The following is a 113758-nucleotide window of genomic DNA, read 5'->3' as shown; positions in this document are numbered from 1 at the left end:
GGCCCAGCTCGACGACGCAGAACAAGGCCGTATCGTGCGCGATCTGATCACCAAGAAGGTCGCGGGTATCGCCATCGCGCCGAACAATGCGGATTCGATCAGCGGCGTCATCAGCGCGGCATTGGCGAAGAACATCCCGGTCGTGACCTTCGACTCGGACGCGCCGAAGTCCAAACGCATTGCTTTCATCGGCACGAACAACGAAGCAGGCGGCGAAGCGGCGGGCGAAGCATTTGCTAAGGCGCTGCCCAAGGGCGGCACGTATGCGGTTCTGACGGGCGGTTTGTCGGCGGCGAATCTCAACGAGCGCATCAAGGGCTTCAAGTCGAAGCTCAATGGCGACTTCAAGGAAGTGTCGGGCTCGCCTTTCGCCTGCAACGACGATTCGAGCACGGGCGTGCAGCTCATTCAGGACATGCTCGCGAAGAACCCGAAACTCGACGGCATCTTCTTCGCTGGCGGCTGGCCCATGTTCGCGCCCGAGGCCTATATTCGCGCGGTTCGCAACAAGGCTGCCGATATCAAGGCGGGCAAGTTCGTGATTGTTTCGTTCGATACCTTGCCATCGCAGATCAAGCTGCTGAAGGAAGGTTATGCGACGACGCTGATCGGTCAGCGGCCGCTCACGATGGGCACCGAATCCGTCAAGCAACTCGATGCGCTGACCAAGGGTGGCAAGGTGCCGCCGGTCACGGATACGGGCGTGGATATCGTCAACTCGTCGAACGTCGATAAATTCGTCGGCGGTAAATGAACCGCGCGCGGGGCTGGCCACGCGCTGCGCCCCGCGTCATTCGTGAGAAAGAGTGCTGCCATGACCGTGCTGTTGAGCGTTGAGCAGATAACGAAGACCTATCCCGGCGTGAAAGCGCTGCAGGAAGTGTCCTTCAATGTCGAGGCCGGCACCGTGCATGCGGTCATGGGCGAGAACGGCGCGGGCAAGTCGACCTTGATGCAGGTGATCGCAGGGGCACATGCGCCGACCTCGGGACGCATGATGTTCGACGGTCAGGAAGTCGAGTTTTCGAGTACGCGCGATGCCGCCGCCAAGGGCATCTCCATCGTCTTTCAGGAGTTGATGCTCGCGCCGAACATGACGATTGCCGAGAACATCTTTCTCGGCGCGGAGCCGCGCATGGCGCGCGTGCTGGTCGATCGCGGCGTGCTATTGACGAGAGCGAAGGCCGCGATGAAACGGCTTGGCATCGCACTCGATCCCGATACGCGGCTCGGCGATCTCACCATCGCGCAGCAGCAGTTGATCGAGATATGCAAGGCGTTGATTCACGAGCCGCGCCTTTTGATTCTCGATGAACCGACTTCGAGTCTTTCCGAAGCCGACTCCCTGACGCTCTTCAAAGTGGTTCACGAACTGCGCGCGAGCGGCGTGACCATCCTCTATATCTCGCATCGCATGCGCGAAGTGTTCGACAACTGCGATGCGGTGACCGTTCTTCGCGACGGCAAGCACGTGCGTACCGCGCGTCTTGTCGATACCTCACCCGATGAAGTCGTGCGCCTGATGGTGGGCCGCGATCTCGCCGAAGTACGGCGCATCAAGCCCGATAACGCGCATCAGCCAATCGTGCTGCAAGTGGATGGTCTGGGCGATGACGAGCGTTACCGCGACGTATCGTTTTCGTTGCGACGCGGTGAGATCGTGGGACTTGCCGGACTGATCGGCGCGGGACGTTCCGAAGTGGCGATGGGTATCTTCGGTGCGCCGCCGCCGAAGCATGGCAACGTCACCATCGAAGGCAAGCCGGTCAGGATCGCGAAGCCTCGCGATGCAATGAAGCTCGGGATCGGGCTCGTGCCCGAGGACCGCAAGGATCAGGGGCTCGTGCTCGGCATGTCGGTGGGCAGCAACCTTTCGCTCGCTGCGCTGGGGCTTGGGCGTCTTTCGAAGGGCACGGTCATTCGCCCGTTGCAGGAAGCGCGCATGATCGACAGTTACGTCGGGCGCTTCAACATCAAGACGCCGACCATCGAACAACTCGTGGGTCTCTTGAGCGGCGGCAATCAGCAGAAGGTGGTGCTGGCGAAATGGCTCGCGTCGAAGCCGCGTGTCCTGATCGTCGATGAACCCACGCGCGGCGTGGACGTCGGCACTAAAGCCGAGATTTACGCGCTCATGCGCGAACTTGCCCGAGAAGGTCTCGCCATTCTCGTTATCTCCAGCGACCTCCCGGAGATACTGACCATCTCCGACCGCATCCTTGTCATGCGGGGCGGTCAGCTTGCGGGTGAAGTCGGCTTCGACGACGCCTCCGAGGAACGCATCATGTCGCTGGCCGCGCTCGAACATGCTGACCCGGCACATCCCGAGGTCAAGCCAAAAGGCTTCGTGGCCTAGCAAGTCAGGCAAACATCAAAGGAGTCGTGCCTTGAATAAAGTCGGCATGTTCTACACGTATTGGTCGACCGAATGGCTGGTCGATTTTCCGGCCGTGGCGAAGCGCATATCCGGCTTGGGCTTCGACATGATGGAAATTTCGCTCGGCGAATTCAACAATCTTCCCGATGCGAAGAAGCGCGAACTGAAGACCGTCGCCGACGATCTCGGCCTCACCGTGATGTGCTGTATCGGTCTCAAGCCCGAGTACGATTTCGCCTCTCCCGAGCAAAGCGTGAGAGATGCAGGCACGGAGTACGTCAAGCGCTTGCTCGACGATTGCCATATGCTCGGTGCGCCCGTTTTCGCGGGACTCACTTTCTGCGCGTGGCCGCAATCGCCGCCGCCCGGCATGACGGACAAGCGTCCCTACGTGGAGCGTGCCGTGGACAGCGTGCGTCGCGTCATCAAGGTAGCGGAAGGCTATGGGATCATCTACGCGCTGGAAGTGGTCAACCGCTTCGAGCAATGGCTTGCCAACGATGCGCGCGAAGCGCTCGCGTTCTGCGATGCGGTCGACAACCCTTACTGCAAGGTGCAGCTCGACACGTTCCACATGAATATTGAAGAGCACTCTTTTCGCGATGCAATCCTCGCCTGCAAGGGAAAGCTCGGACACTTCCATCTGGGCGAAGCGAACCGCTTGCCGCCAGGCGAAGGGCGTCTGCCGTGGGACGAGATTTTTGGCGCGTTGAAAGAGATCGAATATGACGGGACAATCGTCATGGAGCCTTTCATGCGCAAGGGCGGAAACGTGAGCCGCGCAGTGGGAGTCTGGCGCGACATGTCGAACGGTGCGACAGACGAACAAATGGACGAGCGCGCACGCCGCTCCTTGCAATTCGTGAGAGGCCATTTGACGTGAACTGAGGCCGCATCGGAACCGACTACATGGCATCTTTGGAACGCGCTCGCCGCCTGCTTGCACTGGCGCAAACCGGATTGCACTACGCAACGAGCGTTTTCGATACCGAACGTTACGATGAGATCGCGCAGATCGCGCACGCTGAACTCGCCGCGCTCTCATCGACTGATTCGATCAAGATAGCCGAACTTTTCGCGTTCGAAACAGGCTATGCCAATCCAAAGCTCGATGTGCGTACCGCGGTATTCAATGAAACGGGGCAGATTCTGCTCGTGCGCGAAATGGCGGACGGCATGTGGTCGCTTCCAGGCGGCTGGGCCGACATAGGCGTTTCGCCCGCCGAGAACGCGGCGAAGGAAGTGCGGGAAGAAAGTGGCTATACGGTTAAGATTCAGCGCTTGCTCGCGGTATGGGATGCAGACAGACATCCGCATCCACCATCGGTCTTTCACATCTGGAAGCTGGTTTTTCTCGGCGAGATCGTGGAGGCGGGCGAGGTCATCGGTGCGGAAACGAGTGCCGTCGGATTCTTCAGCCTCGACGATCTTCCCGCGCTATCGCTTGGGCGCGTGCTGCCGCAGCAAATTTTCAGGCTGGATGAGCTGAGACGAAGCGGTCATATCGACTTCGACTGAAGCGACGAAAGAAGCGACACTGGAAGCGAGCGGTCAAAGCCCGAGACATATCGCGCCCGCCGCGACGACCATGCATGCGAGCCAGCGCTTCACGCTGACCGATTCGCGCAGAAACACTCTGCCGATCAGCACCGCGAACACCACGCTCGTCTCGCGCAATGCCGATACCGCGCCCATCGCACCCGACTGCATCGCCCAAATGACGATGCCATATGCGCCGATCGATACCAACCCGCCCGCAAGCGATGAACCGATCGACATCGGGGCGGTGCGTATCGGCGTCCATAGTGCAGAGAGCCCGCGCGTCGCCATGAAGAGCAGCGGCATCAGCCAGTAGAACATGAACATCCACGCGGTATAGGCAAGCGCGTTGCCCTCCGACAAGCGCACGCCGATACCGTCGATCACGGTATAGACCGCGATGGTCACGCCAGTCAGAAATGCCGCCAACGCACCTGCGCGCGATACGTGGCTACCTTGCAGCGCCAGCGAGATGATGCCGCCCGAGATCATCACGATGCCGAACGCATGCAGCGGCCCGATGGCCTCGTGCGCGAAGAGCGCTGCGCCGAGCGTGACGAGCAGCGGCGACGAACCACGCGCAATCGGGTAAGCCTGCGCGAGATCGCCTCGCCGATACGACCGCACGAGGCTCACGTTATAGACGATATGCACGAGCCCCGATGCAACGATGCATGGCCACGCGGCGGAAGCGGGCATCGGCAAAAAAACGATCACGATGGTCGAGACCACCGCGATGGCAATGCTCATCCACGTCATGGAGAGGAAGCGGTCGCGATTGCCATGCAACATCGCGTTCCAACTGGCGTGAAGTACGGCGGCGATAAGGACGAGACCGCCGGTATAACTGAGCATGCGGATTCCAGGCTAAGGACGCGAAAGAGGGATGTAAGCAGGTTATCTATCTTGTGAGCGTGCGGCAAACCAGTTAAATTGGCCGCTCGCGTTAGATAAACTCTTTCGAATGAAACGAGTCCTGCCTCCGCTCAATGCACTGCGCGCGTTCGAAGCCGCAGGGCGTCTTGCCAGCTTCAAGGAAGCCGCAGCCGAATTGCATGTGACGCATGGCGCAATCAGTCAGCAAGTGCGCCTGCTCGAAGAGTGGCTCGGCGAACCGCTGTTCGAGCGGCATAACCGGCGCGTGGTGTTGACTCCCAAGGCAAAGGCCTACCTGGATGAAATCGGTCCGCTCTTCGAGCAATTGTCGCAAGCCACTGCGCGATACGGTTACCCTGGAACGGTTTCGCGCACGCTGTCCGTGAATGCGCCCGCCACTTTCACGTTGCGTTGGCTGGTTCCAAGGCTCGCGAAGTTCCACGCCGAGCATCTCGATGTAGACGTCAAGGTGGAGACATCGAACGCATCGGTCGAGAGCCTGAAAGATATTCACGACATCGTGATTCGCGGTGGTCCCGACACGTTCTATGGCTACTCTATGCGGCCGTTCCTCGTCGAGGAAAGAGTGCCTGTGTGCAGCCCCGCGTTAATGCAACGCGTCGCGCTGCGCACGCCGGAAGATTTGCGGCAGCATACGTTGTTGCATACGTCGAGCCTCCCGCGTTTATGGCCGGACTGGCTCGCGCGTGCGGAGATTCCCGCGTTGCGGCCTGCCGCGATCCTGACCTTCGATCACTTTTATCTCACCTTGCAGGCGGCCATCGACGGACTCGGCATTGCGATGGGACCGACCGCGCTCGTTGCCGACGATCTGGCCGCTGGCCGTCTCGTCACGCCGTTTGCCGAGCCGCGCCTGCCGTCGCGGAGCTATTGCACCTACGTGCCGGATGCGAAGTCCGACGACGAACTCGTCGTCCTGTTCCGCTCATGGCTCGAAGGTGAGGGAATACGCTGATTCACGCGCGGTACACGATATCGACATCATCGGCCTGTCACAGACCTCCGTCACACTCGCGCCACACGAATTTTCGTCCGTCTCAAGTCGTCACGCTGACGAATCGCTTACGTATGGGAGTCACGCAATGAGCTTCGATCATCTGGACTCACAGCAGGTCCGGCGCTTTCAACGCAAGGTCACGCTGCTGTCCGCCGGAGGCACTTTCCTCGATGGCTTCGACTTGACGATCGTCGCCGTCGCGCTGCCTTCGGTGATCAAGCAGTGGCATCTCGGCGCGGGCGTGCAGAGTCTCGTGGTGTCGTCGGCGATCATCGGGGCCTTCATCGGCGCGGCCTGGCTGGGGCGGCTGACGGATCGCTTCGGCCGCAAGGCCATGTATGTCGTCGATCTGCTGGCGTTCGTGCTGTTCGCGCTCTTGACGGCCGTCTCACAGAGCGCGTGGCAACTCATCCTGTTTCGCTTCTTGCTGGGCGTGGGCATCGGCGCGGACTATCCTATCTCCGCCACGCTCGTCGCCGAATTCAGTTCGCGGCACAAGCGCGGACAGCACGGCACCTTTCTCGCGGCGATGTGGTTTGTCGGCGCGGTGGCCGCGTATGTCGTGGGGCTTGCGTGCCTGCCGCTCGGCGATAACGCATGGCGTTACATGCTGGGCGTGGGCGCCATCTTCGCGTTGGTCGTGTTCTTCTTTCGCATGACGCTGCCGGAATCGCCGCGCTGGCTGCAATCCAAAGGCCGTCACGAGGAAGCCGAAGCCGTCATGCTCGCGGTAACGGGCGAGCGTGTCGTGCTTGCGCGCGAGGTCGAGTCGAAGGGCAGTCTCGCATCGCTCTTTTCCAGGCCCATGCTGCGCCGTACAATCTTCGTGCTTGGCTTCTGGTTTTGTTATGCAACTGCTTATTACGGCATCTCCATGTACGCGCCGACCATCATCTCGCCGTTCTCGCATGGCTCGCGCGTGCTGACGATCATCGGGTCGGGTCTCATCGCCATTCTCGGGATGATCGGCGCGATCATCGGCATGAATCTGGTGGATCGCTGGGGACGCAGGCCGCTGCTGATCACGTCGTTTGCCGGGCTTTCCGCCGCGCTTCTCGTGCTCGCGCTCAACTCGAAGCCGACCTTCGGCTTTCTCGTCGTGCTGTTCAGTTGCGCGGTTCTGTTCGCCAATTCGGGCGGCGGCATTCTCAACTTCGTCTATCCGACCGAGCTCTTTCCGACGAACGTGCGTGCGGGCGCATCGGGTCTCGCGACTTCCGTAAGCCGCATCGGCTCGATTCTCGGCGTACTCGTGTTCCCCAATTTCGTCGCGTGGTGGGGCGCGAGTGCGGCGCTGTGGTTCTTCTTCGGCATCGCGCTCGCGGGCTTGCTGATCTCCGTGTGGCTCGCGCCTGAAACGCGCAATCTGAGCCTCGAACAACTGAACGCGCTCGAAGAAGGGAACAAAGGCAAGCGCGCGGCGAGTGCGTCGAACGCAGCCGATGATCTCGGCATGGTGCGACGCTGAGAGCACCGCTTAGTCGATGAGCGCGTCGTTCTCGTCATAGAACGGATAAGCACCGCCGTAATCGCCGATGAATGCCGTATGCGTGACGAGCCCTTCGCCCGCGACATAGCGATGCAACTGGAATGCGGGCGGTTCCATCACAAAGCGCGACGGGCCGCGTTTGCGCAAGTCGAGCGCGACTTGATGCGCGGTCGACGGACACACGCTCGCGATCGTGCCGGCAAAGCGCATTTGAATGGCGCGATGCACGTGCCCGCACAGTAGACGCTCGATCTGCGGATGACGCGCGACGATAGCCGCGAGCTTCGCTGCATCGGCGGCATCGAGCTTTTGCTCGTCCATATGCTCGATACCGCAATTGAACGGCGGATGATGCATGGCAAGCAAGGTCGGCTGCGCAGCGCTTCTTGCCAGCGTCTCTGCAATCCAGTCGAGCCGTTCATCGCACAGCCGGCCGCCTCCGTGTGGCGGGTCTTGCGAGTCCGCGACGACAATGCGTACGCCGCCTAGCTCGAACTCATACTGAACAAAACGCGCTTGGTCTCGCAGATACGCATGATCGCCGAATACCTCGCGCAGCGCTTCTCGTCCATCGTGATTACCGATGCAAAGGTAATACGGAATCGCAAGCGGATTCAGTAGCGTACGTAGATAGGCGTATTCCTCGGTATCGCCGAAATCCACGAGATCGCCCGTGATCAGCACGGCGTCGGGTCGCGGATCGAGTGCGTTGAGGTGCTCGATGCATCGGCTGAGATAGGCGGCGGTATCGACACGTCCATAGGCGAGCTTGCCGGGCCGCTTGATATGAAGATCGCTGATTTGCGCTAATAGCATGAGAGTCGACAGGCCGTGCGGGTGCAGGGTCCATGCGAAGAATGGGCTAATCAGCAGGATAGCGCGGACAGGTGGGTAGTGCGCGGGAAAACGCGAATGCGAACGCGCGCGATGCGCGTCCGCATGTTCCTCAATCAATGATGGTCGTGATCGTGATCGCGGTCGTCGTCGGCCCTGTAGAGCAGCGAGAGATCGACAGCATTGGCCATGGCCGCATAGCCCGCATCGTTGGGATGCAGATGATCGCCGCTGTCATACACTGCGCGAATGTCGATCGGATGCGCAGGATCGCGCAGCACCGCATCGAAATCCACGACCGCATCGAACGCGCGGCTCGTACGTATCCAGGCATTGACGGTCTGACGGATCGCTTCCTTTTGCTGCGTCCAGTAGCCTTGGTTCGGCGTGCCTTGCAGCGCGTTGTGGAACGGTGTCAGTGTGCCGCCCACGATCTTGATGCCGCGCAGATGAGTCCGCGCGATGATCTGCTTGTATCCGTCGATGATGTCCTGCGCCGGAACGAGTCCCGCCGTCGGGTCGAGCACGGTCTGAGGCCAGCCGATATCGTTGATGCCTTCGAGGAAGATCACTAGCTTGACGTTCGACTGGCTGAGGACATCGCGGTCATAGCGCGCGAGCGCACTGATGCCCGAGCCATCCTTGATCACGCGATTGCCGCTGATCCCCTGATTCAGCACGGCATAGCTGCGCCGCGCCGAGCCGCCATTCAGCCGTTGCGAGAGATCGTCGGGCCAGCGGCGGTTCGCATCGACGGTGGAGGCGTAGCCATCCGTGATCGAATCGCCGAAGGTCACGACGGCGGGTGTGTCGCGGTCGGTATCGATCAGCACGCCGGACAGAAAAAAGCGGTTTGTGTATTTTTGCGGAGAAGGTTGATCGGCCGTGGCGGTGTTGTCGCCACTCGATACATACGCGTTCTGCACGGCCAGTTGATGCACGGTTTGTGCTTGCGTGGCGTCGGGCAGGAAGAAGCTCACGGCAATGTCCGCGAACGGCGGCAGCTTGATATCTACCGGATCGCTGAGAATCGGCGCACCTGCATAAAGCGCGACCGTGGTCTTTCCGCCGAAGGTAAGCGTGCGATCGGAGTTCGGCGCGATCTTCGCGCCGCCGACGGATAACGCAATATGTACCGGTCCCACCGTTACTGGCGTCGTGCCGAACTCGTTGGTGAGACGCACGCGAACGCGGTCGCCGCCAACGCTCAAGTGCACGACCTGGCGAATGGTCGTCGACGCATTGAAGCTCTGCGGCGTGGTCAGGTTGTTATTGCGATCGGCACTTGCTGTCCATGTGGAGATCCATCCATCGTCGCGGCCGTCTCCTCGCGATGCCGAGACGTTCGGCGCGGCGAGAACGAAATACGCTGCGCATAGCAGCGCCATCGCGCGGCCAGCCGCGCGGAAGAACAGACGTTCGCTCATGGATGTCTCCGTTATTTATTTGACCATCCTGTAAGGATAGCCAAGTAAATATGGACGACGAATTGGACGATGTCACTATCGTATACCCCGCTGCTTGCGGGCGTGTCATGTGCTTTCGCGGTCGATGATCGTAAAGCCCGTGTCGATCTTCACGCGCGAGGAAACGGCGCCCGTGCGGCCCTGCAAAAAACGCGCGAGCAAGGTATCGGCCGCTTTCATGCCGATGGTCGCGCCATCCACACGTACCGTCGAGAGTGCAGGGTACACGTGCGCGGCGGTGCTCAAGTCGCCGAAGCCCATCACGGCGATATCGTCCGGTACGTTCAACTTGCGGCTGGCGGCTTCCGCGAGCACGCCCTGCGCGAGCGTGTCCGAACTGCATACGACGATGCGCGGCGGCCGTGCCTGCAACAGCTTTGCCGTGCCTTCTCGTCCTGCCTGCAACGTTGCCGGCGCGGGCATTATCTCGAACGCGGTGTTCCTGATTCCCTGTGCCGCGAGTTGCGCGATCAAACTCTTGCAGCGCCGCAAACCGCGTGGATCGTCCACGGACAACACGCCGAAGTCACGATAGCCCTTCGCGACGAGATGTTGCGCGACCTCTTTACCCACCTGTTCGTGCGAGAAACCGATGACCGTATCGATAGGTTTGCTCGTGAGATCCCATATCTCGACAACGGGTATGTTGGCCTTCACCAGCCGCGCGACGGTGGCCTTGCTGTGACTGGTGCCAGCGAGCACGATGCCATCCGGGCGGCGTCCGAGAATGGCTTCGACGAGCGCTTCCTCGCGCGAGATTGAATAAGCGGTCACGCCCAGCAACGTTTGATATCCCGATGCCGTCAGACGGTCCACCAGCGCCTGCACGGTGTCGGCGAAGATGGAGTTGGCAATGGTCGGCAACAGAATGGCCACGAGACGGCTCTTGCTGCTCGCCAATCCGCCAGCGAGCAGGTTGGGCACGTAACCCGTCGCGCGAACAGCGTCGAGCACCTTCTTCTGCGTGTCGCTGCGCACGAGTTCCGGCCGGTTCAGTGCGCGCGACACGGTCATCGGCGCGACGCCCGCCACGCGCGCGACATCGATAAGCGTCACGCTTTCCGCCGTCGCCTGAATGCCTTCGTCTTTCTTCGCCATATTTCCCCGACTTCGTTTGTTTCAAAGCGCCACGCTTCGGATTAGACCATGAAGGCCCACCGATCAAAGGCGTTCGCACCCATTCATTAAGCGTAAACCATGATGATTGCGCAATCAATAAAAATTGAATGATTGCGCAATCATTGTATGATCGACTCATCGCTCAAGGCTTCGAACTCGTCATTCAAGGAATCGGCACATGAACGCAACGTCTTCGCTTCTCGCAGGAACATCGAACGATTCAATCAGGTGGATTCGCGTCGCCTCCACGTTCTTGCCGCTCGCCAATCCCATCAGCGACGCCAAGGTGCTGACCGGCCGGCAGAAGCCGATGACCGAGATCGCCATTCTTTTCGTGGAGATCGAAACGGCCGATGGTCAACGCGGACTCGGCTTCAGCTATTCAAAACGCGCGGGCGGTCCGGGCCAGTTCGCGCATGCGAAGGAGATCGCGCCCGTGCTGATCGGCGAGGATCCGAGCGACATCGCGCGGCTGTGGGACAAGCTCGCGTGGGCGGGGGCGTCGGTGGGGCGCAGCGGCATGGCGGCGCAAGCCATCGGCGCGTTCGATGTCGCGCTGTGGGACCTGAAGGCAAAGCGCGCGAACCTCTCGCTTGCCAAGCTGCTGGGCGCACAACGCGAGTCGGTGCGCTGCTACAACACGTCGGGCGGTTTCCTGCATACGCCGCTCGATCAGTTGATGACCAACACCGACATATCGCGCGAAAAAGGCATCGGTGGCATCAAGCTCAAGGTGGGCCAGCCGGACTCGGCGCTCGACATTCATCGCGTGCAAACCGTGCGCAAGCATCTGGGCGATGCCTTCCCGCTCATGGTCGACGCCAACCAGCAATGGGACCGTCCGACCGCACAACGCATGTGCCGAACGTTCGAACAGTTCAATCTCGTCTGGATCGAGGAGCCGCTCGATTGCTACGACGCCGAAGGCCATGCAGCGCTCGCCACGCAATTCGATACACCGATCGCCACAGGCGAGATGCTAACGAGCGTGTCGGAGCACTGGGAGTTCATCCGGTTGCGCGGGGCGGATTATCTGATGCCGGATGCACCGCGCGTCGGCGGCATCACGCCGTTTCTTAAAGTCGCGACGCTCGCGGATCATGCGGGTCTCATGCTCGCGCCGCATTTCGCCATGGAACTGCATGTGCATCTCGCGGCAAGTTATGCACGCGAGCCGTGGGTCGAACATTTCGAATGGCTCGAACCGCTCTTCAACGAACGGCTCGAAACGCGCGATGGCCGCATGCTCGTGCCGACGCGTGCCGGTCTCGGTCTCACGCTCAGCGACCGCGTTGCGGGCTGGACCGCGCAGGAAGTGGAGATCGGCGCACGCGCCTGACGTTTCCATCGGCCAGAAAGAACGCTTTTCGACAGGAGTAGCGATGAAGGATTCCGCGGTTGCAAGCCCAGGCCTCGCGTCAGCGAGTGCGCCGGAGGTCGACAGATCGAGAGTCGCGATCAAGCCGATCATTCAGGTCGTCGCCGGCAATGCGCTGGAAATCTACGACTTCATGATTTACGGCTATTACGCGAGATACATCGCGCAGACGTACTTTCCGAGCGACAACGAATACATCTCGCTGATGATGTCGCTCATGACCTTCGCGTTCGGGTTTCTCGCGCGGCCCGTGGGCGCTATCGTGCTCGGCGCTTATACGGACCGTCATGGGCGCCGCAAGGGTCTCATTCTCGCGTTGTCGTTGATGTCGCTCGGCATCATCTCCGTGGCATGCACGCCTTCCTACGCGAGTATCGGTATCGCGGCGCCGATCATCGTCTTGCTTGGACGGCTGATGCAAGGGTTCTCCGCAGGCGCCGAACTCGGCGGCGTAGTGGTCTATCTCGCGGAGATCGCGCCGGCCAGACGCCGCGCGTTTTATACGTGCTGGCAAGCCGGCAGCCAGCAAATCTCCGTGATGGTGGCGTCGCTCGTCGGACTCGTTCTGCTTTACTGGCTGACGCAAGACGAACTGCACGCATGGGGATGGCGCGTGCCGCTTCTGCTCGGCTGCATGGTCATTCCCGTCATGTTCTGGCTGCGGTCGAGTCTTCAGGACACGTCGGTGTTCGCGGCCAGACAGCGCGCGCCGAAGATGTCCGAGATCTGCACGAGCCTGGTCTCGGACTGGCGCACCATCGTGCTGTGCATGGGCATGGTGTCGATGGCGACTGTGACTTCGCAGACCATCACCACTTACGCGCCGACCTTCATCAAGAGCCTGAATCTGGGCGCATCCGCGGGCTTCATCATTCTCTTCTTCGGCGGTTTGTCGGTGCTCGTCTGGCTGCCGATCATGGCGCTCGTGGCCGATCGCTTCAACCGTCGCACGGTGCTGATCGTCGTAACGTTGCTGGCCGCCGTCACCGCGTATCCGCTGATGTCATGGCTCGCCACGCATGCAACCGTGCTGAGGTTCGCGGTGGTCGAACTGTGGTTCTCGTTCATCTATGCAGCCTACAGCGCCGTTCAGGTCGCGGCCATGGTCGAACTCGTGCCGCCCAATGCGCGCACATCCGGCTATGCGTTCGCGCAGGCTATCGCAGCGGCCGTGCTGGGCGGCTTCACGCCCGCCATCCTCACATGGCTCACGCACACGTTTCATAGCAGCGCGATGGTCGGCGTGTGGCTCGCGATCAACGCGGCGATCAGCCTCGCGGCGGCGCTTTGCCTGAATCACGAGAAGACGGGAGCGCGGCAAAAGGTCGAGTTACACTGAACCTCCGACCTTGCTGGAGTAGCGACCCGCCATGCACATCGAGCCATTCAAGATTGCCGTTCCCGACGAAGCGATCGACGACCTGCGCCGCCGGCTACGCGATACCCGCTGGCCACCCATGACGCCATCCGAGTCTTGGAAACAAGGTATCGATATCGCGTGGCTGCGCGAACTCGTGCAGTACTGGACCGATACGTTCGACTGGCGCGCCGCCGAACGCGAGCTCAACCGGCAACCGCAATTCATTGCGGATGTGAACGGTCAGCGCGTGCACTTCGTGCATCGGCGGGGCGTGGGTCCAAAGCCGTATCCGGTCATCATCACGCACGGCTGGCCGGGATCGTTCTTCGAGTTTCATGCGCTGACGGAGATGCTGTGCGATCCCGCATCATTCGGAGCGGACCCGGCCGATTCCTTCGATGTCATCGTGCCGTCGCTGCCGGGCTTCGCGTTTTCCGCCGCGCCCGCGCAGCCCGGCACGTCCGCGTTTCAAGTCGCCGATATCTGGGCCGCGCTGATGCAAGGTCTAGGCTACGAGCGCTTCGGTGCGCAAGGCGGCGACCTGGGTTCGGCGGTATCGGTTGCGCTGGCGTTGCGGCATCGACGGCATGTCGATGGTATTCATCTCAACTTTCTGCCGGGCTCTTACGAACCATCCGTGGATCCGGCAAACGCGCCGATGAATGCTGCCGAACAAGACTTCGTGCGCGCGCGAAGCGAGTGGGTCGCACTAGAAGGCGCCTACGCGCACATGCACAGCACGAAGCCGCAGACGCTTGCTGCATCGCTCAACGATTCCCCCGTGGGACTCGCCGCGTGGATCTGCGAGAAATTCCGCGCATGGAGCGATTGCGACGGCGATGTGGAGCGCAGTTTCTCGAAGGACGAGTTGCTGACGAATCTCTCGCTCTACTGGCACACGCAGAGCATTGGCACGGCGGTGCAGATGTACTACGAAAACCGCCTGCAACCCATGCGTTTCGCTGCGGGTCAGCGCGTGTTGCCGCCAGTGGGTTACGCGCGCTTTCCCAAAGAATTGAGCCGGCCGCCGCGCGAATGGCTCGAACGTGTCTTCGATGTCGCGCAATGGACCGAGATGCCGCGCGGCGGCCACTTCGCCGCGATGGAAGAGCCCGAACTTCTTGCCGTCGAAATGCGCACGTTCTTCAGGCGCTTTCGTTAGTCATGCCGCGGCGGGCGCCGCTTCGTACAAGGTCAGCGTGAACGCCGCGATCTTGCAGACCGACGCGGTCAAGCCAAGATCGGTCACGACGCAACATTCAGCGTGATCGACCCGAGCGCGGCGCCGAGTGAGAAGCCGATACATATGAACCATGCATTGAGGGATAACGCGACAGGCGCACCGCGCAACCCCGCAACATGCCGAGCGCGAGCCAGCAGAGTGGCGTCAGAGAGACACCGGCGGGGAAGTAGCGTTCATGGCGGCGTCCGGCTTACGCGGCCCGTGCTTCGGCGCGATGGAACGGATAGTCGGTATAGCCAGCTTCGGTTCCGCCAAAGAACGTGGGACGGTCATACGCATTGAGCGGCCACCGATTACGAAGGCGTTCGGGCAAATCCGGATTGGCGATGAAGTCGCGTCCGAACGCCACTAGATCGGCATCGCCTGCTTGCAGGATGGCTTCGGCCGTCGGCCCCTTGAAGCCGCCCGCCGCGATGATGACGCCCTCGTAATGCTTGCGGATCAGTTGCGCGGCCACGGGTGCGGGGTCTTTGCTGTCGTCATCGACATTGCCGAGCACGCGCGGTTCGATCAAGTGCAGATACGCCAGATCGAGCTTCGACAATTCACGCGCCACGTAGGAGAAGAGCGCTTCGGGATTGCTGTCCGACATATCGCCCCACGTGCCGCTCGGCCCGAGGCGCACCGCGACGCGCTGGCTGCCCCACACGGAGATGACGGCGCGCGTGACCTCCAGCAGAAAGCGCGCGCGGTTTTCGAACGAGCCGCCGTAGATGTCGGTGCGCATGTTGCTGCCGTCTTGAAGGAACTGATCGAAGAGATAGCCGTTCGCGGCGTGCAGTTCGACACCATCGAAACCGGCTTTCTTGCCACGCTCCGCTGCCGTGCGGAAGCGCTCGACGAGTTGCGCGATTTCCGGACTGGTGAGCGCGCGGGCCGGGGTGTTGGGAATCCAGCCAGCTTCCGTATAAGCGACGCCGCCATGCAATACCGCCGACGGTGCCACCGGCGCGCCGCCATCCGGCTGCAACTGGCTATTGGACTGGCGGCCCGCGTGATAAAGCTGAAGGAAGATGCGGCCGCCTCTTTCATGCACGGCTTCCGTGACTTGCTTCCAGCCTTCGATCTGGCTGTCGTCGTGAAGGCCGGGCGCGCCGAGGTAGCCGTTGCCGTTCGGCGCGGCAATGGTCGCTTCGCTGATCAGGAAGCCGCCTTTCGACGTGCGTTGCGCATAGTACTCGGCCATCAACGGGCCGGGGATGGCGCCTTCCTCGGCACGCATGCGCGTGAGCGGCGCCAGCACGACGCGATGCGAAAACTCGTAGGGACCGACTCTGACGGCTGAATGAAGTTTGGACATGTTCTCTCTCCGGAATGCGGATGACCGTCGAATTCCTCGACGGCAGGTGTTAAGGCTTGAAGAGAGTGTATGAACCGGACGACATAAGAAAAATGGGCTAAGGTTCCGAATATATCGGACAAGAACTTCCTTAATCGGCGGATCGCGTCGCGCGAGTCGGCCAGTTCTTCGGGATACTCATGGACAGCCTAGGCGGCATTTCGATGTTCGTGCAAGTCGCTGAAACGCGCAGCTTCACGGAGACGGGACGGCAATTGGGCGTGTCGTCGTCGGCGGTGGGCAAGGGCATTGCACGCATGGAAGAGCGTCTCGGTGTGCGGCTTTTTCATCGCAGCACGCGCAGCATTACGCTGACCGCCGAGGGCGCGCTCTTTCTCGAACGTTGCAGGCGCATCCTCGGCGAAGTCGAAGCCGCCGAAGCCGAACTGTCCAATGCAGCGGGCAGCCCGCGCGGGCGTTTGCGAATCAGCACGCCGCAGTTGTCCGCGCTCATCATGCCCGCGCTGGACGGGTTCATGGCGAAGTATCCGGATATCGAAATCGATGTCGATTTGTCAGACCGTATGGTCGATATCATTGAGGAAGGCTTCGACACCGTGATCCGCACGGGCGCGCAGCACGATTCGCGGCTCGTTTCGCGGCGTCTTGGTTCATGCGGGCAAGTGATCGTCGCGTCACCCGGATATCTGAAGCAGCATGGCGTGCCGCGTCATCCGGCGGAACTCGTGAATCACGCATGCCTGCTGCATAAGTTTCCCGCCACCGGCAAGCTCGAACGCTGGCCGTTTCAGCTCGGCACGGCGGAAGCGGAGCCCGAGTTGCCGCAGACGTTCGTGAGCAACACTATCGAAGTGCTGGCGTTCCTGGCGCTGCAAGATAAAGGACTTATCTTCGTGCCAACCTTTCTCGTGCGCGATGCGCTTGCAAGCGGCGCGCTGCAAATCGTGCTGGACGATTACATCGATCAGACGGTGACATTCTGGATTCTCTGGCCGGCGACGCGTTATGCATCGCCGAAGCTGCGCGTGTTCATCGACTACATCAGCGAGCATTTGCGGATTGCTTAGTCTCTATCGCGAATGACATCCGCTTTCGAGCGTGTTCGATATCTCGTAAGCGCCACGTGAATCATGCGGATCGTATACGCTAGCTGTCATCGAACGTCTACGTCGAGGATAAGCGCATGATCAACCGCATCGAGACCGACTTGCTTGATATCGCTTATGAAGAGTCCGGGCCGACAGACGGCTGGCCCGTTGTGTTGCTGCATGGCTTTCCCTACGACATTCATTCATTCGATGAAGTCGCGCCGCTCCTCGTGGCACAAGGCGCGCGCGTCATCGTTCCTTATCTGCGTGGTTACGGTCCAACGCGCTTCCTTTCCGCCGATACCCCGCGTTCCGGTCAGCAAGCGGCGTTGGGCGCTGACCTGCTCGCATTGCTCGATGCGCTCGACATCGGGCGCGCAATGCTCGGCGGCTACGACTGGGGCGGACGCGCCGCGTGCATCGTCGCGGCGCTGCATCCCGAACGCGTCAGGGCGCTCGTCACGCTCAACGGCTACAACATTCAGGACATCGCGGCATCGGGCAAGCCGTCGTCGCCGGAAAACGAGCTTCGCTACTGGTATCAGTATTACTTTCATGGCGAGCGCGGCCGTGCCGGCCTGACCGCGAACCGCCGAGAACTCTGCCGCTTGCTGTGGACGCTATGGTCACCGAGCTGGCGCTTCGAAGACGACACTTACGCCGCGACGGCCGCATCGTTCGACAACGAAGACTTCATCGATGTCGTGATCCATTCGTATCGGCATCGCTATGGGCTCGTGAATGGCGATCCGCGTTACGACGCGCTCGAACAGCAACTCGCGAAGGCGCCGCCCATCTCCGTTCCCACGATCTCGTTCGACGGCGCGGACGACGGTGTCATGTCCACCGGCGGCACCGCGCATCACTCCGTGCATTTCAGCGGACCTTTTGAATATCGCGTCGTCGAAGGCGCGGGACACAACCTGCCGCAAGAAAAACCCAAGGCATTCGCCGATGCCTTACTAACGCTGCACGCGCAAACCTAACCCCTCGCCGTCGCCTCCGTTCAATCCGGTCCGCGCTCAATACACGGACCGCGCCTCCGCACGCCCGTCCCCTTTATCTCCGAGATCGTTACTAAGGGTAATCCCTCATTTGCCGATTATTTTTGAACCCGGCATCGTAAACGTATGTTGTCAACGATGTACATTTAAGTGCCCGGTGAAAGCGAAGCAACGCTTCGAACCGAAAACGCAGCGCTCAAAGGAGAAAAGCAGATGGCCAAGGAAATACTCGTAGCATTCGGCATCGACGTCGATGCGGTCGCCGGATGGCTCGGCTCATACGGCGGCGAAGACTCGCCCGACGACATCTCGCGCGGCCTCTTTGCGGGCGAAGTGGGCTCCATGCGCCTTCTCAAGCTCTTCGAGCGCGAGAAGATCAAGACCACATGGTTCATTCCCGGCCATTCGATCGAGACTTTTCCCACGCAGATGCAGGCGGTTGCGGACGCGGGCCACGAGATCGGCATCCACGGCTATAGCCACGAAAACCCAATCGCGATGACGCCGGAGCAGGAAGAAGCCGTGCTTGATCGCAGCATCGACCTGGTGACGAAACTCGCGGGCAAGCGGCCGACGGGCTACGTCGCGCCGTGGTGGGAGTTCAGTAACGTGACGAACGAGTTACTGGTGAAGAAGGGCATCAAGTACGACCACAGCCTGATGCACAACGACTACCACCCGTACTACGTGCGCGTCGGCGACAGCTGGACGAAGATCGACTACAGCAAGCATCCGGATACGTGGATGAAGCCGCTTTCGCGCGGACAGGAAACGAATCTCGTGGAGGTTCCCGCGAACTGGTATCTCGACGATCTCCCGCCGATGATGTTCATCAAGAAGGCGCCCAACAGTCACGGCTTCGTCAATCCGCGCGATATCGAGGAGATGTGGCGCGATCAATTCGACTGGGTGTACCGCGAGCACGACTACGCGGTGTTTCCCATCACCATCCATCCCGATGTATCCGGCCGCGCGCAAGTATTGCTCATGCTCGAACGTCTGATCGCGCATTTCCGCAAGCACGAAGGCGTGCGCTTTTGCACCTGCAATGAAATCGCCGACGACTTCCTGCGCCGCCAGCCACGCAAGTCCTGACCCTACCGATACGAGCCCATCCCATGACTCCTTCCGAGCTCAGCAAGAGCGCGCCGGCGAAAGCGAACCCGCTGTCGGCATCAAGTTTCAAACTCGAACAGATAACGCCCGGCGACGTAAAACGCGCAACCGTGGTCGCTTTTTTCGCGTGGGTGTTTGCCGTGTATGACTTCATCCTGTTCGGCACGCTCTTGCCCGAGATCGGCAAGCACTACAACTGGGACGCCGCCTCGCAAGCCGAAATCGCCACGCTGGTGGCAATCGGCACGGCGGTGATCGCCTTCGCCATCGGACCATTACTGGATCGTCTCGGCCGCAAGGCAGGGCTCTTGTGGACGGTGGCTGGCGCGGCGTTGTGCTCGGGACTGACGGTCGTGGGCGGCGCAATGGGTCAGTGGCCGCTCGTGTTCATCCGCGCACTCTCGGGTCTCGGTTATGCCGAGGAAACCGTCAACGCGACTTACCTCAACGAACTGTACTCGACCGCCAACGATCCGAAGCTCAATCGCAACAAGGGCTTCATTTATAGCCTCGTGCAAGGCGGCTGGCCTATTGGCGCGCTGATCGCATCCGGTCTTACGGCGCTCTTGTTGCCGCGTATCGGTTGGCAAGGGTGCTTCATCTTCGCGACGTTCCCGGCCATCGTCATCTTCTTCATGACGCGGCGTCTGAAGGAAAGCCCGCAATTCCTGCTACACAAGCGCATCAAACAGCTGCGCGAAGCCGGTCACGACGGCGAAGCGCGCAGTCTCGCGGGCACGCATTCGGTGGACTACGAGGAGCACAGCCGCGCAGGTCTTTCCGAAGCGTTTCGCGGCAGCGCATTGCGTGCGACGCTCGTGCTCGGCGGCGGCATTCTGCTGAACTGGTCCGCGATTCAGGTGTTCAGCGTGCTCGGCACGACGGTGCTCACTCGCGTGCATAACGTGTCGTTCGAAAGCTCGCTGCTGATTCTCGTGTTGTCGAACGTGATCGGCTATTGCGGTTATCTGAGTCACGGATGGATCGGCGACAAGATCGGCCGGCGCAACACGCTCGCCATCGGCTGGATGCTCGGCGGTCTGTCGTTCGCGGGCATGCTTTATGGTCCGAGCAGCCAGGGCGTGGTCGTCGCGCTCTATAGCCTCGGTCTCTTCTTGCTGATCGGACCGTATTCGGCGGCGCTGTTCTTCATCGGCGAAAGTTATCCGACGGCAATTCGCGGCACGGGCAGCTCGATCGTCCATGCAATGGGTCCCATCGGCGCGATCCTCGCGGGCGTCGGCGTCACCTCGATGCTCAATCACGGTAGCGACTGGCTGCACGCGGCGCTCTGGTTCGGCGCATTGCCGTGTTTCCTTTCCGGCGTGCTAATTATGTTCGCGCGTCATGTCGATCCCACCGAAATCAAGTAACTCCACTGGAGGTCTTTCGTGAAAGCAGCATTGGTAACGGGCGCGGCGAGCGGCATTGGGCAAGCGCTGGCCGTGGCATACGCGCAGATCGGCGTGGCCGTGGTCGGCGGATACTTTCCTGGCGATCCGCATGACCCGCAAGTCACGGCAGCCGAAGTCGAGAAGGCGGGCGGTCAGTGCGTGATGCACGCGGTGGACGTGACTTCCGCCGAGGAAGTCGAAGCCTTCGCGAACGAAGCGATCACGCGCTTCGGACGCATCGACTATGCGGTGGCGAATGCGGGCTTGCTGCGCGCATCGCCGCTCACGGAGATGAGCGACGAACAATGGCATCAGATGCTCGATGTCGATCTGTCCGGTGTCATGCGCACCTTCCGTGCGGCAGCGCGGCATATGACCGATGGCGGCGCGATGGTCGCGATATCGTCCATAGCGGGTGGCGTCTATGGATGGGAGAACCACACGCATTATTCCGCCGCGAAGTCGGGCGTGCCGGGACTATGCCGCGCAGTGGCGATGGAACTCGCGCCGCGCAACATCCGTTGTAATGCGGTCATTCCGGGCCTGATCGAAACGCCCCAATCGCTCGATGCAGTCAATTCGCTCGGCCCCGATGGCTTGCGCGAAGCCGCGAAGGGCATTCCGCTCGGACGCGTCGGCAGGCCGCAAGAAATTGCCGCGCTGATTCGCTATCTGACGAGCGACGACGCCTCCTACATCACCGGACAGTCGATCATCGCGGATGGCGGACTCACCGTGCGCTGGCCCGGCTGATTCTCACGCACAGGAACAACAGCACATGGCATCCTTTTCACTCGAAGGCCGTCGCGCGGTCGTGACCGGTGCGGCAAGCGGTATCGGCGCGGCAATTGCGCTCGCTTATGCGGAAGCGGGCGCGCGTCTCGTGCTCGCGGACCTCAACGAAACGCGTCTGGCCACACAAGCGGACGCATGCCGCGCGCTCGGCGTCACAGTGCAAACCGTGATCGCCGATGTCGGCGAAGAGGCGGGCGCGCACGGTATCGTGGATCGTTGTATCGAGGCTTATGGCGGCATCGACATTCTCGTGAACAATGCGGGCATGCTCACGCAGGCACGCTGCACGGACCTCACCACGTCAATGTGGGACGACATGATGCGCGTGGACTTACGCAGCGTGTTTCTCTGCTCGCGTCGCGCATTGCCTTCGATGACCGCGCAGCGCTGGGGACGCATCATCAACGTGGCGTCGCAGCTCGGCATCAAGGGCGGCGCGGAACTCACACATTACGCGGCGGCCAAGGCGGGCGTGATCGGCTTCACCAAATCGCTCGCGCTCGAAGCCGCGCCCGACAACGTGCTCGTCAACGCCATTGCGCCGGGGCCGATAGAGACACCGCTCGTCGATGGAATCAGCGCATCATGGAAGGAGATGAAGGCGAAAGAACTGCCGCTGCGCCGCTTCGGCCGCGCGGAAGAAGTTGCGCCCACAGCGGTCTTGCTCGCCTCCGACCCGGGCGGGAACCTGTTCGTCGGGCAGACGCTCGGACCGAATTCCGGCGACGTCATGCCTTAAGAGGGAGGTTTCATGTGCGGCATGTGCGGATTACTGGGCGGCGGACGGCACTGGTCGAACACGGTTTCGGCGGGCGCGGGCGTGAATGCGCGCGCGCAGCGCTATGCGCAGGTCGCGCATGCGAACCGCGTGCTCGAAACGTTTCGTCTGCGTCTTGCCGACTTTCACGGCCAATCGTTCGTACTCTCTTCGCCGACCGGCGCGCAATTGATGATCGAAGACTTCATGCAGATATGGAAGGCCGCGGAAAGCATGCTCGGGCGTCCGCTCGATCCGCTGACACTTTTCGCCGATGACGAGACCGCGCCATGAGCCTTGCCTACGATGTGATTCCGGTGATCGTCGTGACGGGCTTTCTCGGCAGCGGTAAATCGACCTTGCTTGCAGATGTCCTCAAGGGCGATGCCGCGCGCGATACGGCCGTGCTCGTCAACGAATTCGGCGAAGTCGGGCTGGACCATTTGTTGATCGGCAAGGTGGAAATGGAGACCGTGCTGCTCGACAACGGTTGCGTGTGCTGCGCCATTCGCGGCGAGTTGAAGGACGCGCTTGCGCACCTGTTCTCACGACGCGCACGCGGTGAAGTGCCGCCGTTCTCGCGTGTGGTGCTGGAAACGACGGGGCTTGCCACACCCGCGCCGATCATGGCGACCTTGCTCGGCGATCGCGTGGTATCGAGTCATTATTCGATCGCGTCGGTCGTCACCGTGGTCGATGCCGTCAACGCGCGTCAGCAACGCGAGCGGCATTCCGAATGGCTCGCGCAAGTGGCGGCTGCGGACCGTCTACTCATCAGCAAGACGGACCTCGTGGATGAAGCTCACGTCGCGGCACTCGAAGCCGAACTCGAACGCGTGAATCCGGCCGCGAGCATGGTGCGCCGTACCGTTCACGACGATGCATCCGCGGTGCTCGGCCTTGCAGCGCATGTGCCGGATTTCGCGGACTTCGTGCGTCGCACGGGCATGACATCGAACGCACGACGTGACGATGGCGAGCGTCCATTGGCGCGTCTTTCGCAACACCGGGAGAACCTCTCGACGCTGACTTCCTTCTCTATCGATTTCGACGAGGCACCCGACTGGCCCGTGTTCACGTTATGGTTCACCATGCTGCTCAACCGTCACGGTGATAACATCCTGCGCGTCAAGGGACTGCTCGCCATTCGCGGCGAGTCCCAACCGGTCGTGCTGCATGCCGTGCATCATCTCGTGCATCCCGTATTGCATCTCGACGCTTGGCCTGGCGGCGCGCCGCTTTCGCGACTCGTGTTCATAGCGGAAGGACTGGATCGCGACGCAGTGGCTGCTTCCTACCGGCGCTTTTGCCGGCACCTCGAGACAGAAGCCATAGATTGAATCCCGTCCGCTCGAATCTCTCCGGTCCACAAGCGCCCGCCGTGCATCCGTCGAAGGTCGAGCTGCGCGTGCTCGGCACATCCGTCACGCTACAGGAACATCTGCGCAAGCGCGCGGAGCAGGACCTTGGTATCAAACTGCGCTTCATCGTCGATGACGGTTCGAGTGTGCAGCGCGAAGGCGTGATGCACCCGGACCGCTACGAACTCTACGATCAATGGTTTCATAGCATCGAATGCCTGTGGCCCGCGCATGCGTTGCAGCCTATCGATGTCGCGCGCATTCGTCGTTGGGACGAGGTCAACACACTTGCGCGCACCGGACATACCGGACGCAATTTGAGCAATGGCGTGGGCTGCGTGCCCGCCGACCGCCTCTTCGTGCAGACGGACGGATCGCTTGCGCGCAAGCCGAGTAAACGCATCAGCATGCTGCCGCTCACGCACAATGCAGACAGCTTCGTCTACCTCGAAGATGCCATGCCGCCTTCGCTTCTTGCAGGCGAGGAAAGCTGGGCATGGCTGCTTGCGCCCGAACTTGCGGGACGCGTGGCGCTGCAGGCGGATGCGGCCATCGGCGCGATCGATGCCGCGCTGGCGGTGCAAGCCTGCGGGCTGATGCGCTTCGAGGATATCGGCAACCTGAGTATCGAAGAGATCGATGCGTTGATCGCCACGCTCATCGACTTCAAACGGCGCGGTCATTTCGCGGGCTTCTGGTCGAGCTTCGCCGAAGCCGCGCAATTGATGATCGCGGGCAAGGTCGTGATTCAAAGCATCTGGTCGCCGGCGACGGTCGAACTGGAACGCGCCGGTTTGCGCTTTCGGCTCGCGCGGCCGCGTGAGGGGTATCGTGCTTGGTTCGGCGGTATCGGTATATCGCGGCTCGCGCATGGACGCATGCTCGATGCCTCCTACGAATATCTCAACTGGTGGCTCGAAGGATGGGCAGGCGCGACCATGGCGCGTCAGGGCTTTTATATCTCGAACCCGGAGCGTTCGCGCGAGCACATGAGCGACGCGGAATGGGCGTACTGGTACGATGGCAGGGAAGCGCCCAAGGACCTTCCCGGCCCGACGCGCAAGCATCTCGTGCCTGCCGGACAGATGCGCGACGGCGGCAATTACGTCTCGCGCATGAGCCGGGTCGCCGTGTGGGACTCGGTGATGGACGAGCATAACTATCTCGTACGCCGCTGGACCGAATTCATGCGGTCCTGACAGCGAAGTTCGTTCAACGATGACAAGACGCGCAAGCGCTTCCCGAACCACCGCTCCTCTCGCAGACGCAGAGGACACGGCAGACGCATCGATGGCATCGGTCGACTCTATCGAACCGGACAGCCGTCTGCGCTACCGGTTGATTCACGATCATCTCAAGACCGCGATTGCACTCGGCAATATCGCGCCGGGTCTCGTGCTGCTCGAAGGTCCCGTCGCGCGTATCTTCGGCACGAGCCGCGTGCCGGTGAGAAAGGCCTTTGAGATGCTACATGCGGGCGGCCTATTGCATACCTTCGACGGACGCGGTTATCTCGTGGCGCATCCCGATGGCGGCGTGCCGGAGCCGCTACGTGCGCCGCTTTCCGAAGATGCGCTCGGCTTCGACCGCCCGCCCGAGCCGCTCGACATTCCCTCGAATAGCGAGCGCATTTACGACGCGCTCGAAGGCGTGATTTCGCTTGGCATCGTGTTCGGACATTTTCGGATCGACGAAAGCGACGCGGCCGAAGCGTTCGGCGTGAGTCGCGGCACGGTGCGTGAGGCGCTCAACCGTTTGCGCGATCGCGGGTTGGTGGAGAAGTCGGCGTATTCGCATTGGCTATGTGGGCCGCTTACCGCGCGTGCCGTGGCGGAAGACTACGAGTTGCGCGTGTTGCTCGAACCTGCTGCGCTGCTGGCAAGCGCGCCTTCGTTGTCACGCGCGCAACTGGAAGCGGCGCTGGTTGAGATCGAGCGTGCGATTGCGCTGCCCGATTCCGTCGATGCCGCAGCGCTCTATCGCATCGAAACCACGCTGCACGACAGCTTGCTGAGTTTTTCGCGCAACCGCAAATTACGCGCGGCCATCGGTCATGCGCACATGCCGCTCATCGTGAATCATGCCTTTTACGATGCCTTCAATCTGCATCCGGAAGCGGGTATGTTGAGCGAACATCGCGAGGTCGTTCGTCTTCTTCTGAAGGGCAATGCGCAGGCTGCCGCCGATGCGCTCACGCAACATCTTCGCGCCGGACAGAAGCGCACGCTGCAGCGCTTGAAAGTGCTGGCGGTCTTGCCCGATCCCGACTTGCCGGCGTATATGCAACGCATCGCCTGATAGTCACGTGACAAGCGCGCCGCTGTGCGATGATGCGACGTATAGCCCGAAGGAGCCCGAGCGTGCGTCGAATGCCTCTTGGCGGTTGCATCGTTGCTGGCGTTCTTGCGAGCGTGGCCATGCCTCGGGTCGCGTTTGCGCAGTCGGCCGCGGATCAGGTCGCGGGCGTCCGGCTCGGCTCGGGCTATGCGCAACTGCTGAATCTCGCCGCCACGCCGGATATCAATTCCGCTCACTTCGACCTCTCCAATGCGGGCATCAAGCCCACCATCGACATCTTTCGCGTGCCGTATGAGTCGAAGCTCGCCACGATCACACCCGGAAGCGATATCTTCTGGCGTGTTTCAGCGGGCTATCTTTCCAATCGCGCGACCTTGCCAGTGGATTCGCCATCGCCCGGAGCGGGCAGTATCGGAAGCAAATGGTCCGCTTTCAGCCTGGGCGGCGGCGTAGTGTTGCGCCAGAAGCTCGGCTATGGCTTCACACTCACGCCCGCCATCGATGCCGGACTCGCGCGCCTCATCAACGGCGCCAGCTACGAAGGCTCCGCGAAGCCGCTGAGTTCACTCACCGATGGTGTGCTCTTCAACTGGCATACGAATGCATGGCTCGTCACGCCGAACGCCGGCATCGAATGGATGCGTGAGCAGGACGAGCAAAGCCTCAGCGTCAAGGCACATATTGCATGGTCGTGGATCTCGACCTTCGATGAATCGCCGGGACTCGAGGGCTTTCGGGAAACCGCAGGCGTGTACTCGCTGCGTGTGGAATATGCACGGCCGACATCGCTCAGCGTGTTCGAGCGCAGGCTCGACTGGTTCGTGCGCAGCGGCTACGGCGGCTTCTTCGGCGCGAACCGAAGTGCGCTCGGCTTTTCCACTGTTGCCGAAGTTGGCCTCGGCTTGCTGACTCCGTTGAGCGCCAAAGCTCAGGGTGGAACCAGCGTGAAACTAGGCGTGAGCTATTTGTTCGGACCAAACATCCGGGGTTGGTCGGCAAGCCTGGGCCTGCAGTACTGAACAAAAAAAAGCGCACGGCGCAATGCCGTGCGCTCCGGCAGCAAAGGGCGGGGGTTGGAGGAGTCCACCCATCGATGCCTGCAAAGCGGACGAGAAACAACCTCTATCCGCAACCGTTGACGGCTCCATGACGAGAGCCATCACTCGCCACACTACAGCACGGCATTCGCAGCATAAATCGCTCTGTCTGAACACACATGACACGGCGCGCGAACAATCGCGCAGAGCCTTGTCCGGCCGAAGCTTGCGCACGTTCCGTTTTTCATATTCCGGTTGCGACTATTGAAAACGCTTGACCAATAAGATTGTATACGTAATCTAAACGCCTTTAGACGATGGTTGACATCCAAACGAGCCGGACGGGACACGTCTTCCCGAGCGGCGCTCGGCGGACGATCCCAATTCTCTTGAGGTGAACGCAGGTGGATACGAAAGCAAAACTCGATGACGAGGCAGAGGCGGGGCAAAGCCATCGTCCGCCAGCCCGGCGCCGCACCGCCACGTGGATCGCCATTGCAGCCATGCTGGCCATAGGCGGCGGATGGTTCTACATCAACCATCGCAATGCCGGAAGCACCGCAAGTGTGCAAGCCGCACCGCCTCGTCATGACGTGACCGTGAGCAAGCCAGTGGTGCGCGACCTCGATACGCGCTTAGGGTTTCTCGGTCAGTTCTCGGCTGTGGATCAGGTCGAGCTTCGCGCGCAAGTGGGCGGAACGCTCACGGGCATCCACTTCAAGGATGGCGATGTCGTCCGCAAAGGCGATCTGCTCTTCACTATCGATTCCGTGCCGTACGAGATTCGGCTCTCTCAGGCAAAGGCGCAGCAGCAGACCGCGCAAGCGCGTCTCGTGCTTGCGAAGCAGGAACTGGAGCGCGCGCAGGAGTTGCAGCGAGGCGATGCCGGCACGCGGCAAAGCGTCGAACAACGCACTTCCGAACTGCATGGCGCAGAGGCCGCGTTGGACGATGCCGCCGCGCAGATTCGCGACGCGCGCTTCGATCTCGATCACTGCAAGATCTTCGCGCCGTTCACGGGACGCATTGGCAGGCATCTGGTGTCGGCGGGCAATCTGATCGCGGGCAGCCGCGCGGCGACGAGCCCCACCACGCTGCTCGCCACGCTCGTTTCGCTCGATCCCATCTATCTCGACTTTGACATGAGCGAGTCTGACTTTCAGTCGTTCTCACGCTATCGCGCGGATACGAAAGGGCCGCTTGCGAACAGGGTCGAGCTGGCCTCCGGCGAGGGCACGGACGCGGACTATTCGCGTCAGGGCACGCTCGACTTCCTCGATAACGTGATCGACCGCGCGAGCGGCACCATTCATGCACGCGCCACCGTGCCGAACGCCGACTTGCGGCTCACGCCCGGCGAGTTCTCGCGCGTGCGGCTTGCCGTGGCGCATCCCGCGGCGACCTTGCTGGTGCCGGATGCATCCGTGTTGCCGGATCAATCCGAGCATGTCGTGATGACCGTTGCAAACGACGGCACCGTCACGCCCAAGCGTGTGGAGATCGGCGAGATGCGCGGCGGCTTGCGCGTGATCCGTGCGGGACTGACACGCGATGATCGCGTGATCGTGGATGGTCTGCCATTCGCCGCGCCCGGCTCGAAGGTGACTACGCGCGACGGTACCGTCCGCTATGAAGCGAACGACGCGCAGACGACGCGGACCACGCAGACAGCGCAATCGAAATAGCGGAACGACACACTCATGCGTATTGCTCACTTCTTTATCGACCGTCCACGATTCGCGACGGTCGTCAGTGCCTTCCTGACGTTGATCGGACTCGGCGCCATGTACGTACTGCCGGTTGCGCAGTATCCCGAGATCGTGCCGCCGACCGTGCAGGTGACGACATCGTATCCGGGTGCGTCGGCGGAGACGATCGCGCGTACGGTAGCGACGCCGCTCGAACAGCAGATCAACGGCGTCGAAAACATGCTCTACATGGGCAGCCAGTCGACCGGCGACGGCAGGCTCACCGTAACAGTGACATTTCGCATCGGCACCGATCTGAACGTTGCGCAGATGCTCACGCAGAACCGCGTGCAGGATGCCTTGCCGCGCTTGCCTGAAGACGTGCAAAGACTCGGCGTGCAAGTGCGCAAGTCCACGCCGAGCATTCTGCTCGCGGTGCATCTCTATTCGCCCGACAAGCTGCGCGACACGTTGTATCTCTCGAATTACGCGACGCTGCATGTGAAGGACGCGCTTGCACGTATTCAGGGCGTGGGCGATGTGCAGTTCCAGGGCGCACGCGAATACGCGATGCGCATCTGGATCGACCCCGATCGTGTCGCGGCGAGCAACCTCACCGCAAGCGAAGTGCTGACGGCACTGCGTGCGCAGAACCTGCAGGTCTCCGCGGGCGTGCTGAACCAGCCGCCATCGGGCAACAGCGAGGCGTATCAAATCAACGTCGAGGCACTGGGGCGTCTCGCCACGCCGGAGCAGTTCGGCGATATCGTCGTGAAGTCGGACGGACAGGGGCGCATCACGCGTATTCGCGATATCGGCCGCGTGGAAGTGGGCGCGGCGGACTACGGTTCGACCGCGTTCATGGATCGCAGCGATGCGTCGACCTTGCTCATCTATGCCGAACCCGGCGCGAACTCGCTCGCGGTCGAGAAGGCCGTGCTCGGCGAGATGCGTGAACTCAAGCGCGACTTTCCGGCGGGTCTCGACTACAAGATCATCTATGACCCGACGATCTTCATCGGCAAGTCCGTCGATGAAGTCGTGACGACCATCTTCGTTGCGATCCTGCTCGTGGTGGCCGTGGTCTTCGTGTTCCTGCAGAACTGGCGTGCGACGATCATTCCCGTGGTGGCCATTCCCGTGTCGTTGCTCGGCTCTTTCATCGTGCTCGCTGCGTTCGGGATATCGCTGAATAACCTCTCGCTGTTCGGGCTCGTGCTTGCGGTGGGGATCGTGGTGGACGATGCCATCGTTGTCGTCGAGAACGTCGAGCGGAACATGCGCGCGGGCATGTTGCCTGTGGAAGCCGCGCATCGCACGATGGACGAAGTGGGCGGTGCGCTGCTTTCGATTGCGCTCACGTTGTGCGCGGTGTTCGTGCCATCGGCGTTTCTGAGCGGCATCTCGGGACTTTTCTTCCGGCAGTTCGCAGTGACCATCGCGGCGTCGACGGTGATCTCGTGTTTCGTTTCACTCACGCTGAGTCCGGCACTGTGCGCCGTGCTTTTCAAGCCGCATAGCGAACACGATGCCGAGCGTTCGAACTGGGCTTCGCGCATCATGCACGGCGGCTTTGCGCGCTTCAATCGCGGCTTCGAGCGCCTTTCGTTCGGGTACGGTAACGTCACGCGAAGGCTCGTGCGCGGGTTGACCGTGGTGCTTGCAGTGTATGTCGCGCTCATCGGATTGACCGCGCTGCAATTCGCGCGCACGCCGACGGGCTTCATCCCCGAGCAGGATCAAGGTTACCTGATTACCGTCGTGCAGTTGCCGCCGGGTTCGTCGCTGCAACGCACTGAGAAGGTCGTGCGTCAGGCCATCGATATCATCTTGTCGACACATGGTATCGAGCACGTAGCGCCCTTCGTCGGGCTCGATGCAACCACGCTCACGGTGGCATCGAATTCTGGCACGGTGTTTTCAGGCTTGCCTTCGCTCTATAGCCACTCGCTGCCGGGCGTGACGGCCAACACCGTACTCGCCGATATGCGCAAGCGCCTCTCGGTCATCAAGGACGCTTACGTGTTGACCATTCCGCCGCCGCCGGTGCAAGGCATCGGCAATGCAGGCGGCTTCAAGATGATGCTCGAAGATCGTGCGGGCCTTGGACCGGAAGCGCTCGTGAAGGCCGCGAACGCACTCGTCGCGGCGGCCAATCGTGATCCGAATCTCGCGGGCGTGTTCACGCTCTTCAATGCGGGCTCGCCATCGGTGTTCGCCAACATCGACCGGGTCAAGGCGCAAAAGGTCGGCTTGACGCCCACGGATGTGTTCTCCACCTTGCAGGTCTATCTCGGCTCGCAATACGTGAACGACTTCAACTATCTGGGCCGCACGTATGAAGTGATCGTGCAGGCGGACGGGCGTTTCCGGCGGACAGGTGAGGACATTACGCGGTTGAAGGCGCGCAATCAGGCCGGCGATATGGTGCCGATAGGAACCGTCGCGCATCTGGAAGACCGCACGATTCCGTATCGCGTGCCGCGCTATAACCTCTATCCGGCAGCGGAAGTGCAGGGCGTTGCAGCGCCGGGCGTGGCGACGGGCACCGCGCTGCATCGCATGGAAGAGCTTGCGCATCAGGTGCTGCCGCAGGGCATCGGGTTCGAATGGACCGAGCTTGCATATCAACAGCAACAACGCGGCACGCCCACGCTCGTCGTGTTCGGCGCGGCGGCGCTCTTCGTGTTCCTCGTGCTCGTGGCGCAATACGAGAGCTGGAAGTTGCCGCTTGCCATCGTGCTGATCGTGCCGATGTGTATTCTCGCGTCAGTCACCGGGCTTTCGTTGCGTGGCATGCCGATAGATATCCTCGCGCAGATCGGCTTCGTCGTGCTCGTCGGGTTGGCGGCGAAAAACGCGATTCTGATCGTCGAGTTCGCGAAGCAGAAGGAAGACGAGGGCGTGTCCGCCGTCACCGCTGCGGTGCATGCGGCGCGTACCCGTTTGCGGCCCATTCTCATGACCTCTTTCGCGTTCATTCTCGGCGTCGCGCCGTTGGCCGTGGCAACCGGCGCGGGCGCGGAGATGCGGCAGTCGCTCGGCACCGCCGTGTTGTTCGGCATGCTGGGCGTGACAGGCTTCGGTCTGCTCTTCACGCCAGCCTTCTATGTATTCATTCGCCGGTTCGGCAAGGGGCGTGCATGATGAAGCCATCGCTCACATGGATTGCGTCATCGACGTTAATCGCGGCGCTTGCCGGTTGCGCAGTCGGCCCCGACTACGTCACGCCTGAAACGGCCCTGCAACCGCTGCAGCACGTGCCCGCACAAACCGGCAAGACCGCTCCACCGCTCGATACCTGGTGGACCGGCTTCGACGATCCCATGCTCGTCACCGTGGTCGAGCGCGCGTTGTCGCAGAACCTCGATCTCGCGGCGTCGTTCGCGCGAGTACAGCAGGCGCGGGCGGCAGCGGCATCGGCGGGCGCGCAGTTATTGCCGACGGTGGACCTCGATGCATCGGCGAGCGCGCAGCATCAAAGCCTCGTCAGCCCGCTCGGCTCGCTTGCGCGCACTTTCCCCGGCTATAGCCGCGATCAGCGCGAATACACGGTAGGCGCGGCGGCAAGCTGGGAAATCGATCTGGCAGGCGGTCTGCGTCGCGATGCGGCCGCCGCCACGCGCGAGGAAGAAGCCGCGCAGGCCGAGCAGGCCGGCACACGCGTGACAGTCGCCGCCGATGCCGCCGATGCCTATCTGCAAGTGCGCGGCTTTCAGGCACGTCTTGCGGTGGCGCAGGACCAGATATCGACGGATGCGAGACTGCTCGACATCGTGCGTCTGCGTGTGGCCGCGGGCGCTGCCGACGAACGCGAAGTCGCGCAAGCCGATGCACTGCTCAAACAAGCGCGCACCGTGGTTCCGACGCTCCGTGTGCAACTCAACGCGCAGTTGAATCGACTGGACGTGCTGATGGGCGTGCAGCCCGGCACGTATGCGAGCGAATTGGCGACAGCGGCGGATATCCCCGGCATTCCATCCATCGATGCGTCGCCCGATGCCACCGCGCTGTTGCGTCAACGTCCCGATGTGATCGCGGCGGAGCGGCGTCTCGCGGCATCGAATGAACGTATTGGCGCTGCGATTGCCGACTATTATCCGAAGCTTTCGCTAACTGGTCTGCTCGGCTTCGATAGCGGCGGCTCGCATGAGCTGTTCACGGCGCGCGCGTTTCAACCGGCGATTACGGCGGGACTGCGCTGGCGTCTCTTCGACTTCGGCAAGGTGGATGCGGAAGTCGCGGCGGCGCGTGGCGCGAATGCGGAGGCGCTGGCGGTTTATCGGCAGAGCGTGTTGCGTGCGGCGGAAGATGTCGAGAACGCGTTCGTCGCATTGAGCGAAACGCAGAACCGGGGTATTGAACTCGATGCCGAGGTGGCCGCGCTCACGCGCGCACGCGACTTGTCGCAGCGCGCTTATAAGGCCGGTGCGATCACGCTCACGGACGTGCTGGATGCAGACCGTCAGTTGCTCGTGGCACGCGACGATCTCGATGCCACGCGCGCCGATGCAGCGCGTGCGGCGGTCGGCGCATTCCGCGCGCTTGGCGGCGGCTGGCGTACGCAACCTGCCGCTACCGCAGACGATGCCTCACTGAGCGAGCGCCTTTCTGGCCTCGCGAAGGATGGTGTCAGATAGCGCTGGCTCGTTGACCATGCGCGCCAGTGTCAGCGCGCCGATCATGGTGGAGAGCATGACGAGCGCCTGCTTCCTCGCGGCGGCGGGCGGCTCGTCGAGACTACCGGCGAACAGTTCGACCAGGCGCTCGATGCCCGCGGTCGCGGCGGTGCGCACTTCGTCGCTGGAACGCGCGAGTTCGCTCGACAGCGCGACGAACGGACAACCCGCGCCCGCGTTGTCGCGATGCTCCGGCGAAAGGTAATCCGCAACGGCGGCGTTGATGCCGCTCTTGCGCGTAAGCGCCGACGACATGGTCTCGCGCAACGTGTCGCTCGCCAGTTCGAGCGACTCCAGCACCACTTGTTCTTTCGATCCGAAATGCTTATAGAAGCCGCCGTGCGAGAGGCCGGCTTGCGCCATGAGATCGGCGAGCGCGGTGCCATCTATACCGTTCTCACGAAAGCGCGTGGACGCCGACTCCACTATGCGTTCGCGCGTTTCGGCTGCTTCCTGTCGGGACTTGCGCATGACGTGTCTATCTCTCTTCCAAATGGATGTAATTTAACATCCAAAAGCGTGCGTGACCAATCGCATCTTCAACGCTTTTTCAAAGGCGCGCCCACGCTGCCGATGTCGTTCAACGCTTCGAGAAAGGCCGCGACCTTCGGCAATTTTTCGCGGCCATGCGCGTAAGCTGCGAAGACTTCGAGCGGCACGAAGGAAAGTTCGGGCGCGGCATCGACGACACTGCCATCGGCCAACGCAGACCCTATCGCATACATGGGCAGGACCGCGACGCCCAGCCCCGCGCGGCAAAAGTCCGCAAGCGCAAACAAATCGCTCACGACCATCTTCGGCGTGAAGCTGATCTCGGTTCGTTTGCCCTGCCAGATGACATTCCAGCTCGTGCGCGGCGCGTAGGTCTGCAGCGCGAGGCATTCGTGCGCGACGATCTGCGCAGGCTCGGTGATCGGTCCATGCATGGCCACGTACGCCGACGACGCGCACAAGCAAAGATCCGCCGAGGCAATGTACCGCTCGCTGATTCCCGATTGCGATGTCGATGCAAGGCGCACGGCGACATCGAAATTGCCTTCGAGCAGGTCGGCATAGCGATCCGAGAGATCGACCTCGAAACGCAGCCGCGTATGACGGTTTGCAAGCCGCGTAAGACATGGAATGACGCAGGCGCGGCCGAATGCGGTCGGCATCGTGATGCGCAACAGGCCTTCGGGTTCGGCCGCGCCGCGTTGCGCTTGCGCTTCGGCGTGTCGAAGACGCAAGAGGATGTCGCGTAACTCACTCGCGTAGGACTTGCCGGCATCGGTCAATGCGACGTGTCGTGTCGTGCGTTCGATGAGGCGCACGCCAACTCTGCTCTCCAGAAGCGAAATGCGCCGGCTGATGGTGGATTGCGTGACACCCAGTTCGCGCGCCGCAGCGCCGAACCCACCGTATTCGGCGACGAAGAGAAACGTTTCGGCTTCCAGCAAGCCTGTGCCATTCATGCGTTTCCTCGATTTCTCATATCCACGCTGGCGATGTTAATCGAGTTAGCGGATGGATGTACTCTGGCTTCGTTCGCTGCATCGTCGTCGCAACGCTCAAGCGCACGCACCGAAAAACCATCAAAGGAGTATCAGATGAATTCCAACGATCGAACCCGCATTCACTACGCAAGCGCAACCGAACTCGCGCGTCTCATTCGCACTCGCGAATTGTCGAGTGTCGAAGTGATCGAGGCTCATTTGCATCGCATCGAGGCCGTGAATCCCAAAGTGAATGCCGTGGTGACGCTAATGGGCGAACAGGCCCTCGAAGCCGCCAGGCAGGCGCAACGAGCCGTGATGAGCGGCGCCACGCTCGGGCCGCTGCATGGCGTGCCTTTCTCCATCAAGGATGCACTCGATACCGCCGGCGTGCTCACGCAGCGCGGCTCGCGGCTCTTTGCCGGCAACGTACCCGCGCAGGACGCTACGTCGGTCGCGCGCTTCAAGGCCGCAGGCGGCATCCCGCTCATGAAAACCAACTTGCCCGAGTTCTCGGCGTGGACCGAGACCGATAACCTCGTTACCGGCCGAACCAATAATCCGTGGAATCTCGAACGCACGGCGGGTGGTTCGTCGGGCGGCGAGTCGGCGGCGATCGCGGCTGGCATGTCGCCAATCGGTATCGGCAGCGATGTCGCCATTTCGGTGCGCGGGCCGGCGGCGTTCACTGGCATCGCCGCACTCAAGGCCACGCATGGCCGCGTGCCTTATACGGGCCACTATCCGGGCGTGATTGCGCGCTGGTGGCATGTCGGGCCGATGGCTCGCACGGTCGGCGATGTCGCGCTCGGTTACTCGATTCTGAAAGGCCCCGATGGCTTCGATGGTTACGCCGTGCATGCCCGCAACGCCGACGCGGACCGTGCCGGGATTGCAGGTCAACCCGTGCGGGTAGGATGGGTATCGGAAGCCGCGTTCGGCCCGGTCGATCCCGAGATCACCGCCGCGGTCAAGGCTGCCGCCGCGCGTCTTGCCGATCTCGGCTGCGATGTCGAAGAGGTACGCCTGCCGTTTCTCGGCGAGCCGCTCAGTGCGCTGATGACGCTTGTCTTCGGCGAACTCGTGCCGTCCGTCAAGGCCATAGTGAAAGGCCGCGAGAACGACTTGCACGCGATAGGCAAGGGCATCGTCGAGACGCCGGACCCTGCGTTCGCCGACTTCATCGGCGCCGAAGCGAAAGCGGAAGCGCTCAGGTCTGCGTTCGCCGGATTCTTCGAGCAATACGATGTGCTGCTTTGCCCCGTGAATCCGATGACCGCAACGCCGCACGGCGCGCAGGAACTCGTGGTCAATGGCGTGACGGTGCCGTGGACGCATGTGATGAGCGCAACGTCACCGTTTAATCTGACCGGCTTGCCGGCGCTTTCGGTGCCCTTCGGCTTCAGCTCGGAGAACTTGCCGATCGGCGTTCAGTTGGTCGCGAAGTGGCTCGATGAAGCCACGATCTTGCGGCTCGGCGCGCTCATCGAGCGCAAGGGCGGCCTCGGCGAGCGGCGGCCTGCTATCTGAGCGGTGCGCAGCATCGGCGAATGTGTGCGCTTGCGTACGCAGACGAATGCAAATCGCGAGGGTTCGTCGCCTATCGCCTAAGCTTTCAGAGCGCCGGGTTCGTCCCGGCTGCCTTGAGCTTGCATGACGAAAAGGGCGGGGGAGACGATGCCGGACAAACTGACAGTGATTCAGTCGCAGCAGATGAACGCGCACGGCGAGCCGGACGTGGGCACGTTCAACTGGCAGTTCCTGGCGCAAGGGGACTCGTGGTTCACGACCAATACGGTCGAGCATTGGAGTTCGTCGAATCTGCTCAAAAACCTGGAGTTCGCGCAGGCGGCGGTCGCCGTGAATTGCGCCGACCCCGGCGATACGCTCACTCACATGGTCGACCTTCGTCGAGACCCTTTGTTTTATTCGCTGCTGGCCGGTCCCAAGGAACAGCCGTGGAGCGCGATTTTGCTTTCGGGCGGCGGCAACGACCTCATCGATGCCGTGCAGGTCGCGGCGATCGGCGACAACGGTGTGCCTGTCGCGCCGCACGAAAGACTGCTTCTCACGAGCGACGAATGGGGCGGGCCGCTCGCCGCCGCCGATAATCGCTACATCTCGGCGCAAGGTTGGGAGACCTTCAGGCTGCATCTGGAGCAGCAATTCAAGGCGCTGGACTTCATGCGCTCGAAGAGCAAACACAACACGAATACGCCGATCTTCACGCACACCTATGATTACGCGACGCCTCGCGCAAGCGGCGCGGGTTTGGGAATTGGACCGTGGCTCTTGCCTGCGCTGACAGACTATAAAATCCCTGCGAACGACTGGAACGCCATTGCGGACGCGTTCATCGACAAACTTGCTTCGATCAGCATGAGCCTCACGTTGCAAAATTTTCATGTGATCGATACGCGAGGCATCCTCACGCGCGCCGACGCGCAAGCGTCGGGCATCAGCAATGATTGGGAAAACGAAATTCACGCGACCGAAGCCGGATACGGCAAGCTCGCGGTGCCTTTCGTCAGTCGCGTGAGCACGGTGCTGGGGTTGGCTGCGCCAGCGTCGCCGCTCGGTGTGATCGAGACGGCGCCAGCGCCCGTGGTGACACCGGCCGTTGCATCGAAGCGTCGCGGGCGAGGCACCGGCGTCAGACCGGCGTAAAGGTACTGCGGTCTATTTTCGATGCGCGCGCTCGACGCGCGTCATCGAAGCGCGTTCGTCCGTCCGTTTGGGCGGGAGCGTGTGCGGTTCGCAAACGGTCGATATCGCGTTCTTGTAGATGGTCTGTATGCCGTTCGGCGATTGCACCGCGAGCACGTATTTATCGAACGATTCGATCAGTCCTGTCAGCTTGATCCCGCTCACGAGAAAGACCCATACGGTTTTTCGCTCGGCGATCAAGGTCTCGAGGAAAGTCGACTGAATGTCAGTATCGGCTTGAGTCATGGCGGCCGTCCCTTTCCGTGAGTACATCGCTCCCAGAATACGCGCCGCGCAAGCCCCGACGTGTGGGGTGGGCCACAGGCAAAACCGGTCTCTCTCGGAATCTCCGTGAAAATACGGTGTTTCGTGTTGATTATTTCCTAGTATGTTTAGGTGGACTGGGTTTTAAGTGTTGATATAAAACGGGTGAACGCCGGAACACGTTGCCCTCGGCTGCTACTCCTTCTTGTCATCCACCTGCATGATCCAGTGGCCGCCCGCATTGAGAAACCGCGCCTCGGAAGTCTCGCCGCCACCGCTGCCAAGCGTCGTGAACATGCCACGCATGGCATCGGCGGGTCCGCCCGATATGTTCATCGAATAGTCGCAGACATAACCCGGCTTGCCCGATGCCGGCGCGCAACCGAGCTTCTGAAACGAGTCGATCCGCATGGGTTCGTTACCGCGCACCGACTTGCTGCCCATGAACATGGTGGTCAGGCAGAGCATGGCATCGCCGCTCGTGAGCCTTGAACGGTCGGCCTGCTGGCAACGCTCGTTTTGCGACGAGATACCTTGCGCGATGGCCTGCGCCCGATTGTTGACCGCATCGTACATTTCCGCCGCCGTGGGTTCGCCGCCCGAATGCGATGCCCGCTCGGATGACTTCGATGTGGCGCGCGGCTGTGCATCGGCGACAGCGACCGGACGCGCCGAGTCGTTGCCGGACGATGCCTCGTAAGCATCGCCGAGCGCGCTGCGTTTGCGCAAGTCTTCTTGCTGCGCGACCATCGCTGTGGCAATCGCCACGCCGGCCGGCGCGTTGGCATCGCTATCCATCAGATAACGCGACTTGATCTGCGCGATCTCCTCGCCCGAACGAGCGTGCCTGATCTGCTGCTCGATTTCTCCTCGCGAGCTTTCGAGCGCCTGGGCGCGTCGGCTCAGAAAATATTGGTAGGTTTCCTGAACGCTCGGCACACGCTCCATGCCGTCGTAGCGCCGGCGGAAGTCCGCGCTCCACGTACGACCCTGCTGCAGGCCGGCCAAGCCAGTGCCGAGCGCATCGATGCTCTGCCGCTCGACGGCTTCCTGCGCCGTGCCCAACTGATTGAGCGCGACGCCGATCTTCGCCATCTCGGCGTTGCGCGATGTCGTGAGTGCCGTGGAGAACGCTGGCCGGTTTTGCATGCGATACAACTTCGCCAGTTCCACCATGCCGGGATAACCGCGCGCGTTGTCGATGGCCTGCGCCGTCTGCGCGTCCTCGACAGGTATCGCCACGCGTTGTTCGACAACCGTCATGCGTTTCGCGAACTCATCGCGCTCGGCGCGGGGTGCTTGCGGCAGAATCTTTTGCGCCGATGCTTCGATCTCGATCAAACGCGCGTGGCCCGTTTCATCGGCTTTGAGCGACTCCGCTTCCGTCGCGAGTTCCGTGAGTCCGCCAGTCGCGGCGCGCGACTGCGCGAGCAGGCGCAGATTGCTGTTATAGCGGAAAGAAGTCATCGCGCGAGTGGCGGCGGCCTTCTGATCGGGTGGAATCGATGCGAGCGGTCCGGTCGTGCTGAAACAGTGCGGCAAGATCTTGCTGGTGTACTCCGTCAGCATCTTCGGGTCTATCTGATCGTAGGTCTTGCCGAACACGGGAGCAAAGCGCGCATCCTGAATCAGCGCTGTCACGGCCGGGTCCGATTGCGGCGATTGCGCCGCACTCATGCCACCGCCGCCAGCGGGAAGCGGTCCGGATGTGAGCCACGTTTTTACGTCGTCGCACTGCGCCTTTGCTTCGTATTTCTCGTATTGTCCCTTCGCTGCGTTGACGAGCGGTTGCACATGAAGGTTCGCTCCGCCGCCACGCAGACTGTTCATGATCTGGCCGAAATTGAGGCCGTCGGCAAAGGCGTCGGGCGCGAGCGTCGCACAACAGAAGCCGGCGAGCACGACGCCGGTGCGGCGCAACGACAACGAACTTGCTACGACGCCAGCGCGCGCCATATTCCGGGCGGTAATCATGTTCGCTCTCCCAAATGACTGATGAATTGCCCTGGTATCCGCATCTTATGAAGGATGTACAGCACGAAGACCACGCGACGATCAACCGACGCGGGCCGCTCGTAATGCATGGTCTCCTCGCGATACGATTCGTCGCGCCAGCATGAAAACGCAGGGCGGCTCACCCAGAACAGGGCGGCCATGTCGTGCTCGCGCTCGGTCGTGAATGACGCGGTCGGAACGCGAGACGCTATGAATCTACGGCGGACGGGGCGGGCAGTCGTCTCCCAAATAGGAGATGCGTGAGGGCTTACGGATGAGGCGAAATGCTCGCGACGCTACGGGCCACCAGTGCGGCAAGCGCGCCTTGTCTGCTGGTGCCGGTCTTGGAAAGCACTTTCTTCAGATGCGAGCGCACGGTGCCGAGCCCGACGCCGAGCGTGGCGGCAATCTGATCGAGCGATTGTCCTTCGCCGATAGCGACCGCTATTGCCGCTTCCGCGCGCGTCAGTCCGAACAGGTCCCGAAGCGTGCGCGTGGCGGAATCCCCGGAAACCTCAGGATCGCGAATGAAAATGCTTGCCGCTGGGCGTGACACATCCGCCGACGCCCAATTGGCACGCCACGGCGCCACGAGCAAGGTGAGCGGCAATCTGCCTTGCCGTGGCACGGCGAGCGCCGCGCCAGCCGCGTGAGCCGCGCCGTTCGAGGTTTGCACGGCGTCGCGTATCAGCTTTGCAAGCCGGCTGTTCAATGCGGGATTGTTCATGCACACGCGCCGTGCATGCGTGCGAATCTCGGATGACGAAGCCAGTAGATTCTCGGCAGCGCGGTTCGCATACAAGACCATGCACGATGCATCGACCACGAGCACGCTGGTCTCGATGCAATCGAGCGCATCCACTGCCGCGCGTTGTGCGAGCGCGGTGTCGCGCAACCGTTCGCGCAAGCCGAGCGCGCGGCGCACATGCGGAAACAACACGCCCAGTTCCTGACGATCGTTCTCTACGAAACGCCCTGCGGAAAGCGGCCGATGCACGCCAAGCACACCTGTCTCACCATTGCCAACGGGAAACAGCACCCCAACCATATGATAAATATCGAGCCGCCGCGTCCAGTCCTGATAGAAGCCAGTGCGCTCGAATTGCGTATCGGGCATGAGGCTTTGGCTCGTGAATACTTCGCCCGGATGAAGCCGCGCGGAGTGTTCGACCCATAGATCGTTCCGATGCCAGTAATCCGCCCAGGCCTGTTCGTTCGGCGCGACACGCAGATTGTCGGTCACGCTTGCGAGCTTTGGACCGCGAGGACCGCCGCATGTCTTGAGCACGCCGCTCGTGGCGTCGAACGCTCGTGCAATGGCCGAAGCCACGCCGGCCCATTGAGCGTCGTCGAGCGCGGCATCGTAGAGAAGGCTGATTACCGGACCGAGCCGGTCTTGATGTCCGACCGGTTTATTGTCTGCGTCCAAGTTCTTTGCCTCGCGGTTGCGCACGAGTTCAGGACCGAAGCGTGGTCCGAAAACGAAGGCCTTCGGGTTGCAAGGCCTCGAATGGAATTGCAGATTACACCTTAGGTAACCGAACTAAAAGGGAAAGCTTGGAGTGAGTAGTGCACCGGCAGAGTGCGAACGTGTCCGCAATGTATTTATCGTCGCAGCTCGCCAGGCCCTTTGCCCGTCCACCGCTTGAGCGCGCGGCGGAAGTTCGCCGCATCGCTGAAGCCGAGAAGCATCGCGACATCGTCGGTGCTCATCTTCGTCGTCTTCAGATATTCGAGCGCGAGCGAACGTTTTACATCGTCCACGATAGCCACGAACGACGTCCCTTCCTCATCCAGACGACGCCGCAACGTGCGCGTGGTGAGATGCATCGATTCGGCGACCGCTTCCATGCCCGGAAAAACGCCGGGTGTGCTCATCAGGACCTGATACACCTCACCCGATACACCGCTCGATGTCTTCGCTTGACCGATCAACCGGTCGCACGTCTCCTGAAGCAGCGCTGCCGTGAGCTTGTGCGCGAGTTGCGGCTTGCGGTCGAGAATGGCGCTGTCGTAGACGAGCTCGCATTGCGGCTGATCGAAATAGCACGGGCAGCCGAGATATTTCGGATAGATATCCGCGTGCGCGGGTGCAGGATACGAAAAGCACGCCTTGACCGGCGGACAGACGCTGCCCGCAACATCCTGAAGATGCGTCACATGCTGCGTGTATTGCTGTTCGATGATGAACTCGCGCAGTTCACGCGAAGGGCTCGAGATAAATGCATCGGGGAAAGTCCAGACCATTCTGTCGGGATATTCGGTCCATTCGATAGCGACTGTCGGTGTCGCGAGCCGGTGATACCGCACGCCCAGCTTGAAGTAGTCGCGCAACGAGAGACACGACATCAGCGCGTATCCATACATGCCGTAAGCCGACAGATGCAGCTTGCCGCCGACCTTGAACGGCGTGGCCGGTTCGCACGATAGCGCCACTGCATTCCGGCAAACGGTAGCGTATTGCCCGATGGAGGTCAGCACGGAAGCGTCTTGCAACTCCTCCGCGCTCACGCCCACGCCGCGCAGACTGTCCGCCACAGCAATGCCTTGCTCCGCCAGCACCTCGACCAGCGCGGCGATCTTGTAGGGCGCGTAGATGCGCTCGTTGAGCGGCGGGCGGGTCGTCGCCATGGCTCTCCTCGCAATGTCCTCACGGGACTTCCGTGTGTCCGAAAATGACCTTTTCGACGAGATGCTATCTCACTACTATAAGTGTCACAAGAGTTCGTCCGTCGATACGGGCGGCATCGAGACCCGATGAAAACTCAATGGAGACAAGGATAGTCAGATGAGCAATCCGGCCCGCAAGGTCATCATTTCGTGCGCCGTCACGGGCGCGACCCACGTTCCGTCGATGTCGGAATATCTTCCGCTCACGCCCGCGGACATTCGCGATCAGGCAATCGAAGCAGCCGAGGCGGGTGCCGCGATCATTCATCTGCATGCGCGCGATCCCGTAGACGGAAGGCCCACGCCAAGCCTCGATATCTTCAGGCAGTTCGTTCCCGCCATCGCGGAGGCGACCGACGCTGTCATCAACATCACGACAGGCGGCAGCACGCGCATGACGCTCGAAGAACGGCTTGCTTATCCGCTGCATGCCGCGCCGGAGATGTGCTCGCTCAACATGGGTTCGATGAACTTCTCGATTCATCCACTCGCCGCGAAGATGTCGACGTGGCGTTACGACTGGGAGAAGGACTACGTCGAAGGCATGGAGGACATGATCTTTCGCAATACCTTCAGGGATATCAAGCGAATCCTCCAGCAACTCGGCGACAAGGGCACGCGCTTCGAGTTCGAATGCTACGACCTTGGGCATCTCTACAATCTCGCGCATTTCGTCGATCAGGGGCTCGTCAAGCCGCCGTTCTTCATTCAATCCGTGTTCGGCATTCTCGGCGGCATGGGCGCGGACCCGGAGAATATGACGGTCATGCGCACAACCGCGGATCGTCTCTTCGGACGCGACAACTATCACTTCTCGGTGCTCGGCGCCGGACGTCATCAGATGCCGCTCGTCACCATGAGCGCCATTCTTGGCGGCAATGTGCGCGTGGGTCTGGAGGACAGCGTGTATATCGCAAAGGGCGTGAAGGCCGAATCGAACGCGCAGCAGGTCAGAAAGATTCGCCGCATTCTGGAAGAGCTTTCGTTCGAGATCGCGACACCTGCCGATGCACGGCAAATGCTCGGTCTCAAGGGACGTGACGAAGTCACGCTCTGAATCCCATGCTCAACGCTGCCACATAAAAGAACAGCAGCGGACTTATCAGGAGACGACATGAACCATGGCATGGTCAAAGACAGTATCGATGCGTTGCATCGCGTGGCGACGAAGAAGGCGATGCTGAAGCTGATCCCGCTCATGTGCGCGATCTACTTCATGTCCTTTCTCGATCGCACGAATGTCGCGCTTGCAAAGGCGCAGCTTGCCGCCGATGTCGGCATCAGCGCGGCGGCATATGGGCTCGGCTCCGGCATCTTCTTCATCGGCTATGCGTTGCTGGAAGTGCCGAGCAATCTCGCGGCGCATCGCGTGGGTCCACGGCGATGGATCGCGCGTATCGCGGTGAGCTGGGGCATTCTTTCCACCGCGATGATGTTCGTGCAAGGCGAATGGTCGTTCTATGCGCTGCGCGTGCTCTTGGGCATCGCCGAGGCCGGGCTCTTTCCGGCGCTCATGTACATGGTGACGTTGTGGTTCGCGCCCGCCGACCGGCCTATCGCGGTCGGCTGGATTTACACGGCGCCCGCGCTTGCACTCGTTCTTGGCAATCCGCTCGGCGGCGCGTTGATGCAACTGGGCGGCATGGGCGGTCTGCACGGCTGGCAATGGATGTTCATGATCGAAGGCATCCCGAGCGTGCTGGCGGGCGTGCTGCTCTACTTCAAGCTGCCGGAGCGTCCGCGCGATGCCCGCTGGCTTTCGACCGATGAAGCGCAAGTGCTGGAAGCACGCGCCGTCATCGATACGCACGGTCATTCCGAACTCACTTCGGAAGACTGGCTCGCCGCGATCAAGCGGCCGACGACCGTGCTCATCGGCCTCATCTATTTCTTGAATCAGGTGGCGTTCGTCGGGCTTTACTTCTTCACGCCTGCAATGATTCAGCAGATGCATGTGAAGACGCCGTTTATCGTCGGCTTGTTGTCGAGCAGCGTGGGTATCGGCTTTCTGCTGGGCGTGTTGATCTTGCCGCGCATTCATCGGCGCTACGGCAACGACTGCGTGTATCTCGGCATTCTGACGGCGGGACTCGTCGCGGCCGGATGCGTGTTCGTCGCGACATCTGTTCCCGCGGCGCGCATGGTGTTGCTCGCGGTCACGGCGTTCTTCGCGGGCGGCGTGTTGCCTTCGTACTGGGCTATCGCAATGAAGCGACTGCAAGGCATTCAGGCGGCGGCGGGGCTTGCTTTCATCAACACCGTCGGGTTGATCGGCGGTTTCGTCGGGCCGTATTTGTTCGGTATGACCGAGACCATCACGGGCCGCAGCGATTCGGGTTTCATGGTGATTCTCGGGGCGTCCGTGCTTGGACTGGCGCTCATTCCGGTGTTCGCAAGAGCGATTCGACGCGAAGATGTGAGTGCATCGCGTGTGACCGAAGGCGGTGCGGCGAGCGCGCATTCGTAAGCGGTCGAGCAGTTGCGGCGTGATTCTTCGCGAACGCATGGAATGCACGATTGCCGCGTTTGCGGGAAGCGCTGGCGTCGCCAGCGGCGGCAACATCACAGGGCAGGCCATCAGTCTCGATGGCCTGCCCCATGTACGAACCTTAGCCAGGAATAACCTTCGCCGCCTTCAGCTTCTCGAACAACTCAAAGAATGAATCAGGCGTGCTTTGATAGTCGAGAAATCCGGCTTTGCGGCTCTTGGTCATATCGGTGAGCACTTCCATTGGCCGGCCAAGGTCGGCGTCGGTATGCCACCACGAAGCCAGCTTCTCCACGTTCGCTTCGATAAGACCGAAGCGCGCCGCGATATCGGCCCACAAACGCGGCGCGTCCTGCATGCGCGATTCGAGCGGACGCGTTTCGCCATCGAACGGCGCGGCCTCGATGCCGAAGTATTCCGCGAGCTGCGACCACATCCAGTTCCAGCGGAAGACATCGCCATTGACCACGTTGAAGTCTTCGTTACGCGCATTGGGCGAAGTCGATGCCCATTCGAGATGACGCGCCAGAAGGCGTGCATCGGTCATGTCCGTGAGACTGTTCCATTGCGCGGGTGAACCGGGGAACACGAACGGTGCGCCGGTTTCCTTGCAAAGCGTCGCGTACACGGCAAGCGTGACGCCCATGTTCATGGCGTTGCCGAGCGCAAAGCCGATGATCGTATGCGGCCGATGCACGCTCCAGCCGAAGCCATATTTCTTCGCGGCTTCAAAGACCTTATCTTCCTGCTCGTAATAGAAGTTGTCGACGTCCTGCCGCCCTTGTTCCTCGCGAAACGGCGTGAGCGGCACCTTGCCTTTACCATATGCTTCGAACGGGCCGAGATAGTGCTTGAGGCCGGTCACGAGCGCGGCATGTTCGAGCTTGCCGGTGGGTCCAAGCGCATCGAGTACATGTCGCACCATGGCGCCATTCACACGGATGTTTTCTTTCTCGGTGGCTTGCCGCGCCCATGCCGTGAAAAACACGTGGCTGAAGTGCTGCCCGTTGAGTGCTTCGCTGACCGACTCCGCTGAAGTCAGGTCGGCGGTCACGGATTCGACGCCTTCGCGTAGGGCCGAGCGGCCGCGCGAAAGACCGGTTACGTGCCAGTCGTCGAGCGTTAGAAGATGTTCCGCGAGATTGCCGCCGACAATACCCGTCGCGCCGATGATAAGTGCTCGTTTTTGCATGGAGATGTGCCTGTGATGAGGATCGATGCGAATCTTGGTGTCGCTCGATTGTAGGCGGGATCGTGCAAACGCGTACTTTGCATACGGCGGTGCTTCATCGGACGAGCCTCACGCAAAAAGAGCGAAGCCCGCAAAGGCTTCGCTCTCGCAGTACCGCGCTGGCTGTCGGTCAGAAGATCAACCGCAAGCGGGCGCCGCCTTCTTGCAGGCATCGGCCAATTGCGGCGGCGGGTCTTTCTTGAACACAGTCTTGTAAGACTCGAGCACATTCGACTGCACGACCGGCAGCGACTGCACGCCAATCCACGCGGGCGGTGTCTGGCCGATCAGCGCCTTCATCATCGCCATGGCTTCGGCTGCGCCCTGATCGTACGGACGTTGCGAGCCCGTCGCCTTGAGCGGACCGCCCTTGGCGATCTCGATTGCCGATTCGAGCCCCAGGTCCACCGTCGTCACAGGCGTGTTGATGCCCTGCGCGCGCATCGACGTAAGCGTGTCCAGCGCGGGCTGATCCCACACGGCGAACACGCCCTTGACGTCCGGATTCGCCGTGAGAAAGTCGCCCGCAATCTGCCCGACTTTTGACGGATCGGTGAACGCGACCTGCTTGATCTTGATGTCCGCGCGATTCTTCTTCAGCCAGTCGTTGACGGCTTTGGTCCGCTCCGTCGTGCTGAAGTAATCGACGCCGAAGTTCACGAGACCGACCGTGCCGCCTTTCGGCACGCACGACGCAAGCACCTTCGCCGCTATCTGGCCGTTGCCTTCGCTATCGGCCGAGACCATGGCCGCGTATTGCTCGGGATGCTTGAGGCCGGTTGGCACGTTGTCCATGAACACGAGCTTGATGCCCGCCTGCGAGACCTTCTTGTAGGTCGCGGCTGTTGCCGTGCCATCCACGGGAATGGAGATGATGCCGTCCGGATGGCGCTGGATCGTGTTCTCGATATCGGCGATCTGCTTGTCGACCTGATACTCGGCCGACGCCGTGCCGATCACTTCCACGCCGTACTTCTTGAGCGTATCCGTAATGCCTTGCACTTGAAGTTGCGACCAGTCGAGGTTCATCGTCTGCATCGAAATGCCTACCTTGAACTTGCCGGCCTTGACCTTGGCGGCTTCGGCATCGGTCAGCTTGACGGCATCGACGGCTGCCGCCTTCTCGCCATTCGGTCCCTGGCCGACGATGCCCGTTGGCCCGATCGACGCCACATTCAGCTTTTCGCACGATTGCGCGAACGCCTGCGCACAGCACAGAGCCATGGCAGTCGCCGCCGCGACACTCGCCAGCTTTACACCTGATCCACGACGATAGTTCATGTCTTGCCTCCATTGGTCGCGTTGTACTTCGTCTCCTGCTTTTTTGACTTGCCTTTCGTGGTCTCTCACGCAATGTCGATCTGCGCGGGAAACCAAAACTACTTGCGCGTGAACGCGACTGCCGCGACGATGATCACGCCCTTGATGACGAGTTGCAGCGACGAACTCACGCCGAGCAGCACGAGCCCGTTATTCAGCGTGCCGATGATGAGACTGCCAAGCAGCGTGCCTAGAATGAAGCCGCGTCCGCCGAAAAGACTGCATCCGCCGAGCGTGACGGAGGCAATCACGTCGAGTTCCATGCCCTGCACGACGTCCGGGCGCGCCGCATGCGAACGCGCGGACAAGACGAGCGCGGCGAGGCCGGCAAGCGCGCCCGTCAGCACGAATGCGAGCGTCGTCACGCGGCGAATGTTGATGCCCGAGTACAGCGCGGCCGTGGGATTGCCGCCGGCTGCATAGATTTGCCGGCCGAACACGCTGTAATGCAGAAGCAGAATGCCGCCGATCACGGCAAGCAAGGTCCAGATGATCGGCACCGGCACGCCAGCAATGTCGCCTTCGCCGAAGATCGCAATGAAATGATCGTTCGTGATGATCTCGGGCCGCGTCGTCGTGACCATCAATGCAAGTCCGCGCGCCGCGCTCAAGCTGCCGAGCGTCACGAGAAACGAGGGAATGTTCAAACGCGTCGTGACGAGACCGTTGATCGCGCCGACGATCGCGCCCGTGCCAATGCCCGCGATCGCGCCGATGACCCAGCTATCGCCGATATGCGACATCGCGAGCGCGGCGGCCATGCCGGACAGCGCGAGCGACGATCCCACCGACAAGTCGATCTGCCGCGCGATGATCACGGATGTCATGCCGATAGCGATGATCGACACGAGCGCCGTCTGGCGGCCGATGTTGAGGAAGTTGTCGATGGAGAGAAACCACGGCGACGCGAAGCTGAACACCACCAGCAGAATCGCGAACGCAAAGTACAGCATGTAGGGGCGGTCGCCCTGCAGCAGAAGCTGCGCAATGCGCCGTGCGCGCGAATGACGCTGAGCGCTTTGTTGTTCGGCGGGCATCGGCGAAACAGACTCGTTCATGTTGCAAGCTCTTCGGTAGGGCGGGCCAGTTGTATGAGATGGTGCAGTTCTTCCGCGTGACGAATCTCGGCGCGCTCGACAGTACGTGTAATCGCGCCATTGGCGACGATGGAAATACGGTCGCAGAGCCGCAGCAGTTCGTCCAGATCCGACGACACCACCACGACGCCCGTGCCTGCGCGCGCCGCGTCCTGTACCACGCCGTAGATTTCCTCGCGCGCGCCGACATCGACGCCGACCGTGGGTTCATCGAGCAACAACAACTTCGGGCGCGGATGATTCCACTTCGCGAATACGACCTTCTGCTGGTTGCCGCCCGAGAGAAACTTCACGTGTGTCGATGCATCGGGCGCTTTCACGGAAAGCTGCTTCATCGCGACGCGTGCTTGTTGCGCGGCGGCTTTCGCGCGCAGCCATCCGCCGCTCGAAAACCGCGGCAGGCGCGGCAAGGTCAGATTGCGTTCGATCGAATGATCGAGCACGAGCCCTTGCAGATGACGGTCTTCAGGCACGAGCGCGACGCCGCGCCGGATTGCATCGGAGGGATTGCGCGCGCCGAGCGGTTCGCCGTCGAGATCGAGGCTGCCCGACTCCACGGGCAGCAGACCGAAGATGGTTTGCAGAATCTCCGTGCGGCCGCTGCCGATCAGTCCGGCAATGCCATGCACTTCGCCCTTGCTCACGGACAAGTCGACGGCGCAAAGATGCGCGTTGCTTACCTTCGACAGCTTCAGCACGGGCGCATCGGCAGCGCGATCGGCCATCGCGACTTTGGTTTGCGCCGCCGCACCAGCCGAGGTTTCCTGTCGCGCCTGCATGGCCGCATGACGCGGGCCGACGATAGCCGCGACGAGCTGCTTCATGTCGGTTTCGGCGGTGGCGAAACTTCCGGCGTTTGCACCATCGCGGAACACGGTCACGCGCTGCGAGATGCGAAAGACCTCGTTCAGCCGATGCGTCACGTAGATCACGCCGACGCCGCGCGCCGTCACGGTGCGAATAGCGTCGAAGAGAATCCGTTCTTCGCCGCCTGTCAACGCGGACGTGGGTTCGTCGAGAATCAGCACGCGCACATCGCCCATCAGCGCCTTGCAAATCTCCGTCATCTGGCGATAGGCGAACGGCAAGGAATCCACGGGCACGCGCGGATCGAGCGGAATATTGTGTTCGCGCAAAAAGGTGCTGACCTGGGCCATGAGTTCGCGTTGCCGGACGAAGCCGAGGCGCGTGCGCGGTTCGCGCCCAAGCATGAGGTTGGCGCCGACGGACAACGATTCGACCAGACTCAAGTCCTGATACACGACGGCAACGCCTGCCTCGCGCGACTTTGCGGGCGATTCGAATGCGACCCGGTTGCCCGCGATTTCGATCGATCCTTCGTCGTAGGCGTGGACGCCGCTCAATATCTTGATGAGCGTGGACTTGCCCGCGCCGTTTTCGCCGAGCAGCGCGTGCACCTCGCCCGGCAGAACTTCGAGATCGACGCCGCGCAGCGCCTGCACGCCACCGAACCTTTTGGTGACGCCGGTTACACGGATCAACGGAACTGGCGGCGATGAAGCGGCCGCGACCGGCTGACTCATCCTGATGTCTCCTTCGTCGAATAGACGAATTCTTATGTTTTCGCGGTCGGGCCGCGTGTTGTGTTGTGATCTTCGCATCATGTAAATGGTGCGTCAATAACAGATAGCCCTAGTTTTCGTGTTCTGAACGGGAGAATCGCAACAATATCGACCGGTTTTGTGATGATCCTATCGTTCCGGGGACGGCGTTCTTTGACGGAGAGCTACGAGTAATTGTCCGTCAGGCGCGCAGACGCTCGACTACATTGCCGATGCGAAGGAGCCGCCGAGTAGGGAGCGGTGCGCGGGAGTATCGTGTGCGACAAGCACGCCTTCTTTGGGAGCGCATGATGAACGACGCCCGACGACTCGCCGCCTTGCGCATCGCGCTGATTGCCGTGGGTTTAATCGCCATCTTCGCGTTATGGCCGCTCATGATCCTGTGGCCTTCCGGATGGAGTTGGCAAAGCGGCCATTCCGACTACCCGCTGATGATCGTCGGCATCTACGCGACGCTCGGCGTATTTCTACTGATGGCATCGCGCAACCCGATGAAGCATCTGAGCCTGATCTGGTTCACGGTATGGTCGAGCGTCGTGCACGGCGCAATCATGGCTGTGCAGTCGTTCGGCGCCGAGATGGACGGCACGCGCCACGTCGGTCATTTGCTCGGCGATGTGCCTGCGCTATTTATTGTCGCGGCCGTGCTGGCTTTCCTTATGCCGCGCGAAAACAAGGCACGAGCGCTTTAATCCGCCGATGCAGTGTTCGCGGTGCGTCCCGAGTCTGTAGGACGTACCGCGACCAATACCTTATATGCGCTCAGGCTTGCGCTTGAGTTTCCTTCAACGCTTCATGCTTGTGCGAATGCGTCGCTCCGTATTTCAACTCGAAGTGCGCGCCTTTTCCGTTTCGCGTGGGCGGAAAATGTTCGCCCTCGACGCAGGTGACTTCGAAGGTATCTTTCCCGTCCTCATAGACCACTGAGTAAATGCCCGATACTTTGACGATTTCACCGGGCTTGTACGAACTGTCGCCTGCCATTTAGCTTCTCCTTTTGGAACCACATACGGACCGACGAAAGAGCAATCGGCGTTCCGAGCGGCGTCATGCCGGTCGGTAAACGGCGCAGGGAGCCGAGTTGGTGTGAACGCGAGCGGGCGTTATTCGCTCGCTTCTCGTCGTGCGTCAGCCGAAATCGCCGATTATCAGTCGTTGCCTGCGGGAGGTCGCCAAACTGTTATTTATGGGCACGGGAGCACGGCACGGGAATAGCGATTGCGCTAGTCCAGCGGTGAAACCGTCGCCCACAACAAGAGAAAGACGATACGGTTCGAACGACAACGCGACATTAGTTTGACCAACGAAGTTTCAAGGCGGGCGGTCAAGGTCTGATCGATCCTTGTCGATGCAGGCGAGATCGTCTCCCTGAAGGACGCTTCCTGGCTTTGGACTTCATCAGGAGCAGGGCCATGATGCACGAGTTTCTCAAGAATAATCGAAGCATCTTGCTTGAACGTTGCCGCATCATGACTTTCAAGCGGAACGCTGAATCTCCGGCGATGGCGGATATAAAGATCGTCCTTCCCGAACTGCTTACGCAAATTACCGAACTTCTGCGCCAGCACCGCACCGCCGAAACTCAGAATTCGACAACGGGGCTTCCCGAACGGGGTAGATCGAACGATACCCCGATAGGCAGAACCGCACGCGAGGCAGGCAGGGTGCTATTCGGAACGGGACTCAAGATCGAAGACATCGTAGTAGGTTACGGCGATCTATGCCAGGCGATTACCGAACTGGCCGTAGAACGGGATGCGCCTTTCACGGTACAGGAGTTTCGAATACTCAATCTGTGCATCGATACGGCGGTTGCCAATGCCGTGATGGCTTATTCAGCCGCGCGAGACAACGCGCGCACGAATAGCGGCGCTCAGACGCAGACCGATGAGAACAGAATGCTCGCGCACGAGATGCGCAATCTGATCCACACTACGCTGCTTGCATTCACCGCTTTACAAAGAGGAAATCTCAGCGCGAAAGGAGCCACCGGACTACTTGCTGAGCGTAGTCTTTTGCGACTCGGCAAGCTGACTGATCGAATGCTTCGCGACTCCGCAGACCCGGCGACCGTACGTTATGACGACGTTATCTTCAGTCTTGCTCCATTAATCCTCGAAATCGAGGGAGCGGCGCGAGTGGACGCGACAGCCCGTGGAAAAAGCTTTTCCGTTACTCCGGTCGACGCGCTCATCAAGGTTCGTGGAGATCGCGACCTGTTGTATGAGGCGATAATCAACCTCTTACAGAATGCGTTCAAGTTCACCAAGGAGAAAAGCGCGGTCGCGTTGAGAATCTACGTGAATCACGACGTCTTTATTGAAATCCACGATCAGTGCGGAGGACTTCCTTGTAAGAACGGCGAGTCGATGTTCGATCCTTTCGTGCAATTCAACGCAGATCGCAGTGGACTGGGCTTAGGACTGACTATTGTGAGGCGCAACGTAGAAACTTTGAGGGGAACCGTGGAAGTGAAGGACATTCCTGGCCACGGTTGCGTCTTCATTATTCGCTTGCCGCTCGTTTCACACGCATGAAGTCGAGGTTGGCAGCATTCATGGCGCGATCCAATGACCGTGCCACTCGTTGCGTTCGAGCCAGAAGTTTGCGCGCCGGTGCATTTCGCCCGAGACGTCGAGGAAATCGATCTTACTGACGATGACGTCGATGAGGCAGAAGTGTTCGAAGCCATCCGTCTGAGTGTGCGCTGTTGTGTCGTCGGGCTTCGGGCGCGCATCGGGCGGACTGTCCACTAGTGTTCCCGGAGGCAACGGCGCACGATAAAGCGCGAGCGATCCGGGGCGGCTCGCGTTCCACACGGCGAGTCTTTCGTCATCGTCGATGACTTGTTGCGCGCGCCCTTCGAGTCGAATCTGGATGCCGGCACGCCAGTCGCCGACAAGCGCGGAGACGTTCGGCTCCTGTTCGATCTCAGCGACCTTTTCCGATCTCACGTCCGTGTGAAAGCTCACAAGCGCGCGGTCCTGGATGGCACGCCGCATTACGACCGTGCGCAGTTTCGGCGCGCCATCGAGCCCGATGGTCGCGAACTGCATCAACGTGTAGGCGGAACGCTCGCGGCCGGGATTGGCGCCTGAAAGCAGATGGCTCCACGTCTGCGCCAGAATCGCATCCAAAGCGTTGCTCAACTGACGCCTCCGTTGCTTGATGCAGTTGTAGTGACAGCGGCGATTAGTCAGCCTTGAAGACGATGGCGGCTGTGTCGTCGATCTGCGTGAAGCTGCGCACGAAGCGATACGACTGCTCGTCGATTTCGATTCGATTTGCACCTGATGAGGTCAGTTCCAGCATTTCATCGGCGAGCGATTTTGGAATCGAGCCTACTTGTTTCAACTCTTCCTTGGGCCCGGATGGGTCGCCGAGATAGACCGTGCAAACGTCGGCGGTATGCCGAATAAGGACGACGCTTGTCGCCTTGTCGAGCGCGCGTTCCAGATAATCGGCGAGTGGGCGTAACGATTCGAGTTTGTGATCGGAACGGTCGTCAGCGAATCCATTGATGTCTGGCACTGCGGCCTCCCTGATTTGATCGTCTGCACCGTGGTTCGATACGTCGAAGCGCACGATGGTGCAAGCGACGAAGTTTCGATTAGCGAACCGGCTCTTCGGCTTTTTTTCCCGATAGCAACGATTCGATGGCGGCGACGGATAGCGGTTTGGACAAGTGGCCATCGAAGCACGACATATCGAAATGTTCGTGAATGTCGTCGTGTGCGGTCAGCGAGAAGATGCGCCGGGAGGCATATTTCTCGGATGCGCGGAGTCGCATGCACAGAGCGTGGCCATTGATATCGGGAAGCCCGATATCCAGAAGAATGAGTTCGAACGCGCCTTCGCCTGCGGCCGCTTTCAGCGCCTCGGTGCCGGTGTAGGCGCGAGTAACCGCATGACCCATGGACCCCGCGATTTCGGCGAGCATGTCGGTGGTATCGGTGTAATCGTCCACTACGAGAACTTTCATTTGAAGTGCTCCCAACAGTGAGGACCGAGGTGCGGGGGTTTTTGATGTTGAGGTTGCAGTCTACTCTAGGTTGCTGGGTTGGATGCCGGCGGCTGCTGAGCACCAACTTGCGTTGCTTGGTGTCACTGAGAATCTTTGACCGAGACTTACCAACTTCCGTTATATGTCGTTTGCGGCCACTTCGTCTCACGAAATTTCTTGCTGATTCTTTATGTTATTCAGAAGCAGACAGCCGATGGATCATCGCCTGTCTGCGGACAACCCGACGGTGGAAGGTCAGTGCTTCCGTCTCGACAGTCACCCAAGCGTCATCGTAAATTTAGAAGTCGGTCCGGACACTCAACATGACGTTACGCCTGTCGCCGAATACACTGTAGAACTGGCCGGGTGGGCGAATGTAATAGCCGCGATCGAAGATATTGTTCAACTGCAGTGTCGCTTCGAGATGCTTGTTGAAGCGATATCCGACCTGCGCATTGAAGATGGCATACGCGCCCTGTTCGACGCCGCGCGATATGCGTGTCTGCGCGAGCATGCCGCCGCCGACCGATACCCCGCGCATGACGCCCTGCGTAAACTGATACCGCGTCCACAGTTTGAAGAGATGCTTGGGGTCCGTGCCATCGGTGAGGCCGGGCGCATCGTTCTCGAAGTGCTCGTTCAAATACGTGTAGCCCGCATAGACGTTCCAGTCCGGCATCGGCTGTCCGGTGACTTCGAGTTCGACGCCCTGACTGCGTGCCTTGCCGGCGGCAAGGTAATAGAACTGATGATCGGGATCGTCGACCGCGCGGTTGTTGTCGTTGATACGGAACAGCGCCATGTTCGTATTCAGGCGTCCGCCGAGCACGCTGCTCTTCACGCCGACTTCGTATTGCTCGCCGGAACGCGGTGGAATGCCCGCGCCGGAGAATGTCGTCTGCGTCTGGGCGTCGAGGAAGCGCGCGTAATTCGCGTACGCGGTGACCGCCGGCACGATATCCCAGACGAGTCCCGCCGACGGCAGAAAACGATGGTTGATCTGCGAGTTCGTCGCCCAGTCCGAGAGGTCGGGCAGTGTCGATTGCGTGCGATCCTGTACGAACGCCTCGCGCGCGCCGAGCACGAGTGTCAGCGGATTCGCGAGCTTGATGCGCGCCTGCGCGTAGATGCCGTACTGGACGGTGCGCTCGTTCGTGCCGAAGCTGAAGGGCGTATCGACCTGCGGCACGGCGTTGGGATCGAACAGGCTGAAGGTGCCGCCGTTGAACGGGCCATCGACGGACTGGAAGCCCGAGAGCGCCGTCGACGACATCACCGAATAATTTGCGCCGACCGTCAACGTGTGCGTCTGCCCGAAGAGCCAGATGGGACCGGACACGTTGCTGTCCGCGCCGAACCAGTCGTACGTGTTGCGCTGATTCTGATCGCCGTAGAAGCTGAGGCCATCGGTGGTCGCGCCCGGTCCCGAGTACGCGTAGTACGCCCGCGTCAGCATGTGCCGGTAGAACAGCGTCGTGGAGGACTTCCAGCCGCTTTCGAAGCGATGCACGAGGTTCGCGTTGGCTTCCTGAATCGACGTGTACGACGTGTTCCAGCTCGGGCTGAAGTTCTGTGCATACGAACTCGGCACGCGGCCGACGAGTGCGGTCTGATCCGCATTGAGCACGCCGCTCGCGCCGTAGTCGAGGCCGTACATCGGCAGGACTTCGTAGCCGCCCGAGAGCGAGAGCGTCGTGCGCGGCGTGAAGTCGTAGTCGATCGCGCCATAGGCCATGAACTCCTTGCTGCGCGCCCGGTCGATCGATTGATGCCCGGCCTCGCCGACGATCACCGCACGCCCGCGCAGGCTGCCGTCCTTGTTAAGCGGTCCGGTGACGTCGATCATCTGCCGCACGCTGCCGAAGGAATCGACTTGTGTGTCGGTCGTCAGATGGAATTGATTTTGCGGCCGTTTGCGCACGAGATTGACGACGCCGCCGGGCTCGCCCGCGCCGTCGATCACGCCGGCCGGTCCGCGCAACACTTCCGCGCGGTCGTACATCGCGAGGTCGAATTGCGTGAGATATTGCAGGCCGCTGACGATGGGCGTGCCATCGAATTCGATGCCGAGTTGCGAGCCCCGCGCGCGGAAATAAGCCGTGCCGTCGCCGTAGCTGACCGAACTGACGCCCGTCACGTAGCGCAAGGCTTCTTCGATGGTCGTGTCGTTGCGGTCGTCCATTTGCTGGCGCGTGACGACGGAAACCGAGTACGGCGTCTCCTTGATCGATTGCGCGCTCTTGCCCGCGATGGTCGCGCGTTTCGCGGCGTACGAGCCGCTGTCTTCGGTCGTCGCATCGGCGCCGGTGCTGTCGGTCACCACGACGGCGGGCAACGTCACATCGCTGCCCGCCGGGTTTTGCGCGCGTGCGGGCGGCGACGTCGCGCCGAGCATCGTCAAAAGCGCGAGCGCAAGCGGCGTCATGCGCGGCGCGCGCACGCGCCATCCCGTCGTCGGCGCGGGCATCGCGCCGCGCGGGTCATTCCCTCTTCTCATGTTTTCTCATCCCATCGTTGAATAGACAAACGGCGTCGTCCCGCTGCATGCGGGCTTGAATCGGATGGGGGACATTGGTTGTATGGTGCGAGGCACGCGCGGCCCCGTTCTATCGACTTCGATGCAACCGTCATGTTTGCCGCGCACCGCGCAGCAGGATCAGCATGACGAGCCACGGACCGCCGAGCAGTGTCGCGACGAGACCGGCCGGAAGTTGCTCCGGATAAGGAATCTGCCGTCCCAGCCAGTCCGCAACGACCATCAGCAGCGCGCCGAGCATCGCTGCGAGGTAGACCTGCGGCAGCGGACGCCGCCCGCCCGAGAGCCGCGCGATATGCGGCGCGATCAGCCCGACGAAGGACAGCGGTCCGACCACGACCGTCGCCGCCGCCGTCGATACCGCCGCGAGCAGCAACAGGCCGAAGCGCGCGCGCCCGACCGGCACGCCGATGCTCGCCGCCACCTGCGGACCGGCGCCGAGCGCCGCCAGCCAGCGCGCGAACAGCGGCGCCACGGCGAGTACCGAAATCGCCAGCACGGCCGTGAGCAATGCCATCGCCGGCTCGATGTAGTAGGTCGACCCGACCAGCAAATCGAGCAGCACGCCCGCGCGTGGATCGCCGCTCGCCATGACCGCGCCGACGACCGCCTGGAACAGCGCGCTGATCGACAATCCGACGAGCAGCAACCGCTCTGGCGCGAACCGCGCGCGCCGCCCGAGCCAGAGCAGCAAGCCAAGCGTGGTGCACGCGCCGGCCACGCTTCCCGCGAACAGCGCGGCCGGTTCAAAGCTGCCCGCGATCAGCAGCACCGCGACGACGCCGAACATGCCGCCCGAGCCGACGCCGAGCAGGTCTGGGCTTGCCATCGGATTCGCGGTCATGCGCTGCAACAGCGCGCCCGCCGCGCCCAGCAGACTGCCCGCTGCGAGCGCGGCCAGCAGGTGCGGCACGCGCCAGAAGAGGAGCGCGTCGATGTCGGCCGGATGCGCGAACCGCCAACCGTCCGGTCCGCGCGTGACGACGAACGACAACGCGCACGTGATCGCGAAGAGCGCTGCCCATACGAGCGGCATCGTGTGCACGGCGTGCGGCGAGGTGCCGCGGTCATGCGTTTCGCGGATGTCCGGCGTGGTGCGAAGGCGCGGCAGCAGGACGACCAGGAGCGGCACGCCGATCATCGACGTGACCGTGCCGGTGGGAATCAGATGCGCTGAGAACAGCTCGCCCTGCGAGACGATGCGCACGAGTTCGTCGGTGAGGAAGAGCAGGGCGGCGCCCAAAAGCGGCGCCCACACGAGGCGGTCGCGCAGGCGGCGCGCGCCCGTGAGCCGCGCGAGGAGCGGCGCCGCCAATCCGACGAACCCGATCACGCCGACCTGCGCCACCACGCTCGCCGTGAGCACGACCGCGACCAGCAGCGCCGCGCCGCGCATCCAGCCGACCGCGGCGCCGAGATTGCGAGCGGTGGCATCGCCGGCATCGAAGAGTTGCAGCGGTCGATGCAGCAGCGCCGACGCCAGCGCGCAACCGCCCACGCTCGCCGCAACGCGCGCGGCGCTTTGCCAGCCGGTCTGATCGAGTGCGCCGCCGCCCCAGATCTGCAAGCCTTGCAGCAGATCGAAATGCATGACGCCGATCGCGAGGCTGATCGCGCCGCAGTACAAATTCACCACCATGCCCGCGAGAATCACGGCAAGCGACGACATGCGTTGCAACCATGCCAGGCCGAGCACGAGGATCATTGCCAGCGCGCCACCCGCGAGCGCGATGGTTTCGCGGCCCGCTGCGAGCCAGCCCGGCAGCCACACGCTCACGACGGCGAGCCCGAGATACGCGCCGGGGAAGATGCCGAGCGTCATCGGTTCGGCAAGCGGATTGCGCAACACCTGCTGCACCAGCACGCCCGCAAGCCCGAGCGCCGTGCCGCACAGCAGCGTCATGGCGATGCGCGGCAGCACGCTTTCGTGCACCAGCACGTCGCGCATGTCGGTGAAATCGGGCGAAACGAGCGCCTTCCAGAACGATGCGCCGTCGAGCGCGCCATGCAAATGCAACGCGGCGAGGCACACGGCGGGCAGCATCAGGCCGGCGAAAAGTGCAAGCCGCCAGTCGCGTGGCGGCGCCGAAGGGTGAGTGAGTGCGACGCGGCTGCTACGCAAGCCCACCTCCGCCGTTATCGATGATGGCGCGTGCATTCGCCATCGCGGTCGCGAAGCGTTGCATCGAAATCAGGCCGCCGTACGGGGCGATCACCGGCAACACGGCCACGCGCTTCTCGCGGACCGCTGGCAGCGCGCGCCAGAGCGGGCTCGCCGTCAGCGCCGCGCGGATGTCGGGCGCGAGCGGCCGAGTCAACGCGATATCGGCGCCGGCGGCTTCGAGGAGACGGGGCAACGGCACGACGGTGGAACCCATCGCGTTCGTCGTCCAGCGCACGCGCGCAGTCGCGGCGTTCGACAGCCCGATCTTCGCGAGCACGTCGTTGAAGAGACTGCCTCCGCCGTACACGCGCAGATGCCGCTCGTCGATCACGTCCGCGACGATCACCGGCCGGCCGCGCGGCACGCGCGCCGCGACGTCGCTCATGACGCGCTCGGTCGACGCGAAGAGCGCGTCGGCCCGGGCGCGGGCGTCGAAGGCATCGGCCATCACGCGGGTTTCGGCGCACAGGCTCGCGTAAGGATGCGCGTCGGTCATATACGCGCCGAGCGTGAGCGTCGGGGCGATACGCCGCAGCGGCGCGAGCAGTCCCGCATGCGCGGGCGTGACGATCAGCAGGTCCGGCGCGAGCGCGAGCAGCGCATCGAAATTGGGTTGATAGAGAAGGCCGATATCCGCGACATCGGACGGCAGCGGCGGCACCGCGATCGTGTTCGCATACCACGCGGGCAGCGGAATGCCGACCGGCGCGCGCCCGAGCGCGAGCAGCGTCTCGGTCAGCTCCCAGTTCAATACGACGATACGTCGCGGCGCCGGTCCGGCCACGACGCGCGCGGCACGCGAGAACGCGAGCAGCGCGGCGGCGCCTCGCAGCAGCGTGCGTCTCGGTGGAGACTTCATGACGGAAAACACATGCGACGGCCGGTGGACGCATCGGTCGTAACCGACATCGGCACGCCGTAGATGGCTTCGAGCCGCGCCGGATCGACGATGACCGCCGCGTCCTCGCGCATCAGCAGACGCCCCTCGCGCAACGCGACGATCCGGTCGCAGAAGCGCGTCGCCATGTTGATGTCGTGCATGACGATGACGGCGGTCATCGCGCGTTCGGCGCACAGCGTCCTGACGAGTTCGAGCACCGTCAGCTGATGGCCGACATCGAGCGCCGACGTCGGTTCGTCAAGCAGCATGCAGCGCCCGTTCTGCGCGACCAGCATCGCGATCCACGCGCGCTGGCGCTCGCCGCCCGACAGGCTGTCCACGGTGCGGTCGGCGTAACAATGAACATCGGCGGCTTGCATCGCCCGGTCGACGTGCGCGGCGTCGCCGGCCGTGAAGCGCCCGAGCGCGCCGTGCCACGGATAGCGGCCGAGCGCGACGAGCTCGCGCACCGTCATGCCATCGGTCGATGGCGTCTGCTGCGGAAGCCAGGCGACTTCACGCGCGAACTCGCGCGTGCTCCAGTCGGCGAGCGGCCGGCCCGCGCATCGGACGACGCCCGTATCCGGCGTAATCTGTCCTGCGAGCAGCTTGACGAGCGTGGATTTGCCGGAGCCGTTGTGCCCGACAAGCCCCGTCACGCGGCCCGGTTCGATATGCAGATCCAGCGGATGCAAGAGCGTGCGCCCGCCCGCCGAGCGCGACACGCCTTCGAGCGAGAAGGCGGGCGGCGTCGCGGTCGCGTACGCCGTCTGGTAGACGTGGCCGTTCATGCGAGCGCCGCCTTTTTCGTGGAACTCACCTGACCGCTGTCGAGCTTGACGATACGATCGGCGAGATCGAAATAACGGTCGTCGTGGGTGATGACGAGCACCGTTTTGGCGCGCGCCTTCAGTTGCGGCAGTAGCACGCGATAGAAGACGTCCTTGAACGCGGGGTCCTGGTCGGCGGCCCATTCGTCGAAGAGATAGAACGGGCGGTCTTCCAGAAACGCCACCAGCAAGGCAAGACGCTTCCTCTGGCCTTGCGACAGATCGAGCGTCGAAAAACGGCCGTTGTCGATGCGCACCTTGTGCTCTAGTTGCAATGCCACGAGCAGCGCGCGCGCCGTGGCCTCGCTGTGCGCGGGCAGGCCGAGCAGCGAATCGAACAAATGGAAATCGCTGAAGACGACGGAGAAAAGCTGGCGGTAAGCGGCGCGATTGCCGTCGTCTACCACCGTTTCGTCGATGACGATGCGTCCCGACTCCGGCGCATACAGCCCGACCAGCACCTTCGCGAGCGTGGTTTTGCCGCTACCGTTGCCGCCCACGAGATAGACGAGTTCGCCCGCCCGGAACGTCAGATCGATAGGTCCGAGCGTGAAAAAACCGTCCTCGGCTTCGCGCACGTAGCGATGTTCGACGCCTTCGAGCGTAATGCTCGCGAACGCGTCGGCGTCGAGCGAGGCGCTTGCGGGCTCGGGCGGCAGGGCTTGTTCGAGCTGATCGATGCGCTCGAACGCGATCCGCGCGCTGCCAATGGCGGGCAGGGCCGCCAGCAATCCTTCGACCGGCATGATGAGGTAAAGGAAGACGAGCGCGTAACCGGACATCACGTGCGCGTCGGCATCGAAGAGACGCGCGAGCACGAAGAGGGTCAGGCCGACGAAGCCGAACAGCAGCAGATTGCCCCAGCTCGCGGCCAACGCGTGCAGCATGTAGCCGCGCGTGCGCTGCGCGCGCACCGCTTCCACATGCGGGGCGAGATCACGCGCGACGAACGCTTCGGCACGCGCGCGATGCAGCTTCAGTTCCTTCGCGCCGTCGAAGAGCGAGCGAAAGCGTTGCAACAGGCCGTCTTCACGCTGCCGCGAATCGCGCAGATGGAGAAGCGCCCGCGAGCCGATCAGATGCGTGCCGAGCGATCCCGCGCCGATCGCGACGAGCGCGAACAGCAGAATCGGCAGGGACAGCATGCCGAGATAGACGAGACAACCCGCGATCACCGCGCCCTGCATGACGATCGACGGCAGACTGATGAAGAACACGACGATGGTATCGAGGTCCTGCGTGAGCGCGTTGATGGCGCGCGACGCGCCGCATCGTTCGAGATCGCGGTACGACGCGCCCGCGATGCGGCCGATCGTCTGCAAGCGCAACCTCGCCTTGGCGTGCTGTCCGAGATACATGAACAGCATCTGAGAAACGACCCGCGTGAGAATGACCACGACGCCCAGCGCCGCGAAGCGCACGCCGAGCGTGAGCAGTTCGTCGCCGGTTGCGCGAAGCGCCTGATTGATCAGCGCGACGAGCGCCGCGTTCGCCGCGCCGCTGACGAGACTGACGACCAGCGCGACAGGCAACAACCCGCGCGCGCCGCGGATCGACGAGGCTATCAGAGACACGTGCGCACACCCTCGTTGAAAGCAGCCAAGGCAGGCGGCTGCCCACAAAGCGCATTGGGCGGCAACAAAAATGCGAGAATGCGAACCATTAACATTTCAACCGATGGGTCGGCGCAAAGTGTTGAGTGACGACGAGTTTAGCGTTTCGTCGAAAAATCAGGCCGACACCGAATATCGAATTTCTGACAACTATTGGTGTTTTATCGATAGTTTTTTGCGTACCACTTTTTCGCGACCATGAAAGAGTTCCTGCTCAAACGCTATCCGATCGAACGCGTCCCGCTGTCGCGAGACGTGATGGCAACCCTCGTCGACTATCGTCATGGGGAGCGTATAACCTGGCATCAACACAAGCACGGACAACTGGTGTTCGCCGTGCGCGGCGTCGTGCGTGTGCTCACGCCCTCGCGCACCTGGACGCTGCCGCAGTCGCGCGCAGTTTGGCTGCCATCCGATGTCGATCACGAACTGCACGCGGTCGGCGACACGCAACTATGCAGTGTGTATTTCGAACCGCGTGTGTTTCCGTGGTCGTGGCATCAACCGGCCGTGATTGCAGTGTCGCCGTTGATGAGAGAGCTGGCCATCGTGCTGGGCGCCGCGGGCGACCGATACGCCGAGGGAAGCCATGCCTCGCTCAGCGCGCCGCTGTTGCTGAAGGTGTTGAGAGAGACGCCCGCGCTCGCCGAGCCCGGCGTGCCATTGCCGCGCGATGCACGGCTGCTGCAGATCTGCGAGCACATGATGAACGACCCGGCGAGCGAACTGACGCTCGATTTCTGGGGCGAGCAGTTTCACACCAGTGGGCGAACATTGGCGCGCTATCTAAATGCCGAGACTGGATTGACCTTTGGCGCATGGCGTCAGCAGATACGAGTCGCGGAGGCAATCACGCTCCTTACGCTGGGACAGCCTGTGACGCAAGTTTCGAAGAAGCTTGGCTATCGCAGTGCCAGTGCTTTCATCGTCATGTTTCGTCAGGTCACGGGAGAGGCGCCACAACGTTACCTGGCTTCGCGCTCGTCGAGCAGATAAACGGAGAGCGGGGCGTCTTATGCAGACTTCGAGTTGGAAACTTAGATGTAGATCGCACTATTGCTCGAATGACGTTCGTATAGCTGCGGTCTTCGTTCGGGCCTCGATAGCTGCATGTCGAATGACCGTTATAGCGTTGAAAGCCGTCGTCGTCGGTACATGGGGGAGAAGGGCCGTTGAGGGTCGTGAAGACTCATGCGCGCCTGCGGACGTTCGATTCAGCGGTGCGAGCCGGCAAATAACCGCAGACGGACGGACTGCAGCCACACGGTTCGTAACCGGGCCGGCAGCTCGGAGCAAGTCGCGCAGATCATCTCGGTCATCGAAGGCATCGCGTTCCAGACCAACATCCTCGCATTGAATGCGGCAGTGGAAGCCGCGCGCGCAGGCGAACAAGGTCGCGGTTTCGCGGTGGTGGCGGGCGAAGTGCGCACGCTTGCACAGCGCAGCGCGACGGCCGCAAAGGAGATCAAGGATCTGATCACCGAGTCCGTGGAGCGCGTGAACAATGGTTCGGCGCTCGTGGACAACACGGGCCGCACGATGACGGAGATCGTGCAGGCCGTGAAGCGCGTGGCCGATCTGATGGGCGAGATCAGCTCGGCATCGGGCGAGCAGCATCATGGCATCGAACAGGTCAACACCGCAGTCATGCAGATGGATGAAATGACGCAGCAGAACGCGGCGCTCGTCGAGGAAGCATCGGCGGCCGCGCAGTCCATGGCGTCGCAGTCGGCTTCGTTGCGTGATCTCGTCGCGGTATTCAAGGTGGATGCAGCGGCTGCGCGCGCGGTTCCGGTATCCACGGCGGCGAAGCCAACGAGCGCGTCTCGCGTCGCTCTCAAACCTAGCGCTCCAGCGCCGACCAAGCCTCGCGCCTCAGCGAAGACAGCGCCGAAACCTGCGCCGACGCATGCAGCGACTGCGAGCGCGGAAGGGGACTGGCAGACGTTCTGAGAGCGCGAGCGCGTACAGAGGTTGTCCGTCATATAAAAGGCGGCACAACCTCAAGTTCGCATCGTTCAAGCCGTAAACATCGCCAACGCCTGCACGGTAAACATCTAAAACTACAACTGGAACTTCCATGATGAGAAGAGCCGGACTCGCCACGCTGCTTTGCGCCGCATCGATACTGTCGGGCTGCGCAAGCGGCCCCGAAGTGCTTTCGACCGTGAATGCGCGACAGCAGCCCACAAAAGTACGCAGCTTGCTGATCGTGGTGGACAGTTCGCTGTTCGGCGATTCATGGAACGCAGGGGCCGGTAGACATTTTGCGCACACGCTCGGCGACACGTTAAGAGAAACGGCCGGTTCGATTCCTGTGACGCTGCTGCGCCTGGACTCCGAAGCCGATTCACGCGCTCTGCCGAAGATCATCATGTCGTCGCATGCGACGCAGTTGATGCAGGTCAAAGCGGTACGCGTCACGTCGCGCTCGCGCGGCGACACCGAGGCCGTATGGCAAGTCACGCTTTCTGACGTGAAAGCGTCGCTGGTTCCCACCGAGCAGGACCCTTCGCGCTTCAATACGCGTGTCGAGATGAACACGTTCTATCAGCAAAAGATCAGCGCCAGTGTCTCGGAGCACATGGACTTTCTTCTTGGTGGCATCGACAAAAGTGCAGCGGAAACGGGAAACGCTATTGGCGCTCGCTTGCGCGCAGCACATGTGATGACACCTGACCCTGCGGTCGGCGCTGCGCCGTTGGTGTCGTCGAATCCCTCTTAGTCAAAGCGTTTGGCCGCTTCAAGTGCACACCCAAGCAGCACGTCCCGCACCATTCCCGCTCCACCATGCGCCGCCATCGCGCAACGCGGCGCTAACTCGAGCACGCCACCAAACGGCCACGTGTGTCCGTCCCAGCTGCTAGCGACCGAAACGGCCACAAACCCTTCCCAACCCCGCCAACAATCGACAGCACACAGCCACCTCGCCAAACACGGCGTGGAAGTCGCTAAAGAGTCATCCGTTCACAAACTGCGCATCGCTGCGAAGCACGCGCCAAGGATGACTCCGCCATGCAAATCCGCAGAATTCCCACTACCGTCGTCACCGGCTTTCTTGGCGCGGGCAAGACCACGCTCGTCAATCACATTCTCGATTCAACGCGGCCGATGCAGATCGGCATCGTGGTCAACGAGTTCGGCGAAGTCGGCATAGACGGTCAGTTGATCGTCGCCGACGAAGAAGCCGTCATCGAGATCAATAACGGTTGCGTGTGCTGCACGGTCCGCACGGATCTCGTCGCAAGCGTGCGCGATCTGCTCACGCGCTTCGGCGACCGGCTCGAACGGCTGATCATCGAAACGTCCGGGCTCGCCGATCCCGCGCCCGTGCTACAGACCTTTCTCGCAGACCCCGACGTGCGCGAACGTCTCGAACTCGAAGCCGTCGTAGCCGTTGTCGATGCAATGCACGCATCCGCCCAGCTTCACGATGACATCGCGCGCGAACAAATCGTGTTTGCGGACCGCATCATCATCAACAAGACGGATGTGGCCGTGCCCGCGAAAGTGGCCGCGCTCGTCGAAGAACTCCGGCAAATCAATCCCACCGCGCAGATCGACTTCGCGAACCATTCAGCCGTCGACGTCGATGCATTGCTCGGCGTGCGGAGTTTCTCGCTCGATAACCTGCTCGCCGTCGAACCCGGTTTGCTCGATGAAGAAGGCCACGATCACGAACACGACGACAGTATCGCTTCTTGCGCGATCGTCGTTCCAGGCGCCATTGACGCAAGCCGCTTCAATCAGTGGATCAACCAGCTTGTGCAGACGCAGGGGCAACAACTGCTGCGCATGAAAGGCGTGCTCAACGTGCACGAGGAAGCAAGGCGTCTGCATTTTCATAGCGTCCACATGCTGCTCGATGCGAGCTTCGGCCGCGCATGGAAGCGCGACGAAGCGCGTGAGAACCGCTTCGTGATGATCGGCAGAAACATCGACTCACGGCACATGCGCGATGGACTTCTTTCCTGCATGCATTGACCCATTCATTCATTTCTTATCGAGGAGCACGCGCATGAAAAAGCCCGAAGCATACACATTGAGCATTGGCGTACTGGCCGTCGCGGATACATGGCTCACCGGGACCGTATTTCCCGTACCCGTCTGGGTGACGTTCATTGCATGGGCGTCGTTCTTCGTGCTTGGCGGCGGTCGCGCGGGCTTCGTGAAGAGCGTCGCGTCGAATCTCACGGGGCTGGTCATCGCATCGCTCACGTTGCTCTGCATTGCGACGACGAGCGGTGGCGCGTTTGCGGCGGCGGTGTTCGTCGGCATCGGCAGCGCGGCGATGGTGCAGGCAGCAAAGATCAGATTACTCGATGTCTTGCCGGCCATCGTGTGGGGCTTTGCATCGACGGTCGGCACGACGGTGGCAACAGGCAAGGCGATCACGACCGCTGGCATCGGCAATCCTGCACTCGTGGCCGCAGCGGCGCTCGTGACGGGCGCGGTCTTCGGCTTCGTGTCGGAAGTGGTCGGCGAAGCGCTGTTGTTCAAACGCGAGCATCGGCTGAGCTGAACTCGTTTCTTTACGCACGGAGCACATCGTGAAACTACAGCATCATCTTGGCGGCATCGAAAATCTCGGCCCTGTCAGCACCGAACGGCGCGTGTTCGTGGAACCGTGGGAGACGCGCATCTTCGGTATTCATACCGTGATGATGGCGGAAAGCGCGCATCTCTCCAACGCGCTGCATCGCTATCCTGTCGACACGCTGCCGACGACGTTCAAGAACGACTGGACGTGGGCCTCGCTGCGCACGGGCGCGGAAGACATGCAGCCGTTCGAGTATTTCAAGTATCGGTACTACGAGAAGTGGCTCGGCGGCATCTCGCAGTTCTTCGTCGATCAAGGCTACATCTCGGCCGACGAACTCGCGCAAAAGACCGCGCACTACCGCGCGAACCCCGATGCCGCGCTGCCTGGGAAACCCGACGCCGCGCTCACCGCGCAGATCGACGCGTATCTGACGAACGGCGACTCCGGTTATCACGCGCTCGAAAGCGCCGCGCGTTTTGCGAAGGGCGACGCGGTACGCATAGCCGACCCCGAAGCGGTCGATCACACGCGTCTGCCCGGCTATCTGCGCAACAAGACCGGCGTCGTCGATCTCGTGTATCCGGGCGCGTTCTCGTATTTCGTATCGACGGGACCGGACGGTATAGGCGCACCCATGCCCGTGTATCGCATTGCGTTCGATACCGCCGACATCTGGGGCGCCGACAAGAGCGAAGCGAACACCACCCTTTATGCCGACTTGTACGAAGCCTACGTACAAGCGGCCAACTGATCCGGAGCCACCGCAGCATGAGCCAACTCTTTGAATTTCCCGACGACCGCGAAGCGTCGAGCGCGGCAAAGGTGCGCGCGCTGGAAGCATTGTTGATCGAGAAGGGCGTGATCGCGAGCGATTCCGTCGATGCCGTGCTCAAGCACTTCGAAACCATGGCCGGGCCGTTCAATGGCGCGAAGATCGTGGCGCGCGCATGGACCGATCCGGAGTACAAGAAGCGCCTCGTCGACGACACACCGAAGGCCATCGCGGAGCTTGCACTGCCGCTCGGCATGACGGGTGCGGAAGGCGAGCACATGGCCGCCGTCGCCAACGACGAGAACGTGCATAACCTCATCATCTGCACGTTGTGTTCGTGCTATCCGTGGCCGGTTCTCGGCTTGCCGCCGTACTGGTACAAGGATCCCGTGTTTCGTGCACGCGGCGTGCGCGAGCCCCGTGCCGTGCTGGCGGAATTCGGCGTGAACGTGCTTGCGGACAAGGAAGTGAAAGTGTGGGACAGCAGCGCGCAAATCCGCTGGTTCGTCGTGCCCGAGCGTCCCGCCAACACGGAGCACATGAGCGAAGCGGAACTCGCCGCGCTCGTGACGCCGGAATCGATGATGGGTGTCGCCCTCATCGAAGCGCCCACGACCTGAGGCTCGTCATGTTCACTCGATTCGAGGAATACGCGGCGACGTCGATGCTCGGCGCGCCCGATTCGCCGCCGCGTTTCGACGGCAAGCTGTTCTTCACCAACCGCTGGGAGCGCGATGTGTTCGGGCTTGCGCTGTCGTTATCGAAAGCGGGCTGCTTCGAGTGGGAGGACTTCCGGCAGAGCTTGATTGCATCGATTGCACAGTGGGAAGCGATCGGTTGCATCGACCAGCCGCGCTGGGACTACTACGAACGCTTTCTCGAAGCGCTTTTGAACGTGGTCGAAACGAGCGGCGTGTTGTCGCGCGATGAACTCCTGAAGGTCGTGACGGCGCGGCGCGTCAACGTTGACGCCTGAGTCTTGCGCATCCATCCAATCATCATCATCGATTCAAACGAGGTCTTCAATGAACGACGCTATTGCTTTTCCTACCGAACCGGTCACGCCAATCCCGTTGCGCGAGCTACTACCCTGGATCGTGTTCGGCGGTCTCTTGATGTTGCTCGCGCTGTATTTCGTCGGCGCGGAAGAGGGAGCGACCTCGATCGTGTCCGGCATGTACGTTCACGAGTTCGTGCACGATGGACGCCATCTGCTCGGCTTTCCCTGTCACTGACGCGGAGACGATCATGGTCGGCAAACTGTTGATGCGCGGCATGCTCGCGGGCGTGGTCGCGGGACTGCTTGCGTTCGGTTTCGCGAGAGTGGTGGGCGAACCGCAAGTCGAACGCGCGATTGCAATTGAAGAGCACGCGCACGCCGCTCACGGCGATGCGCCCGAGCCCGAACTCGTCAGTCGCGAGACGCAGGCGGGCATGGGCTTGCTGACGGGTGTCGTGGCCTATGGCGCGGCTTTCGGCGGGCTCTTCGCGCTTGCCTTCGCATATGCGTGGGGCAGGGTGGGCAAGCTCGGCGCACGGCCGCTTGCCGCGTGGATGGCGCTTGCGGCGTTCGTATCGCTCGTCGTGGTGCCGAGCCTCGTCTATCCGGCGAATCCGCCATCGGTCGGGGACCCGGAAACCATCGGTTATCGCACGGCGCTGTTCTTTCTGACCATCGCCATCTCGCTTGCGATCATGCTGTTGTCGCTCAACGTGCGCAGTGTCGCGGCGAGGAAGTTCGGGCAGTGGAACGGAACGCTCGTCGGTATTCTCGCGTTCGGCGTCATGCTTGCCGTGATGATCGTCGTGCTGCCCGGGATCGACGAAGTGCCGGCCGGCTTTCCCGCCACGCTGCTGTGGAAGTTCAGGATGGCGTCCATCGGCATGCAGGCGATCGTCTGGACGACCATTGGCGCGCTGTTCGGTGTGCTCGCCGAGCGTAGCGAACTCGCCGGCGCTCGCCAGCCTCGCAAGGCACCGGCTTTCGCGCCGGCGGTGCGCAATCGATGACATGCGCGACCGCGTGTTTTTGGGCGGTTAGACTAATCGTTCAGGGCGACGGTGTTCCGCCGCCGCCCGCTTTCAGACGGACACCAAAACTCCGATGAAACGCATCAAGGTCGGCATGCTCGTCTTTCCCGGGTTCCAGTTGCTCGATATCGCCGGGCCGAAGGACGCCTTTGCCGAAGTCCGCGTGTTGAGCAAGGGCGAATGCGAGTACGAAATGATGACGGTCGGCACCACGCGCGGCAGCGTGCAGTCGTCGAGCGGCCTCACGACCGTACCGGACCGCACCATCTTCGACCGCTGCCCGGAGTTCGACACCATCATCGTTCCGGGCGGGCTCGGTATCTTCGACGCCTTCGACGATCCCGCGCTCAGCGAATGGCTGCGCGCGCAGCACAAGCAGTGCCGCCGCGTATCGGCGATCTGCAATGGTCTCTTCGCGCTCGGTTCGGCGGGACTGCTCGACAACAAAGTCGTGACTACGCACTGGATGGACGTGCCGCGGCTCGCCGCGACGTTTCCGCGCGCGCGGATCGAGCCGGACCACATCTTCGTTCGTGACGGCAACATCTTCACGACGGCGGGCGTCACGGCGGGTATCGACTTGTCGCTCGCAATGATCGAAGACGACTTCGGCCGTCAGATGGCGCTGGATGTCGCCAAGTATCTGGTCGTTTATCTGCGGCGCGCGGGCGGTCAGTCGCAGTTCAGCCCGCTCCTTGAAACGCAGGCCGCGCCCGGCTCGCAGACCATGGCGCTGCAGGAGTTCATGCTCGACAACCTGCATGTCGCGCATACAGTGGCATCGCTTGCGGACCGCGCGCATATGAGCGCGCGCAATCTCTCGCGCATCTTCGCCAAGGACTGCGGCACGACGCCGATGACCTTCCTTGCCAATGCGCGCATCGACGCGGCGCGGCACTATCTCGAAGCCACGGAATTGCCGATGCGGGAAATCGCGCGCCGCTGCGGCTTCGAGGATACCGACGGCTTTCGCAGAACCTTCTTTCGGCGGCTCAGTATCAATCCGGTGGATTATCGCGACCGGTTCAGATCGAAAGCCGACACGGTTCAGGCAGCCAACGGACGCGCCTGAGGATCAGCTTCCGAGCGCGTTCGGATCGCGCCACGCACGCTCGAACGGCAGCCGCCAGGCACGCGGCGCGACGAGCTGATGAATCGCATTCGGCCCCCACGAACCCGGCGCGTAAAACCGCACGGGCGGCGGCGATTCGAGCAGCGCCGTGGATACTTCCCACAGCCGCTCGATGCCTTCCGCAGTCGTGAACAGCGTGCGATCCCCGCGCATGGCGTCGAGAATCAGGCGCTCGTAGGCTTCCAGCACTTCGCCGATCAAGCCCGTGTCGCGCATGGCGAACTGCAGGCTCAGTTTGTCGAGACGCATGCCGGGGCCGGGCCGCTTGCCGTAGAACGAGAGCGACATCTTCGAGGCATCGGCGAGATCGAAGGTCAAATGGTCCGGTCCCTGCGAACCCACGCCCGAACCTGCCGGAAACATGCTCTTCGGCGGCTCGCGAAACGCAATGGAAATGATTCGTTGGCCTTCCGCGAGCCGCTTGCCGGTGCGCAGATAGAAGGGCACACCCGCCCAGCGCCAGTTGTCGATCGAGCATTTCAGCGCAATGAAGGTCTCTGTTTCCGACTCGGCGCTCACGCCTTCCTCGGTCCGATAACCCGTGTACTGACCGCGCACGACATCGTTAGGTTGAATCGGCAACATGCTGCGAAAAACCTTATTCTTTTCCTCGCTGATAGGCGAAGGTTCCAGCGATGTGGGCGGCTCCATTGCCATGAACGCGAGAATCTGGAACAGGTGCGTGACGACCATGTCGCGAAACGCGCCCGTCTGCTCGTAGAAGCCCGCGCGCTTGCCGAGGCCGAGCGTTTCCGGCACGTCGATCTGCACGTGATCGATGAAATTGCGATTCCATATCGGTTCGAACAAGCCGTTGGCGAAGCGAAATGCGAGGATGTTCTGCGCCGGTTCCTTGCCGAGAAAGTGATCGATGCGAAAAATCTGCGCCTCTTCGAAGACCTCGTGCAAGTGAGCGTTGAGCGACACGGAACTTGCCAGATCGGTGCCGAAAGGCTTTTCCATGATGATGCGCGAGCGTTCCACGAGTCCCGCTTCATGAAGCATGCCGACCGCCGAAAGCGCGGCGTTGGGCGGAACGCTCAGATAATGCAGGCGCCGGCATTCGCCGCCGAAGCTTTTCTCGGCGTTCAGGACCGCCGCCTTCAGCGTTGCGGCGCCGGCTGTCAGGGGCACGTAATCGAGATTGGCGGCGAACGTGTCCCACTCTTGCGGCGTCACCTTACGACTCGAAAACTCGTCGAGCGCGCCTTTCGCCGTGACGCGGAAGTCGTCCACGTGAATGTCGTCGAGCGCGACGGCAATGATCTTGCAGCCGGGGATGAACCCCGCATTCGACAGATGGAAGAGGCCAGGCAACAGCTTGCGTCGTGCGAGATCGCCCGTGGCGCCGAACAGCACGACCACTTGCGGAAATTTCGGACCTACGCCTGCGGAGATCTTGGCCATCGTGCGAATCCTCGGTGGGTTGTCACGGCTCGTCAGCAACAGCGTCGCGTCTCATGCGTTCCGACAGTGTCAGTATCGCTCAGGCGTGCGCGATTCAATAAAGCGCATTCGAAGCGCGTTCGCGCGTGGTCCACATTGCGGGATCGTGCTTCAACGCAGCTCGCGTTCCCTCGGCGGTTTGGGCTGCCATGCATCGACGAGTCGGCCGATAAAGAGCCGCACCTTCGGACTCGGATGCCGTCGCGTGGGAGACACCGCGCTAATGGGCACGCCCTCGGCGCCAAGCCGGAACGCAGCGGCGCGAGCGCGATTGCGCTCGGTTCGCTCGGTGGCGGCGCGGTCGTCGAACATCTCGGCATTGCTTCGACGATGCGCTTCAGCGCGATCCTCGCGGCGCTGAGTCCGATCGTGGTCGCGACGTTCGGCACGCGCCGCGCGCCGCCCAGCGAGCCTTCGAGGAACTGAAGGGTGCCGCCGATGCCGCGCATGGAGCCGGCTTTTTTGGCGGCTTGCCAAACGCGCTGATTGACTTTAGCCTGCATCGGCAATCGGCGGAACTCATCAACGCAATACCTTCCGGTATAGGACAAGAATGACGATGAAGCGTATCGGGACAGGCCGTGTTTTGTGCATCTGCGCCACGGCTGGATTGGCCACGGGCAGCATCGGTCAGGCTGTGGCGGCGCCAACGGATGCGCTCATCGCAGCCGCGAAGCAGGAAGGGCAGTTGACCACCATCGCACTGCCGCATGACTGGTGCGGTTACGGCGCGGTCATCGCCGGGTTCCAGAAGAAGTACGGCATTCACGTCAACGAACTCAACCCCGACGCAGGCTCGGGCGACGAGATCGAAGCGATCAAGGCCAACAAAGGCAACAAGGGACCGCAGGCACCGGACGTGATCGACGTCGGTCTTTCGTTCGGCCCGACGGCGAAGAAAGAAGGCCTGTTGCAGCCGTACAAGGTGTCGACGTGGAGCGCGATTCCCGCCGAATCCAAGGACGCCGAAGGCTACTGGTACGGCGATTATTACGGCGTGCTTTCATTCGAAGTCAACACCGACATGATCGACAAGCCGCCGGCCGACTGGAGCGACTTGCAGAAGGCCGACTATCGCAACGCGGTTTCGCTCGCGGGCGATCCACGCTCGGCCAATCAGGCCATTCAGGGCGTCTATGCGGCGGGCTTGTCGCAGACCAAGGGCGACGCAAGCAAGGCGGATCAGGCAGGACTCAAATTTTTCGCCGATTTGAACAAGAGCGGCAACTTCGTGCCGGTGATCGGCAAGGCGGCGTCGCTGGCGCAAGGCACGACGCCGATCATCGTGCGCTGGGACTACAACGCGCTCGCCGACCGCGACACGCTCAAGGGCAACCCGAAGGTGCAGGTGATCGTGCCGAAGACGGGTGTCGTGGCGGGCGTTTATGTTCAGGCGATCAGCGCGTTTGCGCCGCATCCGAACGCCGCGAAGCTGTGGATGGAATACCTCTATTCCGACGAAGGCCAACTCGGCTGGCTCGCGGGCTATTGCCATCCAATGCGCTACAACGAACTCGTGGCGCAGAAGAAGGTGCCGCAGGCGCTGCTCGACAAGCTGCCGCCCGCATCGGCGTATAAAGGCGTCGTGTTCCCGACGCTGCCGCAACAGGACGCCACCAAGGACGTCGTCACCAAGGGCTGGGATCAGATCGTCGGCGCGAACGTGAAGTAAGCGTGACGCACGAGATCCTGCAATGAGCGTCTCTCCTCCGCAAGGCGCCGGGCCGGATCTGCTGGCGCCGGCCGCGCCCGTGCCGCCGGCCGGTGCCGCGCGCGCAAGCGGCGGCGCGAGTTGGCTCACGTATATCGGCGTGCTGCCGTTCTTCGTGTTCGCGCTGCTATTCCTTCTGCTGCCCACGGGCTTCTTGATGGTGGGCGCGTTCCAGGACCCGCAGGGACACTTCACGCTCGTCAATTTCCGCGAGTTGTTCCAGCCCGGCGTGCTCGATGCCTACTGGATCAGCATGAAAGTCAGCGCGGCGTCGGCCGCGGGCGGCGCGATACTCGGCTCGCTGCTCGCGTGGGCGGCGGTGAAAGGCCAGTTACCCGCATGGATTCGCCCGACGCTCATGACCTTCTCCGGCGTGGCGTCGAACTTCGCGGGCGTGCCGCTCGCGTTCGCTTTCATTTGCACGTTGGGGCGCGTGGGTCTCGTCACCGTGCTGGCGCGCAAGTACCTTGGCTTCAATCTCTATTCCACCGGCTTCAGCATTCTGAGCTTCGCCGGACTGACCATCACATACCTGTATTTCCAGATTCCGTTGATGGTGCTCATCATCACGCCCGCGCTCGACGGTCTGAAGCGCGAATGGCGCGAAGCCTGCGATTGCCTCGGCGGGACATCGGCGCAGTACTGGCGTTATGTCGGCTTGCCGGTGCTGTGGCCGAGCTTGCTGGGCGCGGCGCTGCTCTTGTTCGCCAACGCGTTCGGCGCGGTCGCCACGGCTTATGCGTTGACCGGCAGCTCGCTCAATATCGTGACCATTCTGCTGTACGCGCAGATTCGCGGCGACGTGCTGCATAACCAGAACCTGGGTTACGCGCTCGCGCTCGGCATGATCGTGGTGACGGGGCTTTCGAACGGCGGCTATATCTGGTTGCGTGCGCGCGCCGAAAGGGGACGCCGATGAAATCGCAGTCGCGCGCGGGCGCCGCCATCGCGATGATCGTCGGCTCGCTATATTTTTTGATTCCGCTGATCGCCACATTCGAGTTCAGTCTGCGCATGCGTCGTGGCGAATACAGCTTCGACGCGTATCGCGTCGTACTCGGCGATCCGCATTTTCAGGCGTCGTTCGGCTATTCGGTGCTGATGGGCTTTCTCACCATCGTGATCGGCGTGCTGCTCGTGGTGCCGACCGCTTACTGGGTGCAGCTGCGCTTGCCGAAGCTGCGGCCCGTGGTCGAGTTCATCACGTTGCTGCCGCTCGTGATTCCGGCCATCGTCATCGTGTTCGGCTATCTGCGCATTTACAACAGCAGTTCGATCCTGCCGCTCACCGGCAACGAACGCGCGACCGACCTTTTGCTCGTGTTCGGCTATGTCACGCTGTCGCTGCCGTATATGTATCGCGCGGTCGACGCCGGCATGCGCGCCGTCGATATCCGCTCGCTCACCGAAGCCGCCGAATGTCTGGGCGCGGGCCGCGCGACCATACTTTTCAAAGTGATCTTCCCGAATGTGCGCTCGGGCATTCTGTCGGGCGCGTTCCTTACCTTTGCGGTCGTCATCGGCGAGTTCACGCTCGCGAGTCTGCTGGATCGTCCGGCGTTCGGCCCGTATCTGCAGTTGATCGGTGCGAACCGTGCCTACGAGCCGTCGGCGCTCGCGATCATCGCGTTCGTCGTCACTTGGGCCTCGATGGGACTGATCCAGGTATTCGGTTCGGCGCGCGCGCTGGCCGGCCAGAAAACTTGAGCCTGAGGCACGCGACGCATGGCATTTCTCGAAATCGACAATCTTCACAAGGCGTTCGGGCCGAACATCGCGCTGCATCAGTTCGACATGAAAATCGAGCGCGGCGAGTTCATCACGTTCCTCGGTCCTTCTGGATGCGGCAAGACGACCGTGCTGCGCATGATCGCGGGCTTCGAGACGCCCACGCGCGGCACCATTCGTCTCGATGGCCGCGACGTCACGCATCTGCGTACGCGCGAACGAGCCGTCGGCATGGTGTTTCAATCGTATGCGCTCTTTCCGAACATGACGGTGGCGCAGAACATAGGCTTCGCGCTGCGAGTGGCGAAGCGTCCGCAGAAGGAGATGGACGAGCGCGTGGCGCAAATGCTCGAACTGATCAAGCTGCCGCATCTTGCCGAGCGTTATCCGTGGCAACTGTCGGGTGGCCAGCAACAGCGCGTGGCGCTGGCGCGCGCGCTTGCGAGCAAGCCGCAAGTGTTGCTGCTCGACGAACCGCTCTCCGCGCTCGATGCGAAGATCCGCGTCTCGTTGCGCGAAGACATTCGCGCGTTACAGCGCGAACTTGGAATCACGTCGATCTTCGTCACGCACGATCAGGAAGAGGCGCTATCCATTTCGGATCGCATCGTCGTGATGAACGAGGGGCGCGTCGAACAGGTCGGGCCGCCGCTCAACATCTATAACTTTCCGCGCACGCGCTTTGTCGCCTCCTTCGTTGGCACGCTCAACATTCTTGCGGGCCGCGTGATCGATCCCGCGACCGGACGCATGGCCGTGGACGGTCAGGAACTCGTGACGTCGCGCCAGTTGCCATCGGACGATGCCGGCCGGGAGCGGCTTCTCGCGTTGCGTCCCGAAGCGATCGTGCTGGAACCGCCCGCGAGCGGCCGCAATTCGCTGGCGGCAACCGTCGAGGAAATCAGCTTCCTCGGCGCGGTGGTGCGTATCCGCGCGCGGGTGAAAGACGCGGTAGTGTCGCTCGATGTCTTCAACGACCCGAACCGGTTGCTGCCCGAACGCGGCCAGCCGGTCGCGCTCGGCTTTTCGCACGAGAATCTCCTCGTGCTTGACGAGGACGCGCGTTAGGCAACGCGCCAAACGTGCCGTTGCGCAGCGCACCAGCGTCGCGGCGCCGTTCGGCGGGCGCGAGACTCGATCCTGTCGCTGCATTGCGGCAAGCGTAGCGGATATATATGCGATGCATCGATGCCATCGCCGCGCATTTCGATTCCGGCAATTCAAACACCTTGCATGGCGGATTACGCCAATGCAATTCCCTTTTTGTTAAGGCACACTAAGCGGCAGCATCCGGTTTCGAGCTTTGCATCCCGCAAACCATCAAAGCAGTGAATGGAGGCTTCGAGATGAACCGAAAAAATAATGCGGCCATCTGGATCCTGGTCGCCATGCTGTTGGGCATCGGGATCGGCTACATGATCTACTCGAGCTTTCCGGACAAGAAGACTGCTACAGAAATCGCGGGCTACATCTCGCTCATATCGGACGTGTTTCTGCGACTGATCAAAATGGTGATCGGTCCGCTCGTGTTCTCCACGCTCGTCGTGGGCATTGCGCATATGGGCGATGCAGCCTCGGTCGGGCGCGTGTTTGCCAAGGCGCTCGGCTGGTTCGTCACCGCGTCGCTCGTGTCGTTGCTGCTCGGTCTCATGATGTCGAACCTGCTCAGGCCGGGCGAGAATCTCGGGCTGCCTTTGCCGGATATCGGCGCGTCGGCGAATCTGGCGACTTCCAAGTTCACGCTCAAGGACTTCGTGAGTCACATGGTGCCGAGGTCGTTCGCCGAAGCGATGACCAACAACGAAGTGCTGCAGATCGTCGTGTTCTCCATGTTCTTCGGTGTGGCGCTCGCCGCGCTGGGCGACAAGGGCAAGATTCTCGTCGCCGCCATCGACCAGCTCTCGCACGTCATGCTGAAGATCACCGGCTACGTGATGAAGCTCGCACCGCTCGCCGTGCTGGCCGCAATGGCGTCCACTGTCGCCGTCAATGGCCTGACCATTCTGCTCAAGTTCGCGGTCTTCATGGGCGACTTCTACTTGAGCCTGTTCATGTTGTGGGCGTTGCTGGCGCTCGCGGGTTTCCTGTTTCTCGGACCACGCGTGCTCAAGCTGCTGGGACTGATAAGAGAAGCGTTCATGCTCTCGTTCGCGACCGCGAGTTCGGAAGCGGCGTATCCGAAGATTCTCGATGCGCTCGACCGCTTCGGCGTGAAGCGCAAGATCTCCGCGTTCGTGATGCCGATGGGCTATTCGTTCAACCTCGACGGCTCGATGATGTACTGCACCTTCGCGACGTTGTTTATCGCGCAGGCCTACAACATTCCGCTTTCCATCGGCACGCAACTGACCATGTTGCTGGTGCTCATGCTGACATCCAAGGGAATGGCCGGCGTGCCGCGCGCGTCGCTCGTCGTGATCGCGGCAACGCTCAACCAGTTCGGCATTCCCGAAGCGGGTTTGTTGTTGATTCTCGGCGTGGACACGTTCCTCGACATGGGCCGTTCGGCCACGAACGCGGTGGGCAATTCGATTGCGAGCGCGGTGGTCGCCAAGTGGGAGGGCGAACTGATGACGGAAGCGGAAGCCGACGCCAACGCGGCGCGCATCGAAACCGAGCTCGAAGCGACCATCGCCCATCCGGCAGAAGGTTGAGCGGAGCCGCGCCATGAAGATGCAGCGATTCTGCTCGATGCTTGCGCTCGCGGGGACCTTGATCGCCTGTGCCGGAGCGCGAGCGCAGGACGATCCGCAAACGTCACGCGCTATTCCCGATAGCTTCGCGCCCGTCGCGCTCACGGGAACGCTCGCGAAGGTGCGAAAGAGCGGTGTCGTCGCGATTGGTTATCGCGAGGCATCGGTGCCGTTTTCGTATCTGAACGCGCGCCATGAACCTATCGGTTATTCCATCGAGTTATGCAAGTCGCTGGTGACGGCCATCGGCGATGCAATCAACCTGACGCCGACCATCCTGTGGGTGCCGGTTACGCCTGATAATCGTATCGACGCCGTGACGAGCGGCCGTGTCGATCTCGAATGCGGCTCGACGACCAGCAATATCGAACGCCAGAAACGCGTGGCGTTTTCGCCGATCATCTTCGTCGCGGGCACGAAGGTGATGGTCAAGAGCGGCTCGCCTATCGGCTCGTTTCGCGATCTCGCGGGCAAGAAGGTCACGTTGACCGCCGGCACCACGAACGAGAAGGCGCTGCGCGATCTGGACAGCAAGTTCCGGCTCGGCATTCAGTTGCAGATCGTGCCAGACCACGCGCAAGGCTTCGCGCAAGTGGCCGACGGCCATGCCGACGCATTCGCCACCGACGACGTCTTGCTCTACGGGCTGATTGCCGAGCACGCGGGCGCGGGCGGGTCGTACCGGGTGGTCGGCGATTACCTTTCGTATGAGCCGTACGGCATCATGTTTCGCAAGGACGATCCGCAGTTGGCGCAAGTGGTGAAGGACACGTTCCAGGAACTCGCGGCGGATGGCGAAATGGACCGGCAATACAAGCGCTGGTTTTTGCGCCGCCTGCCATCGGGCACGAGCATCAATCTGCCGATGAGCGCGCAACTCGAGACCATCATTCAGACGACCGCGGGCACGGACGCGCAATGAAGATGCGCGCTATCCATAGACCTGTATGCCGCGCCAGAATTGCGGCCACGGTTGGCGCGGTGCTTCGCATAGGAAGATATCGCGGCCACTTACCGTGCTGTTTGCAATGCCGAAGCGGTTCGTGAGACGCGCGGCCATACGGCACGACGCCAACTCACGCTGCACGATATCGCTCGGAAAACCCACGACGATCAGCGGCTTCGGCGGCGGGTCGCCGTATCCGCGAAACCAGTGTGAGTTGGTGCCGGAGATCGGGCTCGGCAGCTTCAAGCGCGCGCCGAATAGATCGATGGCGCCGGCCTGGCCCGTATCGGCGACGAGAATGCCGACGCTCGCACGTTGCCCCTCCGGAAGTGTGTCGCGAATGCGCGCGACGCTTTCCGCCATGTCGGGCCACCCGAGCTCTTCGTTGAAGTTGCCGCCATTGACGCGATCCGCAAAGCGCCACCATGTCGATCCGACCGGAGCAATCGGCAGTACGGGTGCGGCGCCCAGCACCGCGCCGATTGCGAGCACGACGCACACGGACCAGCGAATCGCCGCTGCGTGGCGCATGTTGAGCGATGCCATCCGTTGCTCCGCCCACACCGCGCCCGCCGCGAGCAACATCGGATAAGCAGGCGCCATATAGTAGTCGCGGCCCTTCGCCACGACGAACAACACGAGCGGCACGACGAACATCCAGCCAAGCACGCGAAACCGCTTGCCTTCCCCGACGGCGAAAAGATAGTAGAGTCCCGCGAGCCACAAGGGAACCGTGAACGGGCTTGTCGTGATCCAGAACTGACCGAGCAGGAACCCGTTGCCGCGTCCCATGCGGACGTCGCGAGCGTGAATGCTCTGCAGGAAATCCAGTGTGATGAAGTCGTGCTGAAACTGCCAGATCAAGTGAGGCAGCGCGATCACGCCGACGAGCGCGACGCCGAGCCATAGCCACGCGCTGCGGAAGTATCGACGGGCGGGTGTGAAGAGCAAGCCCGCGGCGATACCCGCTGCCAGAAACGCGATGGTGTACTTCGTCAACAAGCCGATGCCGATGGCAGCGCCAACGCCGAGACACCATCGTGCATCGTCCGTGGACAGCAGGCGCACCGCGCAGTATGCGGCCGCGACCCACCATAGATAGTCGAAACTGACGTACTGATAAAGCGCGCCCGCGCTCAACGCGACACTGCTAATAGCGGCGGCCAATGCGGCGACGATCTGCGCCCGTCTGCTTCCTCCGAGCTCGCGCGCAATCAGGCCCGTGAGCACGAAGGCGATGCCCATTGCCAGCGACGAGAAAAAGCGCAAGCCGGTCAGCGACGGCCCGAACAGCGCGAACGCGCCTCGCGCAAGAAACGGAATGAACGGCGGGACGCCGACGTAACCCCACGCGAGCGAGCGCGCGTCTTCCAACGTGGAGAGCTCATCGCGATGAAAGCCGTATTCGCCATTGGTCGCGATATGCAAAATCACCAGCGCCGCAGCCCATGGAAGCAGTGGCGCGGTGTCGGCGAGTGAATGCGTTTTCAGGCTACCGGCTGGCCGCATGTCTCCTCCGTTTTGCGGGCGACTTCAGCGTGCCGAGTCTCGCATCGTCCGACGCACGAGGCAAGTCGCGTGGCGCGCGTGATGCGAACGTTCGTGCCCGTACACGAGCGGATCAACGGCGGGCGCCGCGTTTCTTGCGCTCGCGCATGAGCTTGCCGGCATCGACGGGAATGAACGGCGCCTGAAAGCGCTCAACCAGGAAGTCGATGAACGCACGGGCGCGTGCGGTCTGGTTGCGTTGCCGCGGGTAATAGACGAAGAGATCGGCCGATGGCAGCACGGCGTTCGGCAGCACGAGTTCGAGCCGTCCGCTCTGTACGTACTTCGCCAGGTCCCATTCCGAGCGGATAAGAATGCCGTGTCCGTCGAGCGCCCAGCGCAGGACGATATCGCCATCGTTGCTGGATAACGCGCCGCGCACTTTCAGCGCTTCCGTGTGGTCTTCGTCGATGAATCGCCATACGCCATGGGCATCGTCGTTCTGCCGATGAATGATGCAGCGGTGCTGCAGCAAGTCTTCGATCTTTTCGGGCGTGCCGAAGCGTTCGAGATATTTCGGCGATGCGCAAAGAAAGCGCCGGTTGCTCATGATGCGTCGCGCGCTCAAGCGGCTGTCGGGCAGTTCGCCGAAGCGTATCGCCATATCGAACGCACCTTCGATCAGATCGACGGGCCGATCCGTCACTTCGAACTGAACCTCGACCTGAGGAAAGCGCTTTGCAAACTCGGACACGAGCGGCGCAATGGTCGTGCGTCCGAAGCCGAGCGTCGCGTTGATGCGCAGCAGCCCTTGCGGATCGGTGCGCGCGCCCGTGATCGCTTCTTCCATTTCGCGCACTTGTTCCACAATCTGCGTTGCATAGCGCAGATAGGTTTCGCCTTCCGGCGTGAGGCTGACGCTGCGCGTGGTGCGGTTGACGAGCTGCGCGCCCAGCCGCTTTTCCATGATGCCGAGCCGCTTGGTCGCTGCGGGCGGCGTGAGATCGAGTGCGCGCGCCGCGCCGGACATGCTCTTCAGTTTCGCGAGCAAGATGAAGAACTCGAAGTCCGTTGCCGAATCAGTATTCACTTTAAGTAAAAAATGAAATGAATGTGGGTGAATCTTAACCCGGCACTTCGCGGCTAACCTAACGTCTTCAATGAGCGAGTGCCGTCAGGAGACATTTATGAAGATCGTCGAAATCCGCGAAAAGACCGTTCCGATCAGTTCGCCCATCCGTAATGCATATATCGACTTCAGCAAGATGACGCTGAGTCTCGTCGCGGTCGTGACCGACGTGATCCGCGACGGCAAGCCTGTCGTCGGTTACGGTTTCAACTCGAACGGCCGCTACGGTCAGGGCAAACTCATGCGCGAGCGCTTCATTCCGCGCATCCTCGAAGCAGACCCGGGCACGCTCCTCGACGATACCGGCAACAACATCGATCCCCACAAGGTGTGGGCGACCATGTTCATGAACGAGAAGCCGGGCGGTCACGGCGAGCGTTCGGTGGCTATCGGGACCATCGACATGGCGATCTGGGACGCGGTCGCGAAGATAGAAGGCAAGCCGCTTTTTCAGTTGCTCGCGGACCGTCATGGCAATAGCCAGCCGGACCGCAAGGTATTCGTGTATGCGGCAGGCGGCTACTACTATCCGGGCCAGGACCACGGCAAGCTCAAGGACGAGATGCGCAGCTACATCGACCGGGGCTATACGGTCGTCAAAAAGAAGATTGGCGGCGCTTCGCTCGATGAAGACCTGCGCCGTATCGATTCGATCTTGAGCATTCTGCAGGACGGCCAGAAGCTCGCGGTGGACGCCAACGGCCGCTTCGATCTCGACACGGCCATTCAGTACGCCAAGGCGCTCTCGCAATACGATCTCTTCTGGTACGAAGAGCCGGGCGATCCGCTCGACTTCGAGTTGCAAGCCACGCTGCGCAACTACTACGACAAGCCGATGGCCACCGGCGAAAACCTCTTTTCGATGCAGGACGCGCGCAACCTGGTTCGCTACGGCGGCATGCGTGCCGACCGCGACTGGCTGCAGTTCGATTGCGCGCTGAGTTACGGTCTCGTCGAATATCTGCGCACGCTCGACATGCTGCATCAGCACGGCTGGTCGCCGAGCCGCTGCGTTCCGCACGGCGGGCACCAGATGTCGTTGAATATCGCGGCAGGGCTGGGGCTTGGCGGCAACGAGTCGTATCCCGATCTGTTCCAGCCCTACGGCGGTTTCCCGGATGGCGTGAAGGTCGAAAACGGCTATATCACCATGCCCGACTTGCCCGGCATCGGTTTCGAGGGCAAGGCCGACCTTTACGCCGAGATGACGAAGCTGTCGGCGTGACGCGTCACCAGATGGTGTAGCCCGCATCGGTGAGCAGGATGGTGCCGGTGATTGCGCTCGCCGCATCCGACGCCAGAAACGCAATCGCCGATGCCACTTCCTCCGGTTCGACCATGCGGCGCATCGGCGTGTTGTCCATCCACGGCTTGAAGAAGCGCTCGTCCTTTGCCGTCACGTTCGACATGACCGTGTTGACATAGGTCGGCGCGACGCAATTGACGCGCACGTTGCGCTCCGCCCATTCGCCCGCGAGCGACTTCGTCAGATGATGCACCGCCGCTTTCGACGCGTTGTATTGCACCTGCCGTTGCGGTTTGTTGGAGATGACGCCGGACATGGAACCCACGGTCACGATGGAGCCTTTGCCCTTGGCGAGCATATGACGCCCGAACGCGCGGCACGTCCAGAACGTGCCGTTGAGATTGGTGTCGATCACCTTGAGCCACGCTTCGTTGCTCATCTCCTCGGCGGGCGTGTCGGGCCACGCAATGCCTGCGTTGGCGACGAGTACATCGACCGCTGCGCCGCCATTCAGTTCGAGCGCGACGCGGTCGCATTGATCCGGGTCGGTGACGTCGAGCACCACGCCGCTGGCATCGACGCCGGCCGCGCGCAGCTTGTCGACGGCTTCGCTCACCGCATGATCCGTCAGGTCCGATACGGTCACCGCCGCGCCCGCTTCGCCTAACGCGATGGCGGTCTGAAAGCCAATGCCCCGGCTGCCGCCGGTGATGAACGCGTGCCGCCCTGCGAAGCTTTGCTTGTCCACTTTCATGCGAATCTTTCCACGGGTTGTGTTGGGATAGGGAAACGGGTCCGGCCTCATGCGCGTCGTTTCGATGACGCGCGAACCTCGCTGCACTATATTTCAATTTCTTCAACTCATGGATCGCGACGATGAGCGGTGGCTACCTGATCGGCCTGGACTACGGAACGGATTCGGCAAGAGGCGTGCTGGTGGATATCGAAAGCGGCGAGGTGTGCGCGACGCATGCGCATCGGTATCGGCATGGCACGCTCATAGACGCGCTTCCGGGCGGGTTGCCGCTGAAGGCAGGCTGGGCTTTGCAAAACGCGCCGGATTATCTCGAATGCGCCGAGGTCGTTCTCGCGGCGCTCGGACGTGGGAAGCGTATCGAGGCTATCGGCATCGGGTTCACGGCGAGTTCGCCATTGCCCGCGTCGGCGGACGGAACGCCGCTTTCCACGCGATTCCCCGACGATCCGCACGCTTACGTCAAGCTCTGGAAGCATCACTCGGCGCAGCCCTGGGCCGACGAGATCAGCCGTGAACGCGGCGTGCATCTGACTAAGTCGGGAGGCAAGACTTCCGGCGAATGGTTGCCCGCGAAGGCGGCGCAGCTTGCCGCGGAAGCGCCCACACTTTGGGCGCAGACGGAGCGATTCATCGAGGCGGGCGACTGGCTCGCGTGGCAGCTCACCGGAACGGAGGCGCGAAGCTCCGATATGGCGCGCTACAAGGCCCACTATTCGGATGCGGGTTATCCACCCCTCGGCGTCGATGGACTCGCCACGCGATCGAGCGCGCCGAAGCGTATCGGATCGTCGGCGGGAACGGTGCGGCGCGAGTGGATCGAGCGCACGGGCATGCTAGGCGAACCGGCCGTGGCGGTCGCGGCTATCGATTCGCACGTGATTCTTCCCGCGCTCGGCGCGACGCAAGCGGGCACGCTCGTCGGCGCGCTGGGGACATCGGCGGTGTACATGTTGCTCGATGACACCGAGCGTCCCTTGCCCGACGGTATCGAAGGCGTGGCGAAGGATGCGGCGCTTCCCGGTCTATGGTGCTACGAAGCAGGGCAGGCCGGTTTCGGCGATGCGCTCGCGTGGTTCGTCAAAACCGCGCCGCTGGCGGAGGACTTGCCAGCGAACTTCTCGGCGTACAACGCGAGCGCGGCGCGTTTGCGGCCGGGTGGGTCGGGGCTCCTCGCGCTCGACTGGTGGAACGGCTGCCGCGTGCCGCTTTCCGACCCGCAGGTGAGCGGCATGCTGCTTGGCTTGCGCACGACCACGACACGCGCGGAGATTTATCGGGCGATGATGGAATCGCTGTGCTTCGGCGCACGCACGATCATCGAGCTGATGCAGAGCGAGGGCGCGCCGGTCACGCGGACCATCCTCGCGAGCGGCTTGAGCGAGAACAATCGCTTCCTGCTCCAGTTGATGGCGGACGTGCTCGGCAAGCCGGTCTCGGTGCCCGACATGCACAACGCAACGGCGGTCGGCGCCGCGATTCATGGCGCCGTCGCGGCGGGCGTGGTGCGGGATTTCACGGACGGTGCGGCTCGCTTCGGCGCGCGGGCGTTCCAGCATTTCGAACCGGACGCCGCGTCGGCGGATGTTTATGAAGCGTTGTTCGAGCAGTATCGGATGCTTGCCTCGCGTGCGGAATTGCGGGAGGCCATGCACGTGGTTTCGCGGCTTGCGTTGCCTCGGTGATTCGATTCAATGCGTTCGGGCGCACGCTTTCAAAAGCCAAATAGCCGACGCGGCGTCTCCCACTGAATCTGCCGCCGGACCTGCGCGTCCGGGACGATCTTCTCGAAGAGCGCAAGCAGCGGCCCATGATCCATCCGCTCTGGCGCGCGCAAGAACGGCCAGTCGGAGCCCCAAATGCAATGCTCCGGTCCGAATGCGCGCAACAACGCGTGAGCGTAGGGCCACACGTCCTCATACGGATACGCTTCGTGCGCATACTTTTGCCAGCCCGACAATTTGACCGTCGCGCGCCCGGTCTCTGCGAGCCGAAGCACCGCCTGAAAGCCTTTCTGATCGATGCCATCCGCGCTATCGGGCCGGCCGGCATGATCGATCAAGACATTCACCGGTTGCCGCGCGAGCCAGGGCTCGAGCGTCGCCATCTGATCGCCAACCACCTGAACCTGCGCGAACATCTCGAGGTCCGCGAGCGACGCGAAAAGCTCGCCTGCATTCAGCACGAGTTCGACGCCTTCCATCGCCGGGTTGAACGCGACGCCGACCACACCCGCATTGCGCAGCGCAGTCAGTTCGCTTCGGCCGATGTCGTTATCCACCACCGCAATGCCGCGAAACCGCGCCGGGTAAGTCTGCAACGCGTCGACGAGACAACGGTTGTCGGTCCGGTAGCCGCTCGTCGGGCCAACCAGCAGCGCATGACGCACGCCGTAGGCATCCATTACGCGAATCAGTTGCGCGGCGGTGCCGAGTTCCTGACCTTCAGGGCGATACGGCGTGTCGTCGCGATACGGAAAGCGCGCAGGATCGAAGATATGGCAATGACAGTCGATCCTGTCTTCATCGAAAAGGCTCATGGGTTGATCCGGTTGGAAGATTGACCCGCTCAGAGCGAGCGCTGAATGGCTTGTCCGAGCAAATCGAGACCGAGGTCGATCTCTTCCTCGCGCACGGTCAGCGGCGGCGCAATGCGGAACACGCCGCCCATGCCCGGCAACTGCACGATATTCATGCTGAGGCCGAGATTCATGCACTCGCGCGTGATCTTCGCGCCGAGGCCGTCATCGGGCTCCTTGGTGCGGCGATCCTTGACGATCTCCACGCCGAGCAGAAGACCGCGTCCGCGAACATCGCCGATACAGTCGAAGCGCTCCATCAGATTTTGCAAGCCGCGCCTGAGTCTTTCGCCCATGATGTTCGCACGCGCGACGAGTCCTTCGCGCTCGACGACGTCCAGCACGCGCAGACCGACGGCGGCGGGGAGCGGGTCGGACACGTGCGTCGTATAGAAGAGATAGCCGAGTTCGTGCGCGCGCTCCTCGATGGCCGCCGACGTGACGATGGCCGCGAGCGGCAGCCCCGCGCCGAGTGTCTTAGACAAGGTGAGAATGTCGGGCGTGACGCCGTCGCGCTGGCACGCGAACATGTTGCCCGTGCGGCCGATGCCCGTTTGCGCTTCGTCGAGAATCAGCAGCATGCCGCGCTCCTCGCACTTGCGCTTGAGCGCTGCCATGTAACCTTCGGGCAATTCGATGATGCCGCCCGAACTCAGGATCGGCTCCGCGATGAACGCGGCGAGATTGCCGCTCGACTGCCGGTCGATGAGTGCAAACGCGTAGTCCAGTTCCGCGAGGTGATCGTAGGCGCCGTTGCGCTCGAACTGCGGCCGGTAAGTGAACGGAGCCGGAATCGCGAACGAGCCGACCGCAGCCGGGCCCACGCCCTTGCGGCCCGCGCTGTAGGTCGCGGCGGCCGCGTGCCCGGTCATGCCGTGCCACGACTGCGCGAAGCCGACGACCTCATAACCGCCGGTGACGAGCTTCGCCATGCGGATAGCTGCTTCGTTCGACTCGGCGCCCGTGCTGAGCAACAGCGCGCGGTCGAGGCCTTCGGGCGTGATGTCGGCGAGGCGCGTCGCCAGATCGACGACAGGCCGCGAAAGCATCCCGCTGAAGAGATGGTCGAGCTTGCCGGCGTATTCGCTGATGACCGCGACGATCTCGGGATGGCTGTGGCCGAGCACCGCGCTCATCTGTCCCGAGGTGAAGTCGAGAATGGGACGATCATCCGCGTCGTAGACGAAGCTGCCCTTCGCACGTTCGATGATCATGGGTTCGAACGTGCCGCCGTAGCGGATCAGATGCTGCTTCGCGTTGCGCCAAAACGTTGCGTCGTTATTCCGGGACACCGTGCATCTCCTCGCGAATGGGAAGAACCTGCAGTCTAGACGACGCTTCACGAATCGCCCACACCTTCCCTTCAGACGATGACAGGCGGATGCGTCACGATCGACTTCAATTGCGGCACCGGCGCGCGCAAGGCGCTCAAGTCGGGCGTCGGGCGCTCGAGCGATTCGTCCCCGGCGAACGCGGTTTCGAGTGCTTCGGCGATATCGAGCACGCGCGCGTCGCCACGCAGCGCGCCGACCAGTTGCAGACCGAAGGGCATGCCCGCGTGATCCATTCCGCAAGGCAACGAGAGCGCGGGATTGGTCATCATCGAGATGACGTATGTGAGTCCGAGCCAGCGATAGTACGTGTCGAGCGGCCGGCCGTTGATCGCTTCCAGATGCCATTGCGACCATGGAAATGGCGTAATGGAAGTGGTCGGCGACACGATCACGTCATACCGTTGCACATGTTCCTGAAAGCGCCGGTACAAGCGGGTCTGCGTGACGTGCGCGCCCACGACATCGGCGAGCGTCATCTTCACGCCCATTCCGTAGTTCGCGCGCGTGTTCGGGCCGAGCAGCGACCGATCGCGCTCATAGGCTTCGCGAAACTGCGCGACGAAGTTCTGCGCGCGGATCACGTCGAAGCAGCGGTCGCTGTCACGCATGTCGATATCGACCGGCTCGCACACCGCGACATGCCGCGCGACGGCTGCCATTTTCTTGCGAAAGGTGGCGCGCGTGGCGTCGTCGAGCGCGCAGGTGCCGAAGTCCTCCGTGAAGCCGATGCGCAACGTAGCGGCATCGATTGGACGATGCTTCGTGAAGGTATCGGCATCGACTTCGTGGGAAAGCGGATCGCGCGCATCGAAGCCCGCTTGCGCGGCGAGCAACAGACGCGTGTCCGCGACGGTACGCGCCATTGGTCCACTGACGGTGATGGGCGCCCAGCCCAGGTCCTTGCGATCGCCAGGCACGAGTCCCGGCGATGGCCGAAAGCCCACGACGCCGCAATACGCAGCCGGAATGCGCAACGAGCCGCCGGTGTCCGAGCCCGTGCACAGCGGCAACATGCCGGTGGCAAGCGCAACTGCCGACCCGCCCGACGATCCTCCCGCGTTGAGCAACGGCGCGAAGGGGTTGCCGGTTGCGCCCCACACGACGTTGCGCGTGTTCGCGCCCGCGCCCATTTCCGGCGTATTGGTCTTGGCCGTGACGATGGCGCCCGCCGCGCGAATGCGCGCGACCATGGCGTTGTCGGCCTCGGGCACGTGGTCGCGATACATCGCCGAGCCATATGTCGTGAGCACGCCCGCGGTCTCTTCGAGGTCTTTCACGCCGATGGGCAGACCATGCAGCAAGCCCGGCGCTTCGCCGCGCATGAGCGCGTGTTCCGCGTGCCGTGCCTCGATGCGTGCGCGCTCGAAGCATGTCGCGGCCATCGCATTGACCGAAGGGTTGAGGGCCTCGATACGCGCAATGCTCGCATCGAGTAATTCCACCGGCGAGATTTCGCGAGTGGCGATGAGCCTGCGTGCATCGACAGCGGAAAGAGAAGCGAGCGTGTCATCCATGATCGATCAGGCCGCCGCTTGGGCGAAAGATTGTTCGACGCACGCGGCTATGGCATTGCGCGTGTTTTCGAGGTGCGCGCGTGTCTGCTCGTGCACGGCGCGGCCATCGCGCGCGCGGTAGGCATGCAGCAAGCCCGCGTGCTCGTGATTGTTGCTGTCCATGATATCGCCCTTGACGTACATCGACAGCGACACATAAGGCCGTGCGACGAGCGACAACCCTTCGACCAGATCGAAAAGGCGCGTGCCGGTTTCGCTCCCCATCAGATGCTGATGGAACTCTTCGTTGAGAATAGCCCAGGTCTCGGAAGAGGTCGTCGCGCACATCGTCTGATGCACGGCTTCGGCGGCGGCAAGACTCGTTTCGCTTGCGTTGGCGCAGGCACGTTCGGCGAGCATCGGTTCGAGCACCATGCGCAGTTCGTAGATCTCGGTGACATCGGCGGCAGTGAGTTCACGCGTGACGACACCCTTGTTCGGATCGATAGCGACCAGCCCTTCAGCGCGCAGGTCGCGAAACGCCTCGCGCACAGGCGTCGTGCTGACGTTGAGCCGCTTGGCCACTTCCTCCTGGCGAAGCCGCGTGTTCGGCGGATAAATACCCTGCAAGATTTCCGCGCGCAGCGTGCCGAGAACATATTGCGCGATGGTGCGAAATGGCTGGCTCAACGTCGTCTCCTTGATTTGTGTGTTCAGTCGGGCAGCGCGCGTCGCTCGAACCCGAGCATGCCTTCGACCGATGCAGCGATGCGGAGCAGCTTCAGATCGTCGCCATATCCGCCGACGAGTTGCAAGCCGAGCGGCAAGCCCGCGTCGGTCCAACCGGACGGCACCGTGACGGCGGGCGCACCCATCAAACTCCACGGCGCGCAGAAGCGTGCGTCGCCCGTATCGCCGAGACCTTCGGGCGCCGCGCCGCTCGATGGCAAGGTCACGAGCGCGTCGCAACCTTCGAGCAACTGCTGCGAACGCACGCGCAGTTCGGCTTGCAACAGCAACGCGTCCTGATAGCGTGTGAGCGACATGGCGGCACCCTCGGCAAGCAATGCGCGCATGTGCTCGCTGATCAGTTCGGGCTTGCGCGCGGCCGCGTCGCCAATAGCGCGATACGCTTCGATCGCGAGTATCGTCAGCGTGGCTTCGCGCATCTGTTGCAGGTCCGCGCCGTAGTCCAGTTCGACGATACGCGCGCCGCCTTCGCGCAGACGTTGCAGCGATGCCTCGAAGCTCGCGCGTTGATGCGGCGCGATCAGTTGGTCCCAGAATGGCGTGCGTACGACGCCAAGCCGGGGCGCTCCGTTGCCGCCATCGAAATAGGCGCGCCAGGAGGCTTTGTCGGCGATGGTCTCGGGCGCGGCATCGACGAAAAGGGCATGGGCTACCGCGACATCTTCCGCCGAGCGCGCGAAGAAGCCGATGTGATCGAGCGAAGCAGCAAGCGGATGCACGCCTTCGGTCGCGATCTTGCGATACGTGGGCTTGTAGCCGACCACGCCGCAATAAGCAGCCGGACGAATGACCGAGCCGACCGTCTGCGTGCCGATGGCAAGCGGCACGATGCCCGCTGCCACCGCCGCCGCCGAGCCGCTCGACGAACCGCCCGGCGTATGCGCGCGGTTCCACGGATTGACCGTCGCGGCGGGACCGCGCCAGGCGAACTCCGTCGTCGCGGTCTTGCCCAAAACGATGCCGCCGAGCGCGCGAATGGAAGCGACGATGCGCGCGTCATGAGCCGGACGATGGCCGCTGTAAATCGCCGAACCATAGGACGTGGGCATGTCGTGCGTATCGGCGAGATCCTTCACGCCGATTGGCACGCCCGCAAGCGGGGCCGTTACGGCATCGCGCACGCTATAGACATCCGGACGATGCACGAAGGCGCGCAGCCACGGATCGAGCAAGTCGGCGCGCGTCTGCGCCTCTTGCAAGGTGGCGCTCACCGCCGCTTCGTCGTGGCGATTCGCGAAGAGAGTCGCGAGCAATGAGCGAGGCTGATCGGTCATCGCTTACTTGGCCTTCACCGAAGCTGCCGCGAACGAGTTGTCGACGCCGCCCGCATAGGTAATCGCGCCGGGCTTGATGTTGCCGATGGATTCCTGCAACGCGAGCGCGTTCTTGAACGCCTGTTCCGATATTTCAGGCGTGGGTGCGTAGATGTTCTGATCGATCAGACGCTGCACCGCCGAATCCACGATCTTCGGGTCGAGCGACGGGAACTCCGTGCGCGCCACGGCCTTGGCCGTATCGTGCGATTGCTGAATCAGCGCTTCGGCTTCGCCTATCGACTTCACGAAGGCCTCCACCATCTTCGGCTTGTTCTTGATCGTGGACGTAAGCGTGTCGAGGGTCGAGAACGCATAGCCGCCCGGATAAGCCTTCGGAAACGCATACACGATGCGATAGCCTTGCGAGATGCCGGTTTCCGCTTGCGGCATGTACAGCGCTGCCGCTTCCGAACGTCCCGCCGTGACAGGCGCGAGTTCGGTGCCGATCTGCACGGTATTCATCTTCACGTCGGCAAGCTTTTCGTCGTTGATGAGCCGTTGCAGCAGGTATGTGCTCGTAGAAGGCGGCAAGGCCGTGGCGACGCTCTTGCCGTTCAAGTCCTTCAGATTCCTGACCGGCGAATCCTGCGGCGCGATCACCCACACCGGCACGCCGGCCACGACGTTGGCCACGTTGATGAGCGACGCGCCCTTTAGGTTTGCAAGCATCGCGGTCATCGGGTCTTGCAACGAGAAGTCCGCGTGACCGCCGATCACCGCCGCCACGCCCGCTGCACCGCTACCCGCCGTGATTTTCTGCACGGTGAGGCCGTTCTTCGTGAAGATGCCCTTGTCGATGGCGACATAGAGCGGCAAGTATTGAATCGACTGGAATGCCTGATAGACGACGACCGGTTCGGACGATTGCGCCTGTGCGCCTTGCAATCCAAAGACGGCCATGCAGGCAGCCGCGACACCCGTGAGCAGAACGTTTTTCTTCATTTTCTCTTCCATGAAATGATCTTTGCTTCAGCAAATTGAACGATCCAGCTAAGAACCGATGCCATCAAGGTCAGCACGATGATGCCGAGCCAGACGGTGTTCAGATCGAAGAGCGAGCCCGCGACGAACACGGCGTGCCCGAGCCCCGCTTGCGACGCGATGTACTCGCCGACCACGGCGCCGATCAGCGCGAAGCCGATGTTCACGCGCAGTGTCGAGAAGATCCACGGCAACGCGCTCGGCACGATGAGCTTCATGAAGATCATCGAGCGCCGCGCCTTGAACGAGCGGAAGAGGTTGAGCAAATCGCGATCGACTTCGCGCGCGGCGGCGCATGAAGAGATCATCGCGACGGCGAAAGTGGAGATCGCCGCGAGCCAGATTTTCGACGACGCGTCCGAGCCGAACCAGATGACGATGAGCGGCCCGAGCGCGATCTTCGGAATGCTGTTGAGGATGACCGAGAGGCCTTCGGCGACGCCCGAGATCGCGGGCAGGAACCACAGCAGCAAACCGAGCCCGATCCCAAGCGCACTGCCTATGGCAAGACCCGCGAGCGTCTCGTAGAGCGTGACCCAGGTATCGGATGCGAGCGTGCCTTGCGACAGCCCGAACACGGCGGCGTCGTAGATGCCGGCGGGTGAGCCGAGCAGCTTGCCGTTGATCCAGCCCGAGGCGACGGCGAATTGCCACAACGCCACCAGCAACACGACGATGCCGATCACGGCGCCAGTCGTGCCGAGCTTGCGCGGCGCGCGGCGCGTGGTCTTTCCGGGCGTGACGGTGGTGGACAGCACGGCTTCACTCATGTGCGGCTCCTTGTGGTGTACGTGAGTCGGATTGCACGGTGGCGCCGCTGCGCAAGCCGTTCCAGACGCGCGCGTGATAGGCGCGGAACTCGGGCGCTTCGCGCGCGGAGACGGCGGTGCACGGGCCGTGCGTGCTCAGCGTGATGTCGATTTCGTCCTGCACGCGTGCGGGGCGCCCGCCGAGCAGGATCACGCGGTCGCTCATGGCAATGGCTTCCTCGATGTCGTGCGTGACGAGCACCACGCTCGTGCCGGTTTGCTCGCGCAGCGCGATGATGTCGTCTTCGAGCGCGAGGCGCGTCTCGTAGTCGAGCGCGGAGAAGGGCTCGTCGAGCAATACGAGCGTCGGCTCGACGAGCAGCGTGCGAGTGAGCGCCACGCGTTGACGCATGCCGCCCGACAGCGAATGCGGATATGCGTCGGCGACGCTTGCAAGACCGTAGCGCGCGAGCATGTCGCGAGCGCGAGTCACGTCGTCGGGCCGCACCTTGCGATACAGTTCGACGCCGAGCAGCGCGTTTTGCAGCACGGTGCGCCACGGCATCATCAGGTCTTTTTGCAGCATATAAGCGATGCGTCCGGGCGAGCCGTCGGCGCGCGCGCCTATCGTTACGTGGCCGGATTGCGGCGTCAGCAGGCCGGAAACCAGGTTGAAGAGCGTGCTCTTGCCCGCGCCGCTGCGCCCGACGATAGACACGATCTCGCCTTCGCGCACGGCGAAGTCCAGGCGGTCGAAGATGGTGGTGCTCACGCCGTCGGCGGTCTGGAATGTGTGACTCAACTGGCGCACGTGCAGCCGGTTCGCGTCGGGCGACGCCGCACGCGCGGGTGCTTCGGTGGGGTTCATCTTCAATCCTCGCGAGTCGTCGGTTATTGCGATGCACAACACATAATGCACAATCAAAAATGACGGTAGGGGTTTGTCAAAATTGACGAGCGTGTGAAAAGCAGGCAGACGAACGCGCGGGAATCGGGTTGCTTCAGAAGTGCCGGGTTGGTGTCAGATGCTCGTGAAGCTCGCGCGTCAACGTTTCGATGCGCTCGGCCAACTGGCGCGTAAGCTCGGTGAGTTCGGTGTTGCGTCGAAGGAGTTCGGCCATCTGCGACGTCTCGCGCGCAAGCTCGGTTTCACGTTGCTGGCACGCGAGCGCGATATCTTCGCGATGATGCGCGTCGGCTTCAGCGAGCGCCTTGTCGCGATCGGCCTGACGCGTTTGTGCAAGCAAGATGAGCGGCGCGGCATAAGCGGCCTGCAAGCTGAACGCGAGGTTCAGGAGAATGAACGGATACGGATCGAAGCGCGATATGCCGAGCATGTTCGCCACGATCCAGCCGCCCACGATCAGCGTCTGCGCGATGAGAAACGTGGGCGTGCCGAAGAAGCGCGCGAAGGCTTCGGCCTTCAATGCGAACCAGTCGTTGCCGAACACGCTCGACAGATGCGCGTGGGGTGCGTGAAAGCGCAGAGGATGCCTTGCTTCCTCGGGCGCGGGTTCGGTTGCGTGAGCCATGTTTCCTTGCCGATGGGTTGGTGCAGGCGTTTGCCGTATCAACTGCCGTTATCCGACCAGCCGATGCTGACGATGGGGAAAATATCCGTCGGCGTACGGACGATCGCGACCGAGCCGAGAATGACAAGCAGCACGGCGAGCACGATGTAAGTGTGCGGTCTTTTCAAGGCGAGTCGGACGATCCGCATGACGGTTTCCAATGGTTTCGAGTGACGCACTGGCGCGCCGGCGTGCGGTTGGATTGAATGGAGCTTAGGGCTTTCGAAGGCGGCGGTTTCCGTAAGGCGCACGGTCGTTGCCGATTCGCACGGTGGCCGCGCGTTGGAGGTTTTTGTGAGCGGCGGTCGGCTGTTTTCCACGCGCTCGTGTTCGATCGGCCCCGATGCGCGGGCGGAAACCGTCGAGATTCGTCCAACTCAAAACATAGGCCCTTGCCGTCCTTCGAGTCTCCCTGTACCTCATGCCTGCGCGGCATACGTGCTATGCCGCCGCCCCCTCTGTTCATCCATGCCCGCCAACTCCATTCTCTTGCCTCGGCTTGTCGCGAAGCTAGCTTTGCGTCGAGCACCATCCACGTCATTCGGAGAATCATCATGGGTAAGCTTCAAGGCAAGATTGCGGTCATCACGGGCGGAAGTAGCGGGATTGGACTCGCAACCGCAAAGCGGTTCGTCGCGGAAGGCGCGTATGTCTTCATTACGGGGCGTCGTCAAACTGAACTCGACAAGGCGAAGGCTGTCATCGGCTCGAACGTAACGGCTGTTCAAGGCGACATCTCGAGTCTTGAAGATCTCGACCGCCTCTACGAGACGGTGCGACGCGCGAAAGGCGGCTTGGACATCGTCGTCGCGAGTGCGGGGTTTGTCGAGGTGTTGCCAACAGAGTCCGTGACACCCGAACACTTCGACAAGACCTTCGGCATCAACGCACGGGGCACGTTCTTCACGGTGCAAAAGGCGCTGCCGCTGCTGCGCGATAACGGCTCCATCGTCATCGTTTCTTCCGGGATGCACATCAAGGGATTCCCGGACTTCGGCGTATATGCCGCAACGAAGGCGGCGATCCGCTCGTTCACGCGGACTTGGGCATCGGAATTCAAAGGCCGCGGCATTCGCGTCAACACGCTGAGTCCGGGAATGATCGAAACGCCGATCGTAGACGGCCTGTTCAGTTCGAAGGAAGAGGCGGACGGCGCACGAGCAATGTTCAAGCAGATCACGCCACTGGGCCGAATCGGCCGCGCTGACGAGATGGCCGCGGCGGCGCTGTTCCTCGCCTCGGACGAAAGCAGCTACAGCACAGGCATCGATCTGATCGCGGACGGAGGAATCACCCAGCTATAAACTGCATGCCATAAGCCGTGCTGATGCCTTGCGTTTCTCGTTCGTCCCGCCGCGTTTATATCGTAGGAGGAAAGTTCCAGTGGATCGAATCGATGTCATGCGGCTCTTCATCCGTGTTGCCGACACCGGCAACTTCTCGAAGGCGGCGCGTGCGGCCGGAATCAGTCAGCCAACGGCAAGCAAGACGATTGCGGGTCTCGAAGCACGGCTCGGCGCGCAACTGTTGCGCCGAAGCTCGCGAGGCCTGGGCCTGACAGAGGCGGGCCAAAGCTTCTACGAAGGTGCGGTTGCGATCGTCGAGAGCGTGGACGATGTCGAGGCTCGCGTCGGCAGTGGCGAAGCGTCGCCGTCCGGCATGGTGCGGGTTGCCCTGTCTCCAGCCTTTGGGCGTATGTGCATTGTTCCGCACCTGCCGCGCTTTTGCGCTCAGTTCCCGGACGTCCGCGTCGAGTTCACGGTTGCGCAGCGCTACATCAATCTGATTGAAGAAGGCATCGACGTCGCCATACGGATTGGTCCGCTGAGCGACTCGACTCAAATTGCGCGTCGAATTGGCAGCACCGAGTACCTTACTGTCGCTTCGCCGGCTTATACCGAACGCATGGGCGTGCCAAAGACGGTAGATGATCTCGTCAATCACGAATGCATTGCTCTGATGTCTCGCGACTCTCCGCGAGTCTGGCCGTTTGCCGGCCCCGACGGCGCGAAGGAACACGTGCCGCAAGGTCCATTAAGAAGCAACGACGCCGAATATGTCCGAGCGGCGGTAATTGCGGGCTTGGGCATTGGGCATAACGCGGGCTGGCTTTATTCGCGGGACGTCGAGGAGGGCAGGCTCGTACCGCTTCTCAAGGCATTTCGGCCCGCGCCTTTTCCGATCAACGCAGTGTGGCCCGGAAGCAGGCAGTTGCCTGGCAGGACCCGCGTTTTCATCGAATTTTTAGCGGACCTGTTCGCCGCCGATCCCCGGTTGAAGGTTCGATAACTCTCGTGGGGATAGCGCAAGCGACGCTATTCGGAGACTGAATACGTCCTATGCCAACACGCCCTCTACCGAAAGCGTCCGCGCGAGACTATCTTTGATTTCAAGCCGCCGCGAAAGAATATACGGCGACAGGCAGAAGTCGGAGTCGAGGCGTCATTCGCCGAACTCCTCCCCTTCAGGCACTTTTCGATGACTTGCTCCGGCAACGCATCGCGTCTTAGTGACAAGTGCTCTTTCGAATAGCCTTCCCAGGAGTAGAAAATGGTCGATGAAAATGGTCCTCATTATTTCGTGGCGTTTCAAACGCCGGGTCCGAAGTGGATTCAAAGCGTGAAGTACAACGAGCAACCGGACTTCATGAAACACGTGGCTTATATGGCCGAGATGCAGGACAAAGGGCTGACCGTGATGAGCGGTCCGTTCATGGAGAAAGCCGGCGGTCTCTCCGGTGTTCTGGCGGACGGCGGCATGACGATCTTCAAGGCTGCTGATCTTGCGGATGCCCGAAAAATAGCAACCGATGATCCGACAGTACAGTCGGGCATGCTCAACGTCGATGTAAAAATGCTCTGGGTTCCGTTCCACGATTAGCCCACGCATCTAGCGATGCTGCCGGGCGAGCGTTGATTTGGCGTGCGCTTGGTGAGCAGTAACACGGTATGAGGCTGTGAATGACTGATTCGCAGCCTTTGCGAGAAGCCGGCGTTTTCGTGCAGTGTTCAGCGAACGGCTGTCAAGCAACATGCAGCCAGCTTGCCGCCACCACTCGCGGCAAGCCGGTCAATGCTGGAGAATGCTTCTCCCCCGATCAAGCGACGAATGGATCAGGCAGGAACGCCATGCCGTGCCGTCAAACGATCGAGATACGCGGCAATCGTATCTGTTTCACTAGCCGAGCAGGCGAGATATCCATCGGGCCGCACGAGCGAGATCGTGTCGGCCTGCAATGGTGGTCGGACGTTGTCGTCGAGCAGGCCCGGATAGGCGTCGATCAATTGCTTCACTGCCGCAGTCGGCGCCGCGAACAGCGCGAATACCGGCCGCACGCCTGATCCTGCTGGTGCGTGGTCGGACGTCGGCGCAACGCGTTCGCCAGGCTTCATCCCATGCACGGACGGGCCGTTGAGCGGGCTATGCGGATAGTGGACCGTCACTTCCGACATGGTTTGAGCAACGCCACGGGTGAAATGCGAGAAGCCCAACGCAAAGTGCCCGGCAAGGTTGCGCAAACGCTGTGCAATCGGGTTGCGAAGCGTGGCGACCGATGTCAGTCGTTCCGCGGCTTTCAGTACCTCGTCGCCAACCGCGCTGCGCTCCGGGCTGTAGGTGTCGAGGAGCGACTCGTCCGCTTCGTTGCGCAGCACGAGTGCAAGTTTCCAGGCAAGGTTGATCGCATCCTGCATGCCGGTGTTCATGCCTTGACCGCCAGCGGGACTGTGAATATGCGCTGCGTCCCCCGCAAGGAACGTGTGGCCGTGTCGATAGCCCGTCACCTTGCGACCGTTGATGCGAAAGCCGGACAACCATACGGGATCGTGGAGTTTGGTACCGGCCGGGCCGCGCCGGTCTACGAGCTGCTGCACCTGTGCGAGCGTTGGCGTCGGTGGAACCTTATCTGCCGTCGCCGGCAAGTCGCCGATGACGCGGTAACGGCCAGCCTGGATGGGAAAAATCAGCAAGACGCCATCCTTATGCCAGTGGACAGAAGCGTCCGTGTCAGGGCGCGGATACCCCGTCATGTGAACGTCAGCAAGGAACCAATCGCTCAGCAGCGTTTCGCCCTCGAAAGGCACGTTCAAGGCGTGTCTTACGATGCTGTGCGCGCCATCGCAACCAAGCAGCCAGTCAGCACGCACGGCCTCTTCGCGGCCGTCCGGATGGCGCAACACCGCATCCGCGCCAGAGGCATCGGGCGTGATCATCGTTACTTCGACGCCGCGCTCGATAGATACGCCTTGGCTCGCCAGACGCTCCTCCAGCAAACGCTCGGTCTCGGATTGCGGCAGTGCCAGCGCATAGTTGTGCGTGCTGGGGATCGTGTCCATTGCAACCCGACCGACCACCTCGTCCTGCGCCATGAAGACGACGCCGTCGATCTTAAATCCTGCGTTCACGAACGGCGCGGCGCCGCCTTCGCCCCGGTCGAGCAATTCGAGCGTCCTGCTCCAAAGCACCATGGCTTTGGATTTATCGGTACGGTGCGGCGCCTTGTCTACGATGCGCGCGTGGACACCGTAGCGGGCGAGTTCGGAGGCGAGCGTCATGCCGACTGGACCGGCGCCAACGATCAGAACGGAAGCAGTCATATACGTCCTCTCAAAGCAAAGAATTGAGCGATTCAGTCGGAGTCTTCAGGGTAGGCGCCGTGGCGCGAGTACGAGCATGACGTCCATGTCCGCGCTTTGTCGGTCGTCCGCTATCGGTCAGGGAGCAACGGCAGGCTCCGCGCGCTTAGACCAAGAGTGCGGTGACGAAAGAGCAGTCATTGCAACGCTTACGGCAGCCTCGAGAAAACCTGAAGATGAACGAAAGTTTGACCTATAGGGAAAACGTTTTTTCCGGTCATTGTCTGCGGTAAGGGTCACGGCATTGCGGAGAAATAGCGCCGCGCAGCAGTTCAACTCATGGTGCCAGATAAAAATCCAGGGGAATAAGCTCGACGGCCCATCCGCCTTCTTCGCCCAATGTCGCGGCCGGATGCATGGACGCGATGCGCACCGCCTCGTCAGGACTATCTGCCTCGATGATGAACATGCCGCCCACGACTTCCTTCGCTTCGGTGTAAGGCCCGTCGGTAACGCGTGTCGTGCCACCAAGTGGGCGAAGCGTCTTCCAGTTTTCCAGATCGCCGAGTGAGGCGGAAACCACGACCTTGCCGGTGGCACGCATCTTCTCGTCCAATGCCGGGCATTGACTCACTAGCGCCTTGATTTCGTCCGGTGTCATCGCGGCGAACTTTTCGGGGGTGAAGTAGGCGAGGCCGAGGTATTTCATGGCAAATCCTTTTGATGAGGTTCACTGACGACGGATTAGTGGAGCGGAAATCGACAACGGCGGTGTGCCAATTGCGCTGAATCAAACCCGCCACCAATGAGTAATTCCAAATGCGGTCAACAAAGCCAAGGTTCGCATCGATCGAATGACGGGGCAACCGGCCCTGGCCAGCGGGCCGATACGAATTCGGGACCCAAATTCCAAGCCGCTCTAAATCATTTGGCCGGAAGATGTGCCGCTACGGTAAGCTCAAACGACTATCACGCCCCGCGCAAATACTCCCCCAAAAATTCCACGAACGTCCTGAGCTTGACCGAAAGCTGATTGCGTTCGAGATAAATGGCGTGAATGTTCGCGTCCGGCAAAGCCCATTCATCGAGCAGGGAAACGAGCTCACCGCGCGCAAGATGTTCGTCTATCTCCCATTGCGAGCGCGTCGCGATGCCGCGACCGTCCAGCGCCCACTGCAACACCGCGCTGCCGTCGTTGCTCGATAACGAGCCATCGACCTTGACCGTCTCCGTGCGCTTGCCGCGCGAGAAATGCCACGTGCCGTAAGCCGACTCGTTTTCGCGCAACACGATGCACGCGTGACGCGCGAGATCATGCGGCGCCGATGGTCGGCCATGCCGCGCGACGTAAGCCGGCGATGCACACAAGATGCGCCGATTCGCCAGCAGCAGACGCGCGTTGATGCGCGCGTCCGGCACTTCGCCGAAGCGGATGCCGACATCGAAACCTTCTTCCTGAAGACTCACCGGACGGTCCGTCAGATGCAGGACGATCTTCATCGCCGGATAGCGCGCAATGAACTCCGACACCGCAGGCGCTATACGCGCCCGCCCGAATCCGAACGACGCGTTCACACGCAGAAGACCAGTCGGTTCGCCGCGACTTTGCGTGACGAGCTGTTCGAGTTCCGAGAGCTCATCGAGAATGCGCGAGCCGTTCGACAGGTACAACTCGCCCTCGGGCGTGAGGCTCAGACGCCGCGTCGTGCGATTCATCAGACGCACGCCCAGACGCCGCTCCAGTTGCGCGAGCCGCTTGCTCACGGCTGGCGGTGTCACACCCAACTCGCGCGCCGCCGCAGCCAGATTGCGATGCCGCGCCACAAGCGCAAACAGGTTGAGGTCAGAAAAGCCATCCATCTCGCATCGCTCCAAATCTGCCTGATTCGTTCCTGCCGGTTACGACCGAAATGCTTTCGAGGAAACCCAATCTCGTAAGGCATCAATTAGACTCGAATCAACGTTGGGAGACAACCATGTTCGAAGGCTTCGATGAGCTATCGATTTCCGTCGATGGCATCAGGATTCACGCGATCAAGGGCGGCCAAGGCCCCGCGTTGCTGCTACTGCACGGGCATCCGCAGACGCACGCGATTTGGCACGAAGTGGCGCCGGCACTCGCCGAGCATTTCACGGTGATCGCCGCCGACTTGCGCGGCTATGGCGACAGCGACAAACCCGCAGGCGCGCCCGATCACTCGAATTATTCGAAGCGCCGCATGGCGCTCGATCAGGTCGGGCTGATGCGCGCATTGGGCCATGCGTCGTTCGCGGTCATCGGACATGACCGTGGCGGGCGTGTCGCGGCTCGCATGGCGCTGGATCATCCGGCTGTCGTGACGCGTCTGGTCACGCTCGACGTGGCGCCGACGCTCGCCATGTACGAGCAGACCTCGTTCGATTTCGCGCGTGCCTACTGGCACTGGTTCATGCTCGTGCGGCCCGCGCCATTTCCGGAAACGCTCATTCGCGCGGACCCGGACCTGTATCTCAGGCAGACCATCGGCGCGCGCAGCGCGGGTCTCGCGCCGTTCACGGCAGAGGCTTACGCCGAGTATCTGCGCTGCTTGTCCGATCCCGCCACGGCGCATGGCATTTGCGAGGACTATCGCGCGAGCGTGAGCATCGACCTCGAACATGACCGCGCGACGCTGGCTTCGAACGAGCGAATTGAATGCCCATTCATGGCGCTGTGGGGTGAGGAGGGCGTCATCGAACAATGCTTCGATCCGCTGCGCGAATGGCGTGCTTACGCGCCGCAAGTCGAGGGCGAAGCGCTGCCTTGCGGTCACTACATTCCCGAGGAAGCGCCGGCGATCTTGCTCGAGCACGTCCTGCCCTTTCTGACGAACTAACGCCATGTCGAACCGAACCCTGTACCAGAAGCTCGTCGAATCTCACCTCGTCTCGCGTATCGACGAACAGAACGTGCTGCTCTATGTCGATCTGCATTTGATGAACGAGTACACCAGTCCACAAGCGTTCAGCGCGCTCGATGCGCGTGGCCGCGCGGTGCGACGCCCGCATCAGCAGCTTGCGGTCGTGAGCCACATCATTCCGACGCACGCCGAGTCGCCGCGCGTGATTCGCGATGAGGCGTCGTATCTGCAGGCGCAAAATCTCGCGCGCAATTGCGAGCGCGCGGGCATCCGGCTTCTCGCGGCCAATGATCCCTTGCAGGGTATCGAACACATCGTGGCGCCGGAACTCGGGCTCATTCGTCCGGGCATGGTCGTGTTGTGCGGTGACAGTCACACCACGACATACGGCGCGCTTGGCGCGTTGGGCTTTGGAATTGGCACATCGGAAGTGGAGCATGTGCTCGCCACGCAGACGCTCGTCTATCGGCTGGCGAAAACCATGCGCATCGATATCGATGGCGCGCTGCCTTACGGCACGTCGTCCAAGGACGTGGTGATCTGGATCATCAGCCAGATCGGCGCACAAGGCGCGCGTGGCTATGCTGTCGAGTTCGGTGGATCGACCATTGCGTCGCTGTCGGCCGAGGCGCGCATGACCTTGTGCAACATGACCGTCGAGGCGGGCGCGCGCGCCGCGCTCATCGCGCCGGATCGGACCACGTTCAACTATGTGCGCGCCCATGCAAAATCACTCGATGAGGCCGCCTGGCAAGCCGCACTCGCGGACTGGCGCGAACTCTACTCCGACGCAGATGCGACCTTCGATGCCGAATATCGCTTCGACGCGCATGCCATCGCACCTTTTGTCACATGGGGCACGAGTCCGGATCAGGCCGTCGCGATAGACGAGCCCATTCCCGACGAAGCCGCGCAGGCCACCCCCGAAGCGGCGGCATCGTTGCGACGTGCGCTCGATTACATGGGGCTCACGGCGAGCCGTTCGTTGGCGGGAACGCGGATCGACCGTGTGTTTATCGGCTCGTGCACGAATGGGCGTATCGAAGACCTGCGCGTGGTGGCGGACATCGTGCGCGGCAAGCGCGTGGCGCCCGGCGTGCGCGCGATGATCGTGCCGGGTTCGGGCAGCGTGCGACGCGCGGCGGAGCGCGAAGGTCTGGCGAAGACGCTGATCGATGCGGGTTTCGAATGGCGCGAGCCTGGCTGCTCGATGTGCCTTGCCATGAACGACGATGTGCTGGACGCGGGCGAGCGTTGCGCATCGACCACCAACCGCAACTTCGAAGGTCGACAGGGACGTGGCGGCCGCACGCATCTGATGAGCCCGGCAATGGCGGCCGCGGCCGCGATGACCGGCTGTATCACCGACGTTCGAACGCTCATGGGAGAGGCATCATGACGCGACTGACGAAGATTGCAGGCAGCGCGGCGCCGTTGTCCATCGACAACCTGGATACCGACCAGATCATGCCGAAGCAGTTTCTGCGCATTATCGACAAGGCGGGTCTAGCGGATGGTTTGCTGTACGACTTGCGTTTCGATGAAAACGGCGCGCCGCGTGGGGATTGCGTGCTCAATCGGGCGGAGTTTGCAAAGGCGCGCATTCTGATTGGCGGCGCGAATTTCGGATGTGGTTCCAGCCGGGAGCATGCGGTGTGGGGTTTGCAGCAATATGGTTTTGCTGCGGTGATTGCGCCGAGTTTCGCGGAGATTTTCTATTCGAACGCGATGAATAACCGCTTGCTGCTCGTGCAACTGGAACGCGATGTCGTCGATATGCTTGCGCGTGAAGTGACCGAGACGCCGGGTGCTGTTATTTCCATCGATCTGGAAGGGCAGACGGTGGTGTCGGCATCGGGTAAGCGATATGCGTATTCCATCGGCGCGCGTCATAAACGCATGGTGATGGAGGGAATGGATACGGTCGATTTGACGCTTCAGTCGCTGGCGCAGATCGAAGCGTTCGAGACGGTGCATTTTAAACGACGGGGATGGGCGCGGGTGATGTGAATTCATGAAGCGCGCTTTAGCAACCTCTTTCCTGAACTTTCCCCCAACTACGTATAGCATCCCCATTGCAGTGCCGAACAGCATGCACGCGGCTCGCCCAACGCCGCGAAGTTCCTCCCACACCAAGGAGCAAACGATGCCAACGATGCACGCAGTGCAAGTAGCGAAAGCCGGCGGTCCGCTCGAACTCGTGGAACGCGACATACCCGATCCGCCCGAAGGACACGTGCTCATCAAAGTGCAAGCCTGTGGCATCTGCCACAGCGATTCCCTCACGAAAGAAGGCCAATGGCCGGGTCTCGAGTTTCCGCGCGTACCCGGTCACGAAATTGCAGGCGTCATCGAGAAACTCGGTGCGAACGTCGAGGGATGGCAGGCCGGGCAGCGGGTCGGCGTCGGTTGGCATGGCGGGCATTGCGGGCATTGCGAAAATTGCCGTCACGGCGACTTCGTGCTTTGCAAGAACGCGCTCGTTCCCGGTATCAGCTACGACGGCGGTTACGCGGAATACATGGTGGCGCCGCAGGAAGCACTCGCGCGCATGCCCGACGATCTCTCCGATATCGACGCCGCGCCGCTTCTCTGCGCCGGCATCACGACGTTCAACGCGCTGCGCAATAGCGGCACCCGCGCGGGCGATGTCGCGGCGATCCTCGGCATCGGCGGGCTCGGGCATCTCGGCGTGCAGTTCGCGCGCAAGATGGGCTTCGTCACGGTCGCCATCGCGCGCGGCAAGCACAAGGAACCGCTCGCGAAGCAACTCGGCGCGCATCACTATATCGACAGCGAATCGCAAAACGTCGGCGAAGCGCTGCAAGCACTCGGCGGCGCACGCGTAATTCTCGCCACCGCCACGAGCGGCAAGGCGATGAGCGCGGCTATCGGCGGGCTCGGCATCAACGGCAAGCTGATCATGGTCGGCATCTCGCAAGAGCCCGTGGAAGTGCCCGTCGCGCAGTTCATCATGGGTCGCAACTCGGTGCAAGGCTGGCCGTCCGGCACGGCGGCGGACTCGCAGGAAACGCTCGCGTTCAGCGCTTTGTCGGGCGTGAAGCCGATGACCGAAGAGTACCCGCTCTCGCGCGCGGCCGAAGCCTACGACCGCATGATGAGCGGCAAGGCGCGCTTCAGAGTAGTGCTCATTCCAGGCAAGTGACCTCCGCCGAAGCATCGTTTCATTGACCAACGAACATAGAGTCAATGTCGCCCGAACCATTGGGCGACATGTAGCACGTCGCTATCGTAGTGTTCATGCGGTCGAATCCATCCCGGCCGCTTCAACACGATCCAGTTCCTTGGAGACACGAAAATGGCGACCCCCACCGTCGCGCCGCTGACGTTTCAGCGTGCGCCCAATCTTCCACGCAATTGCACTTTCGATCCGCACGACTGGCAAATCCTCAGCCAGTACTGGCATCCGGTCGCGTTTGCTTCGCAGGTCGCGGACAAACCGTTGAGCGTCACGCTGCTCGATGAGCCGCTCGTCGTGTTTCGTGCGAACGATGCACTCGTCGCCGCGCGCGATGTGTGTCCGCATCGCGGCGCGCCGCTGAGTCAAGGCTGGGTCGAGAACGGCCATCTCGTGTGTCCTTATCACGGCCTCGAATACGGTGCGGACGGCAAGTGCAAGCATATTCCGTCGCAGGAAGGCGGCACCATTCCCGACCGTCTGCGCCTGACCACTTACGCGGTGCAGGAAGCCTATGGCCTGATCTGGGTGTCGCTCGGCGGTGGAGAGCAAGCGCTGCCCGATTTCCCTGCATGGAACAGCGAAGGATTCCAGCAGATCTTGCCGCCTTCGATCGACATCAAGGCATCCGCGGGACGTCAGACGGAAGGCTTCATCGATGTCGCGCATTTCGCGTGGATTCATCATCGCAGCTTCGCGGACCGGCGCAATCCCGTGGTGCCGAGCTACACGGTCGAGCGGCGCGGCAACGGCATGCGCGCGGAGTATGTCAGCACCGTCAGCAACTTTCCGAAGTCGATGCAGCATCGTGCGCCCGAAGGCTTCTTGTGGCGCCGTATCTTCGAAGTGGATGTGCCGTTCTTTGCACGTCTCACCGTGCTCTTTCCCGAAGGCGGCCGGCTCTCGATTCTCAACGCCGCGAGCCCGGTATCCGCGCGTCTGACGCGTCTGTTCGTGCCGATCGCGCGCAACTTCGACAAGGATCTGCCGCTCGATGATGTCTACGAGTTCAATCGTCAGGTGTTCGAGGAAGATCGCGCGATCGTCGAATTGCAATGTCCCGAAGATCTGCCGATAGACCGCGCCGCCGAAGCACCGATTCTCGCGGATCGTTCCTCGGGCGCATATCGCCGCGCGCTAGCCGAGATCGGTCTCGGTCAGGCGTACGTCCGCTGATCGCCATGGCGGATACGGAGAGCATCATGAAAATCTGGGAATGCGTGATCTGCGGCTTTCGCTATGACGAAACGCTGGGCTTGCCGGAAGCGGGTCTTGCCGCCGGCACGCGCTGGGAAGACGTGCCGGACGACTGGCTGTGTCCCGATTGCGGCACGGGCAAGCAGGACTTCGAGATGCAGGAGGTGTCGGCATGAGTCACGATATGGGTCTACCGGTCGTTATCGTGGGAACGGGGCTCGCCGGTTATACGGTGGCGCGGGAGTTGCGCAAGCTCGACGCGCAAGTGCCCATCACGCTCATCAGCGAGGACGACGGCAGCTTCTATTCGAAGCCGACGCTTTCCAACGCGCTTGCCATGAACAAGGCGCCGCACGCGCTCGTCACTTTCGATGCGCGCGCCATGGGCACGCAGCTGAACGCGAGCATTTTGTCGCACAGCAAGGTGGAGCGCGTTCTCGCGGATACGCACGAACTCATCGTCGATGGACAATCTTTTCGTTACGGCAAGCTCGTGCTCGCATTGGGCGCGGATGCGCGGCGCATTCCGCTCGCGGGCGATAGCGCAGGCGACGTGCTGTCGGTGAACTCGCTCGACGACTACGTGCGCTTCAGAAAGCGGCTCGAAGGCGCGCAGTCGGTCGCGCTGCTCGGCGCGGGCCTGATCGGCTGCGAGTTCGCCAACGATCTCGCGCTCGCGAATTACAAGGTCACGCTGATCGATCCCGCGGCCACGCCGCTGTCACGGCTGCTGCCCGAACGCGCGGGTCATGCGTTTGCACAAGCTCTCGAACGACATGGCGTGCGGCTGCGTCTCGGGCGTTCGGTGGCAACGGTGAATCGCGCGGAACGCGGCTACGCGCTTACGCTTTCCGATGGCGAGGCAATCGATGCCGACGTCGTGTTATCGGCGATAGGTCTCGCGCCGCGCACGCAGCTCGCGGAACAAGCGGGCATCGCGATAGAAGGCGGCATACGTACGGACGCCTATTGCCGCACGAGTGCGGCCGATATTTACGCACTCGGCGATTGCGCGGCTATCGAAGGAAAAGTGCAGCCGTATGTGTTGCCGATCATGCACGCAGCACGCGCGCTTGCCCGCACGCTCGCGGGCGAGGCAACGCGCGTCGCGTTTCCGATCATGCCGGTGACGGTTAAAGCGCCCGCATCTCCAACGGTAGTCGTGCTGCCCGACGAAACCGGAACATGGCGCTATGCAAGCAACGTATCCGACGAATCGCTCGACGGTCTGCACGCGCTTTGCGAACATGCCGCCGATGGCCGGCCACTCGGATTCGCCTTGCTGGGTTCGGCCACGCAAGCCAAGGCCGCGCTTCTCAAGGCGATGACATCGGGCAGTTTCGAGTCCGCTCTACAACGATAACGACGCAGCTTGCCTCTGACCGACCAGCGTCGCGCTTGCCGGTGGCTTGAAGAACCTGTCACTTCGATGCCGCACGGTAGACGTTTCGACGCCGCAGCCAAAAGCTTGCGGCGTCGTTTTTCATGGTGCTATGCATCGGGCGTGACCGCGAGCTTGCGCGCAACGTTCGTGACGAGGCGGCGAAGCCATCGCGTGGCCGCGCTGCGATGCGTTCTCTCATGCCATAACTGGTAATACGTGAGTGCGGGCGTTGCGCCGGGAATCGGCTCCATCTTCAAAGGCAAGAGGCGCGCGTAGTGGGAAGCGAGCGCGCGCGTCGTCGTGAAGATAAGGTCCGAGCGCACGAGCACATAGGGCGCCATGCCGAAGTAAGGCAGCGTGGTCGTGACCGTGCGCGTAAGACCGTTGCGCGCGAGTTCCGTATCGATGGTGCCCCACGCGGTCGTGTTGTAGGTCGTGACAGCGAGATGCTCGGCTTTCTCGAAGGCGTCCTTCGTGAGTTCGCCCGGCTTGACCGGATGATCCGCGCGCATCAGGCAAACCAGTTCGTCCTGACACAGCGGTTGCAGATGCAGATGCGCGGGCGGCGTGCGCCAGTTGCCGATCACGAGATCGAGCAAGCCTGTTTCGAGGCCGTTTTCGTAGCCGCCATCGACCATCATGAGGTGCTTGAATTCGAGCTTCGCGGATGGCGCGGCTTGATGGAACGCGTCGATCACGGCGGGCACGAAGAACACATCGAGATAATCCGGCGAGCCGATTCGAAACGTGCAGTTGCTCGACGCCGGATCGAATTCGGTGTTGGGATGAAGGATCGCGTCGATATGACTGAGCGCCTGCGCGGCAGGCTCGATCAGCGTGAGCGCATGACTCGTCGGCACCATGCGGCTGCCGCTGCGCACTAGAAGCGGATCACCCGTCATTTCACGCAGCCTGCGCAGCGCAATGCTCACAGTCGGCTGCGATTGCCCGAGCAGCTTGGCGGCGCCCGAGACGCTCGACTCCGTGAGGAGCGTATGCAGAACGCGGATCATATGGGAGTCGATGCTTTCCCTGGACATCATGCGGCGTCACCTTTGACATGGGGGATGCGCGGGCGATCTTGTGATTCGTTATGGCGCCCGGCTGCGCAAAATATACGGACGGATATAGCGCAGGTCAACGCTGGGGCAAACGCGTATGTCGCCGCGAAAGCCTTGTGCCGTCTGACTCATGGCACCGCGTTTATGGTGAGAATGGTCGCAGGGTTATGCAAGGCGCGCCGCTGTGTGCACAACGCGCCATCGCCATGACGTAAAGGATCAGAACGGCTTGTACGGCAGGAACTTGCCGTCGAGCGTGATCACGGCGCGTGATCCGCCTTCGGGATCTTCCACCTTCTTGATGTCGATACGAAAGTTGATCGCACTGATAATGCCGTCGCCGAATTGCTCGTGGACGAGCGCCTTCAACGTCGTGCCATACACCTGCACCATTTCATAAAAGCGGTAGATGGTCGGGTCCGTCGGCACGTTGCCCGGAATGCTGCCGCGCAGGGGAATGGTCTGGAGCAGCGCGGCGGCGGCGTCGCCGAGTTCGAGTTTGTCCGCCACGCTCTTTGCGGCTTGCTCCGGCAACGGGTGCTGGCCGAGAAGCGCGGCTGTCACGTAGGGCACGCTGAGACTCGTTCCTTCCGCGAGTTCGGCGTAGGTGAGTCCCTTGCGCGCCTTGGCATCGACGATATGTTCGGTCAGCGTGGAACGCGACAACTGCGAAATCTGCGATTGCATGACGACTCCTTTGCCCGGATGGCCGGTCGGTTGAACAAGCCGACAGTTGACCACGGCAAAAAAGCTCAATCCAGCGGCGGCACGACGCCTTCGTTCAAGGTTTTGAGCAGACGCGCGCGGCGCCGTTCCAGATCGGCGATCTGACGCTCTATCGACACCAGGCGTTCGCGTTGCAATGCGGTGGTCTCCGGACACGTCACCGCGCCTTCGATTAGGCGCATGCAGTCGGGAAACGCGAGGATATCGGCGAGGCTGAAGCCGGTCGCGATCATGCGCTGTATCTGCTTCACCTGAGAGATGGCCGCGTGCGGGAACACGCGATAGCCGTTGCTTGCGCGAACCGAAGTAAGCAGCCCATGCTCGTCGTAGTGGCGAATCGAACGAACGCTCGCGCCGGTTTCGCGAGATAGCTCGCCTATAGTCAGTAGCGTGTGTTCAGCGGATCGTGTCATGCAAAAAGACTAGCACTTTTTCGCTTGACCCTGACATTAGTGTGAGGCGCGACACTCAGGACTTTCGAATGAATGAGGAGTGTCATCGTGTCTTTTCGCATGGTTCGTTACCTTGTTTCCACGTTGATCGCGACGGGCGCGTTGAGCGCCGTATCGTCCGCTGCGTTCGCGGAAGAAAAAAGTTTTACCGTCAATGCACCGGATGGCGTCGCGCTCGCCGTGCAGGAATCCGGCAACCCGGACGGCCCCGCCGTCGTGCTGATTCATGGACTGCTGGGCAGCCGCCTGAACTGGGATGCGCAGGTGAAAAGCGCGCGGCTGAAGGGCTACCGTCTCATCACTTACGACATGCGCGGTCACGGTCGCTCAGGCAAGCCCACGAATGCCGATGCCTATACCGACGGCCGCCGCTGGGCCGACGATCTTGCAACAGTCATCGAAACGTCGCATGCAAGGAAGCCGGTGCTCGTTGGCTGGTCGCTCGGCGGCGCGGTCATCTCGAACTATCTGGCGGCCTATGGTGACGGCAAGATCGCGGGCGCCGTGTATGTGGATGGTGTGATCGAGCTTACGCCCGAGCAGATCGTGGCGCATCCCGATGTCTATCGCGACATGACATCGGCCGATCTCAAGACGCATCTCGACGGCGAGCGCACCTTCCTGAGCCTTTGCTTCGACACGCAGCCGGACAAGGTCACGTTCGAGCGCCTGCTCGCCAATGCCGCGATGGCTTCGTGGGACATGCAGGCTGCCGTTCAGTCGATGAGCGTAGCCGCCGCCGATGGTCTCGGTCAGGCGCATGTTCCGGTGCTGCTGATCTACGGCGCGCGCGATGCGCTCGTCAAGGCGCAACCGGCTATCGCGCGGGCGCGTCAGATCAACCCGAACCTGCGGAGCGTGCTGTATGCGAAGTCGGGCCATGCGCCTTTCATCGAGGAGCCGAAGCGATTCGATAACGATCTTGGTGCGTTCGTCGATTCCGTATCGAATAAATGAAAAGTTCCCACTCGTGAATAAAAATCTGCACTCTACGGTACGGATTCTTGACACGAAGCACGGCGCAGTTAAACTGTTCCTCTATATGAACGAGGAGCAGCGCATGCGTCGTGAGGAAATCGAAGCCAGCAGCACGGTCAAGTCGGCGGACCGCACACTCGATCTCTTCGAGTTGCTCGCGCGCTGGGGCCGCGAGATGTCGCATGCGGAGATTGCCGAGGCGCTCGACATTCCCAAGAGCAGTCTCACCAAGCTCATCCGCAATCTGACGGATCGCGGCTATCTGCGTTTCGTGCCTGAAACGAAGGGGTATCGGCTGGGCGATGCCATTTTGAAACTCGCGCAGCAGTCGAATCAGTTGCGCAGTTTGATTGCATGCGCCGAGCCGGTCCTCGGCGATATCACGCAGCAAACGGCGGAATCGTGCGCGCTCAATCAGCTCAAGGGCGAGCAGGTCGAAGTCGTTGCAACGGTCGTGAGTCAGCAGCGCCTGCAATCGCATATGCGGCTCGGCGATCTCGCCCCCTTGTATGCGGTATCGGGCGGCAAGGCAATACTCGCCTTCCTGCCCGATGTCATGCGCGCCGAATATATGCGCTCGGTGTCGTTCGAGCGCTTCACGAAGAACACCATCGGCACCAAGAAAGCCTTGCTGAACGAGTTGGAATCCGTGCGTGCAAACGGCTTCGCTCATTCGCTCGAAGAATTCACGCCGGGCATCGTGGGTCTTGGCGTGCCCATTTTGTCGTCCACCGGGTTCCCGCTCGGTTCGCTCAATCTCGCGATACCAGCCGTGCGTTACTCGCCGGAAATAGGCGAGCGGTCGATTGCGATACTCAAGGCATCCGCGGTGCGCATCCAGCGTCAATATCTCGCGGAATAGAGTTACTGCGCTTTTGCAAGGAAGCGCTTCATGCTCGACATGATCGTGCGTGCTTGCTCATCGAATGGTTGTCCGCGCAATGCGAGCGTGGGCGCTTCGACGGCGAGCGTCAGGTCGGCGGGCAGCTTAACCAGCACATCGTGCAACGGAAGTTCGCCATCGCCGGGAAGCAAACGCGCGGTGCGTGCTTCGGTTCGCCGGTCGGCCACCGCAACCGGCGAGGCACGCGGTCCATCGCAAATCTGCATGTATTCGATAAGCGCGGGGTCGATACTATCGATGTCCTCAACCTTCGCGCCCGAGCGGAAGTACTGCAAGGCATCGATCAAAAGCCGCGCGTTCGGCTGACCGCTTGCCTGGATGGTGGCGAGCGCATCGTCCAGCGTGCCGATGGCGCAATACGTGATCAACTCCAGGCCAACCGTCATTTCGAAGCGTGCTGCCACTTCGCACAGCGCCCGAAAGTTGCGCATGAGACGCTCGCGGTCCTGATCGAAGCCAACGGTAAGCACATGCTTCGCGCCAAGCCGATGCCCCGCTTCGAGTGCGGGTAAGAGAAGGTCTATGTTCGTGCTCTCTTGCAGCCAGATGGCTTCGATATCGAGCAGGCGAACGCCCGTCGCCTCCATGCGTGCGGCGAGTTCGCGGATGAGCGCCGGATTGCCCGCGACATCGACGATGCTATCTGCCGCCGTGGGCGCCACGACGCGCAAGCCGTAATAGTCGAAGCCACCGGCGTGCGCGGCATCGACGAGTTGCAGCGGATGCGCATCCAGCATGGTGAGGTGATGCAAGGACAGTTTATGCATTGTCGTATTCGTGAGTCTTTAGCGCTTTGCGGGCAGAACAAAGGGGTAAGCAAGGAGGGCCGTGCCCGGCGTGACTTCATGTCCGGCCGGGCTCATGCTGCCTTCTATCGTTTCGAGTCGCGCGATCAGGCCATCCTTCACGCCGAACACGACATCCGAATCCAGATAGCGGTCGCCTTCGATAAATACGTGCGTGACGATCGTTTCGAAGCCCGGCGCGCTGACCTTGAAATGCACATGTGCCGGCCGGTAAGGATGCCGTCCTTGCGCATCGAGCATCTTGCCTACAGGGCCATCGTTCGGAATCGGATAGAAGGCGGGCACGATCGAACGGAACCAGAAACGTCCATTTTCATCGGCGTGAAAACGGGCGCGCATGTCGAGCGCGGTCAGGCCCGCCTCGCGTTGTACGTCGTAGAAGCCGTGATCGTCCGCGTGCCATGTCTCGATGAGCGCGCCCGCAATCGGCTCGCCATGTTGATCCGACACACTGCCTTCCACGATCATCGCCGGCCCGTCCGATGCATGCGAAATGCTCGCGCCCAACGGAAGATCGCGCGCCTCTTCGACATAGAACGGCCCGAGCACGGTGGTCTCGGTGGCGTTGCCCGTGAAGCGATGATTGAGCGCATCGACGAGCATGGACACGCCAAGCGTATCGGAAAGGAGGATGAATTCCTGGCGCGTCTCCGAACACATTTGGCCCGTGCGCGTGAGAAAGTCGATAGCGCCGGCCCATTCCGCTTCGGTCGGTTCGATCTCTTTCACGAACGCATGCAGATGCCGGACGAGTGCCTCGCTAATTTGCCGTGTCCGTTCGTTCTCGCAACCGCTCAAGCGTTCGAGCACCGCTTGCGTGATGTTGTCTTCGTTGAAATTTCGCATCGAGTGTCCTTATTCGACCAGCGCGGGCGGCAGGCCTTTCCATGCGCGTTCGAGCATGGCGCGAAGCGGTCGGCTTTCGGGCGCGCGCGGATTTGCATAGGCGTTGCGCGTGACGAGGTCGATTGCGTGATCGATGCCCGCTTCAGGCATGCCGATCGCTTCGAGCGAACGCGGCACGCCAAGCGATGCCGCGAGATCGTGGAGACCGGTCCACGAATGCTCCGCGTTCAATGCGCGGGCAATGCGCTTCATTGCGGGCGCGGCGGCATCGGCGTTGAAAGCGGCGACATGCG

Annotated in this window: 108 protein-coding genes and 1 pseudogene (2 of these 109 running past the window's edge); 61 read left to right on the top strand and 48 right to left on the bottom strand. The window is 61.9% G+C overall.

Annotation, left to right across the window (positions count from 1 at the left end):
• The 4 genes in view from QCE79_RS16825 to QCE79_RS16810 are tightly spaced (at most 60 nt apart) and all read left to right on the top strand, a layout consistent with a single transcriptional unit that may run on beyond the window.
• Positions 1 to 754 carry the 3' portion of a sugar-binding protein gene (locus tag QCE79_RS16825; RefSeq protein ID WP_244831757.1) on the top strand. 194 nt of this gene lie to the left of the window's left edge, so the window shows 754 of its 948 coding nt (coding positions 195-948); the start codon falls outside the window, past its left edge; its stop codon occupies positions 752 to 754.
• A gap of 60 nt (positions 755 to 814) precedes the next feature.
• Positions 815 to 2356 carry a sugar ABC transporter ATP-binding protein gene (locus QCE79_RS16820; RefSeq protein ID WP_309846156.1) on the top strand — a complete coding sequence of 514 codons (1542 nt, stop codon included), beginning with the start codon at positions 815 to 817 and terminating at the stop codon, positions 2354 to 2356.
• A 31-nt stretch (positions 2357 to 2387) separates the two neighbouring features.
• Complete coding sequence (locus QCE79_RS16815; protein WP_250528125.1) at positions 2388 to 3260, top strand: sugar phosphate isomerase/epimerase; 873 nt, start codon at positions 2388 to 2390, stop codon at positions 3258 to 3260.
• A gap of 26 nt (positions 3261 to 3286) precedes the next feature.
• Positions 3287 to 3895 carry an NUDIX hydrolase gene (locus tag QCE79_RS16810; protein WP_309846151.1) on the top strand — a complete coding sequence of 203 codons (609 nt, stop codon included), beginning with the start codon at positions 3287 to 3289 and terminating at the stop codon, positions 3893 to 3895.
• A gap of 33 nt (positions 3896 to 3928) precedes the next feature.
• Here the strand turns inward: QCE79_RS16810 and QCE79_RS16805 are convergent, their stop codons facing one another.
• Entirely contained in the window at positions 3929 to 4771 is an 843-nt protein-coding gene (locus QCE79_RS16805) for a DMT family transporter (protein WP_250528127.1), read from the bottom strand.
• Between the two features lie 109 nt (positions 4772 to 4880).
• On the opposite strand from QCE79_RS16805, the gene gcvA reads away from it, so the two are divergent.
• A complete protein-coding gene (gcvA, locus tag QCE79_RS16800; RefSeq protein ID WP_250469679.1) occupies positions 4881 to 5768 on the top strand; it encodes a transcriptional regulator GcvA in 888 nt (295 codons plus the stop codon).
• Between the two features lie 127 nt (positions 5769 to 5895).
• Entirely contained in the window at positions 5896 to 7278 is a 1383-nt protein-coding gene (locus tag QCE79_RS16795) for an MFS transporter (protein ID WP_309846146.1), read from the top strand.
• Between the two features lie 9 nt (positions 7279 to 7287).
• On the opposite strand, the gene QCE79_RS16790 is transcribed toward QCE79_RS16795, so the two are convergent.
• From QCE79_RS16790 to QCE79_RS16780, 3 genes are all read right to left on the bottom strand, one after another.
• Positions 7288 to 8115, bottom strand: coding sequence for a phosphodiesterase (locus QCE79_RS16790; RefSeq protein ID WP_250509175.1), 828 nt, complete (start codon positions 8113 to 8115; stop codon positions 7288 to 7290).
• 134 nt (positions 8116 to 8249) lie between these two features.
• Complete coding sequence (locus tag QCE79_RS16785) at positions 8250 to 9560, bottom strand: SGNH/GDSL hydrolase family protein (RefSeq protein ID WP_309846140.1); 1311 nt, start codon at positions 9558 to 9560, stop codon at positions 8250 to 8252.
• A gap of 105 nt (positions 9561 to 9665) precedes the next feature.
• On the bottom strand, positions 9666 to 10697 hold the full coding sequence (locus tag QCE79_RS16780) for a LacI family DNA-binding transcriptional regulator (RefSeq protein WP_309846137.1): 1032 nt from the start codon (positions 10695 to 10697) through the stop codon (positions 9666 to 9668).
• A 199-nt stretch (positions 10698 to 10896) separates the two neighbouring features.
• On the opposite strand from QCE79_RS16780, the gene QCE79_RS16775 reads away from it, so the two are divergent.
• From QCE79_RS16775 to QCE79_RS16765, 3 genes are read left to right on the top strand one after another with little or no spacing between them, the layout of a single operon-like run.
• Positions 10897 to 12057 (top strand): L-talarate/galactarate dehydratase, encoded by a 1161-nt coding sequence (locus QCE79_RS16775; RefSeq protein WP_250509172.1) that lies wholly within the window; start codon positions 10897 to 10899, stop codon positions 12055 to 12057.
• A 43-nt stretch (positions 12058 to 12100) separates the two neighbouring features.
• Entirely contained in the window at positions 12101 to 13435 is a 1335-nt protein-coding gene (gene tcuC / locus QCE79_RS16770; protein WP_309846135.1) for a tricarballylate/proton symporter TcuC, read from the top strand.
• A 31-nt stretch (positions 13436 to 13466) separates the two neighbouring features.
• Positions 13467 to 14618 carry an epoxide hydrolase gene (locus QCE79_RS16765; protein WP_309846132.1) on the top strand — a complete coding sequence of 384 codons (1152 nt, stop codon included), beginning with the start codon at positions 13467 to 13469 and terminating at the stop codon, positions 14616 to 14618.
• Positions 14619 to 14889: 271 nt separating this feature from the next.
• Here QCE79_RS16765 and QCE79_RS16760 read toward each other — a convergent pair whose 3' ends face one another.
• A complete protein-coding gene (locus tag QCE79_RS16760; protein WP_309846129.1) occupies positions 14890 to 15999 on the bottom strand; it encodes an alkene reductase in 1110 nt (369 codons plus the stop codon).
• A 179-nt stretch (positions 16000 to 16178) separates the two neighbouring features.
• On the opposite strand from QCE79_RS16760, the gene QCE79_RS16755 reads away from it, so the two are divergent.
• The 14 genes from QCE79_RS16755 to QCE79_RS16690 all read left to right on the top strand — a co-directional run bounded on the left by QCE79_RS16755 (position 16179) and on the right by QCE79_RS16690 (position 33177).
• Complete coding sequence (locus tag QCE79_RS16755) at positions 16179 to 17066, top strand: LysR substrate-binding domain-containing protein (protein ID WP_309846127.1); 888 nt, start codon at positions 16179 to 16181, stop codon at positions 17064 to 17066.
• A 116-nt stretch (positions 17067 to 17182) separates the two neighbouring features.
• Positions 17183 to 18073 carry an alpha/beta fold hydrolase gene (locus QCE79_RS16750; RefSeq protein WP_250509168.1) on the top strand — a complete coding sequence of 297 codons (891 nt, stop codon included), beginning with the start codon at positions 17183 to 17185 and terminating at the stop codon, positions 18071 to 18073.
• Positions 18074 to 18304: 231 nt separating this feature from the next.
• Positions 18305 to 19186, top strand: a complete 882-nt coding sequence (locus QCE79_RS16745; protein ID WP_309846124.1) for a polysaccharide deacetylase — start codon at positions 18305 to 18307, stop codon at positions 19184 to 19186.
• Positions 19187 to 19209: 23 nt separating this feature from the next.
• On the top strand, positions 19210 to 20580 hold the full coding sequence (locus tag QCE79_RS16740) for an MFS transporter (RefSeq protein ID WP_309846120.1): 1371 nt from the start codon (positions 19210 to 19212) through the stop codon (positions 20578 to 20580).
• An 18-nt stretch (positions 20581 to 20598) separates the two neighbouring features.
• On the top strand, positions 20599 to 21354 hold the full coding sequence (locus QCE79_RS16735; RefSeq protein ID WP_244831739.1) for an SDR family NAD(P)-dependent oxidoreductase: 756 nt from the start codon (positions 20599 to 20601) through the stop codon (positions 21352 to 21354).
• 25 nt (positions 21355 to 21379) lie between these two features.
• A complete protein-coding gene (locus tag QCE79_RS16730; RefSeq protein WP_250509166.1) occupies positions 21380 to 22135 on the top strand; it encodes an SDR family NAD(P)-dependent oxidoreductase in 756 nt (251 codons plus the stop codon).
• Between the two features lie 12 nt (positions 22136 to 22147).
• The gene (locus tag QCE79_RS16725; protein ID WP_244831737.1) at positions 22148 to 22447 is read left to right on the top strand and encodes a hypothetical protein; all 300 of its coding nucleotides are present in this window, start codon (positions 22148 to 22150) and stop codon (positions 22445 to 22447) included.
• A complete protein-coding gene (locus QCE79_RS16720; RefSeq protein ID WP_309846116.1) occupies positions 22444 to 23493 on the top strand; it encodes a GTP-binding protein in 1050 nt (349 codons plus the stop codon). Before QCE79_RS16725 ends, QCE79_RS16720 begins: the two co-directional genes overlap by 4 nt.
• 41 nt (positions 23494 to 23534) lie before the next feature.
• A complete protein-coding gene (locus QCE79_RS16715) occupies positions 23535 to 24713 on the top strand; it encodes a PotD/PotF family extracellular solute-binding protein (RefSeq protein WP_404989379.1) in 1179 nt (392 codons plus the stop codon).
• 91 nt (positions 24714 to 24804) lie between these two features.
• Positions 24805 to 25812: a GntR family transcriptional regulator gene (locus QCE79_RS16710; RefSeq protein WP_250469667.1), complete on the top strand. Its 1008-nt coding sequence runs from the start codon at positions 24805 to 24807 to the stop codon at positions 25810 to 25812.
• Between the two features lie 62 nt (positions 25813 to 25874).
• Entirely contained in the window at positions 25875 to 26831 is a 957-nt protein-coding gene (locus QCE79_RS16705) for a hypothetical protein (RefSeq protein WP_309846114.1), read from the top strand.
• 422 nt (positions 26832 to 27253) lie between these two features.
• Positions 27254 to 28534: an efflux RND transporter periplasmic adaptor subunit gene (locus tag QCE79_RS16700; protein ID WP_309846112.1), complete on the top strand. Its 1281-nt coding sequence runs from the start codon at positions 27254 to 27256 to the stop codon at positions 28532 to 28534.
• A gap of 15 nt (positions 28535 to 28549) precedes the next feature.
• Entirely contained in the window at positions 28550 to 31684 is a 3135-nt protein-coding gene (locus QCE79_RS16695; RefSeq protein WP_250494960.1) for an efflux RND transporter permease subunit, read from the top strand.
• On the top strand, positions 31681 to 33177 hold the full coding sequence (locus tag QCE79_RS16690; RefSeq protein ID WP_309846109.1) for an efflux transporter outer membrane subunit: 1497 nt from the start codon (positions 31681 to 31683) through the stop codon (positions 33175 to 33177). Before QCE79_RS16695 ends, QCE79_RS16690 begins: the two co-directional genes overlap by 4 nt.
• On the opposite strand, the gene QCE79_RS16685 is transcribed toward QCE79_RS16690, so the two are convergent.
• Together QCE79_RS16685 and QCE79_RS16680 are read right to left on the bottom strand one after the other, a co-directional pair.
• Complete coding sequence (locus tag QCE79_RS16685) at positions 33130 to 33687, bottom strand: TetR/AcrR family transcriptional regulator (protein WP_244831730.1); 558 nt, start codon at positions 33685 to 33687, stop codon at positions 33130 to 33132. The two genes, QCE79_RS16690 and QCE79_RS16685, sit on opposite strands and share 48 nt — an antisense overlap.
• A gap of 68 nt (positions 33688 to 33755) precedes the next feature.
• Positions 33756 to 34667, bottom strand: a complete 912-nt coding sequence (locus QCE79_RS16680; protein ID WP_309846107.1) for a LysR family transcriptional regulator — start codon at positions 34665 to 34667, stop codon at positions 33756 to 33758.
• Positions 34668 to 34802: 135 nt separating this feature from the next.
• Between QCE79_RS16680 and QCE79_RS16675 the strand changes: the two genes are divergently transcribed.
• Together QCE79_RS16675 and QCE79_RS16670 are read left to right on the top strand one after the other, a co-directional pair.
• Positions 34803 to 36218, top strand: a complete 1416-nt coding sequence (locus tag QCE79_RS16675; RefSeq protein WP_309846106.1) for an amidase — start codon at positions 34803 to 34805, stop codon at positions 36216 to 36218.
• 123 nt (positions 36219 to 36341) lie between these two features.
• Positions 36342 to 37355: a hypothetical protein gene (locus tag QCE79_RS16670; protein ID WP_309846104.1), complete on the top strand. Its 1014-nt coding sequence runs from the start codon at positions 36342 to 36344 to the stop codon at positions 37353 to 37355.
• Positions 37356 to 37367: 12 nt separating this feature from the next.
• On the opposite strand, the gene hfq is transcribed toward QCE79_RS16670, so the two are convergent.
• The 5 genes from hfq to QCE79_RS16645 form a co-directional block, all read right to left on the bottom strand.
• Positions 37368 to 37640 (bottom strand): RNA chaperone Hfq, encoded by a 273-nt coding sequence (hfq, locus tag QCE79_RS16665; RefSeq protein WP_250469659.1) that lies wholly within the window; start codon positions 37638 to 37640, stop codon positions 37368 to 37370.
• A 213-nt stretch (positions 37641 to 37853) separates the two neighbouring features.
• A complete protein-coding gene (locus tag QCE79_RS16660) occupies positions 37854 to 39632 on the bottom strand; it encodes a hypothetical protein (RefSeq protein WP_309846102.1) in 1779 nt (592 codons plus the stop codon).
• Positions 39629 to 39814 (bottom strand): hypothetical protein, encoded by a 186-nt coding sequence (locus QCE79_RS16655; protein WP_309846099.1) that lies wholly within the window; start codon positions 39812 to 39814, stop codon positions 39629 to 39631. Before QCE79_RS16655 ends, QCE79_RS16660 begins: the two co-directional genes overlap by 4 nt.
• 107 nt (positions 39815 to 39921) lie before the next feature.
• The gene (locus tag QCE79_RS16650; RefSeq protein ID WP_309846096.1) at positions 39922 to 41082 is read right to left on the bottom strand and encodes a LuxR family transcriptional regulator; all 1161 of its coding nucleotides are present in this window, start codon (positions 41080 to 41082) and stop codon (positions 39922 to 39924) included.
• 176 nt (positions 41083 to 41258) lie between these two features.
• On the bottom strand, positions 41259 to 42284 hold the full coding sequence (locus QCE79_RS16645; RefSeq protein ID WP_244831722.1) for an AraC family transcriptional regulator ligand-binding domain-containing protein: 1026 nt from the start codon (positions 42282 to 42284) through the stop codon (positions 41259 to 41261).
• A 157-nt stretch (positions 42285 to 42441) separates the two neighbouring features.
• Between QCE79_RS16645 and QCE79_RS16640 the strand changes: the two genes are divergently transcribed.
• Together QCE79_RS16640 and QCE79_RS16635 are read left to right on the top strand one after the other, a co-directional pair.
• Positions 42442 to 43380: a 3-keto-5-aminohexanoate cleavage protein gene (locus QCE79_RS16640; RefSeq protein ID WP_309846093.1), complete on the top strand. Its 939-nt coding sequence runs from the start codon at positions 42442 to 42444 to the stop codon at positions 43378 to 43380.
• Positions 43381 to 43437: 57 nt separating this feature from the next.
• Positions 43438 to 44790 carry an MFS transporter gene (locus QCE79_RS16635; RefSeq protein WP_309846091.1) on the top strand — a complete coding sequence of 451 codons (1353 nt, stop codon included), beginning with the start codon at positions 43438 to 43440 and terminating at the stop codon, positions 44788 to 44790.
• Between the two features lie 142 nt (positions 44791 to 44932).
• Here QCE79_RS16635 and QCE79_RS16630 read toward each other — a convergent pair whose 3' ends face one another.
• The 4 genes from QCE79_RS16630 to QCE79_RS16615 form a co-directional block, all read right to left on the bottom strand.
• Complete coding sequence (locus QCE79_RS16630; RefSeq protein ID WP_244831719.1) at positions 44933 to 46003, bottom strand: SDR family oxidoreductase; 1071 nt, start codon at positions 46001 to 46003, stop codon at positions 44933 to 44935.
• A gap of 177 nt (positions 46004 to 46180) precedes the next feature.
• Positions 46181 to 47323 (bottom strand): substrate-binding domain-containing protein, encoded by a 1143-nt coding sequence (locus QCE79_RS16625; RefSeq protein WP_244831718.1) that lies wholly within the window; start codon positions 47321 to 47323, stop codon positions 46181 to 46183.
• Positions 47324 to 47421: 98 nt separating this feature from the next.
• Entirely contained in the window at positions 47422 to 48420 is a 999-nt protein-coding gene (locus QCE79_RS16620) for an ABC transporter permease (RefSeq protein ID WP_309846087.1), read from the bottom strand.
• Positions 48417 to 50003 (bottom strand): sugar ABC transporter ATP-binding protein, encoded by a 1587-nt coding sequence (locus tag QCE79_RS16615; RefSeq protein WP_309846085.1) that lies wholly within the window; start codon positions 50001 to 50003, stop codon positions 48417 to 48419. Before QCE79_RS16615 ends, QCE79_RS16620 begins: the two co-directional genes overlap by 4 nt.
• A 296-nt stretch (positions 50004 to 50299) precedes the next feature.
• Between QCE79_RS16615 and QCE79_RS16610 the strand changes: the two genes are divergently transcribed.
• Entirely contained in the window at positions 50300 to 50734 is a 435-nt protein-coding gene (locus tag QCE79_RS16610) for a DUF6632 domain-containing protein (RefSeq protein WP_404989370.1), read from the top strand.
• A gap of 70 nt (positions 50735 to 50804) precedes the next feature.
• Here QCE79_RS16610 and QCE79_RS16605 read toward each other — a convergent pair whose 3' ends face one another.
• On the bottom strand, positions 50805 to 51026 hold the full coding sequence (locus QCE79_RS16605; RefSeq protein WP_244831714.1) for a YjzC family protein: 222 nt from the start codon (positions 51024 to 51026) through the stop codon (positions 50805 to 50807).
• Positions 51027 to 51454: 428 nt separating this feature from the next.
• Here QCE79_RS16605 and QCE79_RS16600 point away from each other — a divergent pair, with 428 nt between their 5' ends.
• A complete protein-coding gene (locus QCE79_RS16600) occupies positions 51455 to 52579 on the top strand; it encodes a sensor histidine kinase KdpD (protein ID WP_250509151.1) in 1125 nt (374 codons plus the stop codon).
• Between the two features lie 18 nt (positions 52580 to 52597).
• On the opposite strand, the gene QCE79_RS16595 is transcribed toward QCE79_RS16600, so the two are convergent.
• The 8 genes from QCE79_RS16595 to QCE79_RS16560 all read right to left on the bottom strand — a co-directional run bounded on the left by QCE79_RS16595 (position 52598) and on the right by QCE79_RS16560 (position 62029).
• Positions 52598 to 53191: a pyridoxamine 5'-phosphate oxidase family protein gene (locus tag QCE79_RS16595; RefSeq protein ID WP_309846080.1), complete on the bottom strand. Its 594-nt coding sequence runs from the start codon at positions 53189 to 53191 to the stop codon at positions 52598 to 52600.
• Between the two features lie 43 nt (positions 53192 to 53234).
• Positions 53235 to 53573, bottom strand: coding sequence for a hypothetical protein (locus QCE79_RS16590; protein WP_244831711.1), 339 nt, complete (start codon positions 53571 to 53573; stop codon positions 53235 to 53237).
• A gap of 79 nt (positions 53574 to 53652) precedes the next feature.
• Positions 53653 to 54024, bottom strand: coding sequence for a response regulator (locus QCE79_RS16585; protein ID WP_244831710.1), 372 nt, complete (start codon positions 54022 to 54024; stop codon positions 53653 to 53655).
• Positions 54025 to 54343: 319 nt separating this feature from the next.
• Positions 54344 to 56542 (bottom strand): TonB-dependent siderophore receptor, encoded by a 2199-nt coding sequence (locus QCE79_RS16580; protein WP_309846075.1) that lies wholly within the window; start codon positions 56540 to 56542, stop codon positions 54344 to 54346.
• A gap of 130 nt (positions 56543 to 56672) precedes the next feature.
• Positions 56673 to 58709, bottom strand: a complete 2037-nt coding sequence (gene fhuB / locus QCE79_RS16575; RefSeq protein WP_404989378.1) for a Fe(3+)-hydroxamate ABC transporter permease FhuB — start codon at positions 58707 to 58709, stop codon at positions 56673 to 56675.
• Positions 58696 to 59604 (bottom strand): ABC transporter substrate-binding protein, encoded by a 909-nt coding sequence (locus tag QCE79_RS16570; RefSeq protein WP_309846069.1) that lies wholly within the window; start codon positions 59602 to 59604, stop codon positions 58696 to 58698. Before QCE79_RS16570 ends, fhuB begins: the two co-directional genes overlap by 14 nt.
• Positions 59601 to 60416: an ATP-binding cassette domain-containing protein gene (locus QCE79_RS16565; protein WP_309846067.1), complete on the bottom strand. Its 816-nt coding sequence runs from the start codon at positions 60414 to 60416 to the stop codon at positions 59601 to 59603. The genes QCE79_RS16570 and QCE79_RS16565 overlap by 4 nt, the downstream gene beginning before the upstream one ends.
• Entirely contained in the window at positions 60413 to 62029 is a 1617-nt protein-coding gene (locus QCE79_RS16560; RefSeq protein WP_309846065.1) for a cyclic peptide export ABC transporter, read from the bottom strand. The genes QCE79_RS16565 and QCE79_RS16560 overlap by 4 nt, the downstream gene beginning before the upstream one ends.
• A 237-nt stretch (positions 62030 to 62266) precedes the next feature.
• Between QCE79_RS16560 and QCE79_RS16555 the strand changes: the two genes are divergently transcribed.
• The 11 genes and pseudogenes from QCE79_RS16555 (at position 62267) to QCE79_RS16505 (ending at position 70486) form a co-directional block, all read left to right on the top strand.
• Complete coding sequence (locus QCE79_RS16555) at positions 62267 to 63064, top strand: helix-turn-helix transcriptional regulator (protein WP_309846064.1); 798 nt, start codon at positions 62267 to 62269, stop codon at positions 63062 to 63064.
• A 288-nt stretch (positions 63065 to 63352) separates the two neighbouring features.
• Positions 63353 to 64021: pseudogene (locus QCE79_RS16550) on the top strand (methyl-accepting chemotaxis protein); the annotation flags it as partial.
• 127 nt (positions 64022 to 64148) lie between these two features.
• Positions 64149 to 64793: a hypothetical protein gene (locus QCE79_RS16545; RefSeq protein ID WP_250469642.1), complete on the top strand. Its 645-nt coding sequence runs from the start codon at positions 64149 to 64151 to the stop codon at positions 64791 to 64793.
• 290 nt (positions 64794 to 65083) lie between these two features.
• Complete coding sequence (locus QCE79_RS16540) at positions 65084 to 66052, top strand: GTP-binding protein (protein ID WP_309846062.1); 969 nt, start codon at positions 65084 to 65086, stop codon at positions 66050 to 66052.
• Between the two features lie 34 nt (positions 66053 to 66086).
• Positions 66087 to 66590 carry a DUF1097 domain-containing protein gene (locus QCE79_RS16535; protein WP_244831698.1) on the top strand — a complete coding sequence of 168 codons (504 nt, stop codon included), beginning with the start codon at positions 66087 to 66089 and terminating at the stop codon, positions 66588 to 66590.
• Between the two features lie 28 nt (positions 66591 to 66618).
• Complete coding sequence (gene nthB / locus QCE79_RS16530; protein ID WP_244831697.1) at positions 66619 to 67362, top strand: nitrile hydratase subunit beta; 744 nt, start codon at positions 66619 to 66621, stop codon at positions 67360 to 67362.
• A 17-nt stretch (positions 67363 to 67379) separates the two neighbouring features.
• Positions 67380 to 68003, top strand: coding sequence for a nitrile hydratase subunit alpha (gene nthA / locus QCE79_RS16525; protein ID WP_244831696.1), 624 nt, complete (start codon positions 67380 to 67382; stop codon positions 68001 to 68003).
• Between the two features lie 8 nt (positions 68004 to 68011).
• A complete protein-coding gene (locus QCE79_RS16520) occupies positions 68012 to 68359 on the top strand; it encodes a nitrile hydratase accessory protein (protein WP_309846058.1) in 348 nt (115 codons plus the stop codon).
• Between the two features lie 49 nt (positions 68360 to 68408).
• Complete coding sequence (locus QCE79_RS16515) at positions 68409 to 68618, top strand: CbtB domain-containing protein (RefSeq protein WP_244831694.1); 210 nt, start codon at positions 68409 to 68411, stop codon at positions 68616 to 68618.
• A 13-nt stretch (positions 68619 to 68631) separates the two neighbouring features.
• Positions 68632 to 69393, top strand: coding sequence for a CbtA family protein (locus tag QCE79_RS16510; protein ID WP_309846055.1), 762 nt, complete (start codon positions 68632 to 68634; stop codon positions 69391 to 69393).
• Positions 69394 to 69487: 94 nt separating this feature from the next.
• A complete protein-coding gene (locus QCE79_RS16505) occupies positions 69488 to 70486 on the top strand; it encodes a GlxA family transcriptional regulator (RefSeq protein WP_244831692.1) in 999 nt (332 codons plus the stop codon).
• Between the two features lie 3 nt (positions 70487 to 70489).
• Here QCE79_RS16505 and zwf read toward each other — a convergent pair whose 3' ends face one another.
• The gene (gene zwf / locus QCE79_RS16500; RefSeq protein WP_244831691.1) at positions 70490 to 71953 is read right to left on the bottom strand and encodes a glucose-6-phosphate dehydrogenase; all 1464 of its coding nucleotides are present in this window, start codon (positions 71951 to 71953) and stop codon (positions 70490 to 70492) included.
• Positions 71954 to 72187: 234 nt separating this feature from the next.
• Here zwf and QCE79_RS16495 point away from each other — a divergent pair, with 234 nt between their 5' ends.
• From QCE79_RS16495 to QCE79_RS16465, 7 genes are all read left to right on the top strand, one after another.
• Positions 72188 to 72418 carry a hypothetical protein gene (locus QCE79_RS16495; RefSeq protein ID WP_250511343.1) on the top strand — a complete coding sequence of 77 codons (231 nt, stop codon included), beginning with the start codon at positions 72188 to 72190 and terminating at the stop codon, positions 72416 to 72418.
• Positions 72419 to 72545: 127 nt separating this feature from the next.
• Positions 72546 to 73664 carry an ABC transporter substrate-binding protein gene (locus QCE79_RS16490; protein WP_309846051.1) on the top strand — a complete coding sequence of 373 codons (1119 nt, stop codon included), beginning with the start codon at positions 72546 to 72548 and terminating at the stop codon, positions 73662 to 73664.
• Between the two features lie 22 nt (positions 73665 to 73686).
• Positions 73687 to 74622 (top strand): ABC transporter permease subunit, encoded by a 936-nt coding sequence (locus QCE79_RS16485; RefSeq protein ID WP_244831688.1) that lies wholly within the window; start codon positions 73687 to 73689, stop codon positions 74620 to 74622.
• Positions 74619 to 75410 carry an ABC transporter permease gene (locus QCE79_RS16480; RefSeq protein WP_244831687.1) on the top strand — a complete coding sequence of 264 codons (792 nt, stop codon included), beginning with the start codon at positions 74619 to 74621 and terminating at the stop codon, positions 75408 to 75410. The genes QCE79_RS16485 and QCE79_RS16480 overlap by 4 nt, the downstream gene beginning before the upstream one ends.
• Before the next feature lie 18 nt (positions 75411 to 75428).
• Positions 75429 to 76499: an ABC transporter ATP-binding protein gene (locus QCE79_RS16475; protein WP_250494874.1), complete on the top strand. Its 1071-nt coding sequence runs from the start codon at positions 75429 to 75431 to the stop codon at positions 76497 to 76499.
• 278 nt (positions 76500 to 76777) lie between these two features.
• Complete coding sequence (locus tag QCE79_RS16470; RefSeq protein ID WP_250528169.1) at positions 76778 to 78085, top strand: dicarboxylate/amino acid:cation symporter; 1308 nt, start codon at positions 76778 to 76780, stop codon at positions 78083 to 78085.
• A 13-nt stretch (positions 78086 to 78098) separates the two neighbouring features.
• The gene (locus tag QCE79_RS16465) at positions 78099 to 79046 is read left to right on the top strand and encodes an amino acid ABC transporter substrate-binding protein (protein WP_244831684.1); all 948 of its coding nucleotides are present in this window, start codon (positions 78099 to 78101) and stop codon (positions 79044 to 79046) included.
• A gap of 9 nt (positions 79047 to 79055) precedes the next feature.
• Here the strand turns inward: QCE79_RS16465 and QCE79_RS16460 are convergent, their stop codons facing one another.
• Both QCE79_RS16460 and QCE79_RS16455 read right to left on the bottom strand, forming a co-directional pair.
• Entirely contained in the window at positions 79056 to 80579 is a 1524-nt protein-coding gene (locus QCE79_RS16460) for a glycosyltransferase family 39 protein (RefSeq protein WP_309846042.1), read from the bottom strand.
• A gap of 112 nt (positions 80580 to 80691) precedes the next feature.
• Positions 80692 to 81648: a LysR substrate-binding domain-containing protein gene (locus QCE79_RS16455; RefSeq protein ID WP_309846040.1), complete on the bottom strand. Its 957-nt coding sequence runs from the start codon at positions 81646 to 81648 to the stop codon at positions 80692 to 80694.
• Between the two features lie 97 nt (positions 81649 to 81745).
• On the opposite strand from QCE79_RS16455, the gene QCE79_RS16450 reads away from it, so the two are divergent.
• Positions 81746 to 82912, top strand: a complete 1167-nt coding sequence (locus QCE79_RS16450; RefSeq protein WP_309846037.1) for a mandelate racemase/muconate lactonizing enzyme family protein — start codon at positions 81746 to 81748, stop codon at positions 82910 to 82912.
• 4 nt (positions 82913 to 82916) lie between these two features.
• Here the strand turns inward: QCE79_RS16450 and QCE79_RS16445 are convergent, their stop codons facing one another.
• The gene (locus tag QCE79_RS16445; RefSeq protein WP_250494870.1) at positions 82917 to 83687 is read right to left on the bottom strand and encodes an SDR family NAD(P)-dependent oxidoreductase; all 771 of its coding nucleotides are present in this window, start codon (positions 83685 to 83687) and stop codon (positions 82917 to 82919) included.
• A 122-nt stretch (positions 83688 to 83809) separates the two neighbouring features.
• Between QCE79_RS16445 and QCE79_RS16440 the strand changes: the two genes are divergently transcribed.
• Positions 83810 to 85372, top strand: coding sequence for an FGGY-family carbohydrate kinase (locus tag QCE79_RS16440; RefSeq protein ID WP_309846033.1), 1563 nt, complete (start codon positions 83810 to 83812; stop codon positions 85370 to 85372).
• A 29-nt stretch (positions 85373 to 85401) separates the two neighbouring features.
• Here the strand turns inward: QCE79_RS16440 and QCE79_RS16435 are convergent, their stop codons facing one another.
• The 10 genes from QCE79_RS16435 to QCE79_RS16390 all read right to left on the bottom strand — a co-directional run bounded on the left by QCE79_RS16435 (position 85402) and on the right by QCE79_RS16390 (position 94779).
• Positions 85402 to 86226: an amidohydrolase family protein gene (locus tag QCE79_RS16435; protein ID WP_309846030.1), complete on the bottom strand. Its 825-nt coding sequence runs from the start codon at positions 86224 to 86226 to the stop codon at positions 85402 to 85404.
• Between the two features lie 29 nt (positions 86227 to 86255).
• Positions 86256 to 87557 carry an aspartate aminotransferase family protein gene (locus QCE79_RS16430; protein WP_309846028.1) on the bottom strand — a complete coding sequence of 434 codons (1302 nt, stop codon included), beginning with the start codon at positions 87555 to 87557 and terminating at the stop codon, positions 86256 to 86258.
• Between the two features lie 71 nt (positions 87558 to 87628).
• Positions 87629 to 89113 (bottom strand): amidase family protein, encoded by a 1485-nt coding sequence (locus tag QCE79_RS16425; RefSeq protein ID WP_309846027.1) that lies wholly within the window; start codon positions 89111 to 89113, stop codon positions 87629 to 87631.
• Positions 89114 to 89119: 6 nt separating this feature from the next.
• A complete protein-coding gene (locus QCE79_RS16420) occupies positions 89120 to 89782 on the bottom strand; it encodes a GntR family transcriptional regulator (protein ID WP_309846024.1) in 663 nt (220 codons plus the stop codon).
• A 23-nt stretch (positions 89783 to 89805) separates the two neighbouring features.
• Positions 89806 to 91116, bottom strand: coding sequence for an amidase (locus QCE79_RS16415; RefSeq protein ID WP_309846021.1), 1311 nt, complete (start codon positions 91114 to 91116; stop codon positions 89806 to 89808).
• A gap of 3 nt (positions 91117 to 91119) precedes the next feature.
• Positions 91120 to 92100 carry an ABC transporter substrate-binding protein gene (locus tag QCE79_RS16410; RefSeq protein WP_250494863.1) on the bottom strand — a complete coding sequence of 327 codons (981 nt, stop codon included), beginning with the start codon at positions 92098 to 92100 and terminating at the stop codon, positions 91120 to 91122.
• On the bottom strand, positions 92097 to 92909 hold the full coding sequence (locus QCE79_RS16405; protein ID WP_244831665.1) for an ABC transporter permease: 813 nt from the start codon (positions 92907 to 92909) through the stop codon (positions 92097 to 92099). The genes QCE79_RS16410 and QCE79_RS16405 overlap by 4 nt, the downstream gene beginning before the upstream one ends.
• Positions 92902 to 93756: an ABC transporter ATP-binding protein gene (locus QCE79_RS16400; RefSeq protein WP_309846016.1), complete on the bottom strand. Its 855-nt coding sequence runs from the start codon at positions 93754 to 93756 to the stop codon at positions 92902 to 92904. Before QCE79_RS16400 ends, QCE79_RS16405 begins: the two co-directional genes overlap by 8 nt.
• A 133-nt stretch (positions 93757 to 93889) precedes the next feature.
• Positions 93890 to 94420: a DUF1003 domain-containing protein gene (locus QCE79_RS16395; RefSeq protein ID WP_244831662.1), complete on the bottom strand. Its 531-nt coding sequence runs from the start codon at positions 94418 to 94420 to the stop codon at positions 93890 to 93892.
• Positions 94421 to 94458: 38 nt separating this feature from the next.
• Positions 94459 to 94779, bottom strand: coding sequence for a hypothetical protein (locus tag QCE79_RS16390; protein WP_309846013.1), 321 nt, complete (start codon positions 94777 to 94779; stop codon positions 94459 to 94461).
• A 234-nt stretch (positions 94780 to 95013) separates the two neighbouring features.
• Here QCE79_RS16390 and QCE79_RS16385 point away from each other — a divergent pair, with 234 nt between their 5' ends.
• The 3 genes from QCE79_RS16385 (at position 95014) to QCE79_RS16375 (ending at position 97339) form a co-directional block, all read left to right on the top strand.
• A complete protein-coding gene (locus QCE79_RS16385; RefSeq protein ID WP_250511355.1) occupies positions 95014 to 95763 on the top strand; it encodes an SDR family NAD(P)-dependent oxidoreductase in 750 nt (249 codons plus the stop codon).
• Positions 95764 to 95791: 28 nt separating this feature from the next.
• Positions 95792 to 96748 (top strand): LysR family transcriptional regulator, encoded by a 957-nt coding sequence (locus QCE79_RS16380; RefSeq protein WP_309846009.1) that lies wholly within the window; start codon positions 95792 to 95794, stop codon positions 96746 to 96748.
• A gap of 261 nt (positions 96749 to 97009) precedes the next feature.
• The gene (locus QCE79_RS16375; RefSeq protein WP_244831655.1) at positions 97010 to 97339 is read left to right on the top strand and encodes a YciI family protein; all 330 of its coding nucleotides are present in this window, start codon (positions 97010 to 97012) and stop codon (positions 97337 to 97339) included.
• Positions 97340 to 97572: 233 nt separating this feature from the next.
• Here QCE79_RS16375 and QCE79_RS16370 read toward each other — a convergent pair whose 3' ends face one another.
• The 3 genes from QCE79_RS16370 to QCE79_RS16360 all read right to left on the bottom strand — a co-directional run bounded on the left by QCE79_RS16370 (position 97573) and on the right by QCE79_RS16360 (position 100893).
• Entirely contained in the window at positions 97573 to 99054 is a 1482-nt protein-coding gene (locus tag QCE79_RS16370; protein WP_309846007.1) for an FAD-dependent monooxygenase, read from the bottom strand.
• A 316-nt stretch (positions 99055 to 99370) separates the two neighbouring features.
• Positions 99371 to 99742 carry a YciI family protein gene (locus tag QCE79_RS16365; protein WP_244831651.1) on the bottom strand — a complete coding sequence of 124 codons (372 nt, stop codon included), beginning with the start codon at positions 99740 to 99742 and terminating at the stop codon, positions 99371 to 99373.
• 260 nt (positions 99743 to 100002) lie between these two features.
• A complete protein-coding gene (locus QCE79_RS16360) occupies positions 100003 to 100893 on the bottom strand; it encodes a LysR family transcriptional regulator (protein ID WP_244831649.1) in 891 nt (296 codons plus the stop codon).
• Between the two features lie 116 nt (positions 100894 to 101009).
• On the opposite strand from QCE79_RS16360, the gene QCE79_RS16355 reads away from it, so the two are divergent.
• The 7 genes from QCE79_RS16355 to QCE79_RS16325 all read left to right on the top strand — a co-directional run bounded on the left by QCE79_RS16355 (position 101010) and on the right by QCE79_RS16325 (position 107671).
• On the top strand, positions 101010 to 101888 hold the full coding sequence (locus tag QCE79_RS16355) for an alpha/beta fold hydrolase (protein WP_250494857.1): 879 nt from the start codon (positions 101010 to 101012) through the stop codon (positions 101886 to 101888).
• 4 nt (positions 101889 to 101892) lie between these two features.
• A complete protein-coding gene (gene leuC / locus QCE79_RS16350) occupies positions 101893 to 103311 on the top strand; it encodes a 3-isopropylmalate dehydratase large subunit (RefSeq protein WP_309845999.1) in 1419 nt (472 codons plus the stop codon).
• Positions 103308 to 103922 (top strand): 3-isopropylmalate dehydratase small subunit, encoded by a 615-nt coding sequence (leuD, locus tag QCE79_RS16345; RefSeq protein WP_309845996.1) that lies wholly within the window; start codon positions 103308 to 103310, stop codon positions 103920 to 103922. The genes leuC and leuD overlap by 4 nt, the downstream gene beginning before the upstream one ends.
• A 136-nt stretch (positions 103923 to 104058) precedes the next feature.
• Positions 104059 to 105078: an alcohol dehydrogenase gene (locus QCE79_RS16340; protein WP_309845994.1), complete on the top strand. Its 1020-nt coding sequence runs from the start codon at positions 104059 to 104061 to the stop codon at positions 105076 to 105078.
• Positions 105079 to 105231: 153 nt separating this feature from the next.
• Positions 105232 to 106287: an aromatic ring-hydroxylating dioxygenase subunit alpha gene (locus QCE79_RS16335; RefSeq protein ID WP_250528186.1), complete on the top strand. Its 1056-nt coding sequence runs from the start codon at positions 105232 to 105234 to the stop codon at positions 106285 to 106287.
• A 26-nt stretch (positions 106288 to 106313) separates the two neighbouring features.
• Positions 106314 to 106484, top strand: a complete 171-nt coding sequence (locus QCE79_RS16330; protein ID WP_250494852.1) for a rubredoxin — start codon at positions 106314 to 106316, stop codon at positions 106482 to 106484.
• On the top strand, positions 106481 to 107671 hold the full coding sequence (locus QCE79_RS16325) for an NAD(P)/FAD-dependent oxidoreductase (protein ID WP_244831635.1): 1191 nt from the start codon (positions 106481 to 106483) through the stop codon (positions 107669 to 107671). The genes QCE79_RS16330 and QCE79_RS16325 overlap by 4 nt, the downstream gene beginning before the upstream one ends.
• Before the next feature lie 128 nt (positions 107672 to 107799).
• Here QCE79_RS16325 and QCE79_RS16320 read toward each other — a convergent pair whose 3' ends face one another.
• The 3 genes from QCE79_RS16320 to QCE79_RS16310 all read right to left on the bottom strand — a co-directional run bounded on the left by QCE79_RS16320 (position 107800) and on the right by QCE79_RS16310 (position 109892).
• Complete coding sequence (locus QCE79_RS16320) at positions 107800 to 108735, bottom strand: LysR family transcriptional regulator (protein ID WP_244831633.1); 936 nt, start codon at positions 108733 to 108735, stop codon at positions 107800 to 107802.
• 237 nt (positions 108736 to 108972) lie between these two features.
• Positions 108973 to 109440 (bottom strand): cyanase, encoded by a 468-nt coding sequence (gene cynS / locus QCE79_RS16315; protein WP_250494849.1) that lies wholly within the window; start codon positions 109438 to 109440, stop codon positions 108973 to 108975.
• A gap of 65 nt (positions 109441 to 109505) precedes the next feature.
• Positions 109506 to 109892, bottom strand: coding sequence for a MerR family transcriptional regulator (locus tag QCE79_RS16310; RefSeq protein WP_244831630.1), 387 nt, complete (start codon positions 109890 to 109892; stop codon positions 109506 to 109508).
• 87 nt (positions 109893 to 109979) lie between these two features.
• Between QCE79_RS16310 and QCE79_RS16305 the strand changes: the two genes are divergently transcribed.
• The gene (locus QCE79_RS16305) at positions 109980 to 110888 is read left to right on the top strand and encodes an alpha/beta fold hydrolase (protein ID WP_404989369.1); all 909 of its coding nucleotides are present in this window, start codon (positions 109980 to 109982) and stop codon (positions 110886 to 110888) included.
• Positions 110889 to 110991: 103 nt separating this feature from the next.
• A complete protein-coding gene (locus tag QCE79_RS16300) occupies positions 110992 to 111771 on the top strand; it encodes an IclR family transcriptional regulator (protein WP_250511321.1) in 780 nt (259 codons plus the stop codon).
• A gap of 2 nt (positions 111772 to 111773) precedes the next feature.
• Here the strand turns inward: QCE79_RS16300 and QCE79_RS16295 are convergent, their stop codons facing one another.
• The 3 genes in view from QCE79_RS16295 to QCE79_RS16285 are tightly spaced (at most 18 nt apart) and all read right to left on the bottom strand, a layout consistent with a single transcriptional unit that may run on beyond the window.
• Positions 111774 to 112580, bottom strand: coding sequence for a TIM barrel protein (locus QCE79_RS16295; protein WP_309845987.1), 807 nt, complete (start codon positions 112578 to 112580; stop codon positions 111774 to 111776).
• A gap of 18 nt (positions 112581 to 112598) precedes the next feature.
• Positions 112599 to 113465 carry an intradiol ring-cleavage dioxygenase gene (locus QCE79_RS16290; RefSeq protein WP_309845984.1) on the bottom strand — a complete coding sequence of 289 codons (867 nt, stop codon included), beginning with the start codon at positions 113463 to 113465 and terminating at the stop codon, positions 112599 to 112601.
• Positions 113466 to 113474: 9 nt separating this feature from the next.
• Positions 113475 to 113758 carry the 3' portion of a maleylacetate reductase gene (locus QCE79_RS16285; RefSeq protein WP_309845983.1) on the bottom strand. The gene runs 796 nt beyond the window's last position, so 284 of the gene's 1080 nt are visible here — the last part of the coding sequence; the start codon falls outside the window, past its right edge; it ends in the stop codon at positions 113475 to 113477.

Origin of the sequence: Caballeronia sp. LZ003 (assembly GCF_031451465.1) — a bacterium.
Classification (GTDB): domain Bacteria; phylum Pseudomonadota; class Gammaproteobacteria; order Burkholderiales; family Burkholderiaceae; genus Caballeronia.
The sequence above is the reverse complement of the archived record's forward strand: the minus strand, read 5'-3'. Positions and strand labels throughout refer to the sequence as shown.

Excerpts from the sequence above, each read along its gene's own strand:
- QCE79_RS16410 (WP_250494863.1), bottom strand. The coding sequence starts at position 92,100 with ATGAAGAAAAACGTTCTGCTCACGGGTGTCGCGGCTGCCTGCATGGCC.
- QCE79_RS16775 (WP_250509172.1), top strand. The coding sequence starts at position 10,897 with ATGAACGCAACGTCTTCGCTTCTCGCAGGAACATCGAACGATTCAATC.
- QCE79_RS16680 (WP_309846107.1), bottom strand. The coding sequence starts at position 34,667 with ATGAATGGCACAGGCTTGCTGGAAGCCGAAACGTTTCTCTTCGTCGCC.
- QCE79_RS16545 (WP_250469642.1), top strand. The coding sequence starts at position 64,149 with ATGATGAGAAGAGCCGGACTCGCCACGCTGCTTTGCGCCGCATCGATA.
- QCE79_RS16605 (WP_244831714.1), bottom strand. The coding sequence starts at position 51,026 with ATGGCAGGCGACAGTTCGTACAAGCCCGGTGAAATCGTCAAAGTATCG.
- QCE79_RS16355 (WP_250494857.1), top strand. The coding sequence starts at position 101,010 with ATGTTCGAAGGCTTCGATGAGCTATCGATTTCCGTCGATGGCATCAGG.
- QCE79_RS16805 (WP_250528127.1), bottom strand. The coding sequence starts at position 4,771 with ATGCTCAGTTATACCGGCGGTCTCGTCCTTATCGCCGCCGTACTTCAC.
- QCE79_RS16790 (WP_250509175.1), bottom strand. The coding sequence starts at position 8,115 with ATGCTATTAGCGCAAATCAGCGATCTTCATATCAAGCGGCCCGGCAAG.
- QCE79_RS16460 (WP_309846042.1), bottom strand. The coding sequence starts at position 80,579 with ATGCGGCCAGCCGGTAGCCTGAAAACGCATTCACTCGCCGACACCGCG.
- QCE79_RS16515 (WP_244831694.1), top strand. The coding sequence starts at position 68,409 with ATGAACGACGCTATTGCTTTTCCTACCGAACCGGTCACGCCAATCCCG.
- QCE79_RS16505 (WP_244831692.1), top strand. The coding sequence starts at position 69,488 with ATGAAACGCATCAAGGTCGGCATGCTCGTCTTTCCCGGGTTCCAGTTG.
- QCE79_RS16810 (WP_309846151.1), top strand. The coding sequence starts at position 3,287 with ATGGCATCTTTGGAACGCGCTCGCCGCCTGCTTGCACTGGCGCAAACC.
- QCE79_RS16480 (WP_244831687.1), top strand. The coding sequence starts at position 74,619 with ATGAAATCGCAGTCGCGCGCGGGCGCCGCCATCGCGATGATCGTCGGC.
- QCE79_RS16330 (WP_250494852.1), top strand. The coding sequence starts at position 106,314 with ATGAAAATCTGGGAATGCGTGATCTGCGGCTTTCGCTATGACGAAACG.
- QCE79_RS16440 (WP_309846033.1), top strand. The coding sequence starts at position 83,810 with ATGAGCGGTGGCTACCTGATCGGCCTGGACTACGGAACGGATTCGGCA.
- QCE79_RS16415 (WP_309846021.1), bottom strand. The coding sequence starts at position 91,116 with ATGACCGATCAGCCTCGCTCATTGCTCGCGACTCTCTTCGCGAATCGC.
- gcvA (WP_250469679.1), top strand. The coding sequence starts at position 4,881 with ATGAAACGAGTCCTGCCTCCGCTCAATGCACTGCGCGCGTTCGAAGCC.
- QCE79_RS16660 (WP_309846102.1), bottom strand. The coding sequence starts at position 39,632 with ATGATTACCGCCCGGAATATGGCGCGCGCTGGCGTCGTAGCAAGTTCG.
- QCE79_RS16555 (WP_309846064.1), top strand. The coding sequence starts at position 62,267 with ATGAAAGAGTTCCTGCTCAAACGCTATCCGATCGAACGCGTCCCGCTG.
- QCE79_RS16425 (WP_309846027.1), bottom strand. The coding sequence starts at position 89,113 with ATGGATGACACGCTCGCTTCTCTTTCCGCTGTCGATGCACGCAGGCTC.
- QCE79_RS16730 (WP_250509166.1), top strand. The coding sequence starts at position 21,380 with ATGGCATCCTTTTCACTCGAAGGCCGTCGCGCGGTCGTGACCGGTGCG.
- QCE79_RS16690 (WP_309846109.1), top strand. The coding sequence starts at position 31,681 with ATGATGAAGCCATCGCTCACATGGATTGCGTCATCGACGTTAATCGCG.
- QCE79_RS16655 (WP_309846099.1), bottom strand. The coding sequence starts at position 39,814 with ATGGCCGCCCTGTTCTGGGTGAGCCGCCCTGCGTTTTCATGCTGGCGC.
- QCE79_RS16360 (WP_244831649.1), bottom strand. The coding sequence starts at position 100,893 with ATGGATGGCTTTTCTGACCTCAACCTGTTTGCGCTTGTGGCGCGGCAT.
- QCE79_RS16645 (WP_244831722.1), bottom strand. The coding sequence starts at position 42,284 with ATGGCGACGACCCGCCCGCCGCTCAACGAGCGCATCTACGCGCCCTAC.
- cynS (WP_250494849.1), bottom strand. The coding sequence starts at position 109,440 with ATGCAATCGCAGATTTCGCAGTTGTCGCGTTCCACGCTGACCGAACAT.
- QCE79_RS16445 (WP_250494870.1), bottom strand. The coding sequence starts at position 83,687 with ATGAAAGTGGACAAGCAAAGCTTCGCAGGGCGGCACGCGTTCATCACC.
- QCE79_RS16720 (WP_309846116.1), top strand. The coding sequence starts at position 22,444 with ATGAGCCTTGCCTACGATGTGATTCCGGTGATCGTCGTGACGGGCTTT.
- QCE79_RS16365 (WP_244831651.1), bottom strand. The coding sequence starts at position 99,742 with ATGAAATACCTCGGCCTCGCCTACTTCACCCCCGAAAAGTTCGCCGCG.
- QCE79_RS16520 (WP_309846058.1), top strand. The coding sequence starts at position 68,012 with ATGTTCACTCGATTCGAGGAATACGCGGCGACGTCGATGCTCGGCGCG.
- QCE79_RS16725 (WP_244831737.1), top strand. The coding sequence starts at position 22,148 with ATGTGCGGCATGTGCGGATTACTGGGCGGCGGACGGCACTGGTCGAAC.
- leuC (WP_309845999.1), top strand. The coding sequence starts at position 101,893 with ATGTCGAACCGAACCCTGTACCAGAAGCTCGTCGAATCTCACCTCGTC.
- QCE79_RS16370 (WP_309846007.1), bottom strand. The coding sequence starts at position 99,054 with ATGACTGCTTCCGTTCTGATCGTTGGCGCCGGTCCAGTCGGCATGACG.
- QCE79_RS16400 (WP_309846016.1), bottom strand. The coding sequence starts at position 93,756 with ATGAACCCCACCGAAGCACCCGCGCGTGCGGCGTCGCCCGACGCGAAC.
- QCE79_RS16295 (WP_309845987.1), bottom strand. The coding sequence starts at position 112,580 with ATGCATAAACTGTCCTTGCATCACCTCACCATGCTGGATGCGCATCCG.
- QCE79_RS16490 (WP_309846051.1), top strand. The coding sequence starts at position 72,546 with ATGACGATGAAGCGTATCGGGACAGGCCGTGTTTTGTGCATCTGCGCC.
- QCE79_RS16780 (WP_309846137.1), bottom strand. The coding sequence starts at position 10,697 with ATGGCGAAGAAAGACGAAGGCATTCAGGCGACGGCGGAAAGCGTGACG.
- QCE79_RS16765 (WP_309846132.1), top strand. The coding sequence starts at position 13,467 with ATGCACATCGAGCCATTCAAGATTGCCGTTCCCGACGAAGCGATCGAC.
- QCE79_RS16375 (WP_244831655.1), top strand. The coding sequence starts at position 97,010 with ATGGTCGATGAAAATGGTCCTCATTATTTCGTGGCGTTTCAAACGCCG.
- QCE79_RS16745 (WP_309846124.1), top strand. The coding sequence starts at position 18,305 with ATGGCCAAGGAAATACTCGTAGCATTCGGCATCGACGTCGATGCGGTC.
- leuD (WP_309845996.1), top strand. The coding sequence starts at position 103,308 with ATGACGCGACTGACGAAGATTGCAGGCAGCGCGGCGCCGTTGTCCATC.
- QCE79_RS16670 (WP_309846104.1), top strand. The coding sequence starts at position 36,342 with ATGACGAAAAGGGCGGGGGAGACGATGCCGGACAAACTGACAGTGATT.
- QCE79_RS16795 (WP_309846146.1), top strand. The coding sequence starts at position 5,896 with ATGAGCTTCGATCATCTGGACTCACAGCAGGTCCGGCGCTTTCAACGC.
- QCE79_RS16570 (WP_309846069.1), bottom strand. The coding sequence starts at position 59,604 with ATGAAGTCTCCACCGAGACGCACGCTGCTGCGAGGCGCCGCCGCGCTG.
- QCE79_RS16710 (WP_250469667.1), top strand. The coding sequence starts at position 24,805 with ATGGCATCGGTCGACTCTATCGAACCGGACAGCCGTCTGCGCTACCGG.
- zwf (WP_244831691.1), bottom strand. The coding sequence starts at position 71,953 with ATGGCCAAGATCTCCGCAGGCGTAGGTCCGAAATTTCCGCAAGTGGTC.
- QCE79_RS16340 (WP_309845994.1), top strand. The coding sequence starts at position 104,059 with ATGCCAACGATGCACGCAGTGCAAGTAGCGAAAGCCGGCGGTCCGCTC.
- QCE79_RS16385 (WP_250511355.1), top strand. The coding sequence starts at position 95,014 with ATGGGTAAGCTTCAAGGCAAGATTGCGGTCATCACGGGCGGAAGTAGC.
- QCE79_RS16300 (WP_250511321.1), top strand. The coding sequence starts at position 110,992 with ATGCGTCGTGAGGAAATCGAAGCCAGCAGCACGGTCAAGTCGGCGGAC.
- QCE79_RS16755 (WP_309846127.1), top strand. The coding sequence starts at position 16,179 with ATGGACAGCCTAGGCGGCATTTCGATGTTCGTGCAAGTCGCTGAAACG.
- nthA (WP_244831696.1), top strand. The coding sequence starts at position 67,380 with ATGAGCCAACTCTTTGAATTTCCCGACGACCGCGAAGCGTCGAGCGCG.
- QCE79_RS16310 (WP_244831630.1), bottom strand. The coding sequence starts at position 109,892 with ATGACACGATCCGCTGAACACACGCTACTGACTATAGGCGAGCTATCT.
- tcuC (WP_309846135.1), top strand. The coding sequence starts at position 12,101 with ATGAAGGATTCCGCGGTTGCAAGCCCAGGCCTCGCGTCAGCGAGTGCG.
- QCE79_RS16785 (WP_309846140.1), bottom strand. The coding sequence starts at position 9,560 with ATGAGCGAACGTCTGTTCTTCCGCGCGGCTGGCCGCGCGATGGCGCTG.
- QCE79_RS16335 (WP_250528186.1), top strand. The coding sequence starts at position 105,232 with ATGGCGACCCCCACCGTCGCGCCGCTGACGTTTCAGCGTGCGCCCAAT.
- QCE79_RS16450 (WP_309846037.1), top strand. The coding sequence starts at position 81,746 with ATGAAGATCGTCGAAATCCGCGAAAAGACCGTTCCGATCAGTTCGCCC.
- QCE79_RS16640 (WP_309846093.1), top strand. The coding sequence starts at position 42,442 with ATGAGCAATCCGGCCCGCAAGGTCATCATTTCGTGCGCCGTCACGGGC.
- QCE79_RS16535 (WP_244831698.1), top strand. The coding sequence starts at position 66,087 with ATGAAAAAGCCCGAAGCATACACATTGAGCATTGGCGTACTGGCCGTC.
- QCE79_RS16625 (WP_244831718.1), bottom strand. The coding sequence starts at position 47,323 with ATGAACTATCGTCGTGGATCAGGTGTAAAGCTGGCGAGTGTCGCGGCG.
- QCE79_RS16510 (WP_309846055.1), top strand. The coding sequence starts at position 68,632 with ATGGTCGGCAAACTGTTGATGCGCGGCATGCTCGCGGGCGTGGTCGCG.
- QCE79_RS16750 (WP_250509168.1), top strand. The coding sequence starts at position 17,183 with ATGATCAACCGCATCGAGACCGACTTGCTTGATATCGCTTATGAAGAG.
- QCE79_RS16685 (WP_244831730.1), bottom strand. The coding sequence starts at position 33,687 with ATGCGCAAGTCCCGACAGGAAGCAGCCGAAACGCGCGAACGCATAGTG.
- hfq (WP_250469659.1), bottom strand. The coding sequence starts at position 37,640 with ATGACTCAAGCCGATACTGACATTCAGTCGACTTTCCTCGAGACCTTG.
- QCE79_RS16820 (WP_309846156.1), top strand. The coding sequence starts at position 815 with ATGACCGTGCTGTTGAGCGTTGAGCAGATAACGAAGACCTATCCCGGC.
- QCE79_RS16435 (WP_309846030.1), bottom strand. The coding sequence starts at position 86,226 with ATGAGCCTTTTCGATGAAGACAGGATCGACTGTCATTGCCATATCTTC.
- QCE79_RS16615 (WP_309846085.1), bottom strand. The coding sequence starts at position 50,003 with ATGAGTCAGCCGGTCGCGGCCGCTTCATCGCCGCCAGTTCCGTTGATC.
- QCE79_RS16485 (WP_244831688.1), top strand. The coding sequence starts at position 73,687 with ATGAGCGTCTCTCCTCCGCAAGGCGCCGGGCCGGATCTGCTGGCGCCG.
- QCE79_RS16475 (WP_250494874.1), top strand. The coding sequence starts at position 75,429 with ATGGCATTTCTCGAAATCGACAATCTTCACAAGGCGTTCGGGCCGAAC.
- QCE79_RS16675 (WP_309846106.1), top strand. The coding sequence starts at position 34,803 with ATGAATTCCAACGATCGAACCCGCATTCACTACGCAAGCGCAACCGAA.
- QCE79_RS16320 (WP_244831633.1), bottom strand. The coding sequence starts at position 108,735 with ATGATGTCCAGGGAAAGCATCGACTCCCATATGATCCGCGTTCTGCAT.
- QCE79_RS16540 (WP_309846062.1), top strand. The coding sequence starts at position 65,084 with ATGCAAATCCGCAGAATTCCCACTACCGTCGTCACCGGCTTTCTTGGC.
- QCE79_RS16465 (WP_244831684.1), top strand. The coding sequence starts at position 78,099 with ATGAAGATGCAGCGATTCTGCTCGATGCTTGCGCTCGCGGGGACCTTG.
- QCE79_RS16325 (WP_244831635.1), top strand. The coding sequence starts at position 106,481 with ATGAGTCACGATATGGGTCTACCGGTCGTTATCGTGGGAACGGGGCTC.
- QCE79_RS16585 (WP_244831710.1), bottom strand. The coding sequence starts at position 54,024 with ATGAAAGTTCTCGTAGTGGACGATTACACCGATACCACCGACATGCTC.
- QCE79_RS16495 (WP_250511343.1), top strand. The coding sequence starts at position 72,188 with ATGCCGTCGCGTGGGAGACACCGCGCTAATGGGCACGCCCTCGGCGCC.
- QCE79_RS16470 (WP_250528169.1), top strand. The coding sequence starts at position 76,778 with ATGAACCGAAAAAATAATGCGGCCATCTGGATCCTGGTCGCCATGCTG.
- QCE79_RS16630 (WP_244831719.1), bottom strand. The coding sequence starts at position 46,003 with ATGCAAAAACGAGCACTTATCATCGGCGCGACGGGTATTGTCGGCGGC.
- QCE79_RS16760 (WP_309846129.1), bottom strand. The coding sequence starts at position 15,999 with ATGTCCAAACTTCATTCAGCCGTCAGAGTCGGTCCCTACGAGTTTTCG.
- QCE79_RS16695 (WP_250494960.1), top strand. The coding sequence starts at position 28,550 with ATGCGTATTGCTCACTTCTTTATCGACCGTCCACGATTCGCGACGGTC.
- QCE79_RS16740 (WP_309846120.1), top strand. The coding sequence starts at position 19,210 with ATGACTCCTTCCGAGCTCAGCAAGAGCGCGCCGGCGAAAGCGAACCCG.
- QCE79_RS16565 (WP_309846067.1), bottom strand. The coding sequence starts at position 60,416 with ATGAACGGCCACGTCTACCAGACGGCGTACGCGACCGCGACGCCGCCC.
- QCE79_RS16405 (WP_244831665.1), bottom strand. The coding sequence starts at position 92,909 with ATGAGTGAAGCCGTGCTGTCCACCACCGTCACGCCCGGAAAGACCACG.
- QCE79_RS16635 (WP_309846091.1), top strand. The coding sequence starts at position 43,438 with ATGAACCATGGCATGGTCAAAGACAGTATCGATGCGTTGCATCGCGTG.
- QCE79_RS16600 (WP_250509151.1), top strand. The coding sequence starts at position 51,455 with ATGATGCACGAGTTTCTCAAGAATAATCGAAGCATCTTGCTTGAACGT.
- QCE79_RS16290 (WP_309845984.1), bottom strand. The coding sequence starts at position 113,465 with ATGCGAAATTTCAACGAAGACAACATCACGCAAGCGGTGCTCGAACGC.
- QCE79_RS16395 (WP_244831662.1), bottom strand. The coding sequence starts at position 94,420 with ATGGCTCACGCAACCGAACCCGCGCCCGAGGAAGCAAGGCATCCTCTG.
- QCE79_RS16580 (WP_309846075.1), bottom strand. The coding sequence starts at position 56,542 with ATGAGAAGAGGGAATGACCCGCGCGGCGCGATGCCCGCGCCGACGACG.
- QCE79_RS16620 (WP_309846087.1), bottom strand. The coding sequence starts at position 48,420 with ATGAACGAGTCTGTTTCGCCGATGCCCGCCGAACAACAAAGCGCTCAG.